Origin of the sequence: Paenibacillus sp. MY03, from assembly GCF_002165585.1 — a bacterium.
Taxonomy (GTDB): domain Bacteria; phylum Bacillota; class Bacilli; order Paenibacillales; family Paenibacillaceae; genus Pristimantibacillus; species Pristimantibacillus agaridevorans.
Genome location: NZ_MXQD01000050.1, coordinates 1 through 87737, shown reverse-complemented (window position 1 = coordinate 87737; position 87737 = coordinate 1). Strand labels below are relative to the sequence as shown.

Genomic DNA, 87737 nt, shown 5'->3' with positions numbered 1-87737 from the left:
GTGTATGAAAAAGCGAGTTCATTGGGGCGATGGTGGCCGGGGACGAGCGAATATGTATGAAAAAGCGAGCACAATGGGGTGCTGGCAGGCGGGGACGAGCGAATATGTATGAAAAAGCGAGTACAATGAGGCGCCAAGCACCTGCCAGGCATTTTATAGCGGAGTTTCCCGCTATATCCGGCGACTCAGCATCTGCCAGGCATTTTATAGCGGAGTTTCCCGCTATATCCGGCGACTCAGCATCTGCCAGGCATTTTATAGCGGAGTTTTCCGCTATATCCGGCGTCTCAGCATCTGCCAGGCATTTTATAGCGGAGTTTTCCGCTATATCCGACGTCCCAGCTCCTGCCAGGCATTATTATAGCGGAGTTTCCCGCCTGCCGGGCATTTTATAGCGGAGTTTCCCGCTATTATACGGCGTCTCAGCACCTGCCAGGCGCATTATAGCGGAGTTTCCCGCTATATCCGGCGTCTCAGCACCTGCCAGGCGAATTGCGCGAGCGCCCCAGCTACTAGCCAAGCGAGCCAGCCTAGCAAAAAAAGTCCTCCGCATCGTACATCGCGATTGGAGGACTTTGTCTATTTATGGCTCAGCGAAACGTTACTCCACGCTCCAGCCGAAAGGATACGCCGGCGAAATTTCCAGGGGGAGCTTCCCCTGCGGCTTCAAATCGCCCAGCAGCGCCTTTGCCGCGGAAGACAGCGCCAGCGGTCTGCACTCGTATACGGCGAGGTATGCGAGTACATCAGGGAATAGCAGCAGATCCAGCGGATTGCGTACGGATACCGCCACGACGCGGTCGCCTGCGAGCTCTATCGCCTGACGGGCGATGTCGCGCTCCAGCGGATGCTTTGCAGCGTCGTAAGTAACGACGACGATCTGTTCGAATGCATCCAAGCTCGCGAGCGGGTCCGCCCCGTCCATTCGGCGTTCCACGACGTTCGCGGCGCCGTAATGACTCAGGTAGCCGCCTAACGTGCCATCGCCGGACAACATCTCGTCAGCGACGGATACCGGCACGATGCTCGGCCATAACACGAGCATGCTCGCTTCGCGCCGAAGCGGCAGCAAGCCGCCTTCGTTCTTCACTAATGTCACGGAGGCTTCGCTCCAGCGGCGGGCAACTTCCTTGTTGCCTTCCGTGCCTATAACAGCCGCGACCTGCTCCCATGCGCCAATCGGCTCTTCAAGCCGCAGCTTCGACTTCAGCCGCATAATGCGGCCCACCGCTTCGTCGATTCTCGCCTCGGACAATTCGCCGCTTTCCACCGCGGCTGCGACAGCTTCCAGCGCCGCACGCTGCTTCTCGATCGTATGGCTGACAAGCACCATGTCGGCTCCGGCTTGTATCGCTCTCACCGAGCCTTGCGCCGGCCCGTAATGCTCGTCGATCGCGCTCATCTCCAGGCAGTCGGTTACGATGACGCCGTCGTAGCCCAGCTCTCCGCGAAGCAAGCCCGTCAACACATTCTTGGACAACGTGGACGGTACGCCGCTCGGCTCAAGCGCCGGCAACACGACATGCGCCGTCATGATGCAGTCCGTGCCCGCGGCAATCGCCGCGCGGAACGGCCGCAGCTCGATCGCATCCAGCCGATCGCGGTTATGCGGCAATACCGGCAACGCGTGGTGGGAGTCGACGGACGTATCGCCATGTCCGGGGAAGTGCTTTACCGTCGCCGCCACGCCAGCGGACTGATAACCTTCCACGGCAGCGGCTCCCAGCTCCGACACGACCTCCGCGCGGTCGCTGTACGAGCGGACGTTGATAACGGGATTGTCCGGATTGTTGTTGACGTCGATACAAGGCGCGTAGTTTAGCGTGATACCGAGCTTCCTGAGCTCTTCGCCAGATACTTTTGCCGTCTCGCGCGCCGCTTCGGCCTGGCCCGTGGCGCCAAGCGCCATATTGCCGGGCATCAGCGTGACGCCGTCGACGAGTCTGGCCACCATGCCGCCTTCTTGATCGATGGCGATAAACAGCGGCGCCCGTCCTGACACGGCCGCCTTCTCTTGCAGCTTGACCGAGAGGTTATGCACCTGCTCCGCATTCCGCACGTTGCGGGTGAAGTAGATCGTCCCTCCGATCCCATACTCTTCGATCAGCGCGTTGATGTCGTCCGATGGCTCGTAACCATGGAATCCGAATACGAACAGCTGTCCGATCTTCTCCTTCAAGCTCCAATTCCTCCAGTTGCTCTTCTTGCCCCATTCGCTCGATACGCTTGCATTCGACCGTCGTTCCCGTCCTTCCATTTCAACCCATCCTCTCAGCTGTTAGTGTATAGTATCATCTTCGACTTGAAATTTGGCACGAAAGTCCGACGGATTGTCGCCGGTATACTTCATGAACACCTTCGTGAAATACCTTCTCTCCGCATACCCGACCTCTTTGGCGATTTGGGCCACGCTTTTCCCCGTCTCCGCTAGCATCGTCTTGGCACGCTCCATCCGCTCCCGCGTCACGTATTCGATAAACGTCTCGCCGAATGTCTGCTTGAACAGCAGGCTGAAGTACGACGTGCTCAGACCCACATGGGTTGCCGCTTCTTCCACGCTCAGATCTCGGCATAGATTGCGATTAAGGAATGCTCTCGCCTCCAGCATGGACAGCTCCGACTGCTTCTTCTTGTCGATTGACCGATCCGTCACCGCGGCCGTTACCTGACGGATAAAGGTCAAGAGATCTTTGATCAGGAAACGCCGGTCCAGCCTGCGCCATAGCTGCTCCTCCTGATCCCTCGTAAATACGGCCATCTCCTTCATCTCCCGCATAAGATGGAGCACGAAGAAGTGGAGCAGCGGCTTCACCCTGGCGCTATGTTGATCGTTGAGATGCTGCAATTGGGACGCGATTTGGTCCACCTCGACGTTTACAGCCGCGGTATCGCCCCGCTTGACGGCGCTGATCAGCTTTTCCGCCGTTACCCAAAATGCCTTGTCTTCGGCAGGTCCGCGTTCCCCATCCGTCGGATACAACGTGATCGTGTCATGAGCAGGCGTCAGCTGCATGCCGAGCTGCACCTGCTTATAGGCCGCAGACAGCTCCTCCACGCCCGCGAATCGCCTGTAGATTCCCGCGTTCAGCGACAGCTTTACATGGTTCCGGACCGCCGTCATCAGCATGTCTGCCCACTCTTTGACGGGTTGCTCTTCGAATTCGGCAGCTCCCGCCGTCTCGATCAGCACGCACCATTCTCCGTCTCTCATCTGGATAACGGCATGATGCAGACCGTTGCCCTGCAGCTTCTCCCGCAGCACATTGCATACCGCGAAATTCCACAGCTTGCGCTCCTTGTCCGCCCAGTCCCGCCAATCCTTTGTTTTCTCCGAGCTGACGTCAAGATCCAGTACGATCATGACGAAACGCTGCGTCCGCAGCTGCTGCTCGTCGCCGGAGAACAGCCAGTGACTGCCCGAAAAATCGGTATAATCCATAATCAGATCGTAGAGTATTTTCTCGCTGGCCAGATCGATCATCCGGCCCAGCTTCTGCTGTTCCTCGTGCTGCTGCTTCGCCTTGCTGCGCTGATTCGACATCACTCTTGCAATAACGCCTGTCAGCTCGTCATAGGGAATCGGCTTAAGCACATAATCGTTGACGCCGTATTGAATAGCCGCTCTCGTATAAGCAAAGTCCTGATAGCCGGACAACATAATAATGTCGCAGGTCATCTCCCGCTCCCGGATCAGGCGCACGAGCTCCAGTCCGTCCATAACCGGCATTCGTATATCGCAGAGCAGGAGCTGCACGGATTGCTGCTCCAGAAGCTGGAGCGCTTCTACGCCGTTTTTTGCAGAGCCTGCAACTTGGAGACCTAGCATTTCCCAAGGGATAACCTTTTCCAAGTTTCGGGTAATGTGAGCTTCATCGTCTACCAGGAGCACCTTGTCGCTCATGCGCTCTCACCTCTGCTTTTTGGAATGATGCATCTGATCGTCGTGCCTTCCCCTTCCGTGCTGCAGATCATCATGCCATAACCCGGTCCATAATGAATGCGGAGCCGGTCGGCGACATTGCGTATGCCAAGTCCTCTCCGTTCGCCCAGTTCGGCCTCGTCTTGACTTTTCCTCGACGGACTGTAACCCTCCGCCAGCTTCTGCAGGACCTCCTGGCTCATGCCCTTGCCATTATCGCTGACCATGATCACGAGCGAGTGAGGTTCGACAGAGACGTCGATCGAGATGACGCCTTGGCCGTCCTTGTACCCGTCGAAGCCGTGCTGGATGCTGTTCTCGACAAGAGGCTGAAGCGTAAGCTTCAAAATACTATATTGCAGCGCCTCCTCCGGCACTTGAAGCTCATAGGAGAACAACTCCTCGAAGCGATACTTCTGAATCTCCAGATAGCTGCGTACATGCTCGATCTCCTGCTTGATGCCGATCTCCTCGGAGTGATGCATGCTCGTGCGGAGCAGATTGCTGAGCCGCCTCACCATCAGCATGATCTTGGCTCCTTCGTTCTGCGCCGCGAGCGCGTTGATGGACTCCAGCGTATTGAACAGGAAATGCGGCTTGATCTGCGCCTGCATCAGCATCATCTCCGCGTGCTGCTTCCGGTCCTGCTCCCTGCGAACCTCGCTTAGCAAATTGCCGATCCGCTCCACCATGCTGTTGAAGCTGTTAGCCAGAAGCACCGTCTCGTCCTTGCCCTGCGCAGACACCCGGATATCGAGCAGCCCCTGCTCGACGAGTCGCATTTTGCGGACGACCTTGATGATCGACTTGGCGACCCGATTAACGAAAAAGACGTTGAAGAGCACGGCCGACAGCAAGCCCAACACCGTAATCATGCCAATCCACTGCACAAATCGGATGTTCTCGTCGGTTAGTGTATTCCAGGGCTGTACGGACAGCAGCACCCAATCGTTAAGCCCCAGCTTATAGGACGAGACGAGACTGTCCACGCCGTCGAACTTCATCCTCGCGCTCTTGTATTCCTGCGTTAACTGGGGCATGGAGTTGGTATACAGATCGATGCTCCCGCCATCGTATTCCTTGTTGCTGTCCAGCATGATGAGACCTTTGCCGTTCATAATAAAATAACGCGAGCCTTGCGAATCCGGATCCGGATTCTGGAACCCTTTCAGCATGCTGCTGACATCCTCGGTCTTGTACTGAGTGACCATGATGCCGATATCGTTAAAGGATTGAATGTCCTTAACGACGCGCAGCATGGTGAACAGCGGCGGATCGACGCCCGTCAGCTCCTTCTGCTCATGCGGCCCGATCCAAAGCGGGATGCCTCCGAGTCGAATGACATCGTCGTAGAGAGAATGCTGCCGCAGCTGCTCGAACGTAATCGGACGGAACGTCGTGGGATCATTGCGATTCGAACGGTACATCGTGCCGTCGCTGGAATACAGGACAACATAGCTGACGGCAGGATGCTGGAACAGAATGCTGCTGATCTGTTTTTCGTCCTGATTAATGCGAATGATCGTGCTTGGATCGTCCATGGACAGATCGTTCTGCTTTAAAATATCCTGAACGACGCTGCTAATGACGTTGCCGTTGGACAACTGATTCAGCTCGCGGAAAAAGTAAGAAAGATTGCCGCCGATCGCTTTCATCGTGATTTCCGACTGCTCGCTGTACTTCTTCTCCAGCAGCGTCTCGGAGTTCAGGAAGGAGAAGATGCCGAGCACGATCATCGGGATAATAATAAGCGTAATGAAGGCCAGCATCAGCTTCGGTCTCAGATTCATCTTGCCCGGCCCCCTATTTGCTGTCGTCCCCGGTTATGATGCCGGATCCCGCCGCATGACCGATATGGCCAAGCCCCGCTTCGTTAACCTGGGCCAGATTGGCCTTATCCTGCGCTTCCTGAATAGACTGCGCCACCTTCTCGGGCGTGCTAAGACCGCCGATCAGCTTCTGCAGCCCAACTCCGATCTCCGAAGTAACGCTTGGCTGCACAATGGCATCGAAAGCCGGCCAAGTGCTCGAAGCTTGCCCCATAACCGTCAACACTTCATTAACGATGGGATCCGTGTCGGTGAGATCGGTGAACTTCATGGAAGGCAGCAGCTTATCCTCGTCCATCGCCCGCTTCTGCACGCTTTCGTTAAAGAAGTTGGCGATAAAAGCTTTGACGACCCCGATCTGTCCCTCGGACAGATTGGAAGAGAAGCCGAAGCCGTTGGAATACGACGCATTGATGGAGCTTTGGTCGCCAAGCCCGCCGGGAATCGACGGGAACGCAAAAAATCCGATGCCGCCACGCGGAATCCCCGTTTCCACGCTTGTGAAGTGGCTCATGTCCCAGGTTCCCGTGAACACCATCGCCGCTTTGCTCTTTAGCAATTGCGCTCCTTGCTCCGCATATTCGAAGCCAAGCGCCCCGCTCGGAAAGTATTTGCGCCGGATCAGCTCATTGTAAGCTTCGAACCCTTGGATAAAACCCGGGTCGGTCCACTTCGTCTCCCCCGTCAGCAAGCCGCCGAACGCCTCGATGCCCACGTATCGGACCATGATCGTATTCCACATCATGCCGATTGCCCAAGCATCCTTCGCAGCCAGGCCGAACGGCACATATCCCGCCGCCTTGATGGTCTCCGCCGTATCCAGCAGCCCATCCCATGTTTTGGGAATGGACAAGCCCAGCTCCTTGAATATTTGTTTGTTGTAGAAAATCCCTTCGCTATAACCGCCGTACGGCACGCCGTACACCCGGCCGTCGATTGTAAATTCGGACAAACTCTCGAACTTGTCTGTCAGCTCCAGCTCCTCCAGAATCGGAGTGAGATCCAGCATCCGGCCCGCCTTTACGTAGAGCTTTAGATCCGCTCCGCCAAACACCTCGAAGATGTCGGGCGGATTGCCGACGGCCATCTCCTGCTTGAGCTTCGTATCGCGATTGACGATTTCGTCAATGCCCTCCAGCTGGAAGACAACGCCTTCGTTCTCGGCTTCCGTCTGCGCGACGACATCCTCGAGCACTCGCAATCTGGCTTTGCTCGTTTCCTTGATCTGCGTATGCCGCAGCGACAAGGTAACTTGCTTAAATTCCAGTTTGTCTTCGATCGCGGGGTTATTGCCGCTGCATGCGGAAGTCCCCGTGGCGACAATGAGAAGGACAACGATCAGGATAGAACTTCTACGCAAGCTTGTTAACCCTCCTTAGGTCCACAATCACTTGTCTCCCTGTATCTTATTATATCCACATTCGCATGCCTGCAAGGAGGTCCAAAAAACGATAACGAGGGGATACATTTCTATTATTATTGCCGCAGCGGCAACCTCAATCTCGCAGCTTTTCGGTTGCTCCCCTGATTCGTTCGTACAGGGCTCGCCATTCTTCATTGCCTTGCGGCGGACCTGCCGGCTCTCCGGCTTCTTGCTCTTCGGAGCCGTTGCTCTTGCCGTTAATTGACCGAAGCGACCCAGGTTGCTTCAATCGATCAAGCCGATTCCGCGATTGTTCCTTCTCCAAACGTCATCACCCTTTCAGCCAATCGTCCCGGAGCGCGAACAGATCCTTTAATTCATCCGTGCTCATCTCCGTGATCCACTGCTCCGACACGCCGACAACCTGGTCGTTCAGCGATTGCTTGCTCTCGATCATCTCGTCGATCTTCTCTTCCAGCGTGCCGAGCGTAATGAACTTGTGCACCTGCACCTGGCGCGTCTGCCCGATCCGGAAAGCCCGGTCCGTTGCCTGGTTCTCGACGGCCGGATTCCACCAGCGGTCGAAGTGGAACACATGATTCGCGGCCGTCAGATTCAACCCCGTTCCGCCTGCCTTAAGAGACAGGACGAACGCGCCGCCCTTCTCGTCCTCTTGAAATGCCGTAATCATTTCGTCGCGTTTCGCCTTCGGCACGCCGCCATGCAAGTATGGAACCTTGATGCCAAGCGACGCCTCGAGCGTTTCCTTGATCCGTGCTCCCATCTCTACGAATTGGGTGAAGATGAGACAACGTTCGCCTTCTGCCGCGATCTCCTCGCACATCTCCAGCAGCCTCGCCATCTTGCCCGATCTTTCGGCATCCCACTTCTCTGTCTCCGTCTCGTGCAGCAAAAGCGCGGGATGGTCGCATAGCTGCTTAAGCTTCGTGAGCGTCGCCAAAATAAGCCCGCGCCTCTGCATGGCATCCAGCGTATCCAGCTTCTCCATCAGCTCGGATACGATGTTCTCGTACAACGTTCCCTGCTCGGCGGTCAAGGTCATAAAACTTTTGGACTCGATCTTGTCCGGCAGCGACAGCTGGATGGCGGGGTCCTTCTTTACGCGACGCAGCATAAACGGTCTTACCCAGCGCTGCAGCCCTTGTATCATCGTTTCGTCCCTCGTCCTCTCGATCGGCGCGACGACCGCTCTGCGGAAATCGGCCATGCTGCCGAGATAACCCGGATTGATAAAGTCGTAGATCGACCATAGCTCCGTCAACCGATTTTCCATCGGCGTGCCGGTTAACGCGATCCTGTGGCGGGCGCCGAAGCTCCTGATCGCGCTGGATTGCTTTGTGTACACATTTTTAATATTTTGGGCCTCATCGAGACAAAGCGCGTTCCATTCCACAGCTCCGATATCCTCTTCATCCAGCTGCGCGAGCGAATACGAGGTGATGACCAGATCGTATTCTCCCGCGAGCTCCTTCAGCTCCTCGCCTTTCACCCGTTTGCCGCCGTAATGGATATGAACCTTGAGCGACGGCGCGAATCGCCGAAGCTCCTTCTCCCAGTTCCCGATAACGGAAGTCGGACAGACCAGCAGCGACGCGCCTGCGGCAGGATCCTCCGACGCCTGTACGCAGCACAAATACGCGATGAACTGAATCGTTTTGCCGAGACCCATGTCGTCAGCCAACACGCCGCCCAGTCCGAACTGGCGCAGGAACAACAGCCAGGATACGCCCTGCAGCTGGTATGGACGCAATTCGCCCAAAAACGACGACGGCAGCTCGGCCTCCGGAATGCGGGACACTTGCTGCAACTGCGCCAGCCAGGCGCCGAGATGTTCGTTCAACTCGACCTCGGCCCGCAAACCATCCTCGCTTTCGCTGTCCAGCTCCATCTCCGAGCCGCCCCGCAGATGCATCTCCAGCACGTCGCGGAAGGAGAGTCCCTTGCGCTTGCCTACCCGCTTCATCCAGGCGCGGATTTCCGCGACGTCCTGCGGATCAAGATGGACCCACTGATCGCCCACTTGCACCAGCCTTCTGTTCTCCTCCGCCATTTGCATAAATTCGGCTTCGGAGAGATCGATATTGCCCAGAGCCAGCTTCCAGTCGAACTGGACGATCTGGTCGAGACCGAACATCGGCTGCGCAGCGGAACCGACCGACGACTTGAGCTTCGCCCGCACTCTCAGCTTCCGGCTGCGAACCGCCTCCCACCATGCAGGAAGGAGGACTGGCGTACCCGCCTCCAGCAGCCGAAGACTGTCGTGCTCCAGGAAGCTCCATGCTTCCTGCTCCGTCAAGGACCAGCGAAGCGATGCCGCATCCTTTATCGTTCTATCTCCTGCTTCATCTTCCGATTCTCCCGCCTCGGCAAGATGAGGCAATACCTGCGCCCACTTGGACTCTTCCTTGTTCATCTTGCCGAGGAGCGGCTCCCGCCAATCGGCGGGCAATCCGTTGCCAGCGTCAAGATCAACGACTCCATTGGCGTCATAATCGCCATATTCTGGACCGGCCTCATCCTTCCGCTCAGCCTGCCAATCTCCGGCGGGATTTTTTTCGATCGTCCGCCACTCTCCACCCGACTGATCCTGCAGCGCGGGGCGCAATCTCCAGCCAAATCCTTCGCCGGGCTCCAGCAATTGAAGCGCCACGCGGAACGGCAGCATATCCCGGCGGAAGCCAATGGCGATCAGCCATTCGTCTTCGTCGCTCCCCTTCTGCCTGAGCACGCCTTCGCCCATCTTTTTGCCAATGTCCGCCCAAGCGGCCGCCGCATCGTTGTCGCTGACCAGCAGTTCTTCGATTGCCGCGCCCAGCCACGCCTCCGCCCGGTCATCGCCATGTTCGGCCGCATCGCGAAGAGCCTGCTCCCAATCGTTCGCGAACTCGGCGGCGTCCTCCGGCAAGTCGGCCCTCCAGCTCCTCCGTTCCTCGCTCCAGTGCTGCCAGTCCGGCATATACCAGCCTCGCAGCAGCATCGTCCGGATCATGCCGGCGATTCGGATAAGGACGCTGAGCCGATCGCTCCACTTCACGTCAAGCAAACGGACATGACGGGGCTGCGACAAATAATCGACGGCGGCGAGCGGGCTCAGCTTGAGCAGGCTCTGTCCGCCGATTCGTTCCTCTTCTACGTCCGCTCCGTACCAAGAAGCCTTATGCCATGCGAACAACAACGAGCGCAGACGTCCTTCCGTCAAGTCCTTGCGCTCGACCGCGCCAAGCAGCAGCGTCGGGCTTCCTTCTTCCATGCTCCATTTGCCGTCCACCGTCAGGCTCCGAAAGTTCAATGATGTTCTCATACGCCGATTTTCCCTTTCCACAGCTCTTCCTGCAGCGCCCTGAGCCGTTGGTATTTCCCCATAATGCTTGCCACGTACAAATCCCAACGCTCTGCATCCTTCAGTCCCTTGTACAACTTCTCCAGCTTTTTAAGCTGTTTGACGGCTATCCGGTAGCCCTGCCGATTTCTCGTGGCGATATTCGCTTCGATGGATTGATGATAGATCGGCAGCAGCGATTCCGGAGATTGCTTGGCAACCTCGCGCAGCGCCGCCGCATCCAGCTCCTCCATCTTTGCTCCGACGAGCATCTGCAGATCGGCCCAATCCTCATAACGCTTAACGTTAAGCCAATGCTCGGAGAGATCCCCGAAGGAGTATGGCAACAGCCCGATCATATAAGACGCCCAGATTTCCTCCTGCGGCCGATCCTCGTCCGCGCGGCGGCACAGAGTCATAAATGGGCCGATATTGCGAGCATTTCTGGCGGCATGCACGCGCTCGAACAAATACGCCATCCATTGCTTCGCGGCTTCCCACTTGCCGGCTTCCATCCGCTGAGCCACGCAGGGATAGATAAGCTTTTGCGTCCGTTCGAAGGCGCTTTGCGAAAATTGCGCGATGGCCGCATCGTCATCCCCGTCCAGAAAGTAGAACATGCCCGCCGCCGCATGCAGAAACGAATCGTCGTTCTGGGGTTCCTTGCGCTCCGCTGCCGCAAGCAGCGCCGCCAACTCCCGATCGAACCAGTCCCTGCGCAGCGACATCACTTCGCAATATGCCAGATACAGCATCGGCCAATCGAATAACTGGCGCTCGGCAATCATCGCCCTATGCTTCGCCCGATCCGTAAGCGCCTCGGCCCAATGCAGCTCCGCCTCGCCCATCTCAAGGGGTTCAAGCTCCGACAACAAGGAGAAACCATGCTCCAGCCAAGGCTCTGCCATACGCAAGAACGACATCTCGTGATAATAGCGGCTAAAGCTGTCCACGGTCAGGATGGCCCGCTCCGCCTGCTCCAGCGTAAAGGCAATGGACGCCAGCCAGTGCAATCGCTGCATAGGCTTTTCCCATTCCCTCGACGTCCCCTTGAGCGCCGACAAGACGGGCTGCAGGGCATGCAGCGAATGCCGGCATTTCCTGAACGATTCGCCGTACTCGGTCTCCATCCAGGAGAACCACTCCTCCGGCGAACCGGAAGGACCCGGATTGCCGACGCCGACTTCGAACAAGGCCAATTGACCGGATTCCTCCTTCTTCTCCGGCTTCGCGAGCTTGCTCGCGGGAGCCAATCCGAGCAGTCTGAAGTACGAAGCCTCCGCGGCTTCTTCTCCTTCCCGAAACGCCACATAATAGAAGTAGACGGCAACCATGTGCTTGCAATAATCGCCGTACGGACAGGTGCACTTGCTGTAGCGGAACTGTTCGGCGTCGATGACGACCGCATACAGCTCGGTCCCTTGGACGATGCCCGTCAAAATGTCGCTCGTCGTTTCCTTCGCGCTTTGAACGTAGCCGTTTTTGAAGTACTGCCAGCCGCGCTTGATCATGATGCCTTCTATGTTTTCGCCCATTTGTCCTTCGAGCGCCGTTAACATTCTGTCGTCGAATACACGCATTGCAGTCTTCCACCCGCCTCTCATCCGTTCTTTGCATTCTTTCCATTATAACACAAAAAAACGCCATCCCGGCGACGCGAGCCGCAGGATGGCGTTCCTGTTAAATCATCGATTTCGCTTAAAAGCTTCTCTCTATCACCCCACGCTTTGCATCGACCATGCTTCCACATCCCAAATCTTGGTTACCCAGTCCTCGTAGAATTCGGGTTCGTGGGACACAAGAACGACCGAACCCTTGTAAGCTTGCAAAGCCCGTTTCAATTCGGCTTTGGCGTATACGTCCAAGTGGTTGGTCGGCTCGTCGAACAGGATCCAATTGCTTTCCCGCATCATCAGCTTGCAAAGACGAACCTTGGCTTGTTCGCCGCCGCTAAGCTGATTAAGGGACCGCGTAATATGTTCATTTTTTAAACCGCAACGAGCTAATGCTGCCCGAACCTCATGCTGGCTCATCGAAGAGAACTCGTCCCATACGTCTTCCAGCGGAGTCATCGTGGGAGCCTTGGCTTCCTGTTCGAAGTAAGCGGGGGATAAATAATCGCCCAAATATGTTTTGCCATCCAGAGGAGGAACGACTCCCAGAATCGTTTTAAGGAGCGTAGACTTCCCTACGCCGTTGCAACCTACGATTGCAATCTTATCGCCACGCTCGATGACCATATCCATTTTGGGAAGCAGCGGCTTATTGTAGCCGATGACCATTCCCTCCGCTTCGAATACGGTTTTGCCGCTCGTTCTGGATTCTTTGAAGTTAAAGGTCGGTCTTGCCGCTTCCTCCGGCTTGTCGATCCGGTCTATGCGGTCAAGCTGCTTTTCCCGGCTTTTTGCCCGCCCCGAGGTCGAAGCGCGCGCTTTGTTTTTCTGAATAAACTCTTCTTGTTTTTTAATATATTCCTGTTGTTTCTCGTAGGCGTCGATATGCTGCGATTTGTTCAGTTCGGCCATCTCCAGGAACTTATCGTAATTGGCCGAGTAACGCGTCAATTTCGTGAATTCGAGATGATAGATCACGCCCACGACCTGATTCATGAAGGACGTCTCATGGGAAATCAGAATAAACGCGTGCGGATAATTTCTTAAATAATTCGTAAGCCAGTTAATATGCTCGTCATCCAAATAGTTTGTAGGCTCGTCCAGCAATAACACGCCGGGCTTCTCCAGCAAAAGCTTGGCGAGCAGCACCTTCGTCCGTTGTCCGCCGCTTAACGCCGTCACATCGCGGTCGAGTCCGATCGCGGTAAGGCCTAAACCGTTGGCCATCTCGTCGACCTTAACGTCAATGAGATAGAAATCGCCGATTTCAAGCTCCTCTTGAATCTCTCCCATCCGAATCAATAGCTGCTCCAGCGTATCCGGGTCCGCGTCGCCCATCTGCAACGTAATTTCATTCAGCTCGTTTTCCAGCACGAGCAAAGGAGCAAAGGCGTCCTTCAACACGTCACGGATGGTCTTGCCCGCTTCGAGCTTCGTATGTTGGTCCAAATAACCGTATTGAACGCGCGGCGTCCATTCGACCTTGCCTTCGTCCTTGAGCAGCTTCCCCGTCAAAATATTCATAAGGGTAGACTTCCCTGTGCCGTTTGCGCCTACCAGCCCGACATGCTCCCCCTCCAACAATCGGAAGGAAACGTTTCTAAACAATACCCGATCGCCAAACGTATGCGATAATTGCTCAACCGTCAACAAACTCATGATTCTTTATCTCCATTCTTTTGCATTTAACTATGAGAGCGGAATATACACGGATAAAGTCAGCTTATCCGGGCTTGTCGCAAATACGGTGACTTTGCCCTTGTATCGTTCCGCAATCGATTTGACGATCGACAAACCGAGTCCTTGATGATCATCCTGCTTCGTGGAGAAGCCTGCTTTAAACAGCGGCTTCTGAACGAGCTCCTCTGCATTAAGACAGGTATTGGTAATAATGATCTCCAGCGCGTGCCCCCTTTGCGCGACGGCAAGCTCTACCTCTCGGATGCTTTCGTCGTATTTCAGCACTTCGTCAAAAGCATTGTCGATAAGATTGCCCAGTACCCGATTCATATCCAGCGTCTTGGCCCCCATGTCCTGCAGATCAAGACCGCTTACGCTGCATTCCAATGTGATCCGGTAGCTCTCCGCCTGCGAGATTTTGGAACGGATAAGCGCGGCGATCGCCGGATTGCCGATATTGATATAATCGTTGACGGAGCGGATATCGCTGGTCAATTCTTTGGTGTAGGCAACAAGCTCCTGATGTTTGTTAAGCTCCGCAAGCGCCCTGATCGTCTGGACATGGTTCAGGAAATCGTGCCGCTGGGCTTTGACGGAGTGGAACAAACTGTTGATCTCTTCCACGTACGTCTCCTGGGCGACTTGTACTGCTTTTTCGCGGGTATATTTGTAATAGCGGAGAGCGGTATAGGCAATCGCCAGGCTAACGATCGACAATAAAACAATGATAAGACCCAGATTTAGAAATTGGTTGTCCAGTTTGCTTTTAATAACCTCGTAATCCGAAGCGATCGTCAGCACGTAGCTGTCCAACTGCTTGCCGTATTCGTCCGTAATGCTGATCCCTTTGTCTTTTACGAATACGGGGATAAACAGCTTATAGACCGACTTGCCCCCCGCCTTTTCCTCCAGCGTGAGCACTTCGTGCTCCTGGTAAGCACGGCGTACGTATTCGACGTCGCGATCCAGCTTAATCGTATAATCGCCATAGATGACGGGACGCTGCACATGATGCTCCTGCTCCTCGCCGTTCTCTGTAGGCGTCCAGATCCCGTCCGGAAAGGTCGCCGGATTGATCGCCGCAATCTCCATAATGGAGTCGCTTCTGTTCTCCAGCTCGGAGATCAGACGTTCTGCCCCCGTAATCCGGTTGTACTCGTCAAGCCTCGCAAAGCTGACGTAGGGATCGGTAATATAATTTGTTGTTCCGTCGTAATAGTAGCCCCACTTGTAAACTTTGTCCAGCTCCGTGGAGGATACTTCGAACGGACCGCTCCAGAAGTTCTCCATGGACTGCCCGAGCCATTCTTCCTTAACGACTTCCTTCGCGAACAGCTGCTTGAATACCTGATGCCAGGGATCCCAGCTCTTCGTGCTCTTTCCAATTTGCGAACCATCGGATGAGCGGTGCAGCACAATATCATTGCCTGTTTGCTTCAGCAGCGTAATATGGGCGATGTCCAGCTTCCTGCTCAGCTCCTGAAGCTGCTCCGAAGTCACTTTCTCGACGTCGGGGTCAAGGGCGTATTGGGCGGCAATGGACGCCGCGCGAAGCTCCCTGCCGATCTGGTCCTCATAATGCTCGGCGCCCATGCGAGACTGCTCGACGGCAATTTCGATCTGACTCGCAAGCGTCAGCAGCTCTTCCCTATGACTTTCTTCCAAAGTTGATTTGGTCAAGAAGTAGTAGACTGTGTTATTAACTAATATGAGCGTAACGATGACGCCGATTGCGATCAGCCATAGATTGCGTTGCATGTGTTGCATCTTGCCCCTTTACCTTATTTTTTGAGCAGCAGCCGCAGTGCCCAGCCGCGCTCCGCGCGTTTCCTGTACTTAGGCAAGGAACGATAGACGCGCAGCCCTTCCTCCGCCGAGCTCTTTGCCTCCGCTTCTTTCCCCATCCGTTTATAGACCTCGGCAAGCCGGTAGTAAGATTCGCACGAGGAAGAATGGATGTCCTGGAACGCGCGCAAATAGCGAAGAGCCTTCTCTTGATCGCCGCTGTCCGCGCTCATCGCCGCAAGCCTCAAATAGGGCGTGCCGTATTTGACCCTCGAATTAATCTCGAGCGCGCGCAACAGGGCCGCTTCTCCCTCCGCCTTATTGCCTTCGGCCGCCAGCGCCAGCCCCAGATCGGCCCAATATTCCGCCGAATCCTCCAGAACTCTTTTGAGCGGCTCCAGCAAACGAATCGCTTCTCCGTATTTCTTTTTGTCGATGAGCAGCCGGGCAAGCTCTTGCTTCGCGGACACGTCATTTGGAGAAGCCGTCATTATGTTCCTTAACTTGCGGATTCGCGAGTTGCGCTTAAGCGGCGCCAACAGACTGGGAGACAAACCTACGAATCTGCGGTCTATGACATACAAAATAAACAGCAACAGAATGATGGCAAAAAACGGGTTGCCGAGCAGCCAGGACAACCACAGGAATAAAAAGGTCAGCTTGAACATGAATTCGTTCCCCCATAACGATCGATATCAATGACAAATAATCTCGTTCCATCATACCACAATCAGGGATTTTGTAACGGGTTGGCATCGTATTTCATACTTGCTTTTCGCATATTCGTTCCACCGCCGCAACATACTACACGGGAAACATTACCACATCAGCCCAAGGAGGCAGACAATCTCATGGACAACAAAAGAGGCGCCGAGGACGAGCGAAGCCGCGGTCTGGCACCGGGAGAGACAGAGCAGTCGCTGACGGATCGCCAAGGGCATCCCATTACAGACAACCAGAATATTCGCACGATCGGCAACAGAGGACCTTCAACGCTGGAGAACTATCATTTTATCGAAAAAATATCGCATTTCGACCGCGAGCGCGTGCCGGAACGGGTCGTTCATGGCAGAGGCGCCGGCGCTCACGGCTACTTCGAAGCGTACGGAAAGCTTGGCGATGAGCCCGTCTCGAAATATACGAGGGCCAAGCTGTTCCAAGAAGCCGGCAAGCAGACGCCTGTCTTCGTCCGCTTCTCTTCCGTCATTCACGGCGGGCACTCTCCCGAGACGCTTCGGGATCCGCGCGGCTTCGCGGTCAAATTTTATACGGAGGACGGCAATTGGGATCTCGTCGGCAACAATCTAAAGATCTTCTTTATCAGAGACGCCATGAAGTTCCCGGATATGGTTCACGCGTTTAAACCCGATCCCGTCACGAACGTGCAAAGCATGGAGCGGTTCTTCGACTTCGTCTCCCAGTCGCCGGAAGCGACGCATATGATCACGTTCCTGTTCTCGCCTTGGGGGGTTCCGGCCAATTACCGGCAGATGCAGGGCTCCGGCGTCAACACGTACAAATGGGTCAATGCCGAAGGCAAGGGCGTGCTTGTCAAATATCATTGGGAGCCGCTGAAGCAGGGCATTCGCAACCTGACCCAGGATGAAGCGGAGAAGATTCAAGCGAAGAATTTCAATCATGCCACGCAAGATTTGTACGAGGCGATCGAAAAAGGCGATTACCCGGAGTGGGAGCTGCAAGTGCAGTGGATGAGCGACGACGAACATCCCGAGCTTGATTTCGACCCGCTTGACGATACAAAGCTGTGGCCGCCGGAGCAATTCCCTATGCTCCCCGTCGGCAAGATGGTGCTTAACCGCAATCCGGCCAACTATTTCGCCGAGGTGGAGCAAGCGGCGTTCGGCACGGGCGTGCTCGTAGACGGGCTCGACTTCTCCGACGACAAGATGCTGCAGGGCCGTACCTTCTCGTATTCCGATACGCAGCGCTACCGGGTAGGCAGCAACTATTTGCAGCTCCCTATCAATGCGCCGAAAAAACGCGTGGCGACCAATCAGCGCGACGGGCAGATGGCGTTTTACGTCGACGTAGCGCCCGGACAGAACCCGCATATTAACTACGAGCCGTCTTCGCTAGGCGGACTGACCGAAGTCGACCGGCCGGGGGAACCGCACGAGCCGTTGTACAATGCCAAGCTGACGCGGCAGAAGATCGACCGGGAGAACAACTTCGCGCAGGCGGGCGACACCTACCGCAAGCTCGAGCAGTGGGAGCGCGACGATCTCATTGCGAATCTCGTCGGCGCGCTCGGAACGTGCGCCGATCACATCCGCGAGACGATGATCAGCCACTTTACGGCAGCGGACGCCGACTACGGACGGCGCGTGGCTGAAGGTCTGGCGGCGGCCGGCAGCGCGGGCAACGGACATGTCGGCACGAAAGCCGCGAACGATGGCATGGAAATGGCGGCCGAGCTCGGCCATTCGACCGACGGCTATTGATTCCGACGAGCAATAGCAAGAAGAGCCGCCCGGTTCGAGCTTCAGCCGGTCGGCTCTTCTTCGCTTTGGGATCGCCCAGGCCTCCTTGCCGGAATTCGGATCATCACCGTCGTCCCGATGCCAAGCCGGCTATAAAAAGTTACGCCGTAACGCTCTCCGTATTGAAGCTGCACGCGCTGATGGATGTTCCGGATGCCGATGCCCGTCTCTCCTTCGGCTTCCATCGAGGCGATGACGGCAAGCCGATCGGCCCTTACGCCCATTCCGTCGTCGATGATCCGGTATACAAGATCGTTTTGCTCGAGGGCGACGGAGATTCGGATGTAAATGCGGTCGCCGCTCCACGCGTGTTTGAGCGCATTCTCGACGAAAGGCTGCAACACGAGCTTGATCGTCTCGTAAGGCCATATGCGGACATCCACGTCGAATGCAACTTCGAGACGGCTGCCGTATTTTACCTTCTGGATATCCAGATAGGCTTCTGTCTGTTCGATCTCCGACGAGACGCGTATGAATGACTTGCCGGAATTAAGCGTAAGCCGGTAAAACTTCGCAAGCTGCACGACCATCTTCTCCAGCTTCTCGTTCTCCCCGAATTTGGCCAGCCGATTAATGGAGGATAACGTATTATACAGAAAATGCGGATTGATCTGCGTCTGAAGCATCTCGAGCTCGGCTTCCTTCTTCTGAAGCTGCGTCAGGTACACCTTGTTGATCAGCGCCTCCACATCTTCGCCCATCCCGTTAAGCGCCGTCGCGATCTGCGAAAATTCGTCGCGTCCCCTGTAAGCGATCCGCTTGTGGAGATCCCCTTCCCGAAACGCATTTAACACCGAAACAAATTTCATGATTCGTTTGGAAAAGTAACGGGATATAAACACGCCCGCAAAAGTGAACAACACGAAACAGACGACGCACACGGCGAAAATAAAAGCGCGAACCCTGACCGCCTCCTGCTCGATGACCGTTAGCGGCACATGGGCTTCGATCGTCCAGCGCTGCTTCGGCATCTCCTCGGCAATCGTCAAATACGGCTGGCTCCGTCCGGGATTCGTCACCGCGTATTTGCTCGGACCGGAAGGCGCCGCGGCGCCGTAAGCGCTCGGACTGCCCGCGGAAGCATAGATCAGACGGCCCTGCTCATCCTTGACCGTAATCTCGCTTCCCGGACCCAGCTTCGAGTCGACGACGCTTTCGAACAACTCCGTCTTCCGAACGCTAAAGCGCATAACGCCGACTTCTCTCATTTGCAGCAGATCGCTCATATCGACGATGCGGCGTATCATCGAGATCCTTCCGTCGTGCTCGTCTTCCTCGATCTGCTTCCACTGTATCGTCTGCCCGTACTGTTCGGGCGGAATGTCCTTATACCAAGATTTGTTTTCGATTCGGCGCAAGTGGTACAGATCGAACGTCTGCGTGTTAAAGTCCTCAAGCGCGTCCCGTTTCTCGTAACGTTCGTTGATGCTTTCGTTGCGCAAGTAGACGGACAGACGCAAATGGAGGCCGATCGACTTCGTCGCGATGTCCAGCTTGGGCAAAATTATCTGCTCCATCCTGTAATGGTTCTCTGCGCCCGTCGCGTCGGTCTTTAGATGCTGAACAAACGTATAATCGTCGTACAGCGTGCCCGATATTCGAATCATATCGCTTGTCTTGTACGCCACGTTGTCCCGAATCTGGATCAGCGTTGCCTGAATGTTCGACCTCGTCTGCTTCCTCATCGACTTCTCGTACATGGATTGCGAGACGTAGCCGTTAAGAGATACGAGAATTATAATAAAAACCAGATAAGACAACATCAGCTTGTAACCGATTGGGAGATAGCGGCGTCCGCGCTCGCGATTCGTCTTCACTGGATGCTCTTCCTGTACTCCATCGGCGTCATGCCGAATTTTTCCTTGAACTGCCTGCTGAAGTAAGGCAAGTATCTGTAGCCTACCCTGTCCGATACTTCATAAATTTTTATCCCCGGCTGCTTGAGCAGTTCGACGGCCCGCTCCATCCTCATCTGAACGAGCAGCTCGTTAAACGACTGGCCCGACTTCTCCTTGATCAGGAATCCGAGATAGCTCGGCGAAAACGAGAACTGCTGGGCGATATCCTTAAGCGTGATGTTTTCGCCCATCCTCTCCCTCATCGTATGCAGCACGCTGCGAATGAATTTGCTTTCCTTCGTGTTTGCTTTCTCGTTCAGCCGCTCCGAAATTTCGTACAAGCGATGAATGAGCCAGGAACGAATGTCCCCGATCGTATCGAATTGCATCAGAATGTCCAAATTCCTGATTTCGATGCCAAGCAGCTCGAACAGATCCTCCTGGTTGGCGGTCAAATAGTGATCCAGCTTCCATATGATATAGCTGCTCAGATTATGTACGGTGAACTTGGAACGAAAGCCGGTTATCGATTTAAACAAATTTTCCAACTCGTCGTGAAGCAGCACCAGGTTGTAATCCTTCATCGCTTGAAGCAAAGCGGCCATTCGGGCATCGAGCTCCCTGGCGTCGAACATCTCCGGCTTCGCCTGCACTTCTTCGAACTTGATCGTAATGCCCTTTCCAAAAAACATTTTGCCTTCTACCGCTTCAATCGCTTGTTTGTACGAGTTAGACAGTCTCTCCAGTCGGCTAGCGGGCGAACCTAACCCCGTCGTCACCGTAACGTCCAATCTGAACTTCGCTTCTTGAAGCAACCCTTCCAACGTCTCCTCTAGCCGCTCCTCTTCCAGCAACAGCGCTATCCGCTTGGCGTTGAGCCTGCAATAGGGTATCCGCCAGCCTCTCATCCCGATCGAGTCATGCAGTTGGCGAATAAAGAGGCGGGAAGTCTCCAGCAAGTCGGCCCCGGAATTGGACGAGCTTCTATTCTCAAGCTCAATAACCGCCACCCGGACCGGCCACTTTAGCTGCTCCATGTCCCGAGACACCTGCAGCTTGTCTCCGAATTCCGCCAAGTTGGCCGCTTCGCCTTCGAACAGCCTGAGCAACAGATCGTTTCGGGCGATAGGAATCAATTGCTTGTACGCTTCTTCTACTTCCCTATGTTTATTCTCTTCGTCGAGATCCCGCTTCACCTTCATGAGCGATGCGACGAGCTCGCTGTCCTCCATCGGCTTGAGCACGTAGCTGTACGCTTTTAGCGACAGCGCCTGCTGCACATAGCTGAACTCCTGGTAACCGCTGACAAAGATGATGCGAATGTTCGGCTTGCGCTCAATCGCGATTTTGGCCAGCTCGAGCCCCGACATATAAGGCATATTGACATCGCTTACAAGGATGTCGATATGCTGCTTCTCCAGCAGCTCGCAAGCCGAAAGGGCGTTGTTGACGCTGCCTTTCACCTCCATGCCCAGCTCCGGCCATGGAATAAACCGCTTCATGCCTTCCAGATCCAGCTCTTCATCGTCTACCAGCAAAACGTTGTACATGCCAGTCCCTCCCGTTCCGGAACAAATGTATAGAGGTTGTTCGCTCACGCGCGCAGATCGTCAGTCGTTATTTAATACGCGCAAGTTGTCCTGCCAACGCTTCGTAATATAATCCAGATACAAGTCGAAACCCGCTTCCACGGAAGCCGCGTGCGCATCGTCGAGCACCTCCAGCACTTCTTCGTCAGTACGGCCGAACATGGCGGCCGCGCGGGCGGCAAGCCAAATTTCCTTGAGCTTGAGATAAATTCGCCCCTCTTCGATAGAGGAAGGCGGAATCAGCTTGATAAACGGCGTTGCGTCTCCCTGCGAGCGCCAGGTAATGTTCTGCTGCCAGTACGTAGCCCAATTCTGATCTTCATCCGGAAGCGTTGCTTCGTATTCGCTTTTCGTCTTGTCGAGATAACCCGTATTGCCGACCCAGATCATATCGCCCGACAATGCCTGTATTTCCGCGAGTCCCTGGGGATCGGAGCTGTACTTGCTCGTGAAAGCAGGCGTTATTCCATCCTCCTTGAAACCGTTCCAATAGCCGTCCTCGCCTGGCGGCCCCCACATCTGCACGGCCGAGCCTTCCGGGCCCGTCATCCAGTCGAGCAGCGCGAAGATCGCCTCCGGATTGTTCGAGCTCGTCGTGATCGCCGCCGCGTTCCACCCGAGCACATTATAGGTGCCTGGATAGATTCGGGCAGGATCAAGACCTTCCTTATAGATCGGCTCGATAAAAAAATATCCGTCCTCGGGATCGGCCTTCGACAGTTCCGCGTCCGCGGTCATTATCATCCGCATCGGATCGGCGCTGGCGTACACGGCCGCCTTCCCCGCCATCAGCTTCTCGCTCACCTGATATTCCGTCTGCACCAGCGCATCCTGCGTCATCAGGCCTTCCCTCATCAGCTTGGCGACGAACAATGCCGATTCGCGGAAGCCGGCATCCTCGTAGATCGATGTCATCCGTTCGCCGTTTGCCACCGCGAAGTAGCGCGTAAAGCTGAAGTTGTCTTCCTTGAACGAGGAGAACAACTGGTCGATGCCTTGCCCTTCTTTCGCAAGCCCCGTCTCGAACGGCACCGCATCCGGAAACATCGTTTTAACCCGGAGCAAGTACCGGTACAGGTCGTCGGTTGTTTCAAGTTTGGGAGAACCAAGCTCTCGATAAATTCGTTTGTTGACGACAAAACCGGCATTGCCGTACGGCTTATTGGAATAATAGTTTGGAAAATAATAGATATGGCCATCCGGCGATCGAAGCAAATTGATGATCTTCTCTCCCGCCCATTGCCTTAAGTTCGGGTATTCGGCAATATACTCGTCCAGCGGCACGAGCAGCCCCGCTTCCCGCAATCTTTCCAGATCGGCGTCCCTCTCCCCCCATACCACATCCGGCAGTTGCTGTCCGGCGACCATCTTCTGCAGCATCAGCTTGCCGTCGCCTTCCGCGCTGACCCCCTTCACATGGACGTTCAACTTGTCGCGAATCCAAGCCGAAGAAGGATCAGCTCCCCACTTGGGCATCGTATAATAACCATAATGTGCGTAAAAGGTCATGTAGAGCGGCTCCCTCCCTAGGGCGTATAGGCCGTCTTCCGTTCGCGGAGTTTCGGTTGCAGCAGTTTCGGGCGCCTCATCCGACGGCTCGGGCTGCCCTCTCTCCGCCTCGCTGCATGCGATTAACGAGATCAGCAGTAGTCCAATACTCAGCGGTTTCCAGACCGCTCTTCCCATCCCTTTCAATGCAGAGCACCCCCGTCCTTCCAATTCATTCACACATGAACACGTCTTCGAAGAATGCCATAATAATACCAAAAATATCTAAAACAGAATAGTTTTTTGCAAATTAAAATGCGAGTTCAAAAAGTTCGGTTTTCAGCATAAAAGCGGACTTTTTGAACAACCTCTTAAACACAAAAAACGGGAGTTATCCCAAAGGATTCTTCCTTCTCCTTTGGGACGCTCTCGTCTTGCTATAAACGAATCATTATTCCATGCCTAGCGTCTTCTTGTTCGCAAGCCATTGCTCCGTGCGCCACTCCAGCAGCTTGTTGTAACCGTACGACTCCGCGTCCGCTTGGGCTTTATCGAGAATTTGATCGACCTTCTCGTCGCTGCTTGCCGTAGCGGATTCCGCAAGCACTTGCGTAATGAGATCGAGTATCTTTTGCCTGATGTCGCCCAGCTCGGAATCCGGCTCCGGATTCAGCTTGTTGTTGAGCGCCGTAATATCGTTAGCGGACGGCCACGTAATGGTGCTTTGGTAACGAGCCGACCAGTTCTGCTCTTCCGGCGGCTTGGCGTTTTCGTACTTCATTTTTGCCGGATCGATATAAGACGTGTTGCCAACGATCATAACGCGGTCGTTAAGCGCTTGGATTTCCGTCACTTGGGCAGGGTCGTACTGATCCGTAAAGATCGGCTGTTCGTTCTCGTCGAAACCTTTCCAGTTGCCGCCCTCCGGACCGAAGAATTGGATCGTCATGCCTTCCGGACCCGTGAGCCAATCGAGGAAAGCAAAGATTTTTTCCGGATCCTTGGCCTTCGTCGTAATCGTCGTAATGTTCCAGCCGAGACGGTCGTAGCCGCCCGGATGAATGTTCGATTGGTTCAGACCAGCCTTATGAATCGGCTTGATCATAAAGTAACCCGCTTCCGGATCGGTTTTGATTAACTCGTTATGCGCTTGCGATGCATAAGTCGTCGGACCCGAACCCGCATAAACCGCCACGCGCCCCGTCATCAGCTTCTCCAGCACCTTGCCGCGGTCTTGCGTGAACATGTCCTGCGAGATCAGCTTCTCGCGATACAGCTTGGAGACGAACTTCTGCGACTCGCGGAACGACGGATCCATAAACAGCGATGTCAGCTTGTTGTCCTTGATCACGCCTTGCACGTCGCTACTGAGCGACTTGTAGTTGTTGCCTTCGGCAAAACCGGTGTACAGAACGCCGATGCCTTGGCCGTCGACCGTGCGGTCCGGCTCGAACGGCACCACTTCGTCGCCATACTTTTCCTTAACTTTGCCGAGGTAGGCGTACAGATCGTCCATCGTTTGCAGCGGCGGCTGGTCCAACTCGTTGTAGATTTTTTTGTTCACGACATAACCCGCCGTGTTCGTCGATTTGTTTGTATACCAATTCGGGAACTTATACAGCTTGCCGTCCTTGGACCGGAGCAGATCCATCAATTGCGGATCAAGCCACTTTTTGAGATTCGGATATTTGTCGAGATACGGGTCAAGCGCCACGATTTTGCCGTTGTCGATCAACCTTTCGATATCCGGATTGTAACGGTCGCCGTAGATAAGCTCCGGCAGATCGCCGCTAGCCATCATCGTGCTCATGAGCTGCGCATGATTGCCCTTTGCTTGAATCGACTTGATGTTAAGCTGCTTGTTCTCCTTCAAATACTTCCAGAGCGGCACATCTTCCATCTTCTCGGGGAAATCCTGCCAGCCGTAATGCGTGTACGCGGTGAACTCCAGCTGCTCGGAGCCGAATACCCAAGGCGCGTCCTCGCTTTCGCCGGCGTTGTCTTTCTCCCCTGCTTTCGCCGTGTTCGTCGGCGACGGCTTGGTGCTGCCGCCCTCCCCGTTGCTGTTGCCGGAACAGCCTGCAAGCGCCGTCGTCAATGCAACAACCGTCGCAAGAATCCATACGTTCGGCTTGTTCAACTTTTTCATGCGGTATTTATGCCCCTCTCATCCCGTAATTTATATGTCCAAAGCGTTAACCGCCTTAAACCGAAGCCAACTTGCTATTCTTTCATGGAACCAACCATAACGCCTTTGACGAAATACTTCTGCACAAACGGATACACCGCGATGATCGGCAGCGTCACGACCATGATCGTCGCGCTGACGAGCGACTTCGAAGTAATGCTTTTCTTCGACATTCGTTCGACCGTATTGGAATCGATCCCCATCTGCTCCGAAATCAGATTCGCGTTCAGCAAACGGCGCAGCAGCGATTGCACCGGCATCAGCTGTTGATCGAAGATATAGATCGTCGGCAGGAACCAGTCGTTCCAATGGGCTACCGCCGTAAATAATCCAAGCGTAGCAATGACCGGACCGGAGAGAGGCAAAATAATTTTGGCAAAGATGCCCCAATTGCTGCAGCCGTCGATCTGCGCGGATTCCTCAAGCCCCGCCGGCAAACCTTTAAAGAACGTTCGGAACACGATCATGTTCCATACGCTGACCAGCGCGGGAATAATAAAGACAAGGAAGTTGTTCATCAGCCCTAGCGACTTGATCAGCAAGAACGTCGGGATTAGACCGCCGCCGAAATACATGGTAAACACAAAGAAAAAAGTATAAAACTTGCGGCCCATCAGGTAAGACTTGGTCATCCCGTAAGCGAGCAGAGCCGTTACCAGCGTCGCGCTTACCGTACCGACGACGGTTCGGCTGATGGAGATCCAGAAGGCGTTTAGCAAGTTTTTGTCGCCGAACACGATATCGTAGTTCGTCCAGGTTAAGACGCGCGGCCAAAACGTCACTCCCCCCTTCGCCGTGTCCATCCCTTCGTTTAACGAAACGACAAGCGTGTTCCAGAACGGATATAGCGCGGAGAAGGACAACAGAACCAAGAAGACATATATGCAGATGACCATGGCCCGATCAGCGGCTCCCAATCGTTTCAAACGCAATGTTAACGACCTCCAGCTTGCAAGATATTGAGAAACCTTCGGCTAGGAAGGCGCCCATGATAAATCAGTCGCTTTCTACCACAAGCTATTGCCGGACCGTCTTGCCAAATAATTGGCGAGCGTAAGCAGCCCGATACTGATGACAGCTTTAAATAAGCCAACCGCAACTGCGTAAGAGTATTTTTGATTTTGCAAGCCGACCCTGTACACGTAAGTGTCAATGACATCCGACACCGGCCTGAGCAGCGGATTTTGAGCCAAAATGAGGATGTCTTCGAAACCCGCGTTGAGCAGATTGCCAGCCGCCAGAATCATGAAGATGATAATGACCGGCATAATGCTTGGCACGGTGATCAGGTAAATTTGTTTGAACTTGCTGGCCCCGTCGATATCGGCCGCTTCGTACATATGTTGATCGACACCCGCGATGGCTGCCAGGTAAACGATCGAACTGAATCCGATTTCCTTCCACACGTTCGTCGAGACGAGAATCGTCCAGAAGTAATCCTGGATGGATAAAAAGTTGATCGACTCGTCGATGGCTCCTGTCTTCTGCAGCAAAATATTGATACTGCCGTTCTCGGTCGACAGCAGCGACATGACAACGCCCCCGACAATGACCCAGGACATGAAATGCGGCAAGTACGTAATCGTTTGCACGAATCGCTTGAACAACATATGTCTCACTTCGTTCAACATTAGCGCGAGAAGGATCGGCGCAGGGAATCCGATCACGAATTTCAGCAAGCTGATCACGATCGTATTTCGCAAAATCGTACCAAAGTCGGGCGCGTCGAAGAACGCCGCAAAATGTTTAAACCCTACCCACGGATTATCGAAAATCCGGGCTCCCGTAAACAAGTTGTAGTCCATAAACGCGGTAAGAACTCCGTACATGGGGATGTAGGCAAAGACGAAAATAATAATGATCGACGGCCACACCATCAGTTGCACATCCAGCTGTTTCATCAGCCTGGACAGAAAGGGTTTGCGGTCGTGACGCCGATCCGGCCTGTTGTAGGGCTGTTCGGTCGCTGCTTGCGGCATGCTTATCCTCCCGTTGTTGTCGTTTGATCTAATTGTAGACGGATCGGCCGTTTGCAACGATATAACGGGTTCACGAAATGTTATACTTCAGCGTGGACTTTAAATGGAAAATTGATAGAAATCGTGGATGTGTGACACTTATTCGGGGTTTGGGTTTAAACAAAAAAGACAGCACCCTTGGGATGCCGTCTTCTATTCACGTTTGCAATTTCGTCTATTGCTCCAACAGTCGGCCATTATCGTGCCATAAGCCATACATTTTATTAAGTTTCGTGTTGTCCAGAAACTTCGACAAGCGGCTCTCGTACACCTCCGGCTGGCTTCGCGTGCTTTGGATCGTATCGATCCTCACTCTTTGGTAAAGCGCAGGGAAAGCGAGGAAATGCTCATAAGTTTGCGAATCTTCTTTCAGCTTTTGCATGATCCCGTCGTCGATCCGGAACGATTCGGGGTTCATATCGGGAAGCGCCTTTCGTCCTTCTTCCGTCATGAGCCCCAATCTTTCGAGTCGGCGGACACGTTCTTTATTCAATTCGGTCCATGAGCTTTTTTTGCTTCGGGGGGATAATCTTTGAGCTGTCTGCGTATCGGATATTGTTTTCTTGGTGCCGTCAATCCAGCCAAAACACATCGCTTCTTCGACCGCGTCCAGGTAGAACAACTTGCCTGGCTCAGGCTTCATGCCTACGACGATCCAGCAGCACTTCTCAAGCTTGCTATTTTTTTGAAGCCATCTCCTCAGCTCTTCCCTGGTAGTCGCTACCAGCAGATTTTCAATATCCATATTTACTTTGACGCCTCCTTCACGTACCAGTATAACGAATAATCATTCATCGTCGAAGCAAATCCCAATTGCCGGATCATCGTGGTAATATTGCCTCTGTGGTAGGTGCCATGGTTGGCGGCTTGCAGTAAAATTTCCGACAGCTTTGTTTCTCGGACCGTCGCGAACGGGTTATCCAGCATAATCGACTGCTCCAGATCGGACTGGCTCTTCATCCATGCCTTAAATTGATCGCCCAGCTTGGCGAATCTGTCCGTATACGCTTCAACGGAATCCAGCAATTCATCATTCAGTGCGGCATAAGAGCCCATGGCTTCCCGCATATTAGTTCCCGTTAACACTTTGTACCAAACGGCATCAATCGCATACATATGGCTGAGAGCGTGGGCTATCGTAGGAAAAGAACTGTTTACTTCCTGATGCAGCACGGAGGACGGAAGCTCCTTTAGCCGTCCCAGAATCGTTGCGGTAGCCCATGTGTGGTAGTTGAACATTTCGATTGGATGAATGCTCATTGTTTTTCAGTCTCCCTTGTATTTGTGTTGGCTTTGCCGTTGATCCTGTCGTCATTATAAAAAAAGAAGTATGACAGCAGTCTGTCATACTTCTTCATAAAGTTTTATGGCCTTGCGAAGCTGGTCCTTCAGGATGGCTCGAAGCTCTCGCGGCTCCAGCACTTCGGCTCCGCCGCCGAAGCCAAGCAGAATCGACCACAGCCATCGCGCTTCCAAAGGGCGATAAACGGGAATTCTCAACATCATGCTTCCGTCATCGAGAAATTCCCTGTCGGCAAAGTTAAAGTGATCCATGGCTTCCGCCAAAGTTTCGGGGCCGACTTTCAGGACGACATCAGCCACCCCAACCATGGGCGAACGCTGCGCCTTCGTTTCTTCATTCTGCAATGCGTCACGCAACGAATAAACAGTCTCCGTGATGGCCGGATTCAACATGCGAGACAGACGAAACTCCCTCTCCTCTTGTCTGCTTCGACAATACCCCTGGATATACCAATTGCCGTATTTGAAGTGGAGTCTTAGCGGCTCCAACTCTCTGTTCGTCCGCTCGTTATTCCAATTAATGTAGTCAAAAGCGACGACCTTGCGTTCGGAGATGGCCTTGCGAAGCAGGGGGAGCAGCTCGGGCTCCGTGCGTTTCGTCTCCAGATCAACCTCAAGACTAACCGTCTCGCGCCCCCTGTCGATGGTTTTCAGTCGCTCGATCGTCCCTTGCGCGCGCTCATCCTCAAATACGGAGGAGAGGCTGGCCAACACCGTAATCAAGGAAGAAACATCGTAAGAGCCTAGCAGGCTCCTGTCCATTTTATAACCGTCCATGATTCCGTAACCGCCGTTTTGGCCTTGATACGATACGACAGGGAAACCGGCTGCGCAGATGGCGTCGATATCCCGATAGATCGTGCGCTGGGACACCCCATACTCATCCGCAAGCGCGGCAGCCGATATCACATCGTGATTAAGCAGCTTATAGATGATGGAGATGAGTCGCTCCAATTTCATTTGCATAATCCCGCCCGTTCCGTCGTTTTGTGCGAATCGAGCTTATTTTAACATAAGAAAAACGGTATAGCTTCTCAATTCGGCAGGGAAAGTTTACGGAACTTCTGCTCAGAGCTTCATGTTGCTGCTGTGTCCCGGAGCCAACCGCGCATTGGGATCCATATAGACCTTGGCATTGTTAACAGCCGTAGGCGCTTCGCCAAATCCAACGGCAATCAGCTTCACTTTACCCGGATAAGTTGTAATGTCTCCGGCAGCAAATATGCCCGTCACACTCGTCTCCATGCGGGAATTGACCGCGATGGAATTGTTTTCAATTACCAATCCCCATTCGGATATGGGACCAAGCGATGATACGAAGCCGAAATTTACAATAAGCTCATCGACTTCGATCTCTTGCGTGGCATTCGTTTTGACGTGGGTCAAGGTCACTCTGTCGATTCGGTCATCGCCGTGGAGCCCGGTTATTTCGGATGGCGTAATAATGTTTACCTTGGATGCATGCAACTTCTCAACACTGTGCTCATGTGCTCGAAAATGATCGCGTCGATGCACCAGATGTACTTGCTCGGCAATCGGTTCCAGCATGAGCGCCCAGTCTACCGCGGAATCTCCGCCACCGGAGATGAGCACCTTTTTCCCCTGGAAACGGCTAAGGTCGTCAATAAAATAGTGCAAATTGCTATCCTCGAACGTATCGGCGCGCTCTACATCCAGCCTTCGAGGCTCGAAGGCGCCTACGCCGGCGGTAATAATAACCGTTTTTGCATGATGCTCGCCCTTGTCGGTTCTGACAACGAAGTGCCTTTCGTCAAGCTTTTGTACCAACTGGACCTTCTCTTTAAGACGGATTTCCGTATGAAACAAATCCATCTGCCTGGAGAGATTGTTTACCAACTCCTGAGCCGTAATCTTCGGAAAACCTGCAACGTCATAAATATATTTTTCGGGATAAAGCGAAGCAAGCTGCCCGCCGAGCTGCGGCATACTTTCGATAAGCTTAACGGAAGCTTGCCGCATTCCTCCGTAAAATGCGGCAAACATGCCGGCCGGCCCGCCCCCAATAATCAATATGTCAGTAATATCATATTCTTGCTGCAACGTCGTCACTTTAAGATGTCCCTCCATCATAATGGCGTTTGGCAAAGATAGACGGCTTTCACCGTCCTTCTGCTCTATAATCGAAAAAGTTTCCTTGCATTCTCGCTAAATATTTTGCGTTTCTTCTCCTCCGGCAGACGGCGCAGTATTTGTGTTGGATCGTCGAAATCCCAATGCGGGTAATCACTGGAAAACAACAGCATGTCCTCTGCGTCGAACATCTCGAACATCATATCCAGATGCTTCAGGTTGTTCGGCTCTTCGATCGGCTGGGTCGTCAAAAAGCAATGATCCCTCACATATTCGCTTGGCATTCGCTTCAACCATGGCGCGGACGAGCGCAGCGCCTTGAAATTTTTATCCAGCCTCCACAATAGCGGAGGCAGCCAGGTGACGCCGCCTTCGCACAATACGACCTTGAATTCCGGATATTTCTCGAACACGCCTTCGCAAACGAGGCTGACCAGATGAGCCATGTACGTTTGCGGCAAACAGGTATGCCATTGCAAGTAGTTCGAGACGTAGCCGACGGCCGTCGGCGGATTAAAGATACCGCCGCCTTCGGCGCCGGGGTGTATGAGGAGCGGCAGCTTATGGCGCTGACAGGCTTCGTAGATCGGATGGAAATATCGATCGCCGTATGGCATGCGGGAACCGCCAATCACACTGACGGCAACGATGTCCGGATGGGGCGCGATTCGGTCAATCTCGCGAACGGCCTGGGCAGGGTCCTGCATAGCGACACACATGTATCCCTTAAACTTTGAACTAACCGGGAACCATTCGGCAATTACATAGTCGTTATAAGCGCGGCAGATAGCGGCGGCGTAATCGGGATCGGCGAATCCGGAGATGCCGATAATCGAATCCGAGCAGAGCAGCGCATATTCAACGTTGAATGGATTGACATAATGCTCCAGCATAAAAGCGGGATCCGAGCCGACCGGCAATCCGCTCGGCGGATCGGCATCCTTCCTTTTGTTCCCGACCGGAGATGCATAAGGCGCACCGGCGCTTGGCACGCCGAAGCGGGCAGCCTGGCTGCGCCAAGGCTCGTCCAGATAAGGGAGCAAATCTCCCCCGCCCCGAAACTGGTTGTGTACGTCGCAATCGATTACCGGCATCGTCTCCTGCTTGTCTTTTAGCATCCTTCCTCCCCCTCCTTCTGCTTCGGTTGGCCGATTACAATGCTGATCTGTCCATCCTCCACCATAACGGGATAGCTTCGCGCCCTCACTTTATCGCTAAATAGCGATTTGCCGGTCTTAATATCGAATTCCCAGCCGTGCCAGGGGCAGCGCAAAATTTCCCGATCCCGTCCATAGATAAACTCATACACTTGCGATTCGAGCGTCGTGCCGCATACCGGACCTTTGCACAGCTCGGCCCCTTGGTGAGGACAATAATTGTTTATGGCATAATATTCGCCTTTAACATTATATACACCGATAGAGCGTCCCTCGATTTGTACAATTTTGAAAGTCCCCATCGGAATCTCTTCTGTCCTCGCAACTGGATAGACAGCCATCCAATCCTCCTCCTTATCGTTGATCGCATCTTAATTTTAGATCGAATGTGATCGTATTACGATTGCTAATTCAATTATTATTTGTACGATTCTAATGTATACTTTAATTAGCAATCCTATTTTTAAAAATCAACCCGATAAGGGAGGCGACTGAAGTTGATTGAGCTTTTAGCCGTTTGTCTGGACGATATGAACCCGGATTGGCACATCGAAGAGAATCCAACCTTGACAGACATTCTTATTCTAATTGTCCATGGACGGGCTATCTATAGTTTGAACGGGGAGACAGTCGAATTGAACAAAGGGGATATGTTGTTTATCCCGCAAGGCGTGCTGCGATCTGGCGTCAATGCTCCCGAAGGACCTCATCAGAAGTATTCTTTTCACTACAAACCGTATAATCCGGGACAGTTCCCGTTTGACAGTGCCCGCACATATCGCAAAGTGAGAACGCGAAACCTCGATTTGATGAAAACAAGGTTCGCAGCGCTGGAGCATCACTGGTTCCGGCGACTCCCTCATGGCGAACTGATCAGCACCGGCATCGCGATCGAACTGCTCGGTTATTACTCGCGGGAATTAGCGGAGGAAAAAATTGCTTCCGTCAAGCTGCGGCTTATGCAGGAGGTCCAGGATTATATACGGAAGCATTACAGAGAGCCCATTCGTATCGAGGATTTGTCTAATCACATCAACCGTGCGCCTAACTATATCACGCAAACGTTTAAAGTCGTGACGGGGATGACGCCCATTTCCTACATGCATCAAGTTCGTATCTACGCCGCGCGAGACTTGATCCTCGACTCCAGGATGACGATCGGAGAAGTGGCCGAATATCTTGGTTACAGCGATCAGGCTTATTTCAATCGAATGTTCAAACGTATCATGAGTTACCCTCCATCTTATGTTCATCGCGAGATGAAACGGTAGGAACCTTAACATGATCGAAACGTGGGGAAGGAACGCCTAGCGTCGCTGGCGTCCGTTAACCCATTCTCTCCACAAGTCGAGGACATGCATGGCATAATCTCTCCCTCCATTCGAAGCTAGTTTTTTGTAACGCACCTCCTTCCTACCATTTGGAGTAGATTTGGAGTAGATATGCTATAATTAAGATGACTAAAATTCAAAGCGAGGTGACGCCGATGAAATGGGAAGAGATTACAGAATTGCATCCGGGTCGTTTTGTGCTGATTGAGGCAATTAAGGCAAGCTCCAGCAATCGTATACGTCAATTAGAGGAAATGGCAGTCATTCAGGATTACGATAATCCGCAAGAAGCGTGGAGCGGCTATAAAGAATTGCACAAGCTACATCCGTCTCGTGAGTTGTATGTATTTCATACGAGCAGAAGCGATGTGGAAGTTGTAGAGGAGTTTTTCTCAGGAGTTCGGCAGCAGCTATGAAGATAAGAATTCAGAACGGTTTGCCTATCATTTCCTTGACTTTGACTCGAAACGACCAATCCATTGTTCTGAACAATGTACTATTTGACACGGGCTGTGCGGCAACAGTGTTTGATACCGATGCATTAGGGGCAATAGGCATCTACATTGATTTTATCAATGGACGAGCCAAACGAATGTACGGGGTAGGGGGAACGAGTGAGGTATGCTATGAACAACAGATTTCCGAACTTCGCATTGAACAGGTCATTTTAGATAATTTCTCGATTCAGCTTGGCTCGATTCAAGAACCCTATGGATTTGATGGAATTGTTGGCATTGATTTTATGATGAGATCCAAATGCAAGGTGAATTTTGAAACCTTGAATGTCGAATTTGAAAAATAGACCGAGCGATGCCTCCCATAAAAGGACAGCTATCGCTTAGTCTATTTTTGATTTACTCGGTCATAGTGCCTTAATAAGCATATTAGGGGGATCTTCTACTTCATCCATTTACAAAACTGCTATAAACCCAACAAAATCAACCATTCCCTAGGTGTGTTTTCAAACTACATCACAATACATCAGTCAATAGTTGCTCCGGCGGTCGCTTCCCTTCAATGATTGTCACCCTCAGCCAGCCTCTTGTCGTAAGTCAATTGGATCAGAATGCCGAAGGGATCCCGCACAATGCCATACGCCTCGCTGAACACAACCGGACCGAGAGGGGTAATGACTTCCGTTCTTGCATCCTGAGTGAGTGATTCGTACATGCTTTCGATCCGCCCCTTGTCCGCCGACTGAATGCACAGCGACATATGGTTGCCTGCCAGGTATCTTTCGTCAGGAACCATCGTTTCTTCCGCCAGCATGATTTTGTGGACGCCAACCTCCAGAACGGAATGCGAGATCCAGTGCTCCTTCCCTTCCTCCACGACCATTGCCGGATCCAGCTTCTTCATATCCTCGTAAGTCACTATATACACCGCTTTTGCTCCAAGATGACGGGTATAAAAATCAATGGCTTCTCCCCCCGCTCCGTTCATCGACAAAAAGGTCACTACTTCGTAATTCATCCATTCGTCCTCCTTTTATATGTTCATCCTGTTCAGTCTGTACAAGGAACAGTATAATACTCATAGGTTTCAAATTCTGATACCATTGGTGAGGGAATATGAAAAAATACGAAGTTCTTTATAGGATCATGAACTATGTGTACCATCAGGACCGGTTCACGCTTCGAGAGTTAATGACGGAGTTTGCTCTCTCCAAAAGCACCGCTCTCCGATACATTCAATCGCTTGAAGATATCGGGGTCCCTTTATATTCCGAGCCGGGGCGATATGGCGGGTACAGAATTTTGGACTCTTACAGCATTCCTCCGGTCACGTTTACGCCGCAGGAAACCTATGCTTTGTTTTTCTCCATGAAAGGCATGGAGCTGCTGGGTTCATTGCCGTTCAAAGCGGAATACGATGCCATTCAGCATAAATTTCTTCAATCCGTGTCGCCCAAAATAAAAAACATGCTGGAGCAAATCGGCTCCCGCGTGTCATTCGGAACGACCAAAATAACAAATGAATGTCCGCAGCTCGAGAAACTGTTCCAAGCGATTATGTATCCGTCCGTCCTGCGAATCAGGTATCAATCTCCGAAAGCGGTAACGGAGCGTCGAATCCAGCCGATCGGCCTGCTCGCGGATCGCGGGAACTGGTATTGCCCATCCTTCGATTTGGACAAAGGGGAATACCGGATTTTTCGTTGCGACAGAATCTTGCAGGCCGAGACTCTTACAGAAGAACCTCTGCCCTGGCTGCAGGATATCGATTTGAGTAACCGCCTTGACTTGGCGACCAGAAGCCAGTCCGCGATTGACTACCGAATCGAGCTGACGGGCGAAGGCAAAGCCATTTTCGAAAGGAACCACGATCCCCGCATGTCGTTAACCAAGACAAACGGTGACTTCGTGCTATCGGGCTGGATCGAACCCGCTGAAACGCCATATTTGCTGCAGTACCTCCATCAATTCGGCGCTTGTCTGCGCGACATCCATCCCGCTTCCATCAGGGACGCTTTCGTTAAGGAGCTCGAGGATTTGAGGGGGAAGCTGACAAGTTCGCTCTCTTGATCTCGCATATGAGATCCAAGCACACGTATTCTGGTCATGGGGAACTCGGGGTTCGAGGACATGCCCGCCTTCCCTTCCCGAGCAAAAGAAAAAGACGACACATCGCTATGCCGCCTTAGTCATTCATGCCATTCTAAGCCTGAAGGGCTCTCGCCACGGCAAACCGGAATGGAAGTCTGGGTTATGTTAGATTTGTAACTCCCCAAGCTTAATCAGCTCGACAACCGCTTGCGAACGACCTTTGACGTTCAACTTCTGCATGACATTGGAAATATGATTGCGAACGGTCTTCTCGCTGATAAAAAGTTGTTGCGCTATATCCCGCGTCGTTTTGTCCTGTACCAGCAGCTCGAATACCTCTCGTTCACGATGCGTCAGTAAAAACTTGCTCTTGTGGTCGCTTCCCTTCAATGTGTGTCACCCCTCCTTGCTCGGGTTTTTATGGTATAACAAGGTCAAGGGATACAGTCAACTTATCATATGAAGGGGGCAGGGCATTGGTGCTGTCTATGCACAAAATAGGCGCAATAGAACGAGGTCACTCCTTGATCGCGGCATGTACGATGAGCCGATGCGTAGGGTCGACGACGGGGTCGCAGGTAATAAGCGTCAAGCGCTTGTCCTTATCATTGTAATTCAGGACGGACACGTCCGTTGGCAGTACGATAGACGTATCGTACACGATGTAGGTGAACTTGCCGGTTTTGGTCTCGATGATAATCTCGTCGCCGGCCTTTACCTCGTTCAGCCGGTTGAACAGCTTGCCCTTCGCCCGCATTCGATGCGCGGCGATAGCAGCATTGCCGATCTCCCCGATGGGCGCCGTCTCCTTTAAATGGGCGGCTGCCGACTTCATGTTCTTCTGCGTCGCGCCTTCCAGCACCGGCAGCTTAAGCTTGATGCTCGGTATCCGGATTGTCGCGATTGGCTCTACCTTGCTTTCGGCAGGTAACGCCGTCGGTGACGGCCCACTCTCGGCGGCCGTATCCGTTGGGACGGGAGTTCTGGTTTCCTCCGCATCCAGCTCCTCGAATAAGGTCGTCAATCCGCCATATTGCTCCAGCGCCGTTTGACCAGCTTCCTCGTTGGTCTCGCCGATCTCCCACTGCGCCATTAATTTCTCCTGCTGCTTGTCGTTGTACCATTCGCTTGCCTTGGGGTATGCAAGAATGACAATACCGATTAAGACAAGACTATATGCGATCCAACGTCTCATGATCAACCTCCACTCTATCCAAGCTCTACGGCTTTCTTGCTGCGATCACCCGCGAATACCCAGCGTTTGCTTCCATAAAAATTCAGTCCCAAAATCAATATCGTAACAACAATCTTGCCCAACCAAGCCGACCATCCAAGAAGCTGCACCGCTCCGCTTAACATTCCGATCGACAGAAGAAGCATAACTCCGTTCCAGACGAGAAATCGAAGCTGCCGGCGCAAGGCCGCTCCCGTTCTGCCGGACGGCTCCCGCCGCTGAGAGCGGAAGGTTATGGCGTTGTTAAGCAGGTAACTGTTCGCCATGCCAGCCAAGTAGGCCAGCGTCTGTGCAACCGCATAATGGAGAGACAACCATGTTAATAAGGCGAACATGCCGAAGTCGACAAGTGTGTTCAGAACGCCGATCAAGCCGAACATTACTAGCTGCGGCAGCCATCCCTTATTGCCTTTACCGGCCATCCCGATTCGCCGCTTTCCGCTCGTCCGAGGCCTTTGGCCCCTCCTCAACCGCATGTTCATGCTCCTTGTATCCCAACGTTTCGCGCACGATGTACAACGGCCGATCCTTGGATTCGTCGTAGATACGACCAATATATTCCCCTATAACGCCAAGAAGGAGGAGAATAATGCCGTTGAACAGCAAACTAAGACCTACGGTCGTCGTCCAGCCCTCAATCGTCGTCGACGTGAACAGCCGCTGATAGAGGATGACGATCAGATAGATAAAGCTTCCGAGCGACAAGAAGAAGCCGAGATAGGTCGCGATCTTAAGCGGTTTATGGGAGAACGAGGTAATGGCGTCCAGCGCGAAGCCGATCATCTTTTTGAGCGGATATTTGGTTTCGCCCGCGAATCTTTCCTCGCGAATATATTCAACGCTGGTCTGCCGGAATCCGATCCAGCTGATCAGGCCGCGCACGAATCTGTTTTTTTCCTTCAGCCCGCGCAGCACATCGCACACTTTGCGGTCGATCAGGCGGAAGTCGCCCGTATCGAGAGGGATTTCAACGTTCGTCATACTCCGCAGCAGCCGGTAGAAGGCCAAGGCCGTCAGCTTTTTAAAAAGCGTCTCGCCTTTGCGCTTTAGTCTGCGCCCGTAGACGACCTCATACCCTTCCTTCCACTTTGCAATCATCTGCAAAATAATTTCGGGCGGATCTTGCAGATCCGCATCGATAACGACGATCGCATCGCCCTGAGCATAATCCATGCCGGCAGAGATCGCGATCTGATGCCCGAAGTTGCGGGAGAAGTCGATTAGACGCACATTGGGATCGGCGCTGGCGATCAGCGCCGTTTTCTCCACCGTCCGGTCGCGGCTGCCATCGTTTACGAAGATGAGCTCGTACGGGTCGCCCGAAGCGTCCATCACTTCCTTCAGCCGGCCGTAAGTATGGTCGATGACCTCTTCTTCGTTGTACATCGGCACGATTACGCTATATTTGACTTTAACGGACATTTGCCATTTCTCCTCGCTTCAATAACCTCAATCGATCTAAAATAACCAGCTTGGGAACCAGCGCAGCAGGACGTCGACGTACCACTTCGGCACCAGCATGCCCGAGAGAGCCGGATAGAACATGACGAACAATCCGATCGCCGCAGCGACATACGCATTTCTCGCCTTGGCGAAGCCGGGGCGAAGCTCTTCGACATGCTTCAGACAATAGACCGTAGCCAGTATAATAAACGGAACCATTGCAAAATAGTGGTAAAGGAACGTCTCCCGCGGCACGAGCATCCACGGCACATATTGGGCCAGGAAGGCAATCCAGATCATGTAAGCGGACCTGTCCTTGCGCTTGATGCTGATATAAGCCGTCGCCATCATCGTAAACAAACCGATCCACCAGATAAGCGGATTGCCCATCGCCACGATCGTGGACTTCATCCCTTCAGGCAGCTCGCTGCCGGAATAATACCAGACGGGACGCTTCATGAACGGCCACTCCCACCAGGAAGAAGAGAAGGGATGGGACGAGACGAGCTGGCTGTGATAGTTGTACATATGCGTCGTGTAATCGACTAGCGCCTTCAGCGTATAGCCGCCAGACATGACGTTTAGAATCGGAATGTACGAAAGAGCGTAAATGCCTGCCGGAATTCCGATATAGAACAGAAGACAGGCCGCTAACGTAATGATCGTGTTGCGCGGGAACAAGCGGGACGCCCGTTCCAGCTCGGCCCGGTTGTATCCGTCCAGCCCGTCGCCGCGCTTTAGTCGTCTCTTAGCCGCCGCGTATTCCTTGTAGCGATCGATCAGCGACAACGCCAGCATGATGGCAAGACCCGCTCCGCCGTACAAGACGATCCACTTGGAGGCGACGCCGAGACCGAACGCAAGTCCGGCCAGCCCCAGCGGCACGAACGTCGACAAGAGAGACGATCGGTAGAAGTTCATCGTGACGTATCGATGCATGAAATAGAACATCAACATGATGAAGAACACGCCGTATACGTCGATTGTCGCAATCCGCGTCTGCGTGAAATGCATGAAGTCTGCCGCAAGCAGCAGCGCGGCGATCGCGGCGAACGTCGTTCCTCCAAACAGCCGTCTCGCCATGAGATAGATAAGCGGAATCATCGCCGCGCCGAACAAAGTGCCTCCGATCCGCCATCCGAACGGATTGAGTCCGAACAGCTTGATGCCTATCGCGATAATAAGCTTGCCAAGCGGCGGATGCGTATTTTCGTACGCAACGAGACCTTCCAGATTTTCGTAGGCCGTTCGGGCATGATAGATTTCGTCGAAATAACTGCCCTTCATAAATTCGTGATTATAAACCATCAGCTTTTGCTCATCGAACAGATTCGTTATCGCGCCGCGCTTCGGCTCCTTATCGCTCAGAGCGACGACGGAGCTGATGGGCAGCGGCTCCTTGCTGCCGGCTTCGTAGATGCCAAGCTCGTTCATCGAAAAGCCGGCTCCCGTAACGGTCAGCTTGACGTAACGCGCCTTCACGTCGAGCTGCTGGCTCTTCCATGCGAAGACGTACACATGATTATTGTCGACCTCGATCCGGTTATTCCAAACATCCGGCGTCTCGGCGAATTCGTAGGCGTAAGTCCCCGTGCCAACACCGCCGAAGCTGGTCAGCCGCTCGAGCTGCTTCACTTCTCCCAGATCGACGTAGAAACCTTCGCCGGCCGAGGAGGGATGCCAGACCGTCTCCGGATCTTTAAACGATCCCAGATTGACGAGCGCCACGATGGTATACACGGCCGTAATACCGCCCATCCACCACCAATCCTTGCGGCTCAACCGGCGGAGACCTGCGGATCGTTCGCCGGTCCGCACACGGAACGGTTCCAAGCGCTCGGCATCGGCCCGCAGCCGCTCATCGGGCTGCAACATCTCCACCTGCTGCCGATTGCCGTTCCGGTAGAGATCGTGTCCAACGTACAATCCGTATAGCAGCAAACCGATATTCGCCAGCGAACACAGGATGACCACGCCGTCCGTCGGCACATTGGTCGTCTGCTCGCTGAACTTAAGCACGTAACTCATATTGATAAAATTCGTTATCGTGAAGCCGAAGAACAGCCGCAGCATTCGGCGGTCCATAGACTGAATATACGCGAATAAGCTGAGCAGCATAACAGGGAACATGTAACGTTCGTGCATCTTGGTTACGCCGATAAATACGATGGCGATCAGGATCATCGCCACATAAAATGACCGGTCCTCGTTATTCCGTTTTACACGGGCAAACGAAAGAAGAAGAACCGCCAGCACAGCGGCCCCTATAAACAGACCACCCCACGTCTGATAGGGAATGAACAGCCATTTGTCCGTCAACGGCGCCCAATTCCCGCCCGTCAACGAATACAGATTAAAGGCGTTGAGCGTCGCATAAGGGTAAGAAGACAACGTCCCTTTGTACAGCTCGTAGACGCCCTTCAGTCCGCCATGGCCCCAGAAAAACGGAAGCGCAAGCAGAATGAACGTACCGAAGCCATAATAGGCGCTGACCGCAACATCCTTCCACTTCCGTCCAAGCAGCAAGGCGACAAGCAGGATGGGCATAAAAATAAAGGTTTGCGGCTTGATCAGCGCCGCGATCGCATACCAGACCGATGCCCTGCCGAACTTGCGCTCTGCCATGCCGGCGATCGCAAGCGTCAGCACCAGCGCAAACACGGCGTCGACTTGCCCCCATGCCGCGGAGTCGAGAATGGCTGCGGGATTAAACGCATAGATCAGCGCAAGGCCGATTGCCGGAGCTTCGCCTAATTTGCCTCTCGCCGCGCGATAGACGACGGCTGCGGCCACGAGATCCGCCGCGATGGCAGGAAGCTTGTAGAGCAGCAGAGTACCGGCGCTGCCTGCTGCAAGACCCAGCCATTCTTTGATCAGCCCTACTATGTACAACACGTAAATATAACCTGGCGGGTAGTCGACGAATATATCGGTATGGTAGAAACCCGCAATGCCCTCTTTCACCACTTGATCCGACCAGAACGTAAATAGCGCGATGTCGTTGGCGTACCCATCATGGCTAAGTCCAATTGCGATTCGAACCGCTAACGCGGCGGCAAAGCCTCCGTATAACAATAGATCGCGAACCCTGTTATTGCCCCGCAGCCGGTCCTGCTGCCTCAGGAGCGCATTCCGGACGACCGCGAAAAAGGCCGTAAACAGTGCGGCGAACAGCAGCGTCGAAAGGATCGACACCTTAATCGGCGCCTGCTCCTGTTCGTCGCCGCCGCTGACCGGCGAAGACGCAAGCGAGAATTCGACCGCTCCCGCCGGCGTCTCGCCGACTTCCTCGACCGACACGCCGTCGAATGCGGCGCTTCCGGCATTAATGCTGCCGTAGCCCCCCACGCTGACGCCGATCGTGATTTCCTTCTGATCCTTGGCCGTTCGTCCGTAATACTCCAGGTAAGACCATTGACCGCCTGTGTCGTGAACCTGCGGGTATTGGACCGCCACTCCCTCTACGGACAGATAAGCGCCGTAAGCGTCAAGACGCAGCCCCTCCGCCTTAACGTAACCGGAGATTCGGTACAGCTTGTCCGATTCAACCCGGACCGTCTGAATAAATCTGGCATGATTATCGCCATGATTTCGAATGGATGCCGCTCCTTCGCCCGACTGGGCGGAGCCAAGCTCGACCGAATATTCGGTAGAAACATCGTCTTTGATCCAGGCTTCAGTCGTCCAATTGACCGGCATCCCGCCCTCGGTTTGCTCGAAGTCGCCGTTCACGACCAGGTTGCCTGCCGCATGCGCGGGGAGGACGCTGCAGAGCCAGAGTGCCAGCAGCATCAGCGGAATAGTCAAGCGGCGTAGACCAGCTTTCTTCATCTCGGTTCACATTCTCCTTCATCTATCTCATCTAGATTCTCTATAAAATATGGCAGTCGTTACAATCATACAGATTCACTTTATCGAATGGAGATGCCGAGGTCAATGTCCGCGGGCAAAATACTGTTGAATTATTCCAAACAGAAGCATGCTCCCCCTTTCAAATGGTTGTGAATCTAGTACGGGCAGCCCGTTCGCGGAATACGTTAATAGAAACGTTCCGAACCGGGACGGCTCTCTCACTTCCGAAGGAGGCAGTCACCAACATGCATAAAATCATAATGAACGGCACCGGTCATGCCATGTATGTCAATCCGGGCGATAAGCGTGGCGGCAGAATGAAGCGGTACGCCGGCTTGTCCCAACCCGCCGTGACGGCATTTTGGCGCAAGGCCGTGAGCCTGCTGGAGCCGGCCATCGTGGTGGACGCGGGTGCCAATTATGGAGAGATCCTGCTGTCCGCTCAATATCCCGTTTATACCGAGATCGTGGCGATCGAGGCCAACGAAGGACTGCGTCCCTACTTGCTTCGGTCGATCGGCGATCATCCCAACAGCCGTCAGATGAAGGCGGTATTCGCCTTCGTATCGGATGAGGCGGATAACACGATATCCTTCTACGTCGACCAGTCGCACTCCGGCCTTTCCTCGGGCCACCCTTCCGGCTCGCGTGCCGTCAAATCAACCTCCATCGGCACCGTCACGATCGACAGCCTGTTCCAGGATCGTATCATTCAGGGTGGAACCTTGTTATTCAAGATGGACGTGGAAGGGTTCGAATGGCAAGCCATAAAGGGCATGAGCAAGCTGCTGGATAGCTGCGCCGGCGCGATCGGCTGCATCGAATTTAACCGCAGCTACATGATCGAAAAAGGCATCGACCTGAACGGGTTTATCGATTTCCTCTCCGAGCGGTTTCTGCTTTACGCGCCGGACGCGAGTGGACGACTCATCCCGATGGAAACTCCGGTGCACGAAAGCATCGCAAGACACTTCAATGCGGACAAAACCTGCAACGACCTTGTGCTCTCCACAAGCGCCGAGCTCGTAAGCAAGCTGGAGAGCTGAAACACGACAATAAACGGCGCCGCCAAAGGGAACCAAGCTTCCCCTGGCAGCGCCGTTTGCATTTGTGACAGAGCCTCAAAGCAGCTCCTGCCTCTCTCTATCAGCCTCCTCGCCCCGCAAGAGCATCCTTCACGATCCCGACGAACTCTCGCGCTCTGGCGCCGTTGCTATGATAGCGATGGACAAAGTCGTACCCCCGTTCCGTAATGGCGTTCCTCGCCTCCGCATCCGCGCGATACCGCCTCGCAAGCTCCAGTATGCCGGTAATTCCGCAGGCTACGAAGTTGTCTCCGTCCTTAAAGCCCAGCTCTTCGATGTCCGGATTGCTCTCCGCCAGCATCAGCGTCCTGCAGCCCGGAATTTCGAAAAACTTGGCAACGGGGATTTCCAGCACGCTGCCGCAAGTGAAGGCTATCATGGAACCGTTAATGGCCCGCGCGTACGTATCATGCACGAACAGTCCCGGCCGGTAAGGCGTCCGGTGCCCGGGATGGCGGTAATGGACGAATCCCTCTTCCCGCGACATAGCCTTTAGTACTGCGGAACGGAACGGGTATTTTTCCTCCATTAATCCCATGAGCGAATAAGCCGTGTCCTTGGGCAAGCCGTAATCCCGGATCATCTCCGGATTGACGCCGAACGGCAACCAGCGGAATCGCGGCAGCATCTCCGGGAACGCCTTGAGGAAGGGATATTTGCTGGCGGATAAAATAAGATCCGGCTTCGCATTCCGTTCGAAATATTCCTTTCTGGCGGCAGGCAGGTAATGGACGTCCAGCACGTAACACGCCTTCAAAATATCGACGTGCTCCAGTCCCGTGATATGGGGGGCAAAAGCGTTTCGCCATTCGATGTCGTAATGGAAAATAACGTCCGGCCTTTCCGGCAAACTTTCCAATATGGCTCGAATATTCCCGTCCTTGCTCCAATACGTCACGTCGGCGACCTCTTCGATCGCCTTCAACATATCGAATTTGTGCACATGTTTCGGATATGTCTCGTCGAACCGCTTCACGAGCATCAGTACCTTAAGCCGCCTATCCATGCCTTTGATTCTCCAGCCACTGATCTTCCGGCACATCTCTTAGTTTGCGAGCGGGATTGCCCGCTACGATCGTCCGCTCCGGCACATCTTTTGTCACGACGCTGCCTGCCGCCACGACGCCGTCCCGATGGATGACCCTGCCCGGCAAAATCGTCGCGCCCGCTCCGATCCTGCCTCCCTGCTTAACCGTCACTCCCTTGAACTTGGAAAATCTGGCGGAGGAACGCGCCAAATAATTGTCGTTGGTCGTCACGACGCAGGGGGCGACGAATACGTCGTCCTCCAGCACGGAATATGCGCAGATATAGCTGTTCGTCTCCAGCTTGCAGCGAGCGCCGACCTCGCAGTCGTTCTCGATGGCGGCGCCGCGTCCCACTATCGTCCCCGTCCCGACCCGGACCCGTTCGCGCACCGTCGCCAAATCCGCCACCAGAACGTCCGGCTGCAGCCGCGCCCCCCGATAGATAATCGCTCCCGTTCCGATCGTGCAGCCCTTCTCGATAAACGTCGGATGCAGGACGACGCCGTCGCTTGTCGTCGCGGATCGTTTGGCCTTCATGGGGAGCTTGCCGATCACGGCATGATCGTGAATGCGGACATCGTCTCCAATGACGGTATCGTCGTGGATGACGGCGCCATGGCCGATCGTAACCCCGGCCCCGATCACGACGTCGCGTCCAAGCGTGACGCCATCTCCGATCCTTGTCGTACCGCTCATCCCTCTCACTCTCCCTTACGTGTATTGAATCACCTTGGAGATGATATAATCCTGCTGCTGTCTTGTCAGATGCGGCGAAAGCGGCAGCGCGAACGAATGGGCGCAGGTTTTCTCCGTTACGGGCAGATCGCCCGCCTTGTAGCCGAGAAACGTCAGCGCCTGCTGCAAATGCAGCGGACACGGGTAATAATGACCGGACGATATGCCGTCTCCCTTGAGCCTCTCCATCAGCTCGTCGCGATGCTCGTATTGCGCGGCGTAAAGATGGTACACGTGCTCTGCCTTATCCATGACCGCAGGCAGTCTCAGCGGGGTATGTCGCAATCCGTTATTATAATAGTCAGCCGCCTGCCTTCTACGATCGTTCCACTCCACCAATCTCTTAAGCTTCACTCTGATGATGGCCGCCTGAAGCGGATCCAGCCTGCTGTTGACGCCGATTGTTTCGTGAAAATATTTTTTACGGCTGCCATGCCGGGCAAGCAGCCTGGCTTCGTTGGCAATCCGTTCGTTATTCGTGACGATGATGCCTCCGTCTCCGTAACCCCCCAGATTTTTTGTCGGGAAAAAGGAAATGCAGCCCGCGTCCCCCATGGCGCCGACGGGACGGCCTTCCAGCGTCGCCCCGATGGCTTGACAGGCATCCTCGATCAGTTTGAGGCCATGCCGCTCCGCCAGGGAGGAAAAGGCCGACATGTCTGCCGGCTGGCCGAAAATATGAACAGGCAAAATCGCTTTGGTACGCGGCGTAATGCGCTGCTCCGTGTCTAAGGGACACATGTTGTACGTTGCGGGATCAATATCAGCGAACACGGGAACGGCTCCCCGGCGCACGATCGCCTCCGCCGTAGCGAAAAACGTGAACGCCGTCGTGACGACCTCGTCGCCAGGTCCGATGCCGGCCGCCTCCAGCGCAAGCGCCAGCGCATCCGTACCGTTCGCGACCGATACGGCATAAGCCGCGCCGGTCAATGCCGCGATCTCGGCCTCAAGCCCTTCGACCTCGGGTCCCGCGATATATTCGCCGCTGGCCATAACGCGCAGGAAAGCAGCGTCGATCTCGTCCTTCAGCTCCCGATATTGCGCGCGCAAATCGATTAACGGAATTTTTTCCATCCTACCCCTTCTCCCTCCAGACCATGCCGCCCATATGAAACTCCTCGTTGATCGGCAGCTCCACGACAAGACCGCTCTTTATCGATTGATAGATGCCAAGCACGGCCTCCAGCGCGGGAAGAGTCGACTCGGCCGAAGCGATGGGCGACTCCCCGCCACGGATGGCGGTCAAAAGCTCGCGATAAAGCGGCGTATGCGAAAGCTTGATATCCGTGTCAGGTACCTTTGATAAAGTCCGTTGCTCGAAAACGGAGTCGGCGCCCTCCGAACCATGGTTATGTTCGAAGGTCCATACCGCCGCTTCTTGCAAGGCCGTGCCCTCAAAGGAGGCAGTGCCGCGAGAGCCGAACAGGCTGATGGAAGTGCCTAACGTTCGGGGATAGACGCCCGTTGACGCCTCGATAATGCCGACAGCCCCGCTTTTGAACCGCAGCAGCGCCGCTCCGACATTTTCGACGCCGATAAACTGGCCATGGATGCCGGCAAGCGCATATACGGATTGAAGCGGACCCAGCAGCCAGATCAGCAGATCGACATAATGAATGCACTGGTTGATGAACAAACCGCCGCCCTTGCTCCAATCCTCGCGCCAAGGCCCGCTTCTGTAATAGGCCATATCGCGATTCCATCTCATCGCCACGGCGCCGTGACCGATCTCGCCGAACCGTCCCTCCTCAACAGCAGCTTTCATCGCGGCAATTCGCGGGGAATAACGCGCTTGAAACGACACGGCCAGCTCCAGCTTTTTTGCCCGGGCAAGACGGATAAGCTCCCTTGCCTCGCCCATGGACAGCGCAAGCGGCTTTTCGACCAGCACATGTTTGCCCGCTTCAAGTGAATGCAGCGCGATCCGGGCATGGGAGTCGCTGCTCGTCGCGACGACAACGAGATCGAGCTCCGGTCGTGTCAGCATTTCATCGATATCCGTATGCAGCGTTGCTCCCGGGAACCGCGGGATTCCAGCGCGAAAGGCGAAAACGCGGAGACGCTCCTCCGAGATGTCGCAAAGCGCCGCGATCTCCGCCCCGCCGCCCAACTCGGCAATAGCCGCAACATGTTTTTCCGCAATAGCCCCGCATCCGATAATCGCAATTCGCATCAAAGTCATGAAACGCCCCCGCCCCCGAGCCTCATCGTAACGGCGCGCCCCCCGCGGCCTTTCGTCACATTGCGGGTATCGTAAATCAGCGGCGCATGCTCCATCATCAGATCAAGCGGCATGCCGCTGTGATCCGTCGCAATAATGACGCCGTCGATGCTCGCCAGAAATTCAGGCGTCAGCTCGGTTCTCTGAAGCTTCTTCTCCCCGACCGCAAGTTCGCTGATATAGGGGTCATAGTAATAAACCTTGGTTCCTTCCAGCATAAGAAGCTTCATGATATCGATCGATGCCGACTCGCGGCTGTCCGCAATATCGGACTTATAGGCCGCCCCGTATACAAGGATGGAGGAGCCGGCCAGCGTCTTGGGAGCAACGCCTTGCTTTAGCCGCTGCACGACATACAGCGGCATTCGGTGGTTGATGCCGTTCGCCAAGCCGATAAAGTCCGAGCTCATGCCGTATTGCTTCAGCTTCCATTGCAGATAGGAAGGATCGACGGGAATGCAATGGCCGCCAATGCCAGGACCCGGATAGAAGGGATGATAACCGAACGGCTTCGTCGAAGCGGCCTGAACAACCTCCCAAATGTCGAGCCCCAACGTATCGCAGGCGATGGCCATTTCATTAATAAACGAGATATTGACGAGCCTGTAGGCATTTTCCATGATCTTAGTCATCTCGGCTGCATCCGTGCTGGAGACGGGATGGACGGCCGGAAAGACATGACGATACAGCTCGGATACTTTCTCCAGGCAGCGACCACTTATGCCGCTTACGATCTTGGGGATACGATGGATGGGGAAGTCCGCATTGCCGGGATCGACCCGCTCCGGGGAATACGCGACATGGAAGTCTTCGCCCGCCCGCAGACCCGACTTGGCCAGCAGCGGCAGAAGCACTTCCTTGGTCGTACCGGGGTAAGTCGAGCTCTCCAAGACGACGAGCTGCCCCTTTTGCAATTCGGCGCCTGCTTGGGTCGCCGCCATCTTCAGGTAGGCGAGATCGGGCGTGCCGTAAGCCGTCAGCGGCGTCGGCACGCAGATGATGATGGCCTCGGCTGCTCGAGCTGCGGAATGCTGCGTTGTCGGAATCAATCGCTCTGCAATCGCCTCGTTAATCACTGCGTCTTCTATTTCACGAATATAGCTTTTGCCATTCTGAAGCTTGCTAATTTTAGAAGCATCAGGATCGATTCCGATCACTCGAAATCCTTGCTCGGCGAATAGCAGAGCCAGTGGCAGCCCCACGTAGCCCAATCCCAATATCGCCACGGTTCGTCGCTCGTCCGCGGACTCGATGTGATGCTCCTCCTTTATTGATGTCAAGTCTCTCGCCTCTTTCCCAGCATGGATATGAAACAGCTAGAATACTATATGACCGGGCAAGCTGTGACGAATGGACGAAACGACAAAAAAACCGCCTCCGATGGGAGCGCGGCGGCGGCTGCCCGGAGACGGTCCTATAAATACGTGTTCAAACTCAGCTTATTCCAGCAATCTGCCGCTGAATCGATGGCCATATGGCCGAATCAGCTCATCGCTGCTTTTAGTCGTTCGCGGCGGGAAGATTCGTTCAACCATTCCGTTAAACTCCATAATATAATGCTGAACGGGGAAGCCTTGCAGGGAATCATTCTGATATGCGTTCATCCGGCCTACGAAATCAGGGTTCGCGGAGACGTACACCAGCTCGATATTGGGCCTCATGGCTTTGAGTGCCGAAGAAACCTTTTCCGTCAGCTCGTCGTTCAATCGTTCCTGGCCTGTCGACAGGGTTCCAATCCGTCTGCCGGCCTCCGTTCCCTTGGCGCCGGACAACCCCATGTAAGTACGGCTTAGCGTGCCGATCCCGTCGCCGCTTGCTTCCTTGTCCAAGGATACCGCCACGTAGGCGTTATAATCCGCGAGCATGACGACCGCATGATGAATGCCCGCCACCTCTTGCACCAGCTTCTCGCCGAATTCCGGTTTGATTTCCAGCCGATAATTGCGATGCGTGCCAACGAGATTGTTGCTGCTCAGCCTGCGGCCATTGACCCGGTTCATTTCGTTTTTCTGATCATCCGCAAATCGTTTGTCCGTCAGCAGCCGATTGCCATTCGCATCGTAACGCACTTCATTTGTGCGCAAATTTTTATTGCCAAGATCGCCTTGCTTCTCCATAGAGCAGCCGCCAAGCATGCCTCCAAGCACGATGCATGCCGTTAGCAGCGTCCAAGCGCCGCGAGAGCGGATTATCATAATCAATCCTCCTCCTGTTCGTCATCCGATAATGATACCTTTGCGACAGATTCCAGTCTTATCGTTTGCCGAAAGGAGAGAGGTTATTCGTATGATCAGTGTTGACCAGCGTTGATCAGCGTCTGCGGATCTCATTGACAGCCGTATTTACAGAAGGTATGATATTAGTATCAGATATTAGTACCAGGTGACAATAACATAAATATACGAAAGGTTGTGTAGACCCGTGAGCAGAGAACCCGATATCGCAAGCAAAGCCGCTTACCGATCCAATTCCCGTATTGCTGCAATAGGAACTTATTTGCCGGACAATGTCATGACCAACGCGGACCTGGAGAAGCTGGTCGATACCTCTGATGAGTGGATCGTGCAGCGGACCGGCATACGCGAACGCCGAATTTCGGCGCCCCATCAATATACCAGCGATTTGGCCTACCGTGCGGTTGCCGACCTGGCTTCCAGGTACGATGTGCAATTGGACGATGTTGATTACATTATTGTAGCCACCTCCACGCCAGATACCATATTCCCCAGCATCGCGGCTGGCATTCAGGCCAGATTTGGCATCGCGAAATGCGGCGCGATCGACATCCAAGCCGCCTGCGCGGGTTTCACCGCAGGTCTGCAGCTCGCAAACGGGCTTCTCATGACCGGGCTTCATCATAAAATATTGGTCGTAGGCGCCGATGCCTTGTCCAAAATTACGGACTATACCGATCGTACGACCTGCATTCTGTTCGGCGACGGAGCAGGCGCCGTGTTGGTGGAACGAACCGAGGATGGAGAGGGAGACTTCCTGGCTTCCTTCGCCCGGACCGACGGCAACGGCGGACGGCATGTCTACGCCAGCCATTTGTCCTCGCGAATCGGCGAATACGATCTTGTGCCGAGCGGCAAGCTTGTACAGAATGGACGCGAGGTGTACCGTTGGGCGCTTTCCAGCGTCTCGGAAGGAGTTTCGGAGCTGCTTGAGAGCGCAGGCCTGGCTGCACATCAAGTGGATTGGTTCGCTCCGCATAACGCCAATCAGCGAATCATCGAGGCGTTATGCGAGCGATGCGGCTTCACAGAGGATCAAGCTCTGTCTTCTATTGCGAAGTATGGCAACACGTCAGCCGCCTCTATCCCGCTTGCGATGGATGACGCCGTCAAGGACGGAAGACTGCAAGCGGGGCACCGCGTTCTGCTTCACGGCTTCGGCGGGGGCTTGACGCAAGCGGGCGTTATCCTTCGCTGGTCAATCTAAAGGCGCAATATGAGCCATACCATGGAATTCATGCCTCTCTCCATGGTATGGCTCTTCATCTTGCAGACTTTATTGCAGTTTTACGCTGGAAATAATCTGGGAGCCGATGCCAAAGTCCATGGCCACCTTCCCCGTCCGCTTCGTAATTTCGTGCGCAAGCACGACAGCATTGACGCCGCAGGAAACAAGGGCGATATCGAATTCGTCCTGCCTGCTTTCGATCTTGGCCAGCGTCTCGTCCATCATTTCATACCTTTCGAAGGGCAGCGTGAACGGAATGCTCAGATTGTACGGCGACCGAATAAGCCGCTGCTTTGTGCCTCCGGCCCATCTGGAGATCAAAATGACGCGGCTGCCCTGCTCCGACAGCATTTCCCAGAAGGGCTTGAAATAGATCAGCTCGCGATTGACGATTGCATTGCACAACGCTTTGGGCTGCAATCCGAAGTGGTCGAAGATTTTGTCCGTAAGCGGACGTTTATGATTGGGATGCGCCCTGATCGTATTGTCGTTCTGCGCCAGAACGCCTACGATATCGGCTTCCTTGATCGCCTCCACCATACGGTCGCGAATTTCGATATTGGGAATACGAACGCCTTTGCGGCCCTCGTTTGCGATTTTCACCCAGAGCTGGCTTAGTGTCTGCTCCATCGTGTAGACCGAATCCTGCGACAGCACAAAATTTTCGCCGTCGCCGATCCGGACGAGGGAAAACGGGGTTTTATTGGACAGCGAATCCCGGATCCTCTCCACGATGATTTCCTTCGCCAGCAATTGTTCGTTGGTAATATGGGATATCAATGCAATCCGCACCTCCGGGGCTTCTACATGCTTTCATGCATCAATATATGTGCCCTGCCGTTGCTTGCTTGGACCCTTGTCTTGCCGTAAACCTTGCCGGAGCAAAAGGGGCTAGTCCCCCTAGCGTCTTCTCATCCGGCTCGCCGTCCAGCAGATCGGCGATAAGCCGGCCCGTTGCCGGACTTAACAAGATGCCGTTGCGGTAATGTCCGGCAGCCATCAGCCACTCTCCCTCGCCTCCCGCAGCTCCGATTAGCGGCATCCCATCCGGTGTGGCAGGACGCAATCCTGCCCAGCCAAATGCAGGCTTAACACCCCTCAGATCCGGCAGAAAGCGGTCGGTTGCCCTCGTTAATCGTCCAATGCCATGCTCTGTTACGCTGGTTTCATAACCGGCCACATCCTCCGATGCCCCGCAGACGACCGTGCCGTTCCGCTTGCTTACCCAGTAGGCCTGGCTGGTGAATACGATGTGCCGCAAAGGTTCTCTCCATTGGGCGGGAGAGAGATACGAACAGATTTGGCCCCTTATAGGATGGACGGGCAGATTCAGACCCAAATGTTGTTCGTATGCCGAGGACCATGCACCGGGACATAGGACGACACGATCGGCAGCCAGCAAGGCAGGCAGACCGCTCATGGCGATTCGGCTCCCGCCGATGTCCGATCGGTGAACCGACTCGATAGTGCCAGCGTGCTCCAGTATTTGGACGCCTGTCCGCTTGCAGGCTGAAGCCAGCGCTTCGACCAGCTTCGGCGCGTACACGTGGCTCTCCTCTGGTATGTAGACAGCCCCGACGGCTTCTTCGGCAAGCGCAGGCTCCAATCCCCGAAGCTCATCCTTGTCGATCAACTCCGCCCCGGCTCCCCAGCCGTTCTGCCACCGCATTCTGCCCTCGGCTGGCAGCAGATCGGCTTCATGCTGCAGGATGTTTAAGCTGCCGGATCTCTCCCATTCTACCGACATGCCCGATATCTCCTCCACGCTGCGAATCCATTCCGGATAAAGGCGCAGGCTGCCCAGCGACAGGCGGAAGAATGCATCGGCCCCCTCGGGATTCTCCGAATACGGAGCCAGCATGCCGGCAGCGGCGCCGGACGCCTGGCCGCCGATTCTGCCCGGCTCCGCAAGCGTTACCCTATGCCCGCGAAGCGCAGCCTCGAGGGCGCAGGACAAGCCGATAATACCCCCTCCGAGCACGATAACGGATTGCCCCCGCGAGTACGCGCTCATGTCGGTCCCGCGGCAAACAGGGAACCGGCTTCGTCGCTGCTGGCGGAAGCATATCTTTTCCTCGGAATGCGCCCTGCCTCGTAAGCGATCCGTCCCGCTTCGATAGCAAGCGCGAAAGCTTTCGCCATCCTGACGGGATTCCCCGCCTTCGCTACAGGCGTGTTGGCCAGAATGCCAGCTGCTCCAAGCTCCATCGCTTCCGCGGCATCCTTGGGAGAGCCGATTCCCGCATCCACAATAATGGGAACATTCGCCTCTTCGATAATAAGCGACAGATGATAAGGATTAAGAAGTCCAAGTCCCGTCCCGATCGGAGAGCCTCCCGGCATGACCGCGGCCGCGCCCGCTTCCTCCAGGCGCTTGCAAAGAATCGGATCATCCGATGTATACGGCAATACGACGAAACCTTCTTTGGCGAGCTGCTCCGTCGCTTTTAGCGTCTCGATGGGGTCGGGAAGAAGAGTAACGGGACTTCCGCTGATCTCCACCTTGATCCAATTGCCGAGTCCGGCCTCCCGTGCCAATCTGGCAATCCGAACGGCTTCTTCCGCCACTCGCGCGCCCGAAGTATTAGGCAAGTAAGTCAGCTTTTTTCCTTCCAGATGCTGAAGCACGGAATCGTCTTCAGTATGCTCCAGATTGACGCGTCTAACGGCGAAAGTCACAATTTCGGCGCCGGATTCGGCAAGCGACTCCCTAAGCTCGGCGGGACTGGGGAATCTCCCCGTCCCGAACAGAAACCGCGAGCCAAACGTTAATCCCGCGATCGTCAGTCCATTCTGCTGGTTCATCATTTTCTAGCCTCCCCCCACGAATTGAATGAGCTCGATGCGCAGTCCGTCCGCAAGCGTCGTCTCCTGCCAGCGCGACCGAGGCACAATCTCGCCGTCTACCTCTGCTACAAGCCGCTTGTCGCGCTGTCCGAGCTCCGCAAGCAAACAATCGAGAGTGGCTGAGCGGGTTTGATAGGAACTGCCGTTCAGCGATAAAGTTACGTTTTCTTCGGCTTTATGCCCGGACGTTTCCCGCTCGTTCGCAATCGCATTGGCGTTGGATGATTCCTCTGCCCGGTCTGCTGCCGCGAGCTTATGCAGAAGCTCACGGCAGACAGCCGCAGGATCCTCGCTTCCCACGATCGCCGACACGGCGCATAGCCGTTTGGCCCCCGCAGAGATGACGGCATCCGCATTGTCCGTCGTAATGCCGCCTATCGCGACAAATGGAATGGAGACCAGACTTGCGGCCTCCGCCACATAAGCCGTTGTCACCGCCGCCTTGCCCGGCTTCGTATTCGTCGGGAATACGGGCCCGACGCCGATGTAATCCGCTCCCTCCCGCTCAGCTTCGATGGCATGCTCCGCGCAGTGGGTGGAGATGCCGATCATTTTATCGTCGCCTAGCAAAGCCCTCGCTTCCTTAATCGACATGTCGTCCTGCCCCAGATGGACGCCGTCGGCATCGACTTCAAGCGCGATATCGGGATAATCGTTGACGATGAAAGGCACGCCGTATCTTCGCGTCAGCGCTCTCAGTGCCCATGCCTGCTCCAGCACTTCCGATCTAGAGCCCGTCTTGTTGCGCAGCTGCAGCATGCCCGCTCCGCCGATGAGCGTCTGCTCCATCACGTCGATCACCGATTTGCCCGGGTGGGCATCCTGCGCGGTAATGACATATAACCTGATTTGCTCCCAGTCCACTCTTTTACTCATCCAGCCGTCCCCTCCGCTCTACGATTTTCGCGGCTAAGATATTCATCGCATATCCGTTCCGCCTCCGCCATGTCCGACGTGCCTTGCACCAGCACTCTGCCGTCCGGAAACAGCACCAGCTTTTCGGTATAAGGCGAAGGCAGCTCTGCTTTCACCAGATAGGGATTAACGGTCATGCCACACCCAAGCCGCTCCAAATAGTTAATCTCCCGCTCCAGATCGAGCGTGAATCCCAGCGTCACTTGAACCGTGTCCCGGCCGCATAATGCCGCAGAGCGCCGTACATGCAAGCGCGACTCCCGATCAAGATCGTCCGAGCAGTTATCATCTTCGCTGTTATGGAGACGATGTCGTAAGCCGATCTCGACCGAATGCGCTTCTGAGCCGATCGCCCGCGCTTCGCAGCCGCACTTCCCGCAAGAGGCAACACCGGAAGGCAGCTTAAATTCCCGCACGGCAAAATTCCATATATCCGCGTTCAGCCAAGTTCCCCGGACGGACTCCCTATTGCCCGTCAACCACTTGACGGCTTCGGCGACCTGAAGCGCGACCACCAATTCCACTGTCGCGGACAAGACGCCCCGCGTATCGCAGGAATCGCCTTCCTCGGCCTCCTCCTCCCCGCCGATCAAACAGGACAGGCAAGCCGTCCTGCCTGGGACCAGCATCGCGCTCATGCCCTGCGAGGCAGTTGCTCCGCCGTATACGAACGGGATGCCGAGCCGGAACGCCTCGTCGCAGAGCAGCAGTCGAGTAGCCGCGTTATCCGTCCCGTCCAGGATCAGATCGGTACCGGCTGCGAATTTGCCAATATTATGCTGGCTTATATCGGCCACATGCGCCTCGATTATCGCCTCTCCGTTTATCCGCCGAAGCTTCGTCTCCGCGGCCTTCGCTTTGGGCAGAACCCTGCGGGCATCCTCTTCGTCGAAAAGCGTCTGGCGATGCAGATTGCTAAACTCCACGTAATCCCTGTCTACTATCACGATTCTTCCAACGCCGGCCCTGGCCATATGCTGGGCGAGCGAAGCGCCGAGCGCTCCGCAGCCTGCAATCAACACGCTGGCTTCGCGGAGGCGAAGCTGCCCGGCCTCGCCGATCGGCGCGAAACGGATTTGGCGGGAATAACGTTCCCTCCAGCTCGCGCGAAGACCGTCCTCCGACGTCGCGCTCGAGCCGGCCGGCTGCCCCCCGGGGCCGGCAATGGCAGCGGGAGCTCCGCTTCCTTCTCCGCCGGCCATCCCGTCACGCATAGATTTCGTTGCCTCCGGCCTTAAATGCGGCGGACTTCTCCTTGAGCCCCGCTTCGATCGCTTCCTCCGTATCGAGACCGTTCTGCGCCGCATATTCCCGGATGTCCTGCGTGATGCGCATGCTGCAAAATTTGGGACCGCACATGGAGCAGAAATGCGCCGACTTGGCCGCTTCGGCCGGCAGCGTCTCGTCGTGGTACGACATCGCCCGCTCGGGATCAAGCGATAGATGGAACTGATCGCGCCAGCGGAACTCAAAGCGCGCTTTGGAGAGTGCATCGTCCCGCAGCTTCGCGCGAGGATGGCCTTTGGCCAAATCCGCCGCGTGGGCAGCGATTTTGTAAGTGATAACGCCTTCCTTGACATCTTCCTTGTTCGGCAGCCCCAGATGCTCTTTCGGCGTTACGTAGCAGAGCATCGCCGTGCCGAACCAGCCGATCATCGCCGCTCCGATCGCGGACGTAATATGGTCGTAGCCCGGCGCGATGTCGGTCGTCAGCGGACCCAGCGTGTAGAACGGCGCTTCGTCGCATACTTCCAGTTGGCGGTCCATGTTTTCTTTGATCAAATGCATCGGTACATGCCCGGGACCTTCAATCATCACTTGCACGTCATGTTTCCAGGCAATCTTCGTCAGCTCTCCCAGCGTATCGAGCTCCGCGAATTGCGCATCGTCGTTGGCATCCGCGATGGAGCCTGGCCGCAAGCCGTCGCCAAGCGAAAACGACACGTCGTAACGCTTCATGATGAGGCAGATTTCTTCGAAGTGCGTATACAGGAAGTTCTCCTTGTGATGAGCCAGACACCAGGCTGCCATAATAGAGCCGCCGCGAGATACGATCCCCGTTACGCGCTTGGCCGTCAGCGGGATGTACCGAAGCAATACGCCCGCATGGATCGTGAAGTAGTCGACGCCTTGCTCCGCCTGCTCGATCAAGGTATCTCTAAATACCTCCCAGCTGAGATCCTCCGCTTTGCCGTTCACCTTCTCTAGCGCCTGATAGATCGGCACGGTCCCTACCGGAACCGGCGAATTGCGCACGATCCATTCCCGGGTCGTATGGATGTTCTTGCCTGTCGACAGATCCATGATCGTATCGGCTCCCCATCTGGTCGCCCACGTCATCTTCTCTACCTCTTCCTCAATGGAGGAGGCAACGGCGGAGTTGCCGATGTTGGCATTGATCTTTACATGGAACCCTCGTCCGATAATCATCGGCTCGCATTCGGGATGATTGATGTTCGCGGGGATAATAGCCCGCCCCCTTGCCACTTCGTCCCTTACGAATTCCGGCTCCATCCCTTCGCGTATCGCGATGTACTCCATCTCCGGCGTAACGATGCCTTGTCTGGCGTAGTGAAGCTGCGTCACATTGCGTCCTTCCTTCGCCCGAAGCGGCTTGCGATCCAGGTTCGGAAATACCTCGGCGCCTCTCGTCCTGGCTCTCTCCTCGGATACGAAGCCGTTGTCCTCGGGCTTCACCTCGCGTCCTTCATATCGCTCGACATCCTCGCGATCCACGATCCATGTTTCACGAAGCGGCGGCAGCCCCTTTCTGACGTCGGCCCGGTAGCCCGTATCCGTATATGGACCGCTCGCATCGTAGACGAGCACCGGCTCGTTCGGAGTCTCCTCTCCGCTTCTCGACTGGCTCGGAGTCAGCGCTATCTCGCGCATCGGCACGCGAATGGAAGAATGACTCCCTTCTACATAGACCTTGCGGCTTCCCGGCAATGGCGTTGTCATAATCGGCATAACAAAAAACCTCCTCATGGAATTTGTGGAATTCCACCTGGAGGCATACTCAACATATAAGAAAGTTAATGGTCGACGCCACTCACGCAAACGCGCAATGACGTTGATACTTAGGCTTGCACAAAGCCGTCGAAGTTGCCTTCGGCGACCGGCAAGCCGGTATCCTATGTCCCACTTTCCTACGCTGGCATGACCCAGATCAGGTTCAAAGGGACCAAAGCAATCGCTTTATCTCAGCCTTTCGGCGCCCCTAGTGGATTTCCTTGTTTGACTATACTTCGTGCTCGCTGCTCCTGTCAACCCTAACTTCCCCAAATACTTACAGCTTGATCTTCTGCTGGAACAGTCCCGCTTGCCTTGCCGCCATATAAATAATGACGACGAGCGGACCGATAAATACGCCGATAACGCCGACAAGCTTAAAGCCTACATAGAGGCTGATCAGTGCCGGAAGCGCGCCGATACCGACGGAATCTCCCAGAATTTTCGGTTCCACGATGCGGCGGAATACCGTAATGACGAGGAACAACACAATCAGCCCGATGCCGGTATAGATATCGCCCGTCAGCAGCAGATACGATGCCCATGGAACAAGCACGGAGCCTGTGCCCAAAATAGGCAAAATATCCACAATAATGATGAGCAGCGCGATAGCCATAGGATATTTGATGCCAAGTATGAGCAATCCGATCAGTGAAAGTATGTAGGTCATGCCGCTAAGAATAATCTGGGAGCGCAGGAAGCCGAAGATCGACTTGCGCAGATTGTTCAGCACCTGGTCCACTTGGGAACGCGACGATTCGTCGAAGAAGGACAAGACGGATGCCTTCATCGTATTAAGGCTAAAGCTGAACATGTAGACGGCAACCAGGAAGACGATAAAGAAGATGAACATGCCCGGGAGCGTCGAAGCGAAGCCCAAGACCGTCGATGACAGCTTGCCTACCATCGAAGTAATCGTGTTCGTTAGGCTCATCAGATATTCTTCCAGCGTCGCGATGGCGTCTGGAGGAAGATTCTGGTACAGCCCTCTGGCGTCAACGAGCAGATTGTCGACAAAAGTGCTTGCATTTTCGAAGTAATTCGGCACTTTCTCCAGAAATGCAATCAGCTCTGCGATAATCTTCATTCCCAGCAACACGATGAGACCGACGAGAATGACCGTAAACAATGTACTGGATATGACGGCGGACACCAGCCGGTTGAGCCGGAATCGCTTCATCAGGAATACGGTCAGCGGCTCCAGAAAGATCGCTACGATCAATGCAAGCAAGAACGGCGCGCCTACGGTGAACATCAAATAAATAAGCAGCAAACCTACCGCGATAAGCACGATTGTCCTTATAGACATGCGGGTTATCCCTCCTTCCTCTATTTCTATTCAAGCTTGGCTTCGCGCATGTGGAAATCGACGTCGCCGTAATACATATCCTTTACTAGCAGGTTGGGACCGCAGCAAGCGGCTGCGGGACAATAACAATTTACGCTTCGCGCGAGCTTGTGATCCAGCCACTTGCCGAATACGTCGTCGAGGCGGGACGTCGAGATATTGCCGAACGCCGGCACGTCGGAGAAGTCGGTGACGAACACGTCGCCCGTGAACAAGTTGACGTTGAGACGGTTCCGTCCGTCGGGATCGTTCCTGACCGTCACGTTAGGCTCGCCCGCCAATCTTCTGAGCAGTCTACGATCCTCTGCATCGTCGCTGCATTGGTAGAAAGGCAACGTGCCGAACAGCATCCAGACCGACGGATCGCGGCGATCCAGCAGCAGTTCTACCGCTTTGCGCATCTGCTCCTTCGTAATGACGGGCAGATCGCGGGCGAATGAGCTTGGGTACATGGGATGAACCTCATGACGCTGACAGCCCATTTCAAGAATCAGCTCATGAATTTGATCGATCTTTTCATGCGTCCGATAATTGATCATGGATTCGGCGGACACGAGCACGCCTGCATCGCTGAGCCGCTTGGCGTTGTCGATCATTCGTGCGTACAGCTTGGCTGCCGCTTCCTTGGAGACGGCATGACCCGCTTTGGCGAAGCCGATCTCATGGAAGTCCTGCGCCGACGTGTAGTTAAACGAGATATGCATAACGTCGAGGTAAGGAGCCAAAAGCTCGTACCTGTTATAAGGCAAAGTTACATTGGAGTTAATCTGCGAGCGAACGCCCCGGCTTCTCGCGTATTGCAGAAGCGGCAGCATATATTCCTTGACGGTACGTTCCGAGAAGGTGGGCTCGCCGCCCGTAATGCTGATCGTCTGCAGATGCTCGACCTCGTCCAGACGGCGCAGCATGTTGTCCAGCGGAATTTTGGCTGGCTCCATCATGACCAGCGTATCGCCTACGGCACAGTGCTCGCAGCGCATATTGCATAAATTCGTAACCGTCATCTCCACGCTTGTCAGTACATGGCGACCGAATTGCTTAAGCGAGTTAAGCGGATCCCAAGGGTCATTGGAGGGAGTCAAAGGAGGCAGTATGTCGCGGGATGTCATGCCCAAATGCGGCCATGTCGTATCCAGCTTGTTCATCGGTTTCATCAGCTTTCAGCACCTAACTTCCGTTCTAGAGGTTGTTGAGAAATCCTCTATCGAAGCCTTTCAAGATGAGCGACCACGATTAAAGGTTGGATTTATCGCCAAATTGAATTTTGGTTTTCGAATGCTCAAAAACTAATAAATTCTATTGTGGTCAAAAAGTCCGCTTGCCATCATATCTTCTATTATTGTAATGTGAGATGTTTGAGGAAGCAAATAAAATGGTGTAAAAACGTCGCCCGGATGGACTTCATCCAAGAGCCGACAGAAAAAAGAGGCCTTGCGGGCCTCTTGAAACAACCATCGCTGCATTGCGGTAAATGCAAGCATCAATGGCTCGGGGTTCAGTTAAATGCCTGACACAAGCGGCACGTCCGTCTCTTCGTCGTTTACTCCGACGATCATGACTGTAAGCTGCTTGGACAGATCGATCTCGTACGGCGCCTTAAGCTCTTCTCCCGCTTCGTTGCTGAGGACTCGTACCACAGGGCGGTGCGGGTAGGAGGAATTTAGATCTACGACGATGCCTCGCTCACCCGTCATTAATCGGACGGACATGCCGATGGGATAGATCGCCACCTTGTCCCGGAACAGCTGCAGCATCCGCTGCTCGTACAAAGTGCCCGTGCCCGCGTACAACCGCTCCATCGCATCATGCGGCAGCATCGGAGACCGGTACACGCGGTTAGTCGTCATGGCGTCGTAAGAATCGACCAGGCCGATCCACTTCGCGTAGTCATGAATTTCATTGCCCTTGATGCCTCGCGGATATCCGCTGCCGTCCAGTCGCTCATGATGCTGGAAGGCGCAATGCGCCACGAGAAGCGACAAGTTCGGCTGATCCTTTAACATTTCATAACCGAGCTGAGGGTGACGCTTCATAAGTTCGAATTCTTCTCTGGTCAGCTGATCCGGCTTCTTTAGTACATTGACGTTAATCTGCGTCTTGCCAATATCATGCAGCAGAGCTCCGAGACCAAGGGTCGTCAGTTCGTCGCGCGAGTAACCGCTCGACATGCCTAGTAGCGTCGAGTATACGCAAACGTTCAGCGAATGCTGGAACAGATAATGATCGACTGTTCCCATGTTCATAAGCATGATCATGGCATCTTCCTGATTGGACAGATCATCTATAATTAAGTTCATCATCGCTTTAAAGGGCTGGGCGATATAGGGGTAGGCGGAGCCCTTTTTCCTATTAGGCCGCTCCATCAGCGTGCGGAAATTCGTACGGATTTCTTTAACCGCCATTCGGAACGTATCTTCGCGGATCAGGGTGGGGGGATTAATATCCTCCGTTCGCGCATCTTCGATGTATACGTATTGAACCCCGCATTCGGCAAGCCTCGTGATTAGCCGGCTGGTAAGCTCCATCCTCTCGCCAAGCAGCACGATGCCGTCTTCCGAAAATATTCTCTTGGCCAGTCTCATTCCCGGCTTGCACTGCATAATGGATAGCAAACGCATTTTCTCGGTCCTTCCCCGCTGTGACGTCCCTAACTATACATATCGGAAATACGATCTTGTATTGTTAATTTACGTGAAAATGCGAATTTTCGCAACCATAATATGCTAATTGTTCGACAAAAAACTCCGAAATTTTCTAAAATGTGACGACATAAGCTTACAAACGATGCCAACGTTTCTCTTTGCAGCTCCTCAGCGAAGGCTCGGAGCTTAATTCCCGCTCCAGCACATCGCGGATGAACTCCGGCAAATAATAGCGATAACTCTCCGCCTCGGCCAAAGACTCGTAGCCCACCTTAAAGCTGAACATATCAATCGAGCCTACCTCATAGAGCCTTCCGTCCTCCAGGAGCGAGCCGTTTACTCGCGCTTCGACGATACGATCCATCGGCTCCCGGCGCATGTCGAATTCCACCGTCATGCCGTCAATTGCAAGGCCTCCGAGCACCTCACCCCGAAAGCCAAAGCCTTTGATCGGCTTGGAAGCGAATTCCTCCTGGAGCGATTGCTCCAGCGCCGTCCTCAGCTTGGACCCGGCGATGGTCATCAGGCACGGATTAATCGGCGAAGGACAGATGGCATGAAGCTCTCCGGCGGTTACTTCCCCAATCGCGAGACCGCCAAGCAGCTGTCCTGCGTTAACAATCCCGATCTCGGCATTTGTCCATCGCCTGATGCCGATCGCGAGCAGATTGGAAAGCGGATTTTCGCGTCCCGGATGAGACGGTAGAGGTTCGTTGAGAAAGGCGGCCACTCGTCCCAGACTGACGCGGCTGGATTCGCGGAACTCGTGGATAATATCCTCCGCCGCAGGTCTCTCGGCGTAGGCGCCGGTGGGAATGGCTTGCCCGCGCAGCAAGGGCTCGGACCGGGCTTCATCCCAGCCAATCTCGATGCGTCCGACGTATTCGCCGAACTTCCCAGCTGCCGCGATCATAACTCCGTTAACGATAAGCGGCACTTCCAGCAGATGGTGCGTATGTCCGCCCAGAATAAGATGGATGCCCGGAACTTCTTCCGCCAGCTTTTGATCGAATCGAATGCCGAGATGCGATAATACGACGACAACGTCAGCTCTACCCTGCAGCCGCTCCGCTTCGGCACGAATCGCCTCCATGGGCTCAGTCGCCTTCCAGCCCAGCAGCTCATAGAACTGGCCGAAAGCGGCCGTAGCGCCGATAAGGCCGATCCGGAGACCGTTCTTGACGATAATCCGGCTGGGGCACAGCCACTCTGGGCGTTCCCCCGTCTCCAGCGTGAGCAGATTGGCACAGACGACGCTAAACTCCGACACGGGGGCGTACAGCTGTTCCAACGTCTCCGGCGTATAGGTCAGTCCCTCGTTGTTGCCCAGCGTAACTGCCTCGTAACCGGCCTCCTGCAGAAGTCTGATATTAACCTCTCCGTCGCTGCCTTCCGTCTCTTGTCTCATCCGATCCATATGATCGCCGCAGTCTACCGCAAGCACGCGGTCCGCTCCCCATGTTCTTCGCTCCTCGGCGATCATGGTCGAAATTCGCGCTGCGTTCTCCAGCCGGCTATGAATGTCATTGCTGTGCATGAGCACAACTTTTATCTCCATACCTTATCCTCCGATTTGCGACATGCGTCGTTCCGTCGGCACATGAGATTGCGCCGAATTCGCCAGCTTCGCGGCCATCTCGTGATTCTCCGGCTTAATATCCAGCGCTTTGTAATACAATTGCTTTATGGCATCCGGATCCCCGAGCGCTTCCTTAACGTTAAGCTCATCCACCCAGTACAGACAAGGTTTTAGATTGCCATCAGCCGTTAACCTCAGACGATTGCAGTTGCTGCAGAAGTGGTCGCTGATGGGATGGATCAAGCCAAAGGAGCCGACAGCCCCTGCCATCTGCCAATCGTCGGAAGGGCCGTTGCCTGTCACGCCTTCCTTCCGCGACAGCTTATACCCTTCTTCCTCCGCAATCTCGATCACGCGGGAAAGAGGAAGATAATGTTTCCGCCAATTCTCGTCGGCATGGCCGATCGGCATATATTCTATGAACCGCACATGAAGCGGCCGCTCGTAAGCGAGCTTTAAGAATTGCATGATTTCGTCTTCGTTGACGCCTTTGAGCAGGACGCAATTCAGCTTGATGGGATCAAACCCGGCTTCGGCTGCCGCTTCTATGCCTTCAAGCACCCTCCGCAGATCTCCGCGCCTGGCTATAAACCGAAACCTTGCCGAATCAAGTGTATCCAGACTGATATTCACTCTCTTCAAACCTGCTTCTTTAAGCGCTTGTGCTTGCTTAGCCAGGAAGATGCCGTTTGTCGTCAGCGCGATGTCATTAATGCCAGGTATGCGCGACAACCTCGAGATCAGATCGTCCAGACCGGGTCTGATCAGGGGTTCGCCGCCTGTAATGCGCAGCTTTTTGATACCGAGCTCCGCCCCTGCTTTAACGACCTCGACGATTTCGTCATAGCTCAGCAGGTTGGTGGATTCGGTAAATTCCACTCCATCCTCAGGCATGCAGTAAAGACAGCGCAGATTGCAGCGATCGGTTACTGAAATTCTCAAATAATCATGTTCTCTTCCATACCGATCCTTTAGCTCCGGCATACTGCGCACCACCTTTCCATGTACCTTACAGCATAACATTTTTTTTGCGTTTATGGTATTCTAGTAGCAATCTAAAGCCCTGTTACAGGCTGTTGTGAGGAGCTGCACATATATGAGTTATACCTGGACCATCAAGCTGTTCGCGGGATTGCCTGAGCGTCTCGGCACGGCTCAGCTCGTCCTTGCTCTTGATCAAGGACAATTGACTGCCAGCGAGCTGAAATCGATGATCGCAAGAGAGAACAGCGATCATTCTTCCCTGCTGTCGACCTGCTTCGTTGCGCGCAACCACGCCTACGTAGCCGACGGAGAGACCGTCCAAGCCTCGGACGAGCTTGCGCTTCTTCCTCCCGTTTCCGGCGGAGAGGAGCTAGCGGAGGGCGGGGACAAGAATATGTCGGACTCGCCTCGCTTTGTTGTGACGAGCGATATCATTCTTACAGAAGAAGTACTGGCCAAAGTAATCGTACCGGAACACGGCGCGGCCATCGCATTCGTCGGCACGACGCGCGAATGGACGAATGGCAAACGAACGGTGCGGCTGGAATACGAGGCTTATGAGCCGATGGCGGTAGCGACCATGTCCCAGATCGGCGATGAGATCGCACGCCGCTGGGCGGGCGCCTTATGCGCGATCTCTCATCGCGTGGGCGTCGTCGGACCGGCCGAGACCAGCGTCGTTATTGCCGTATCGGCTCCCCATCGCGAGCATTGCTACGAGGCCAGCCGTTACGCCATCGAGCGGCTTAAGCAGCTCGTCCCCATCTGGAAGAAGGAAATCTGGGAAGACGGCTCCGAATGGAAGGGCCATCAGCTTGGCCCCTGGAATCCGATCGCCGGGCTGACGGCGGAATGAAGGAGGCATCTCCATGGAGTTAAGCCGTTATTCCCGTCAGATCCGATTCCGGCCTATCGGTGAGGACGGTCAGCGACAGCTGTCCGAAGCGCGTGTGGCCGTCGTAGGCGTCGGCGCGCTGGGCTGCGTCTCCGCGCAGCATCTCGTCCGCTCCGGAGTCGGCTATATTCGATTAATCGACCGCGATTTCGTGGAATGGAGCAATCTTCAGCGACAGCTTCTATACACGGAACAAGACGCGAAGGATATGCTTCCGAAAGCAGAGGCGGCTGCCCGCAGATTGACCGCCATCAACTCCTCTGTAACGATCAAACCTGTTTGTGCCGATTTGCACGGCGATAATGCGGCTTCTCTGCTGCACGATGTCGACTTAATTATCGACGGAACCGACAACTTCACGGTACGATATCTCCTAAACGATTATGCCGTCAAACATGTTTTGCCGTGGATTTACGGCGGAGCTGTCGGCGCCTCCGGCATGAGCATGACGGTATTGCCGGGAGAGACGCCTTGTTACCGTTGCGTTTTCCCGGAAGTCCCCGCACCGGGGACTTCGGATACATGCGAGACGGCAGGCGTCATTTCGCCGATCGTCGATCTGATCGCTTCGGTGCAAGCAACAGAGGCGCTTAAGCTGCTCTCCGGCAATCGCGAAGCGCTGCACGGCACTTTATTCCAGGCCGATCTCTGGAACCACTCCTGGCTGCCGCTGTCCATCCGCAACGCCAGGCTTCCCTCCTGTCCATGCTGCGGACCCCAAGGATCGTTCGATTATCTCGATAACGAAGCCTCCGCCCCCGTAGCAGCCGCATTGTGCGGCCGCGATTCCGTTCATCTGACTCCGGGAGCTTCGGGAGCTGTCAATCTGGAAGAGCTGGCCAATCGGCTTGCATCCGCGGGCGAAGTCGTGCTTAATCCTTATCTTTTGCGGCTGCGAATGGATGATGGGAATATGACTTTCGTTTTATTCGCCGACGGAAGAGCTATCATCCAAGGGACGCAGAATTTGTCGAAAGCAAGGTCAATTTATGCCGAACTATTAGGTAATTAGTATCATTTAGAGCGTTTTCATATTGCCAATAGGTGGTTTGATTGTTACTATCTATATATCTGGTTGAGCATAATTAATCATATTAGAGGTGTCTCTATGAGGATTCATGTAACGGATATACAAGACGGAGACCAACTAAGCCACGATATATTTAATCATTATGGGCTGCATGTTCTCTCCAAAGGCACGAGGCTGTACAAGAACGAAATCTCACGGCTTCTGCAGCATCAGATTGATCAAGTCGAGATCTTGGACCGCACTCTGGTGTTGCCTTCGGGAGAAGCAGTCAGCCCTGTTAATCGTACATTGGAATCCACGGTCAATCCCAAGTGGCTGCCAACTGTGCAGCCTATTTACGAGAACGCTGTCAAACGCTTCGAGAAGCTGTTCGAATCTGCAATAGAAGATGGCATCGTTCAGGAGGCGGAGGTTACGGAAATTATGCAGCCTCTGCTGGATAACCTCCAGTTGGAGCGCGACGTCGTATCCATGCTGCTTTTGCTTAATACCGAAGATGATTATACCTACCAGCACTCCGTTCAGGTTGGCATGCTGGCTTATTATTTGGCGACCTGGCTCGACCACTCTTCGGAGGATGCCGCACTCATCGGCAAGGCGGGATTCCTGCACGATATCGGCAAAAGCAAGATCAGCGCCGATATCCTTAACAAACCGGGCAAGCTTACGGAGGAAGAATTCGAAGAAGTAAAACGCCACACCCTGTACGGCCACGAGATCATTCTGGGCTCGTTCCAGGAAAAGGATCTTGCCATCGGAGCGCTCCAGCATCACGAACGGATTGACGGCAGCGGCTATCCTCATGGGCTTAAGGGCGAAGAGATCCACCCCATCTCGAAGATCATCGCCGTTGTCGACATATACAGCGCGATGATATCGGCTCGCGTCTATCAGAAGGAGCGGGACCTGCTGTTCGTGCTCAAGGAGCTGTATCGTCTCAGCTTCAGCGAGATCGATCCTGTCACGACCCATACGTTTATTAAGCATATGATCCCGAATTTCATCGGCAAGCGCGTACGGTTGAACAACGAGCGCTTCGGCATCATTGTCATGACGCATCCTACCGAGTTTTTCAGGCCCCTTATACAAATTGACGACGAATTCGTCGACCTGACGATCGATCGACATTACGAGATCGAGCATGTGTATCTGTAGTCCTTTACATATCCGTTAAAAGTACGCAAAGAACCCCCCGGAGCCCGAGGGGTTCTTGTATTTTAGTCTACTTACCCGATACTGCCTTCCATCTCGAACTTGATCAAACGGTTCATCTCGACCGCGTATTCCATCGGCAACTCTTTCGTGAACGGCTCGATAAAGCCCATAACGATCATTTGAGTTGCTTCGTCCTCGGACAGACCACGGCTCATCAGGTAGAAGAGCTGATCCTCGGACACTTTGGATACCGTTGCCTCATGCTCAAGCGTGATGTTGTCGTTCAAAATTTCATTGTATGGAATCGTGTCGGACGTCGACTCGTTATCGAGAATGAGCGTATCGCATTTGATGTTCGCTTTCGCGCCGTCGGAATTGCGTCCGAAGGAAGCAAGGCCGCGGTATGTCACTTTGCCGCCGTGTTTGCTGATCGACTTGGATACAATCGTGGAGCTGGTGTCCGGTGCCAAATGAGTCATCTTAGCGCCGGCATCCTGATGCTGGCCTTTGCCCGCTACGGCGATGGACAATACCATGCCTTTCGCGCCGCGGCCGCGAAGCACGACAGCCGGATATTTCATCGTCAGCTTGGAACCGATGTTGCCGTCAATCCATTCCATCTGCGCGTTCTCGTCAGCAACGGCGCGTTTCGTAACCAGGTTGTAGATGTTCGGCGCCCAGTTCTGGATCGTCGTGTAACGAACGCGGGAATCCTTTTTGCAAAGAATCTCAACCACGGCGCTGTGCAGCGAGTTCGTGCTGTATATCGGAGCTGTACAGCCCTCAACGTAGTGCACGGAACTGCCTTCGTCCGCGATGATGAGCGTCCGCTCGAACTGGCCCATGTTCTCGGAGTTGATGCGGAAGTAAGCTTGCAGCGGAATTTCGCATTGCACGCCCTTCGGCACGTAGATAAACGATCCGCCGGACCAAACCGCACTGTTTAGAGCAGCGAATTTGTTGTCGTTCGGAGGAATGATCGTTCCGAAATATTCCTTCATAAGCTCCGGATATTCGCGAAGCGCCGTATCGGTATCCGTAAAGATAACGCCTTGCTTCTCCAGATCCTCCTGCATGCTGTGGTAAACAACTTCCGACTCGTACTGAGCGGACACGCCCGCCAGAAACTTTTGCTCCGCTTCGGGAATGCCCAGTTTGTCGAAGGTTTCCTTAATTTCCTGAGGAACCTCCTCCCAAGTCTTGCCTTGTTTCTCGGACGGTTTCACGTAATATTGAATGTCGTTGAAGTCCAGATCGTCCAGATTGCCGCCCCAGCGAGGCATCGGCATTTTGTAGAATTGCTCCAGCGATTTCAGACGGAATTCCAGCATCCATTCCGGCTCGTTTTTCATCTCGGAGATCGTGCGGACGATCTCGGGCGTCAGCCCTTTGCCCGATTGGAAAATCGCTTTATGCTCATCACGGAATCCATATTTATATTCTTCCATTTCCGGCATTGACTTTGCCATTCCAACTCACTCCTTTAAAGGTAGCTCAAAATGACCGCTTTTGATCACGATGTATTCCTTCGCAGCTTACTCGACGTCGAACCTTGAACTCAACCGTTCCTAAGCTTATGCTTCCGAAGTATGTTTCCTACGGAAACATTTCAGATGCTCACATAGCGCTGCTATGCTCCGCTCTTCACTCACTAGTTTCGTCCAATCTTCTCGGTGCTGAAAACCGGCCATTTTGAGCTTCGATTGTATTACTTCATTTTCAAATCTTAATTACGGGATTCGATGCCCTTGCGGAGGGCGTTCCATGCCAGCGTTGCGCATTTGATGCGGGCCGGGAATTTGTTGACGCCCGACAACGCTTCGATATCTTCAAGCTCCTCGAATTCCACCGACTCGCCCTTCATCAAGGAAGAGAACCGCTCTGCCATCTCAAGCGCCGCTTCGAACGTCTGGCCTTTGACGGCCTCCGTCATCATGGAAGCGGAGCTCATGCTGATGGAACAGCCCTCGCCCGTGAACTTCGCGTCCGTTACCTTGCCGTCTTCAACGACGAGCTGCAGCGATATACGATCTCCGCAAGTCGGGTTGTTCAGGTTGATCGTAACGGCGTCGTCGTTCATCGTGCCGCGGTTTCGAGGATTTTTATAATGATCCATTATGACTCTGCGGTACAAATCATCCAATTGCATGGCCGAAGAACTCCTTTGTCTCGATGAGACCACGAACCAAAGCATCGATGTCCTCTTCGGTATTGTAAAGATAAAAGCTTGCTCTGGCGGTTGCCGACACATTTAGCCAACGCATAAGCGGTTGGCAGCAGTGATGGCCTGCACGGATTGCAATGCCCTTGGCATCCAGCACGGTCGCGACGTCATGCGGATGCACATCGTCCAGATTAAACGTAATGAGACCTACGCGCCCGTTCTTCGGTCCATAAATCTCGATTCCGTCGATCTCCGACAGCTTATCGTAAGCATATGCCGCAAGCTTGCGCTCATGACGGTCGATCTCATCCATGCCGACGCTCTCCAGGAAATCGATCGCGGCTCCAAGGCCTACCGCGCCGGCAATGATCGGCGTGCCTCCTTCGAACCGATAAGGAATCTCCTTCCACGTCGATTCGTATAGATCCACGAAGTCGATCATCTCGCCGCCGTATTCGATCGGCTCCATGTTATTTAGCATCGACTTTTTGCCGTACAAAGCTCCGATGCCCGTAGGGCCGCACATCTTGTGACCGGAGAACGCGTAGAAGTCTGCGCCAAGCTCCTGCACATCCACTTTCTTGTGCGGGGTGCTCTGCGCTCCGTCTACGACCATGATGGCGCCGTTGCGATGGGCAATCTCCGCCACTTCCTTGATGGGGTTCACGACGCCAAGCACGTTGGACACATACGTCATCGCAACGACCTTCGTGTTCGGCGTAATGACTTCTTCTGCATCCTGCAGCAAGATCGTGCCGTCCGGCTGCAACGGAATGTACTTTAACGTAGCTCCCGTCGCTTTGGCGGCTTGCTGCCATGGAATCAAGTTGCTGTGATGCTCCATCGGCGTAATGACGATTTCGTCGCCTTCCTTGCATACCGCCCTCGCATACCCCGTAGCGACCAAGTTCAACGCCGTTGTTGTCCCCCGGGTGAAAATTATTTGCTCGGGAGTCTCCGCGTTCAGGAACGCCGCGACTTTCGCGCGTGCTCCTTCATACGCGTCGGTCGCGCGGGAGCCCAGCGTATGCACGCCGCGGTGAACATTCGCGTTATCCAGCTCATAGTACCTTTTCATCGCATCAATGACGGAACGCGGCTTCTGCGAAGACGCCGCGCTATCCAGGTAAACGAGCGGATGCCCGTTTACCTCTTGATGCAATATCGGGAACTGCTCCCGCACCGCATTTATATTCATCCCTCTAGCTTCCTTTCGAGTAGGCGCTGAAGTTGAGTGCGTACTGCTTCTACGGAAATCTCCGATACGACCGGCGCGAGGAAACCATGAATAATCAGGCGTTCCGCATCGGATTTGCTGATGCCGCGCGACATCAGGTAGTACACCTGCTCCGGATTGACTTGGCCGACGCTGGCCGCGTGGCCCGCCGTTACATCGTCCTCGTCGATCAAAAGAATCGGATTGGCATCGCCGCGCGCCTTAGAGCTCAGCATAAGCACCTTCTCCGTCTGAACGCCGTTCGCCTTCGTCGCTCCATGTTCGATCTTCGTAATGCCGTTGATGATCGCGGAAGCCGAATCCTTCATAACGGCGCGGGTGATCATGTTGCTGTCCGAGCTCTTGCCGAAGTGAACCGCCTGCGTTGTAAGGCTCATCTGTTGCGCGTTTTTGCCAACGCTGATGACTTTTACGTCGGAAGTAGAACCTTGGCCCTTCATGATCGACTTCGTGTCGGACAACGTGTTGCCATCGTTGAGATCGCCGATAATCCACTCGACACGTCCATCATTCTCTACGACTGCGCGGCGCATCGTCATGTCGACTCCGCTCCCGCCCATGGAATGTACGGATCCAAAGCGAACGAGCGCGCCCGGCTTCACGAACACTTCCACGACAGAAGGATGTACAAATGGCGACGATACCGCCGAGTTGTCGGTTACAACACAGTCGACGTAAGTGACACGACTGTTGGAATCGGCCACGATCAGAATATGAGGAGCAAACGTTGCGTCCGCATTGTCATTGAACAAAATCGATTGAAGCGGAAGCTCCACTTCCACATTTTTCGGCACGTATACGAATACGCCGCCGTTCCACAGCGCCGCGTTCAGCGCCGTCAACTTGTCCTCGTCCTTCTTCACGGCCTGGAAAAGATGGGGCTGCACGAGTTCGCTATGTTCCTTGCATGCCGTCTCCAGATCGGTAAAAATAACGCCTTTAGCAGCCAGCTCGGCCGATAGTTGTCTCCAAGCCGTGCCGGAATTGCGTTGTACAATCAGATTCTCCGTACCTTCCGAGACAAGTTCCTGTACGACCGAAGGAAGCTCGGTCAGCGACCCGGCAGGCGTGGAAGCTGCATAACTTCCGACAGCCGTAAGGTTCCAGCGCTCGATGCGCACCTTCTCGGGCTTCGGCCACTCAATCGTTCCAGCCAGTTCGGCAGCTTCGCCGCGCAGCGCTACGAGCCATTCCGGCTCGCCCTTGCTCCGTGCCAGAGCTTCCGCGGAACCGCGGTCGGTCGGAGTCGTTAGTTGTGTACTCATTGCCATTAACCTCCTTCTCCGATTAAGCCTGGCCTACAGTTTCGTCTACGATGCCCAGTTCTTCCTTCACCCAGTCGTAACCCTCGTTTTCCAAGCGCTGAGCCAGTTCGGGACCGCCGGATTTCACGATGCGGCCTTGCATCATAACGTGAACGAAGTCAGGTGTAATATAGTTCAGCAAACGTTGATAGTGCGTAATGATCAGGAAGCCGCGATCTTCGTTGCGCATCGCGTTTACGCCGTTCGCTACGATGCGAAGAGCATCGATGTCGAGACCGGAGTCGATCTCGTCGAGCACGACGATCTTCGGATCCAGCAGCATCATCTGCAAAATTTCGTTACGTTTCTTCTCGCCGCCGGAGAAACCTTCGTTCAGGTAACGATGCGCGAACTCCGGGTTCATCTCGAGCTCTTTCATCTTGCCTTCCATCTGACGGATAAATTTGATCAAGGAAATTTCGCTGCCTTCTTCGCGGCGTGCGTTAATCGCGCTGCGCAGGAAGTCGGAATTCGTCACGCCCGGAATCTCGCTAGGATATTGCATGGCAAGGAATAGACCGGCGCGCGCGCGCTCGTCAACTTCCATCTCCAGCAGGTCTTCGCCGTCAAGCGTTGCGCTGCCTTCCGTTACTTCGTATTTGGGATGACCCATCAGCGCGGAAGCCAGCGTACTTTTGCCGGTGCCGTTTGGTCCCATGATGGCGTGAATTTCTCCGCCTTTGATTTCAAGATTGATGCCTTTTAAAATTTCTTTTCCTTCGATTTCGGCCTTCAGACCGTCGATGACAAATTGTGTTGCCATTGTATGCTATCCCTCCAAAGGTTGGTTTACTTCTTAAAGAAGTTGTTCAAAAAGTCCGCTTTTCATTACGAAGTCATCCTGGAAGCGTACTCGACGTCGAATATCGAATTCAGCCGAACCTTCCGGTGCTCACGTAGCTTCCACTACGCTCCGCTCCTCAGGTCCTAGCTTCATCCAATCTTCTCGGTACTGATAACCGAACTTTTTGAACACGAACTGAAAGAAATGATTCTCAATGATTCTCAATAATCATTTTAATATAGTTTTAGTTATAAATCAATGAGCGTTCGTATCCGTTCGCGTTCTTCTGCGTACGTGTCTGCGGTTAGAACGGGCTTCATTGCTGGCTCCGGCAGGCTGTCTTCCAGCCTTACCCATGACTTGCAGCCGTTATAAACCTCTCTCATAGGCGCATATACCGGCTCGTTAAGCTTGTATGTCTTCATTAATAAAAGATGAAGCGGCTTCTTGCGCTTCCACTTGAGTCTCTCCTCGGCGAACGTATCCGTCCAAATATGGCAGTCCCTCAGCTTGTCCAGCGTTTCCTGATCCGTAATTTCGATGTCGTCCGTCACTTCCGCGTACGTGTCCAGCTTGACCCTTTCCATGCCAGGCGACCATTCCTCGAGCGTCTCGTCCATCCCGTCCTGATAAGGATGCTTAAGCAGCTCCTTGCGCTGATGCTCGTACGCCGGCATGAGATAGAAGCTGTGGCTGAGGAGCTGGAAGTCTCGCGTCTCCTCGATAATCCCCCCTTTGCGAAGCACAAGGATCTGTTTGCCTTCGCGCAGCGCTTTGACCGAAACCGCCCATTCCTTCAGAGCGATCATTTGCCTTTTTTGCTCATCCACCTTAATATGTACCTCCTTGCATCTCCGTCTCCGTCGTCCGCATTGGACATCCTTCTATTGTGAAAAAAACGGCGACGGATGTCAATCTGTAAAGAAGCAAGGTATTCCATGGCGAAAGCTAATCCATTATACTAGGAGTGGTTGTTCAGAACGATTTTCCTGCTGTCCACTATTATTGACGTCTGGAACGGATTCGAAACGAAGTCCGCGTTATGAGAAGAACATGTGGACGAAAATCCAAACACAACCCCAAACACCGTGCCGCAACTCCTTGCACGGACTCGATGTTTGGGTTTTTATGTGTTACATCATCCGTCTCAGCGCATCGCTGCCCTTCATGCCGGCTACGATTCCCATAGCCTCTGCCGTATAGGTTACCGATTCCAACGGAGCGTTTAACAGCTCTTCCAATGTGCGGACGCCGACTGCTCGCCCTGCAACGATCTCCCTGTCCGCGAGCTTCTCGTTCAAAAGCGTTACGTCAAGCGCTCCGCACATGATATACCCTTTATCCGTCGAGATGGATAAGAGCGTCGTCTTCGGCAACTTCACTTCGACACCGAGAACGGTTTCTCCGCCATCCAGTACGAATGGGACCATCCTCATCATATGAAATCCACCTCCTTCGGATGCGCGGATCTTATGCGCAGAATCGTATTGATTCACAGTATATGCGGGAGTTTGGACTCAGTATGGACGAATGCGGAATAGGTCTACTTGACCAAGCGAATTAATGATATATTATAGCTATTCCATCTTTATGATACGGAGGCACTACATGATGAAACGGAAGCCGCCCGGAACAAAGCTTTCATCCTTTGTATTTCAAGTTGATATTATGATCGAGGATCGACATCACGCTCAAGCGCTGGAGAAGCTGATTGCCGGACTTAACGATGCGGAGTTCGATGACTATCGGATTACTTCAGGTATTCGCCTTGGCGAACTCATTGACGAGAGGACCATCGAAGGCGCCGAGCCGGAACCTGTACCGATCGTACCTCAGCAACCGAATTCCGAGACTTCTGCCAAAGCGGACTCTGATTCGAGTGAAGGCTTCGCCCCTATACGAGCTTTCATGAAGAGCAACAAGCTTATCCGGCTAATCGTCAACAGGGGACTGGGCATCAAGCTCAGCATACCTTGCCGAATTATTAACATGGATGAAGGGGAGCATTTGATCACCGTCTATCATGTGGACGAGAAGCAGGTTTACACGTTTCGACTGAACGAAATCGAGGATTTCATCGAATGAAAACACAAATACCCTTGAATGTGATTTAAAATCCAATATGTCCAGTCACTCACTATTGCCTAACGGACATACCCGACATTATTGGCAACATCATCGTACATATTGGCTCCATTACGACCCTGTAGTGTTTTTTCTGTCGGTTAGATTTGTTTGAAGTTAAAAATCGGACAAATAACGTCGCTGGTGTCTGTTAGATTCTCAACCTTTTGTTTCACAAGTCTGGGAATTTCATAATTTCCTAAACACAAAGCAAAACGGCGGCGTCCCTGGTGGACGCCGCCGTTTTGTCGCCGACCAGCTACATCAGCCGGCCTTTAGCATTTGTTCAATATTGTCGCTGCTGACGGGAGGACTGCAGAAAAATCCCTGCATTTCGTCGCATCTATGTTTCTTCAGGAACTCCATCTGCTCCTCCGTCTCGACCCCTTCGGCAATGACCTGGATGTTAAGATTATGTGCCATCGCGATGATAGCCGCCACGATCTCCGCGTCGCTAGGATCCTGTTGAATATCTCTTACGAAAGAACGATCGATCTTGAGCCTGTCGATCGGGAAGTTTTTGAGATAGTGGAAGGAACTATACCCCGTTCCGAAATCATCTACGCTAATACCGACGCCAAGATTCGTAATCTCCAGCAAGCATCGCGTAATATGGCCAACATCGATCGTCATGGACTCCGTAATTTCCAGATCAAGATACTTCGGCTCCAGACCGGTAGTCTCCAGAACTTCCGCAATGCGGCTTGCCAGGTCATGCTGCAGGAACTGCCTGATGGAGAGATTAACGGATACCGGAATCTTAGCGAGTCCTGCATCCTGCCACTCCTTGTTCTGCCTGCATGCCTCCTCCAGCACCCAATCTCCGATCTGAACGATCATGCCGCTCTCTTCTGCCAATGGAATGAAAGCTCCGGGAGCCAGCAGTCCTCGAACAGGATGATTCCACCTGACCAAGGCCTCGACGCCTACCATAATTCCGCTCTTTAGATCATACTGCGGCTGGTAATGAAGCACGAATTCATGGCGTTGTATGGCCCGGTACATCTCATGCTGAAGCTTCAGCCGCTCGAAGGAGGAGTTGCTCCAGCTGTCCGAATATAACATACAATCGTTTTTGCCGTTTTCTTTTGCCTTAAATAGAGCCATATCGGCTTTCTTGAAGAGGGTATAACCGTCATCCTGCTCGTTCCTGTTCGTAACAAGACCGATACTGGCGGTTATATGAACGGGGAAACCTTTAAGCTCGTACGGTTCCTCTATCGACTTAAGGAGGTGCCGGGCAAACTCCAGCAACTTTTCTTCGGAATCGACCGTATGAAGAAGAAGTGCGAATTCATCGCCTTCCATTCGCGCAACCATCATATGTTCAGGCAAATTGCGCGAGATGCGTTCCGCCACCTGCATCAACAGCATGTCGCCAAATTCCCTTCCGAAGGAAGCATTTACGAGCTTGAAGCCATCCAGATCAAGATAACAGATGCCAACCAGCTTCTCGTCTTCCTTGGCTCTCGACAAGCTCTCCGTCAGCTTCATCTGGAACAAGGTACGATTCGGCAGTCCAGTCATATCGTCATAATAGGCCATATATCTAATTCGTTCCACATTGCGTTTCCGATCGCTAAGATCATGGCTGATCATCAGCGTGCCGATGACTTCGTGATCCTGTATCATGGGAGCGCAAATCACTTGCATCTCGAGTGGAAAACCTGTTCGGTGGGTAATACTAATGTTGTTCTGCACGGTCTGGCCTTGCAGCGATCGCTCCAGACTATCCTTAAGAAGTGCTCTGCTTGCGGGATCAATCATTCGCATGAGCGGCTCCCCGATCATCTCCGAACGCTGATAGCCGAGCATGCGTCCGGCCGCTTCATTTAGCTCCAGCACGCGGCCGGAGCGATCGAGCACGGACAAGGGGACAGCCTCCGAACGCAGCAATGTATCTACGATGGCTGAGTGAAAGCGTCTAAAGCTGCTTAGCGGATGACGACGCAGCCATAAGACGGCGGCCGTTACAAGGAGCGCGGCCGATACCGTCAAGGATATCCATCTTAACATCATGTCCGAGATCAAGACAAATGAAACTACAATCCAAACCGCGGACATGGCCGTTAATCCGATCACGCCAAGGTTCATTAGCTCGTTCAAGGACAGCGGGCTTCGCTGATTTCGTGCTGAAGGCAAATCTTCCATATCTTTCGCCACACACAAACTTCCTTCCTCAATGTCGAGTCAAGCGATAGCTAGGTTTATTATAAACGAATTGGTGGCGTTGGCATAGAAATATTTGCTATAGCACTAAAAGATTTGGCGTTTTCGCTCGAAAAGGGGCGAATCAAAACACGTTATTTGCTCTTTCGATGTTGATTAAGGACGCCTGCAATGACAAAGCCCCAGCCTGCCAACATGGCAACGCCGCCGATTGGCGTTATCATGCCGAGCTTGGAATAACCGGTCAAGGCAAGAACATAAAGACTGACGCCGAAGATCAGCATGCCTGCGAGCAAGAGCCTTGCTCCAATGACTGCCTTCTTGCCTCCGCCCGCAATCTTATCCATTAGAGCAACAAGCATTAAACCGAGCGCTCCGTACATATGGTATTTGACTCCGGTCTCGAATATGTCAATATAGTGCTCCGTTATTTTTCCTTCCAATCCATGCGCGCCAAAAGCGCCTAACGCGATGGCCAGCGCCGCATTGACAGCTCCGATTACAAAATAAGCTGGAAACATTTTGTTTTCATCCCTTCCATTTTCCTGTATAATTTTTGGCATCATTGTCCAAAGGAGAATCCACTATGACAGACAACAATCAATCTGAGAACAGGCCATTCGATAATAATCAATATCGGGAACATGAACATTCGCAACCGCACACGCAGCCATTCGGGTCCCCGTTTCAGCCCTTGGAACCGGACACTGAGATTCATAAACATTCCGGCATCGGCATCGCTTCCTTCGTCCTGGCGCTCGTCGCGGTTCTGCTGGTCGTAATCGCCATTATCATAGCTGTAGTCGGAGCTAGAGGCCTGGCCGAGGATCAGAGTCTGCTTACGGAATTAGAAAACTTCGCAAACCTTTACGGTCCCGGTCAAGAAACCGAACTCGGCAACGCCTTGATGGATTCCGAAATCTTCGGCGAATTCATCGCGACCTTTCTGTTCGCCGGAGTGCTCATGTTGGGATCGCTCGCGCTTGCTTTCGTCGGGCTCATCCTTGGCATCGTCAGTGCGGCATCCAGAAAGCGAAAGAAGACGTTCGGCATCATCGGTCTTGTGCTGAATGGCCTTTTCGTGGTCGGCACCATCGGTTTGTTTATTGCTACAATCGCCCTTGGCATGGGTTCCGTTTAGCAGCGCTGTTTTACTACCCCCGCTTCGTCATATTAGTGACGGAACGGGGGTTTTCTCATTTGAGCAAAAACGATGTTGTGCTGTAACCCTCCTTGGTCTTGTTTACTTCCAGACACGCCGGGAAAGCTTCCTTTAACTCCTGGACATGCGAGATTACGCCGATCATCCGGCCCGCCTTCTGCAGATCGACGAGAGCAGCAATCGCTTTGTGAAGTGACTCCTCGTCGAGGGAGCCGAAACCTTCGTCTATCAGCATCATGTCGATTGAGACGCCGCCTTGGTGGGATTGTATGACATCCGTCATCCCCAGGGCGAGGCATAAGGAAGCATTAAACTTCTCGCCGCCCGACAGCGACTTCACATCCCTGTTCTGGCCGGTGTACGCATCGTATACATCAAGTCCCAGGCCGCTCTGCTTTCCTCTCGTCTCCAGCCTGTCACTGCGTTGCAGCTGGAATTGCCCGCCCGACAGCTCGTGCAGCCGCACGTTGGCCATCGCCACGATCTGTTCCAGATATTCGATCAAAATATATCTCTCAAACGACATCTTGAGGCTGTTATCGCCTTTCATCATACCGTAAATATCCAGGACGCGCTCCAGCTTCTCCTCCAGCTCCCCTGCTTGACGAGCGGCACGATCCACGGATGCCGCCAGTCTGGCGGCCTCGGCGGCGAACCGCAAGGAAGACTGCTCCTCGCCGAGCAGCTCTTCGTGTTTCCCGCGCGTTGTCATAATTGCTTCCTGCAGGTCTTCAGGGGACAGCCACTGGGTGCCGGACAGCTCGGACTCCAGAGCGGCGACCGCCTCCGCGGCGGCGAGCACCGCAGTACGGTAACGTTCCGTCTCCTGCTTCAAACGTTCCTGCTCCGCTTGAGTACGCACAGCACCCGCGTAATCCTCCGCCGAGAGGAAACCCGCTTTGGCCAGCTCCGAATGCAGGCGCTGTCGCGACTCCTTCTCGGACAACTCCGCTTCCGCCGCTTGCTCCGTCGCTTGCTCCGCATGGGCCTTAGCCGCTGCCAGATTCGCTGCGGCTGCCTGCAGGCGCTGCTGGGCAACCTGCCAGGAGCGATTAAGCTCGGCTAGCAAACTCTGACGCTCCGCCTGCCTTGTCCGCAGCGCATTCGTCTCCCGCCATTGCTCCGGCACACGCTCCAGCTCCTTCGCGTATGCCGTCTCTTTTCCCGCGTTTTCCAGAGCTAGGCTCTGCGTTTCGGCACGAAGCCTGTCCTGCTCCCGCTCCAGCGTCTCCAGCTCCTTGTCGGATTTGGATATTGCAGAACGAATCGATTCTAGCCGCCCGGACTTCTCCTTCAGCGCATCCAGCTCTTCCTTGCATGACTTCCAGGCCTGTCTCAGCTCGCCTTGAACCAGACGTAGCTTTTCGATCCGCTGACCGTTCTGCTCCTCAGGCGGGAGTGGGGGCAGAAGCTCGGCCAGCTCGTCTAATTCCGCTTGCCAGTTGCCGGTAGCCGCGGCTGCCTGCGCTTTGGACGTCATCAGTTCGCGCTGTACGGCCGCAAGAGTCTCCTTCGCCCCTTCAAGCTCCTCCTTCGAAGGCATCTCCTCATGCATCCCCGCCTTTTGGGGATGCGTTACGCTGCCGCACACCGGACAAGCGTCGCCATCATGCAGATGTTTTGCCAGCAAGCCGGCTTGACCCTCAATCCAGCGCCGCTCCAACTCGGATACTCCCGACTTGGCCGCAGAAAGCGCCCGCTCGCCTTCTCGCTCCAGCTCCATCCAGCGTCCGATCTCGGCACTTAGCTCCAGCAGCCTCTTGACGCCTTTGCCTTGTCGCTCCAGCCCGGCAAGCGCCTCCGCTTTCTCGGGCAGCGCCGCAGCTGCCGCTTCGCATTCCTGCTGCTCCAGCGCCGTACGCTGCCGCGACTGCTTGCTTGCGGTTATAGACTGGGCCGCTTCAGCCAGCTTGCTTTGCGACTCCATCTCCCGGCGCTTAAGCTCGGCCAATGCTTCTCGTTGCGCGGCTAGAGACTCCACAACGCTCGTCAGCTCCGATAGCCGATGAAGCTCCAGCTCAACCTCTCTGCGTTGCGGCTCCTTATTTGCTTCGGCATCATGGCTTGCAGCAGCTAGCAACTGCTCACTTTCCGCAGCGGCAAGCTGCTCGCTTCTCAGACGCAAGCCTTCGTAACGGAGCTTCAGAAGCTTCGTCGCATTGGCGGCTTGTTCCGCATAAGGTGTCAGTCCGTCCGCTCTAGCGGCAAGCGCAAGCTCTCGTTCCAGCCCCTCGATCTCACCTTGCCTAGCAGCAAGAGTCTGGCGTTGCGCACGCTTAGCCGCTAGCTCCTCGTGCTTCGCATTTAGCGACAGCCGCGCCCGCAGCGAATCCTGCAGCGCATCCAGCGCGGATGCCGTCTCTAATTTGCGACGTCCTGCTGCGGCTGCTGTATCCTCATAATGGGCTGCTTCCCCTTGCAAGGCCTCCCTTACCTGCACGGCATTGTAGTTTTCCTGCCGAAAAGTGGCTGCCAACGGACTGTCCTCGCGCTGCGGCAACGCTTCCTCCGCCTGACGCATGACGGCGGCGGTCGTCGCCCGGGCATCTTTTAGTCCATCCGACAGCTCGCGGTATCGCGTCTGGAACCGGCTCTCCAATCTCTCAAACAGCTCTGTCCGGAATATGCGGCGAAGGATATCCTCTTTATTATCCGTATCGGAAGTAAGCAGCTTGCGGAATTCCCCTTGCGGGAGCATAACAATCTGGCTGAACTGCTCCTTCGTCAAGCCGATAACGGCAAGCAGTCTCGCGTTCACCTCCGTTGTGATGAACCGGTCCACCGCCGGAACCGCCGTCTCCCCCTCGACTACGTATAGCTCCGTCTTCTCGCCGGTCTCGCTTCTGTTGCCGCCCTTGCGATGCTTCATCTGGCGGAATACGCGGTAACATCTGCCCCCGGACTGAAAATCGAGCTCCACCGACGTATGCGTCTCGTCATCCGCGAAGTGACTGCGCAGCATCCGCGGATCGGCACGGTCCTCTCCGCTCGCGGTGCCGTAAATCGCGAAGGTGATGGCATCAAATATCGTCGTCTTGCCCGCTCCGGTATTGCCGGAGATGACAAACAATCTGCGTTCGCCAAGCTCTGCGAAGTCGACTGTCTCTGCATCCCGGTATGGACCGAACGCGGTCATCGTCAGCTTAAGCGGCCTCACGTCAATCCCTCCTCCTCGCGTACAAGCGCTTCGTATTCGGCGGAGAACATGGACCGTTTCTCCGGCGTCAGCTCCTGCCCCTTAACTTCCATATAAAAGTCCGCGAACAATTGCACGGGATCTCTCTCCTTGCGACTGACGGAACCATCCGCCTCCGAAGAAATTCCCGAGGAACCGGCGGCTGTATTCGCCATGGCGATTCTTCGCTCTACATGCATCGCGTTTGGATAGACGGCCCGCACCTTCTCCATGGGGAACAGCACGGGATTGTCGTTCAGCAGCGTCACGTACACGTAATCATCGTTAACGGGATGTTTCTCAAGCTCCTCGATCGACGCCTCGACTCTGCGCATATCTCGCAGCGGCTTCAGCTCTCGCTTCTCTATCGCGGCCTTGCCGGCCTCGTCGAGCTTTACGACCAGATAACCTTTGTTATGACGCTCCTCGGAGATCGAATACTTCAGCGGCGAACCTGCATAACGGATCTTCTCGCTTCTGACGTAGTGTGCCTGATGCAAATGGCCTAAAGCCGTATAGTGAAAGCGGTCGAACAAGCTTGCGCTGACATATTCCGCTCCCCCGATCGCAAGAGGACGCTCGGAATCGCTGGTGTTGTCGGCAGCTTCTCCAAACGGCGTAACGAAGGCATGTCCCACCAGCACATGTCTTACATCCGGGTTCATACTTTCGGTCAGCCTAGTTGTGATCGCCCGCATGGCGTCGTTATGGCTCCGAATGTCTTCGTCTCCCAGCACATGCCGTACGATTGCGGGATCGGCATACGGAACCAGATGGAAGTGCACCTCGCCGAATTCGTCCCGCAACACGACCGGTTTGGGCTGAGACCGAAGCTGCCCCGTAAGATGCAAGCCGCGCCCTTCCATAAGAGCCGTTCCGAAGCTAAGCCGGTCCGGGCTGTCGTGATTGCCCGCAATGGCTAGCACGGGCACGCCTAGCTCCGCCACGATCGTCTCAAGCACGTCATCCAGCAGCTCGACGGCTTCCGTAGGCGGCACGCCTCGATCGTACAGATCACCGGCGATAATGACGGCATCCGGCTTATCCCTTCGAATATCCTCAATAAATTGATTAAGCACATATCGCTGATCCTCGGTCATATAAACGCCATGAACCAGCTTGCCTAAGTGCCAGTCCGCCGTGTGAAACAATTTCATAGTACCTCCCCCTGCACGGTTTGCCCCGCGCTCCTGCACAAGCTCTTCCTATTATTCTATCACTCGCGGCATCTGCTAGCCATCATGCTCTCAGTCAATACTTTTTGCTAGATTTGGACTAATTTCCTTCACATAACCACCCGCGGACTGAATATATTGAATATTAACCATGTAATCAGCAAGGAGGTGCTCCGACATGAGACCAGCGGAGGCGGAAGGCGGAAGGCGGCATGTTATCCGTCAGCCGAGGGAAGATTGATCGGGCTCCGTGGGAGTGGCATAATTAACTATAGGACTCAGAGGTGATAAAATGGCTTCGGAACCGCTTTTTATCGTATCGCGGGAGGATTGGTCGCTCCATCGCAAAGGCTACTCGGATCAAGCGAGGCATCAGCAGAAGGTGCAGGAAGCGATTCGCAAAAACCTCCCTGATCTTGTCTCCGACGAAAGCATCGTGCTGTCCGATGGCCGCAAGACCGTCAAAGTCCCCATCAAAAGTCTCGACGAGTCACGTTTCATCTATAACTACAACAAAAAGCAGCACGTCGGACAAGGCGACGGGGATTCGCAGGTTGGCGACGTTCTCGGCGTAGATCCGCAAGCCGCCAAAGGCCCTGGCAAAGGAAAAGACGCCGGGGATCAACCTGGCGAAGATCTCGTCGATACGGAGATCAGCATCGACCAATTGGAGGATATGCTGTTCGAGGAACTCGAGCTGCCGAATCTGGAGCAAAAGCAGAAGGAACAACTGCAGACCAGGGAGATCGTTTTTACCGACATCCGCAAGAAAGGAATTATGTCCAATATCGATAAAAAGCGTACGCTGATGGAGAATCTTCGTCGCAACGCAAATGCGGGCATATCCGGAATCGGCGGCATCTCGCCGGACGACCTCCGTTACAAAACGTGGACGGAAATCGTCAAGCCGCAGTCCAACGCCGTCATTCTTGCGCTCATGGACACGTCAGGAAGCATGGGCTCGTTCGAAAAGTATTGCGCGCGCAGCTTTTTCTTCTGGATGACCCGTTTCCTTCGTCGCAAATACGAACATGTCGAAATCATCTACGTGGCACATCACACTGAAGCTAAAGAAGTGACGGAAGAGGAGTTTTTTACACGGGGGGAAAGTGGCGGAACGATTTGCTCTTCTGCGTACCAAAAAGCACTGGATATCATAGACAGCCGTTATCCGACCGCCGCATGGAACATTTACCCATTTCATTTCTCGGACGGTGACAATTTAACTTCGGACAATGAACGTTGTGTTAAGTTGATATCGCAGCTAATGGAACGTTGCAACATGTTCGGCTATGGGGAGGTTAACCAATATAATAGAAGCAGTACGTTGATGTCAGCATACAAACATATTCATGATAAGAAGTTTATGTACTCGATTATTAAGGAGAAGGGCGAGGTCTATAAGGCATTAACGACATTCTTTTCGAAAAGAAATAAAACAGTATAAAATGAAAATAAGCCGACGTGACCGCAGTGCGATTACATCGGCTTATTTGTTTTCTTTGCCAGTCCGCTTCCGGATAACTTAATCTCGAATACCGTCCAATACATGTACGAACCGGGCCGTTATGTATGGAGTTCCACCGTCTCAATACATTATTGATCGTCTGCATCCCCTCCCTTGCTCCTGCCGCGTATCATTTTATTTTCTCCTTTAAGTCCGATTTGTTTAAGGCTAAAAGCCTCCCTGAATCATGCCGCGCTGTTGGCCAGGGAGCCATGTTATAGTGATGCTAAATAAAAAAAGTCGACTTAACCGCAATCTATTTAGTCTGTACTGCCTTATCTTACGACAAGGCAATTATGATATACTTGGCACAATACATCGATTAATTCATATGATCACAGCTATCCGAATGCAAACCGATATACGAAGGCACGGTCATCGTTTTTCAATAAGGTGTCCCCATGAACACCCTCTCGTGCTTCAGCTTCCGAAGTAAAACATTATTATTGGCGGTGTAAAAATGACATCCTTTCTGCAACTGAATACAATCTTTCTCAGTATGGTCATGGAAGCCATTCCGTTCGTGCTGGTGGGCGTGCTGATCTCCGGACTTATCCAGTCGTTCATTACCGAACGTTGGATTGCTCGTATTATGCCGAAGAACCGTTTCCTCTCGTCCTTGTTCGGCTGCAGCGTCGGCATTCTCTTCCCCTCCTGCGAATGCGGCATCGTCCCGATCACGCGCAGACTGCTCGGCAAAGGCGTACCGCTCAATGCCGGCATCGCCTTTATGTTAACGGGGCCTATCGTTAACCCCATCGTATTGTTTTCGACCTACGTGGCCTTCGGCAATGATTGGCGGGTCGTCGCGATTCGAGCCGGGATGGCGTTTGCCGTCGCGCTATTCGTCTCCGTGACCATCGCCATGCTCTTTCCCGCGCTGCCTTTGCGGCAAGCGGTACAGGAGATGGCTGCTGCGTCCACGCCGCTTTCCGAAATCCCCAGAGCGCCAATGCCGCTTCATCGCAAGCTCGGCTCCGTTCTGACCCATTCCGTCGAGGAGTTTTTCTCCGTGGGCAAATATTTGGTACTTGGCGCCTTCATTGCGGCTTGCATGCAGACGTTCATCCCGACTTCGTCTCTACTTCATATCGGCAGCAATCCCGTTATGGCTTCGCTTGTTATGATGGGACTAGCCTTTACGATGTCGTTATGCTCGGAAGCCGATGCCTTTATCGCCTCTTCGTTCCGAAGCAGCTTTTCGTTGGGATCTATCTCAGCCTTCCTTGTATTCGGGCCTATGATCGACATCAAAAATACGCTTATGTTGCTTGGCACTTTCAAGTCCAAATTCGTCATCGTGTTAATCGCGCTCGTTAGCATCAGCACGTTGGCCGGATCCTTAATCGTGGGGAGGTTGATTGGATGATCCGATTTTTTATCCTGCTTGGCTTCGCGTTAATGTTCGCGATCATTCACCAGAACGGCCAACTGAATATGTACATCAATACCAAATACGCTTATCTGTCCATAACCGCCATCGTGCTTCTGCTTTTGCTGGCAACTGTGGAGTTTGTGCGCGTATATCGTCTTGACAAGGACAAAGAACGCGAACAGCAAGAGCGGCAAAACAAAGAGACGAGCCAAGCTTGCGAGAGCGCTCACGACCATACGCACCATCATGAAAACCATGACCAAGAAAAGGGCCATCATCGCCATCATCATGATCATGCCCATGATCACCAACACGACGATCACTATGGACTGGACCACTCGCATGAACCGACGGTCAGATGGAAGCGCATAGTAGGCTACCTGATTTTGTTCGTGCCGATCTGCACTGGTATCTTTCTTCCCGTTCAGACGCTGGATTCCAGCTTCGTGAAGGCCAAGGGCTTCTCGTTCCCGATGCCACAAGAGATCGATGCCGGAGTGCCGGGCGAGCATCAGTTCCTAAAGCCGGATTCCAGCGTGTTTTATGGCAAAGAAGGTTATGACCGGCTTAAGAACAAGGAGCTTGCCGAATTTGTCGGACAGACGGATATCCGGCTGGATGACGGCAACTACATGAAAGGAATGGAGGTTATCTACAACTTCCCTGGAGAATTTATGGGTGATCGTCTCTCCTTCACCGGATTTACCTACAAAGGAGAGCAAGCAGACGCAGAGCATTACTTCCTCTTTAGATTCGGCTTCATTCATTGCGTGGCAGACTCTGGCGTATTCGGCATGCTGGTGGAGTTCCCCAAAGGCGCTTCCTTCAACGATGACGAGTGGGTGCAAGTCTCCGGCAAGCTTGCTTCCCAATATTACCAGCCTTTTAAACAAACGATCCCCGTGCTGCGCGTCGTATCGTGGGAGACAATTCCGCAGCCAAGCGATCCATATGTCTATCGTAATTATTAAAAAAGAGCATTCCAGGCCATTAAGCTTGGAATGCTCTTTTTATTCAACTCATTCCGTTGGCAAGAACTCATTAATTGGTGAGGGATTAAGCCCTGTTTGGCCATCAAGCCCCTTAAATTCGTAACCTTGCCTCCTGGCCTCGTCAATTATGTTGCCAAGAGCCTCGGCATTATCCTTCGACACGGAATGCAACAATAGGATGGCGCCGGGATGAAGCTGCTTGGTTACCTGCTCGAACGCGTACGCTCCCCCGCGCTGCGCATTGACATCCCAATCCTTGTAGGCGATCGACCAGAATACGCTCGTGTAACCATGACGTTTGCTGACGGCGAGTACATGATCGTTAAAGATGCCTCTCGGCGGTCTAAGGAAGGTCATGCTTTGCTGGCCAGTGAGCCCTTCAACCTGTTCCTTCACTTTCGCCAGCTCGGAGGCGATTTGACTCTCCGATAACTGCGTCATATCCGGATGGCTCCAGGAATGATTGCCGATGAGATGCCCATCAGCAGCCATACGTTTAAGCAGTTCCGGCTGATCCTTTACAAAATGCCCCGTCACAAAAAATAACGCGGGCACGTTTTTTTGCTTGAGCACGTCTAATATTCGAGGCGTATAACCGTTCTCGTAACCGTTATCGAAGGTTAGAAACAACTCCTTCTTTGTCGTGTCCCCGAGGAAAAGCGCGCCGTTTTTCGATAAAACCGGCTTAAATCCCTCCTCATCAATCGACGGCAGCGAGCCGTTAACGCTTTTTTTGAAACCGAAGTGATACGCGCCCGGCGATGCGTCAATCCTATTCCCGCCGACTGGCCAAACCGCCAGTCCCAGTCCTAATACGATAAAGACCGTCTGAACTATCCATTTAGTCAATGCGAATGCACACTCCTCTCTGTAACGATTTTCTGACAGCATTCTCTGTAAATAGCTTCCCCCGGACAGGGCTTTCTGATTACAACAAAAAAATACTGACGCCGTTATGCAGCGTCAGTATTCGTTATAAGTTCATTTAATTTGTTCGTAAATGGTCGGGATGACACGATTTGAACATGCGACCCCCTGGTCCCAAACCAGGTGCTCTACCAAGCTGAGCTACATCCCGTAAAAATAATGGAGCGGAAGACGGGAATCGAACCCGCGACCCTCGCCTTGGCAAGGCGATGCTCTACCGCTGAGCCACTTCCGCAAAAAGCTGGTGCCGTCGAGAGGACTTGAACCCCCAACCTACTGATTACAAGTCAGTTGCTCTACCAGTTGAGCTACAACGGCACAATATGGTGACCCGTAGGGGATTCGAACCCCTGTTACCTCCGTGAAAGGGAGGTGTCTTAACCCCTTGACCAACGGGCCATACAAATTATGTAGCAAAAGCTACGGAGAAGGAGGGATTCGAACCCTCGCACCACTTACGCAGTCTAACCCCTTAGCAGAGGGTCCCCTTGAGCCACTTGGGTACTTCTCCAGGAAATGGCTCCCCGAACAGGACTCGAACCTGTGACAACTCGATTAACAGTCGAGTGCTCTACCAACTGAGCTATCAGGGAA

At 53.9% G+C, this 87737-nt stretch carries 72 protein-coding genes, 6 tRNA genes and 1 riboswitch; of the genes, 15 read left to right on the top strand and 63 right to left on the bottom strand.

Translation table 11 applies throughout. The features are described 5' to 3' along the window. Positions 1-601 precede the first annotated feature (601 nt). The 10 genes from B1748_RS29625 to B1748_RS29580 all read right to left on the bottom strand — a co-directional run bounded on the left by B1748_RS29625 (position 602) and on the right by B1748_RS29580 (position 16197). A complete protein-coding gene (locus tag B1748_RS29625; protein WP_087571565.1) occupies positions 602-2257 on the bottom strand; it encodes a glycoside hydrolase family 3 protein in 1656 nt (551 codons plus the stop codon). A gap of 21 nt (positions 2258-2278) precedes the next feature. Further along, positions 2279-3901 carry a response regulator transcription factor gene (locus B1748_RS29620; RefSeq protein ID WP_087571564.1) on the bottom strand — a complete coding sequence of 541 codons (1623 nt, stop codon included), beginning with the start codon at positions 3899-3901 and terminating at the stop codon, positions 2279-2281. Beyond that, entirely contained in the window at positions 3898-5709 is a 1812-nt protein-coding gene (locus B1748_RS29615; protein WP_087571563.1) for a cache domain-containing sensor histidine kinase, read from the bottom strand. The genes B1748_RS29620 and B1748_RS29615 overlap by 4 nt, the downstream gene beginning before the upstream one ends. 13 nt (positions 5710-5722) lie before the next feature. Continuing rightward, a complete protein-coding gene (locus B1748_RS29610) occupies positions 5723-7108 on the bottom strand; it encodes an ABC transporter substrate-binding protein (protein WP_087571562.1) in 1386 nt (461 codons plus the stop codon). 136 nt (positions 7109-7244) lie between these two features. Beyond that, the gene (locus B1748_RS29605) at positions 7245-7436 is read right to left on the bottom strand and encodes a hypothetical protein (RefSeq protein WP_087571561.1); all 192 of its coding nucleotides are present in this window, start codon (positions 7434-7436) and stop codon (positions 7245-7247) included. Between the two features lie 6 nt (positions 7437-7442). Continuing rightward, entirely contained in the window at positions 7443-10433 is a 2991-nt protein-coding gene (locus B1748_RS29600) for a DEAD/DEAH box helicase (protein WP_087571560.1), read from the bottom strand. Then, positions 10430-12031 (bottom strand): SWIM zinc finger family protein, encoded by a 1602-nt coding sequence (locus tag B1748_RS29595; RefSeq protein WP_179215891.1) that lies wholly within the window; start codon positions 12029-12031, stop codon positions 10430-10432. The genes B1748_RS29600 and B1748_RS29595 overlap by 4 nt, the downstream gene beginning before the upstream one ends. 135 nt (positions 12032-12166) lie before the next feature. Then, positions 12167-13723 carry an ABC-F family ATP-binding cassette domain-containing protein gene (locus tag B1748_RS29590; RefSeq protein WP_087571558.1) on the bottom strand — a complete coding sequence of 519 codons (1557 nt, stop codon included), beginning with the start codon at positions 13721-13723 and terminating at the stop codon, positions 12167-12169. A 30-nt stretch (positions 13724-13753) separates the two neighbouring features. Beyond that, on the bottom strand, positions 13754-15502 hold the full coding sequence (locus tag B1748_RS29585) for a sensor histidine kinase (protein WP_087571557.1): 1749 nt from the start codon (positions 15500-15502) through the stop codon (positions 13754-13756). 23 nt (positions 15503-15525) lie between these two features. After that, entirely contained in the window at positions 15526-16197 is a 672-nt protein-coding gene (locus B1748_RS29580) for a tetratricopeptide repeat protein (RefSeq protein ID WP_087571556.1), read from the bottom strand. Positions 16198-16380: 183 nt separating this feature from the next. Here B1748_RS29580 and B1748_RS29575 point away from each other — a divergent pair, with 183 nt between their 5' ends. Then, positions 16381-17991, top strand: a complete 1611-nt coding sequence (locus B1748_RS29575) for a catalase (protein WP_087571555.1) — start codon at positions 16381-16383, stop codon at positions 17989-17991. Between the two features lie 41 nt (positions 17992-18032). On the opposite strand, the gene B1748_RS29570 is transcribed toward B1748_RS29575, so the two are convergent. From B1748_RS29570 to B1748_RS29515, 12 genes are all read right to left on the bottom strand, one after another. Continuing rightward, positions 18033-19847 (bottom strand): cache domain-containing sensor histidine kinase, encoded by a 1815-nt coding sequence (locus B1748_RS29570; RefSeq protein WP_306299347.1) that lies wholly within the window; start codon positions 19845-19847, stop codon positions 18033-18035. Then, entirely contained in the window at positions 19844-21418 is a 1575-nt protein-coding gene (locus tag B1748_RS29565; RefSeq protein WP_087571554.1) for a response regulator, read from the bottom strand. Before B1748_RS29565 ends, B1748_RS29570 begins: the two co-directional genes overlap by 4 nt. A gap of 60 nt (positions 21419-21478) precedes the next feature. Next, entirely contained in the window at positions 21479-23143 is a 1665-nt protein-coding gene (locus B1748_RS29560; protein ID WP_087571574.1) for an extracellular solute-binding protein, read from the bottom strand. Positions 23144-23396: 253 nt separating this feature from the next. Continuing rightward, on the bottom strand, positions 23397-25094 hold the full coding sequence (locus B1748_RS29555) for an extracellular solute-binding protein (RefSeq protein WP_087571553.1): 1698 nt from the start codon (positions 25092-25094) through the stop codon (positions 23397-23399). Between the two features lie 74 nt (positions 25095-25168). Continuing rightward, on the bottom strand, positions 25169-26059 hold the full coding sequence (locus tag B1748_RS29550) for a carbohydrate ABC transporter permease (RefSeq protein ID WP_087571573.1): 891 nt from the start codon (positions 26057-26059) through the stop codon (positions 25169-25171). An 81-nt stretch (positions 26060-26140) separates the two neighbouring features. Then, the gene (locus tag B1748_RS29545) at positions 26141-27112 is read right to left on the bottom strand and encodes an ABC transporter permease (RefSeq protein WP_087571552.1); all 972 of its coding nucleotides are present in this window, start codon (positions 27110-27112) and stop codon (positions 26141-26143) included. Positions 27113-27326: 214 nt separating this feature from the next. Next, entirely contained in the window at positions 27327-27896 is a 570-nt protein-coding gene (locus B1748_RS29540) for a YdeI/OmpD-associated family protein (protein WP_087571551.1), read from the bottom strand. Between the two features lie 2 nt (positions 27897-27898). After that, positions 27899-28411 carry a DinB family protein gene (locus tag B1748_RS29535; protein WP_087571550.1) on the bottom strand — a complete coding sequence of 171 codons (513 nt, stop codon included), beginning with the start codon at positions 28409-28411 and terminating at the stop codon, positions 27899-27901. Positions 28412-28495: 84 nt separating this feature from the next. Then, positions 28496-29413 (bottom strand): helix-turn-helix transcriptional regulator, encoded by a 918-nt coding sequence (locus B1748_RS29530; protein WP_087571549.1) that lies wholly within the window; start codon positions 29411-29413, stop codon positions 28496-28498. Between the two features lie 108 nt (positions 29414-29521). Next, complete coding sequence (locus B1748_RS29525) at positions 29522-30523, bottom strand: NAD(P)/FAD-dependent oxidoreductase (protein WP_087571548.1); 1002 nt, start codon at positions 30521-30523, stop codon at positions 29522-29524. Between the two features lie 65 nt (positions 30524-30588). Then, positions 30589-31662, bottom strand: a complete 1074-nt coding sequence (locus B1748_RS29520) for an amidohydrolase family protein (protein ID WP_087571547.1) — start codon at positions 31660-31662, stop codon at positions 30589-30591. Continuing rightward, the gene (locus B1748_RS29515) at positions 31656-32042 is read right to left on the bottom strand and encodes a Rieske (2Fe-2S) protein (protein WP_087571546.1); all 387 of its coding nucleotides are present in this window, start codon (positions 32040-32042) and stop codon (positions 31656-31658) included. Before B1748_RS29515 ends, B1748_RS29520 begins: the two co-directional genes overlap by 7 nt. A 156-nt stretch (positions 32043-32198) precedes the next feature. On the opposite strand from B1748_RS29515, the gene B1748_RS29510 reads away from it, so the two are divergent. The 3 genes from B1748_RS29510 (at position 32199) to B1748_RS29500 (ending at position 33834) form a co-directional block, all read left to right on the top strand. Next, the gene (locus tag B1748_RS29510) at positions 32199-32972 is read left to right on the top strand and encodes an AraC family transcriptional regulator (RefSeq protein WP_087571545.1); all 774 of its coding nucleotides are present in this window, start codon (positions 32199-32201) and stop codon (positions 32970-32972) included. Between the two features lie 215 nt (positions 32973-33187). Next, positions 33188-33448 carry a hypothetical protein gene (locus B1748_RS29505; RefSeq protein ID WP_087571572.1) on the top strand — a complete coding sequence of 87 codons (261 nt, stop codon included), beginning with the start codon at positions 33188-33190 and terminating at the stop codon, positions 33446-33448. Then, entirely contained in the window at positions 33445-33834 is a 390-nt protein-coding gene (locus B1748_RS29500; RefSeq protein ID WP_087571544.1) for a pepsin/retropepsin-like aspartic protease family protein, read from the top strand. Before B1748_RS29505 ends, B1748_RS29500 begins: the two co-directional genes overlap by 4 nt. Positions 33835-34046: 212 nt before the next feature. Here the strand turns inward: B1748_RS29500 and B1748_RS29495 are convergent, their stop codons facing one another. After that, a complete protein-coding gene (locus B1748_RS29495) occupies positions 34047-34505 on the bottom strand; it encodes a VOC family protein (protein WP_087571543.1) in 459 nt (152 codons plus the stop codon). A 98-nt stretch (positions 34506-34603) separates the two neighbouring features. Here B1748_RS29495 and B1748_RS29490 point away from each other — a divergent pair, with 98 nt between their 5' ends. Continuing rightward, positions 34604-35557, top strand: coding sequence for a helix-turn-helix transcriptional regulator (locus B1748_RS29490; RefSeq protein WP_087571542.1), 954 nt, complete (start codon positions 34604-34606; stop codon positions 35555-35557). Between the two features lie 186 nt (positions 35558-35743). Here B1748_RS29490 and B1748_RS29485 read toward each other — a convergent pair whose 3' ends face one another. From B1748_RS29485 to B1748_RS29465, 5 genes are all read right to left on the bottom strand, one after another. Beyond that, the gene (locus tag B1748_RS29485) at positions 35744-35968 is read right to left on the bottom strand and encodes a helix-turn-helix domain-containing protein (protein ID WP_006040330.1); all 225 of its coding nucleotides are present in this window, start codon (positions 35966-35968) and stop codon (positions 35744-35746) included. A 127-nt stretch (positions 35969-36095) separates the two neighbouring features. Then, positions 36096-36773, bottom strand: a complete 678-nt coding sequence (locus B1748_RS29480) for a class D sortase (protein ID WP_087571541.1) — start codon at positions 36771-36773, stop codon at positions 36096-36098. A gap of 14 nt (positions 36774-36787) precedes the next feature. After that, positions 36788-37234 (bottom strand): GtrA family protein, encoded by a 447-nt coding sequence (locus B1748_RS29475; RefSeq protein ID WP_179215890.1) that lies wholly within the window; start codon positions 37232-37234, stop codon positions 36788-36790. After that, entirely contained in the window at positions 37224-38234 is a 1011-nt protein-coding gene (locus tag B1748_RS29470) for a glycosyltransferase family 2 protein (RefSeq protein WP_087571539.1), read from the bottom strand. The genes B1748_RS29475 and B1748_RS29470 overlap by 11 nt, the downstream gene beginning before the upstream one ends. 36 nt (positions 38235-38270) lie before the next feature. Further along, positions 38271-42086: a glycosyltransferase family 39 protein gene (locus tag B1748_RS29465; RefSeq protein ID WP_087571538.1), complete on the bottom strand. Its 3816-nt coding sequence runs from the start codon at positions 42084-42086 to the stop codon at positions 38271-38273. 266 nt (positions 42087-42352) lie between these two features. On the opposite strand from B1748_RS29465, the gene B1748_RS29460 reads away from it, so the two are divergent. Next, positions 42353-43153, top strand: coding sequence for an FkbM family methyltransferase (locus B1748_RS29460; RefSeq protein ID WP_179215889.1), 801 nt, complete (start codon positions 42353-42355; stop codon positions 43151-43153). A 100-nt stretch (positions 43154-43253) separates the two neighbouring features. Here the strand turns inward: B1748_RS29460 and B1748_RS29455 are convergent, their stop codons facing one another. The 6 genes from B1748_RS29455 to B1748_RS29430 form a co-directional block, all read right to left on the bottom strand. Continuing rightward, complete coding sequence (locus tag B1748_RS29455; RefSeq protein WP_087571536.1) at positions 43254-44198, bottom strand: glycosyltransferase family protein; 945 nt, start codon at positions 44196-44198, stop codon at positions 43254-43256. Next, positions 44191-44916: a DapH/DapD/GlmU-related protein gene (locus B1748_RS29450; RefSeq protein WP_087571535.1), complete on the bottom strand. Its 726-nt coding sequence runs from the start codon at positions 44914-44916 to the stop codon at positions 44191-44193. The genes B1748_RS29455 and B1748_RS29450 overlap by 8 nt, the downstream gene beginning before the upstream one ends. Before the next feature lie 15 nt (positions 44917-44931). Next, the gene (locus B1748_RS29445) at positions 44932-46032 is read right to left on the bottom strand and encodes a DegT/DnrJ/EryC1/StrS family aminotransferase (RefSeq protein WP_087571534.1); all 1101 of its coding nucleotides are present in this window, start codon (positions 46030-46032) and stop codon (positions 44932-44934) included. 1 nt (position 46033) lies between these two features. Continuing rightward, the gene (locus B1748_RS29440; protein ID WP_087571533.1) at positions 46034-47140 is read right to left on the bottom strand and encodes a Gfo/Idh/MocA family protein; all 1107 of its coding nucleotides are present in this window, start codon (positions 47138-47140) and stop codon (positions 46034-46036) included. Beyond that, on the bottom strand, positions 47137-48459 hold the full coding sequence (locus B1748_RS29435; protein WP_256976023.1) for a nucleotide sugar dehydrogenase: 1323 nt from the start codon (positions 48457-48459) through the stop codon (positions 47137-47139). The genes B1748_RS29440 and B1748_RS29435 overlap by 4 nt, the downstream gene beginning before the upstream one ends. A 159-nt stretch (positions 48460-48618) precedes the next feature. Beyond that, on the bottom strand, positions 48619-49374 hold the full coding sequence (locus B1748_RS29430; protein WP_087571532.1) for a YhcN/YlaJ family sporulation lipoprotein: 756 nt from the start codon (positions 49372-49374) through the stop codon (positions 48619-48621). Positions 49375-49600: 226 nt separating this feature from the next. Between B1748_RS29430 and B1748_RS29425 the strand changes: the two genes are divergently transcribed. Beyond that, complete coding sequence (locus tag B1748_RS29425; protein WP_256976022.1) at positions 49601-50620, top strand: ketoacyl-ACP synthase III; 1020 nt, start codon at positions 49601-49603, stop codon at positions 50618-50620. A 69-nt stretch (positions 50621-50689) separates the two neighbouring features. Here B1748_RS29425 and B1748_RS29420 read toward each other — a convergent pair whose 3' ends face one another. The 11 genes from B1748_RS29420 to moaA form a co-directional block, all read right to left on the bottom strand. Then, on the bottom strand, positions 50690-51433 hold the full coding sequence (locus B1748_RS29420; RefSeq protein WP_143810409.1) for a GT-D fold domain-containing glycosyltransferase: 744 nt from the start codon (positions 51431-51433) through the stop codon (positions 50690-50692). A gap of 28 nt (positions 51434-51461) precedes the next feature. Continuing rightward, the gene (thiO, locus tag B1748_RS29415; protein ID WP_087571530.1) at positions 51462-52655 is read right to left on the bottom strand and encodes a glycine oxidase ThiO; all 1194 of its coding nucleotides are present in this window, start codon (positions 52653-52655) and stop codon (positions 51462-51464) included. Continuing rightward, a complete protein-coding gene (locus tag B1748_RS29410; RefSeq protein ID WP_087571529.1) occupies positions 52652-53449 on the bottom strand; it encodes a thiazole synthase in 798 nt (265 codons plus the stop codon). Before B1748_RS29410 ends, thiO begins: the two co-directional genes overlap by 4 nt. 3 nt (positions 53450-53452) lie before the next feature. Continuing rightward, positions 53453-54364, bottom strand: coding sequence for a thiamine phosphate synthase (gene thiE / locus B1748_RS29405; RefSeq protein ID WP_087571528.1), 912 nt, complete (start codon positions 54362-54364; stop codon positions 53453-53455). Beyond that, complete coding sequence (locus B1748_RS29400) at positions 54361-55617, bottom strand: ThiF family adenylyltransferase (RefSeq protein WP_256976021.1); 1257 nt, start codon at positions 55615-55617, stop codon at positions 54361-54363. The genes thiE and B1748_RS29400 overlap by 4 nt, the downstream gene beginning before the upstream one ends. Further along, positions 55610-57373, bottom strand: a complete 1764-nt coding sequence (gene thiC / locus B1748_RS29395) for a phosphomethylpyrimidine synthase ThiC (protein WP_087571527.1) — start codon at positions 57371-57373, stop codon at positions 55610-55612. Before thiC ends, B1748_RS29400 begins: the two co-directional genes overlap by 8 nt. Before the next feature lie 159 nt (positions 57374-57532). Continuing rightward, positions 57533-57635, bottom strand: a riboswitch (TPP riboswitch). A gap of 57 nt (positions 57636-57692) precedes the next feature. Further along, positions 57693-58724, bottom strand: a complete 1032-nt coding sequence (gene ytvI / locus B1748_RS29390) for a sporulation integral membrane protein YtvI (RefSeq protein WP_087571526.1) — start codon at positions 58722-58724, stop codon at positions 57693-57695. 26 nt (positions 58725-58750) lie between these two features. Further along, a complete protein-coding gene (yfkAB, locus tag B1748_RS29385; RefSeq protein WP_087571568.1) occupies positions 58751-59908 on the bottom strand; it encodes a radical SAM/CxCxxxxC motif protein YfkAB in 1158 nt (385 codons plus the stop codon). Positions 59909-60262: 354 nt separating this feature from the next. Further along, positions 60263-61381, bottom strand: coding sequence for an HD-GYP domain-containing protein (locus B1748_RS29380; RefSeq protein WP_087571525.1), 1119 nt, complete (start codon positions 61379-61381; stop codon positions 60263-60265). A gap of 157 nt (positions 61382-61538) precedes the next feature. Further along, complete coding sequence (locus tag B1748_RS29375) at positions 61539-62963, bottom strand: bifunctional metallophosphatase/5'-nucleotidase (protein ID WP_087571524.1); 1425 nt, start codon at positions 62961-62963, stop codon at positions 61539-61541. Positions 62964-62966: 3 nt separating this feature from the next. Next, on the bottom strand, positions 62967-63968 hold the full coding sequence (moaA, locus tag B1748_RS29370; RefSeq protein WP_087571523.1) for a GTP 3',8-cyclase MoaA: 1002 nt from the start codon (positions 63966-63968) through the stop codon (positions 62967-62969). 112 nt (positions 63969-64080) lie between these two features. On the opposite strand from moaA, the gene B1748_RS29365 reads away from it, so the two are divergent. From B1748_RS29365 to B1748_RS29355, 3 genes are all read left to right on the top strand, one after another. Continuing rightward, positions 64081-64824, top strand: coding sequence for a molybdenum cofactor biosynthesis protein MoaE (locus B1748_RS29365; protein ID WP_087571522.1), 744 nt, complete (start codon positions 64081-64083; stop codon positions 64822-64824). A gap of 13 nt (positions 64825-64837) precedes the next feature. Beyond that, positions 64838-65875: a ThiF family adenylyltransferase gene (locus B1748_RS29360; protein ID WP_087571521.1), complete on the top strand. Its 1038-nt coding sequence runs from the start codon at positions 64838-64840 to the stop codon at positions 65873-65875. Positions 65876-65971: 96 nt separating this feature from the next. After that, entirely contained in the window at positions 65972-67048 is a 1077-nt protein-coding gene (locus B1748_RS29355; protein WP_087571520.1) for an HD-GYP domain-containing protein, read from the top strand. Between the two features lie 71 nt (positions 67049-67119). On the opposite strand, the gene sufB is transcribed toward B1748_RS29355, so the two are convergent. The 7 genes from sufB to B1748_RS29320 form a co-directional block, all read right to left on the bottom strand. Beyond that, positions 67120-68517 carry a Fe-S cluster assembly protein SufB gene (gene sufB, locus B1748_RS29350; protein WP_087571519.1) on the bottom strand — a complete coding sequence of 466 codons (1398 nt, stop codon included), beginning with the start codon at positions 68515-68517 and terminating at the stop codon, positions 67120-67122. Between the two features lie 257 nt (positions 68518-68774). After that, on the bottom strand, positions 68775-69197 hold the full coding sequence (gene sufU, locus B1748_RS29345) for a Fe-S cluster assembly sulfur transfer protein SufU (RefSeq protein ID WP_087571518.1): 423 nt from the start codon (positions 69195-69197) through the stop codon (positions 68775-68777). Beyond that, positions 69184-70410: a cysteine desulfurase gene (locus B1748_RS29340; RefSeq protein ID WP_087571517.1), complete on the bottom strand. Its 1227-nt coding sequence runs from the start codon at positions 70408-70410 to the stop codon at positions 69184-69186. The genes sufU and B1748_RS29340 overlap by 14 nt, the downstream gene beginning before the upstream one ends. After that, on the bottom strand, positions 70407-71714 hold the full coding sequence (gene sufD, locus B1748_RS29335; protein WP_087571516.1) for a Fe-S cluster assembly protein SufD: 1308 nt from the start codon (positions 71712-71714) through the stop codon (positions 70407-70409). Before sufD ends, B1748_RS29340 begins: the two co-directional genes overlap by 4 nt. Before the next feature lie 22 nt (positions 71715-71736). Beyond that, positions 71737-72516 carry a Fe-S cluster assembly ATPase SufC gene (sufC, locus tag B1748_RS29330; RefSeq protein WP_087571515.1) on the bottom strand — a complete coding sequence of 260 codons (780 nt, stop codon included), beginning with the start codon at positions 72514-72516 and terminating at the stop codon, positions 71737-71739. Between the two features lie 269 nt (positions 72517-72785). Continuing rightward, positions 72786-73367, bottom strand: a complete 582-nt coding sequence (locus B1748_RS29325; protein ID WP_256976019.1) for a DUF1802 family protein — start codon at positions 73365-73367, stop codon at positions 72786-72788. 303 nt (positions 73368-73670) lie between these two features. Continuing rightward, on the bottom strand, positions 73671-73976 hold the full coding sequence (locus B1748_RS29320) for a YunC family protein (RefSeq protein WP_087571514.1): 306 nt from the start codon (positions 73974-73976) through the stop codon (positions 73671-73673). A 169-nt stretch (positions 73977-74145) separates the two neighbouring features. Between B1748_RS29320 and B1748_RS29315 the strand changes: the two genes are divergently transcribed. Further along, positions 74146-74622 carry a hypothetical protein gene (locus tag B1748_RS29315; RefSeq protein WP_143810407.1) on the top strand — a complete coding sequence of 159 codons (477 nt, stop codon included), beginning with the start codon at positions 74146-74148 and terminating at the stop codon, positions 74620-74622. 303 nt (positions 74623-74925) lie between these two features. Here B1748_RS29315 and B1748_RS29310 read toward each other — a convergent pair whose 3' ends face one another. Further along, the gene (locus B1748_RS29310; protein ID WP_087571512.1) at positions 74926-76824 is read right to left on the bottom strand and encodes a putative bifunctional diguanylate cyclase/phosphodiesterase; all 1899 of its coding nucleotides are present in this window, start codon (positions 76822-76824) and stop codon (positions 74926-74928) included. A 140-nt stretch (positions 76825-76964) separates the two neighbouring features. Next, positions 76965-77351: a DUF423 domain-containing protein gene (locus B1748_RS29305; RefSeq protein ID WP_087571511.1), complete on the bottom strand. Its 387-nt coding sequence runs from the start codon at positions 77349-77351 to the stop codon at positions 76965-76967. A gap of 65 nt (positions 77352-77416) precedes the next feature. On the opposite strand from B1748_RS29305, the gene B1748_RS29300 reads away from it, so the two are divergent. Continuing rightward, the gene (locus B1748_RS29300) at positions 77417-77971 is read left to right on the top strand and encodes a hypothetical protein (protein ID WP_087571510.1); all 555 of its coding nucleotides are present in this window, start codon (positions 77417-77419) and stop codon (positions 77969-77971) included. A gap of 55 nt (positions 77972-78026) precedes the next feature. Here the strand turns inward: B1748_RS29300 and B1748_RS29295 are convergent, their stop codons facing one another. Together B1748_RS29295 and B1748_RS29290 are read right to left on the bottom strand one after the other, a co-directional pair. Then, complete coding sequence (locus B1748_RS29295) at positions 78027-81149, bottom strand: AAA family ATPase (protein ID WP_087571509.1); 3123 nt, start codon at positions 81147-81149, stop codon at positions 78027-78029. Further along, a complete protein-coding gene (locus tag B1748_RS29290; RefSeq protein WP_087571508.1) occupies positions 81146-82324 on the bottom strand; it encodes an exonuclease SbcCD subunit D in 1179 nt (392 codons plus the stop codon). The genes B1748_RS29295 and B1748_RS29290 overlap by 4 nt, the downstream gene beginning before the upstream one ends. Positions 82325-82634: 310 nt before the next feature. On the opposite strand from B1748_RS29290, the gene yhbH reads away from it, so the two are divergent. From yhbH to B1748_RS29275, 3 genes are all read left to right on the top strand, one after another. Further along, complete coding sequence (gene yhbH / locus B1748_RS29285; protein ID WP_087571507.1) at positions 82635-83789, top strand: sporulation protein YhbH; 1155 nt, start codon at positions 82635-82637, stop codon at positions 83787-83789. 520 nt (positions 83790-84309) lie between these two features. Continuing rightward, positions 84310-85218, top strand: coding sequence for a permease (locus tag B1748_RS29280; RefSeq protein ID WP_087571506.1), 909 nt, complete (start codon positions 84310-84312; stop codon positions 85216-85218). Then, entirely contained in the window at positions 85215-86195 is a 981-nt protein-coding gene (locus B1748_RS29275) for a TIGR03943 family putative permease subunit (RefSeq protein ID WP_087571505.1), read from the top strand. The genes B1748_RS29280 and B1748_RS29275 overlap by 4 nt, the downstream gene beginning before the upstream one ends. Before the next feature lie 48 nt (positions 86196-86243). On the opposite strand, the gene pdaA is transcribed toward B1748_RS29275, so the two are convergent. From pdaA to B1748_RS29240, 7 genes are all read right to left on the bottom strand, one after another. Then, positions 86244-87107, bottom strand: a complete 864-nt coding sequence (gene pdaA / locus B1748_RS29270) for a delta-lactam-biosynthetic de-N-acetylase (RefSeq protein WP_087571504.1) — start codon at positions 87105-87107, stop codon at positions 86244-86246. A 110-nt stretch (positions 87108-87217) separates the two neighbouring features. After that, positions 87218-87294 (bottom strand) — tRNA-Pro (locus tag B1748_RS29265). Between the two features lie 9 nt (positions 87295-87303). Beyond that, positions 87304-87378: transfer RNA gene (locus B1748_RS29260), tRNA-Gly, on the bottom strand. Between the two features lie 7 nt (positions 87379-87385). Next, positions 87386-87461 (bottom strand) — tRNA-Thr (locus B1748_RS29255). Between the two features lie 6 nt (positions 87462-87467). Continuing rightward, positions 87468-87542: transfer RNA gene (locus tag B1748_RS29250), tRNA-Glu, on the bottom strand. A 24-nt stretch (positions 87543-87566) separates the two neighbouring features. After that, positions 87567-87654 (bottom strand) — tRNA-Ser (locus tag B1748_RS29245). 6 nt (positions 87655-87660) lie between these two features. Then, positions 87661-87736, bottom strand: a tRNA-Asn gene (locus B1748_RS29240). Position 87737: the final 1 nt, after the last annotated feature.

Bases quoted from the DNA above. Each gene is read 5' to 3' on its own strand.
- B1748_RS29625 (WP_087571565.1), bottom strand. From the start codon at position 2,257: ATGGAAGGACGGGAACGACGGTCGAATGCAAGCGTATCGAGCGAATGG.
- B1748_RS29620 (WP_087571564.1), bottom strand. From the start codon at position 3,901: ATGAGCGACAAGGTGCTCCTGGTAGACGATGAAGCTCACATTACCCGA.
- B1748_RS29615 (WP_087571563.1), bottom strand. From the start codon at position 5,709: ATGAATCTGAGACCGAAGCTGATGCTGGCCTTCATTACGCTTATTATT.
- B1748_RS29600 (WP_087571560.1), bottom strand. From the start codon at position 10,433: ATGAGAACATCATTGAACTTTCGGAGCCTGACGGTGGACGGCAAATGG.
- B1748_RS29595 (WP_179215891.1), bottom strand. From the start codon at position 12,031: ATGCGTGTATTCGACGACAGAATGTTAACGGCGCTCGAAGGACAAATG.
- B1748_RS29590 (WP_087571558.1), bottom strand. From the start codon at position 13,723: ATGAGTTTGTTGACGGTTGAGCAATTATCGCATACGTTTGGCGATCGG.
- B1748_RS29585 (WP_087571557.1), bottom strand. From the start codon at position 15,502: ATGCAACGCAATCTATGGCTGATCGCAATCGGCGTCATCGTTACGCTC.
- B1748_RS29580 (WP_087571556.1), bottom strand. From the start codon at position 16,197: ATGTTCAAGCTGACCTTTTTATTCCTGTGGTTGTCCTGGCTGCTCGGC.
- B1748_RS29575 (WP_087571555.1), top strand. From the start codon at position 16,381: ATGGACAACAAAAGAGGCGCCGAGGACGAGCGAAGCCGCGGTCTGGCA.
- B1748_RS29565 (WP_087571554.1), bottom strand. From the start codon at position 21,418: ATGTACAACGTTTTGCTGGTAGACGATGAAGAGCTGGATCTGGAAGGC.
- B1748_RS29560 (WP_087571574.1), bottom strand. From the start codon at position 23,143: ATGGGAAGAGCGGTCTGGAAACCGCTGAGTATTGGACTACTGCTGATC.
- B1748_RS29555 (WP_087571553.1), bottom strand. From the start codon at position 25,094: ATGAAAAAGTTGAACAAGCCGAACGTATGGATTCTTGCGACGGTTGTT.
- B1748_RS29545 (WP_087571552.1), bottom strand. From the start codon at position 27,112: ATGCCGCAAGCAGCGACCGAACAGCCCTACAACAGGCCGGATCGGCGT.
- B1748_RS29540 (WP_087571551.1), bottom strand. From the start codon at position 27,896: ATGGATATTGAAAATCTGCTGGTAGCGACTACCAGGGAAGAGCTGAGG.
- B1748_RS29535 (WP_087571550.1), bottom strand. From the start codon at position 28,411: ATGAGCATTCATCCAATCGAAATGTTCAACTACCACACATGGGCTACC.
- B1748_RS29530 (WP_087571549.1), bottom strand. From the start codon at position 29,413: ATGAAATTGGAGCGACTCATCTCCATCATCTATAAGCTGCTTAATCAC.
- B1748_RS29520 (WP_087571547.1), bottom strand. From the start codon at position 31,662: ATGCTAAAAGACAAGCAGGAGACGATGCCGGTAATCGATTGCGACGTA.
- B1748_RS29515 (WP_087571546.1), bottom strand. From the start codon at position 32,042: ATGGCTGTCTATCCAGTTGCGAGGACAGAAGAGATTCCGATGGGGACT.
- B1748_RS29505 (WP_087571572.1), top strand. From the start codon at position 33,188: ATGAAATGGGAAGAGATTACAGAATTGCATCCGGGTCGTTTTGTGCTG.
- B1748_RS29500 (WP_087571544.1), top strand. From the start codon at position 33,445: ATGAAGATAAGAATTCAGAACGGTTTGCCTATCATTTCCTTGACTTTG.
- B1748_RS29495 (WP_087571543.1), bottom strand. From the start codon at position 34,505: ATGAATTACGAAGTAGTGACCTTTTTGTCGATGAACGGAGCGGGGGGA.
- B1748_RS29490 (WP_087571542.1), top strand. From the start codon at position 34,604: ATGAAAAAATACGAAGTTCTTTATAGGATCATGAACTATGTGTACCAT.
- B1748_RS29480 (WP_087571541.1), bottom strand. From the start codon at position 36,773: ATGAGACGTTGGATCGCATATAGTCTTGTCTTAATCGGTATTGTCATT.
- B1748_RS29475 (WP_179215890.1), bottom strand. From the start codon at position 37,234: ATGGCCGGTAAAGGCAATAAGGGATGGCTGCCGCAGCTAGTAATGTTC.
- B1748_RS29470 (WP_087571539.1), bottom strand. From the start codon at position 38,234: ATGTCCGTTAAAGTCAAATATAGCGTAATCGTGCCGATGTACAACGAA.
- B1748_RS29465 (WP_087571538.1), bottom strand. From the start codon at position 42,086: ATGAAGAAAGCTGGTCTACGCCGCTTGACTATTCCGCTGATGCTGCTG.
- B1748_RS29460 (WP_179215889.1), top strand. From the start codon at position 42,353: ATGCATAAAATCATAATGAACGGCACCGGTCATGCCATGTATGTCAAT.
- B1748_RS29455 (WP_087571536.1), bottom strand. From the start codon at position 44,198: ATGGATAGGCGGCTTAAGGTACTGATGCTCGTGAAGCGGTTCGACGAG.
- B1748_RS29450 (WP_087571535.1), bottom strand. From the start codon at position 44,916: ATGAGCGGTACGACAAGGATCGGAGATGGCGTCACGCTTGGACGCGAC.
- B1748_RS29445 (WP_087571534.1), bottom strand. From the start codon at position 46,032: ATGGAAAAAATTCCGTTAATCGATTTGCGCGCGCAATATCGGGAGCTG.
- B1748_RS29440 (WP_087571533.1), bottom strand. From the start codon at position 47,140: ATGACTTTGATGCGAATTGCGATTATCGGATGCGGGGCTATTGCGGAA.
- B1748_RS29430 (WP_087571532.1), bottom strand. From the start codon at position 49,374: ATGATAATCCGCTCTCGCGGCGCTTGGACGCTGCTAACGGCATGCATC.
- thiO (WP_087571530.1), bottom strand. From the start codon at position 52,655: ATGAGCGCGTACTCGCGGGGGCAATCCGTTATCGTGCTCGGAGGGGGT.
- B1748_RS29410 (WP_087571529.1), bottom strand. From the start codon at position 53,449: ATGATGAACCAGCAGAATGGACTGACGATCGCGGGATTAACGTTTGGC.
- thiE (WP_087571528.1), bottom strand. From the start codon at position 54,364: ATGAGTAAAAGAGTGGACTGGGAGCAAATCAGGTTATATGTCATTACC.
- B1748_RS29400 (WP_256976021.1), bottom strand. From the start codon at position 55,617: ATGCGTGACGGGATGGCCGGCGGAGAAGGAAGCGGAGCTCCCGCTGCC.
- thiC (WP_087571527.1), bottom strand. From the start codon at position 57,373: ATGCCGATTATGACAACGCCATTGCCGGGAAGCCGCAAGGTCTATGTA.
- ytvI (WP_087571526.1), bottom strand. From the start codon at position 58,724: ATGTCTATAAGGACAATCGTGCTTATCGCGGTAGGTTTGCTGCTTATT.
- yfkAB (WP_087571568.1), bottom strand. From the start codon at position 59,908: ATGAACAAGCTGGATACGACATGGCCGCATTTGGGCATGACATCCCGC.
- B1748_RS29380 (WP_087571525.1), bottom strand. From the start codon at position 61,381: ATGCGTTTGCTATCCATTATGCAGTGCAAGCCGGGAATGAGACTGGCC.
- B1748_RS29375 (WP_087571524.1), bottom strand. From the start codon at position 62,963: ATGGAGATAAAAGTTGTGCTCATGCACAGCAATGACATTCATAGCCGG.
- moaA (WP_087571523.1), bottom strand. From the start codon at position 63,968: ATGCCGGAGCTAAAGGATCGGTATGGAAGAGAACATGATTATTTGAGA.
- B1748_RS29365 (WP_087571522.1), top strand. From the start codon at position 64,081: ATGAGTTATACCTGGACCATCAAGCTGTTCGCGGGATTGCCTGAGCGT.
- B1748_RS29360 (WP_087571521.1), top strand. From the start codon at position 64,838: ATGGAGTTAAGCCGTTATTCCCGTCAGATCCGATTCCGGCCTATCGGT.
- B1748_RS29355 (WP_087571520.1), top strand. From the start codon at position 65,972: ATGAGGATTCATGTAACGGATATACAAGACGGAGACCAACTAAGCCAC.
- sufB (WP_087571519.1), bottom strand. From the start codon at position 68,517: ATGGCAAAGTCAATGCCGGAAATGGAAGAATATAAATATGGATTCCGT.
- sufU (WP_087571518.1), bottom strand. From the start codon at position 69,197: ATGCAATTGGATGATTTGTACCGCAGAGTCATAATGGATCATTATAAA.
- B1748_RS29340 (WP_087571517.1), bottom strand. From the start codon at position 70,410: ATGAATATAAATGCGGTGCGGGAGCAGTTCCCGATATTGCATCAAGAG.
- sufD (WP_087571516.1), bottom strand. From the start codon at position 71,714: ATGAGTACACAACTAACGACTCCGACCGACCGCGGTTCCGCGGAAGCT.
- sufC (WP_087571515.1), bottom strand. From the start codon at position 72,516: ATGGCAACACAATTTGTCATCGACGGTCTGAAGGCCGAAATCGAAGGA.
- B1748_RS29320 (WP_087571514.1), bottom strand. From the start codon at position 73,976: ATGATGAGGATGGTCCCATTCGTACTGGATGGCGGAGAAACCGTTCTC.
- B1748_RS29315 (WP_143810407.1), top strand. From the start codon at position 74,146: ATGATGAAACGGAAGCCGCCCGGAACAAAGCTTTCATCCTTTGTATTT.
- B1748_RS29305 (WP_087571511.1), bottom strand. From the start codon at position 77,351: ATGTTTCCAGCTTATTTTGTAATCGGAGCTGTCAATGCGGCGCTGGCC.
- B1748_RS29300 (WP_087571510.1), top strand. From the start codon at position 77,417: ATGACAGACAACAATCAATCTGAGAACAGGCCATTCGATAATAATCAA.
- B1748_RS29290 (WP_087571508.1), bottom strand. From the start codon at position 82,324: ATGAAATTGTTTCACACGGCGGACTGGCACTTAGGCAAGCTGGTTCAT.
- yhbH (WP_087571507.1), top strand. From the start codon at position 82,635: ATGGCTTCGGAACCGCTTTTTATCGTATCGCGGGAGGATTGGTCGCTC.
- B1748_RS29280 (WP_087571506.1), top strand. From the start codon at position 84,310: ATGACATCCTTTCTGCAACTGAATACAATCTTTCTCAGTATGGTCATG.
- B1748_RS29275 (WP_087571505.1), top strand. From the start codon at position 85,215: ATGATCCGATTTTTTATCCTGCTTGGCTTCGCGTTAATGTTCGCGATC.
- pdaA (WP_087571504.1), bottom strand. From the start codon at position 87,107: ATGCTGTCAGAAAATCGTTACAGAGAGGAGTGTGCATTCGCATTGACT.